Below are 112,831 nucleotides of genomic sequence, written 5' to 3' on the forward strand. Positions count from 1 at the left end.
CGCCAGCGCCGGGTCCAGCACGATGTCCTCCTCGCGCGCCTCGATCGTCGGCTCCTCCGGGAAGTGGCAGGCCGTCAGATGGCCTTCGTGGTTCCCGGAGATCCGGATCAGCGGCGGCTCCTCGGCCGCGCACTTGTCCTGCGCCTTCCAGCACCGGGTGCGGAACCGGCAGCCCGAGGGCGGGGCGATGGGCGACGGCACGTCCCCGGCCAGCCGGATCCGTTCCCGGGCGGCCGTCCCACCGCCGGCGACGTTCACCTCGGGGACCGCGGAGAGCAGCGCGTGGGTGTACGGGTGCCGGGGCCGGGTGTAGATGGAGTCGCGGTCGCCGACCTCGATGATCTTCCCGAGGTACATGACGGCCACCCGCTGCGAGAAGTGCCGGACGACGGCCAGGTCGTGCGCGATGAACAGGAACGCGATGCCGAGCTCCTGCCGGACCTGCTGGAGCAGGTTGACCACCTGCGCCTGGATCGACACGTCGAGCGCGGAGACGGGTTCGTCGGCCACGATCAGCTTCGGCTCGAGCGCCAACGCCCGTGCGACACCGATCCGTTGCCGCTGGCCGCCGGAGAACTCGTGCGGGAAGCGGTTGTAGTGCTCGGGGTTGAGACCGACGATCTCCAGCAGCTCGCGCACGCGCGCCTCGCGCCCGCCCGCGGGCTCGATCCCATTGACCTCCATCGGCCCGGAGATGATCTTGCCGACGGTCTGCCGGGGGTTGAGGGAGGAGTAGGGGTCCTGGAAGATCATCTGGATCTCGGACCGGATCGGCGCCAGTTGCCGGCGCGAGGCGTGCGAGATGTCCTGCCCGCGGTAAGTGATCGTCCCGGCCGTGGGCTCCAGGAGCCGGGTGATCAGCCGGCCGGTCGTGGACTTGCCGCACCCCGACTCCCCCACCAGACCGAAGCTCTCGCCGGCCCGCACGCTCAGGTCGATGCCGTCCACGGCCTGCACCTGGCCGACCGTACGCCGGATCGGGAAGCCGCCCTTGACCGGGAAGTGCTTGGTGAGCCCCGTCACGACGAGCAGCTGCTCCCCGTCGCCGTCGGCGCCCGCCTCGCGCGGGGCGGGGAGAACGAGTTCCTCTTTCTTCACGTGCTCCTCCTGGCCTTCTTCACGTGCTTGCTCCTCAGGTCCTGCCCCTACCCCAGTCGGGGCTTGATCTCGTCCTCGAAGATGGTCCGCTTCTGCTCCGCCGTGAGGTGACAGGCGGAGGCGCGGTCCGGGGCCAGCGGGGGACGTTCGGTGACACAGCGGTTGCCGCCCACCCGGTCCCGGAAGGTGCAGCGGGGGTGGAAGCGGCAGCCGGAGGGCGGGGTCAGCAGCGACGGCGGGGCGCCCGGAATGGGGGCGAGCGGAGTGCCCAGGTCCGAGTCGAGCCGGGGCATGGAGTTCAACAGGCCCCAGGTGTACGGGTGTTGCGGTGAGCGCAGTACCTGCTCGGTCGTCCCGCGCTCGACCGCGCCGCCCGCGTACATCACCATGATGTCGTCGGCCATGTCGGCGATGACACCGAGGTCGTGCGTGATGAAGATGATCGCGGTGCCGAACTCTCGCTGGAGGTCCTTGAGCAGATCGAGGATCTGCGCCTGGACGGTGACGTCGAGCGCGGTGGTCGGCTCGTCGGCGATCAGCAGGTCGGGGTCGCAGACCAGCGCCATCGCGATCATCGCGCGCTGGCGCATCCCGCCGGAGAACTGGTGGGGGTAGTCCTTCGCCCGTTCCCGGGGGTTGGGGATGCCGACCTTGCCGAGCATCTCCACCGTGCGCTCCCAGGCGGCCTTCTTCGAGGCGCCCCGGTGCTTCATGTACGGCTCGGCGATCTGCCGGCCGACGGTGTAGTACGGCGAGAGCGCGGTGAGCGGGTCCTGGAAGATCATCGCGATCTTGTTGCCGCGCAGTTTCTCCAGTTCCGACTCCCGGGCCGTGGTCAGCTCCTGGCCCTCCAGCAGGATCTCGCCCTCGACGGTGGTGAACATCGGGTTGTGCAGCCCGAGGACGGTCAGGTTGGTGACGGACTTCCCGGATCCGGACTCGCCGACGATGCCGAGGGTGCGGCCGCGTTCGAGGTCGAAGGAGAGCCCGTCGACGGCCCGGACGGATCCGTCCTCGGTGCTGAAACTGACGTGCAGGTCCCGCACCGAGAGGAACGCGCCCGCGCCGGCCGGGACGGGCGCCCCGGCCTCCTTGGTCACAGTGGTCACGACAAAGCTCCTGACGACGGTCCGGGAAACGGCTAGGACAGCCGTACGCGAGGGTCGATGAAGGCGTAGCAGGCGTCGACGACGATGTTGCAGAGCAGGATCACGGCGGCGGCGAAGAGCATCACGCCCAGCAGCAGCGGAAGGTCACTGAACTGCACGGACTCCACCGCGAGATGCCCGAGGCCGGGCAGTCCGAAGGTGTACTCGGTGATGATCGCGCCGCCGAGCATCGAGGAGAGGTCGATGCCGAGGATGGTGACGATCGGGATGAGGGAGCCGCGCCAGGCGTACCGGAAGAAGACGTACCGCCGGCTCATCCCCTTGGCGCGGGCGGTGCGGATGTGTTCCTCCTGGAGCTGTTCGATCATCGACGAGCGCGCCATACGGGTGTACTGCGCGGCGAAGATCGTGGACAGCACGACCCAGGGGATCATCAGCCCGGTGAACCAGGCGACGGGATCCTTGGTGAGCTCGGTGTACCGGGGTTCGTCGAAGAGGTGGGTCTGGTACACCAGCACGGCGAGGGCGAGCGGGCCCAGGAAGTAGATCTGCATCGAGCTGAGCACCATGGAGCCCGCGGTGAACGACTTGTCGATGAGCGTGCCGCGCCGCCAGGCGGCCAGCATTCCGGTGCCGAGCCCGACGAACAGGAAGACGACGGTGGCGCCGAGCGCGAGCGAGACGGTGAGCGGCAGCCGGTCCATCAGGGTCGACCAGACCTGCTCGTTGGTGTGGTACGAGTAGCCGAAACAGGGGGCGGGGCAGGGCCCCTGGGCGAAGTCGTCCCGGCCCGCGACCAGCCCTTGCAGGAAGATCCAGAACTGCTCGGGGATCGACTTGTCGATGCCGAGCGTGCGGTGGATGTTCGCCAGCGCGTCGGGCGTGCACGTCTTGCCGCACATCAGCAGCGCCGGGTCACGGGGCATGCCGAAGAACAGCAGGAAGGCGACGACGGTCAGCAGGACCAGGATCACCAGCGAGCCGAGGGTCCGGCGAAGGAGGAAGCGCAGCATCTCAGTGGCAGCTTTCGGGCTCGTGAGGCCGGCTCGTGGAGCCGGCTCAAAGGGCCGTGCGGGCCGGCGCGCCCCGTCGCGGAAGCGGGACGGGGCGCACCGGGCGCCGCGCTCGGGAAGGGGTTACTTCACAAACAGCCTGCGCGGGTCGATGCCGCCGATGACGTCGTCGTACACGAGGCCGCCGATCTTCGAGCCGGCGATCTGGGTCTGCTTGTAGTACGCCGTCGGGATGTTGGAGACGACGTCCTTCACGATGTACTCGTTGATCTTGTTCCAGGCCTCCGCGGCCTTGATCGGGTCGGTGATGGTGCTCGCCTTGTCGATGTCGGCGTTCACCTTCGGGTCGTTGACGTGCGAGTAGTTCGCGGCGCCGTCCTGGATCTGGCGTCCGTCGTAGAGCGGCGGGATGACGGTCGACGCGCTCGGCCAGTCGGCGCCCCACGCGGTGTGGTAGATGTCGAAGTTGTTCTTGACCTTGCCGACCTGGTCGTAGTACGTCTCGGCCGGGATCTCCTGGCGCTGGACGTCGAAACCGGCCTTCTCCAGACCCGCGGCCATGGCGGTGGAGTACTGCTGGCCCTCGGGGGTGTTGATGTAGCCGAAGGTCAGCTTCAGACCCACCTTGCCGGCCTTCTCCAGGAGTTCCTTGGCCTTGACCGGGTCACCGGCCGGCTTCTTCTTCTTGCCGAACGGGTCGAAGTTCGGGTTGTAGCCGGAGACGGTCGGGCTGATCAGACCGCCGGCGACCTCGCGGGCCGCGGTGCCACCGTAGGCGCGCACGAACGGGGTGATCGGCAGGGCGTAGGCGATGGCCTCGCGGACCGTCTTGTCCTGCATCTCCTTCTGGGTCAGGTTGATGTCGATCTGGCCCACGTACGGCTGGTAGCCGGCGACGGTACGGGACTTCAGCGTCGCGTCGGCGAGGACCTTGGACAGGTTGCCCGCGTCGACCTCGTTGTTGAAGCTGACCGCGGTGGCGTTGGCCCCGGAGTCGTCGAGGATCGCCTTGGTGGAGTCCTCGTACTGCTTGTTGAACGCGAAGGTGAACCGGTCGATGTACTGGTGCCGGATCGGGTCGGTCTTCGGGTCCCAGTTGGTGTTCTTCACCAGGACCATCGACTTGCCGGACTTGAACTCCTGGATCTTGTACGGGCCCGCGGTCATCGGGGCCTTGTCGTACTTCTCCTTGGTGTCCTTCGCCTTCGAGACGAGCGAGTAGCCGGCCATGGCCAGCGCGTACGGCAGGTCCGGCTTGGCCTTCTTGAACTTGAAGACGACCGTCTTCGCGTCCGGCGTCTCCAGGACGGTGTCCGGCAGGTGCTTACCGCCGTACGGGCCGCCCTTGAGCAGGTCGCGGTACCCGGTGCCCGGTGTGTCGGCGAGCCACTGCTGGATGAAGGTCGGGCCGTTGGCGACGAACGGCGCGAACAGCCGCTCGAAGGTGTGCCGCACGTCGGTGGCCGTGATCGCGGAGCCGTCGGCCCACTTGACCCCGTCCTTCAGCGTGTACTTCCAGGTCTTGCCGCCGTCGGTGGTGGTCCCGCTGTCGGTGGCCAGGTCGCCGACGACCTCGTGCTTCTTGCCGTCCTCACCGGTCGCCTTGTAGCCGGTCAGACCGCGGTGGATGAGCTGCGACAGCGCCATCTCGTCGGAGACGTAGATCTGCCCGGGGTCGAGGTGCGCGTAGCTGTCTCTCTGAAGAACGGTGACCGCGCCTCCGGGTTTGGCACCGGGGACCTCGGTGGCCGGGCCGGTCGAGGCCTTCGCGTCGCCGAAGTCGATGGAGGACTGCTGCCGTTGGGCGTTCTCCTTGTCGTCCTTGTTGCTGCCTTCCTTGCTGCCGCCCTCGCTGCAGCCGGAGAGCACGAGCGCTCCGGCAGCGACCAGCGAGAGCGCGGCGTACGCGCGGCGTCCACCCTTACCCATCACTCGTTTCCCACCCATCTCTTTGAGTCCAGCACTCTGTGAGTCCAAAAGACGTGATGTGCGGGTCAGCGCGCCGTCTTGGGGTCGAAGGCGTCCCTGACCGAGTCCCCGAGCAGGTTGAACGCCACGATGAAGATGATCATCGAGACACCGGGGAAGAACATGTAGGTGATGTCGTTCTGCATCACGAGTTCGGTCGCCGCCTTGGAGAACATCTGGCCCCAGTCCGGCGTCGGTTCGACCAGTCCCACGCCGAGGAAGGACAGACCGGCCTCGGCGGTCACGAAGTTCGGCAGCATGTAGGTGGCCTGCACCAGGATCGGCGTGACCACGTTGGGCAGAATCTCCTTGCGGATGATCCGCCCCGGTGGTGCCCCGCTCACCTTGGCGGCCTCGATGAACTCCCGTTCCCGCAGGGCGAGGCTGGTGCCGCGCAGGATGCGCCCGAGGCTCATCCAGCCGAGGAACCACTGCACCGAGATCAGGGCGACGACCCGGACGTAGACGGGCGTCTCGTCGCGCGGGCTGACGAACAGGGAGACCACGACCGGCATGCTCGCGATGAAGAACAGCTGGGCCGGGATGGCGAGCAGGAAGTCGATCACCCGGCTGATCAGGAAGTCCGTCCTGCCGCCGAGATAGCCGGCCGCGACCCCGAGGACGATGCCGGTCAGCACGGTGGCGAGGGTGACCGCGAGGGAGATGCCCAGGGAGTTGCGGATGCCGTAGAGCAGCTTGGTGAAGACGTCGTAGCCGTTGCCCGGTTCCAGGCCGAACCAGAACTCGCCGCTGATCCCGCCGTTGGGCTGCACCGGCACACCCGCGCTGTCGAACAACTCCGGCCGTTCGTCCGCGTACACGGTGTACGGGTTGTTGCCGTAGAGCTTCGCGATCAGCGGGGCGAGCAGGCCGACCAGGAAGAAGAGCAGCACGACGTAGGCGGAGATCACGCCCGTGCGGTCCCGCTTGAAGCGGAGCCACATGAGCTGACCGGGAGACCGGCCCACGGGCACCTTGGCCTCGGGCGCCGCCGCCGGCTCCTGGTCGCCGTCGACCACGACCGACGTACCGCCGCCCTCGATGTCGGTAGGACTTGTCACAGTTCGCCCATTTCACTTCACGGGTGTGGGTGTGCCGAGCCGGCGACGGACGCGGGCTGCTGCCGCGTGATCGCCGATCGGTGCATGAAGGGACGCCGGAGCGCGCCGCACGGACGGCTCGGAAGAAGCCGCAGCCGGACGCGCGTAGCCGAACGGCCGCGATCGGCGGCCGGACGTCAGGTCAGTGACAGTCGCCGCGGGCGGAGGCGGACAGACCGGTGATGGACCGCATGGGCCGGTTGACTGGCATGGGGATCCTCCTTGTGACTCCACGTGTTCACCAACAGGAGGGGGCGCTCGTCCGACCTCCGACACCCCTGACGGAGGGTCAGACACCCCCTGGTGCTCGCGAGTCGGCGCTGTCCCCACAGCGCGAGACCCATTGACCCGAGCGTTACGCGGCTAACTATCTGGCATGCGCCATGTGCCGACCACCGTCTTTAAATCTCAATTCAGTCACAGCTGACGCCTAGATCTTCCAAAATCCGGACAAAGTCTCTGGCGCGAGAAGGGCGCGAAACGGACTTGTTACATGGGTATCGGGCGAGGATCACCGCATTTCGGACAGCGGTCACCGCGAGAGCCCCGAAAAACGGGTTGCAGAAAGCCCGGGTGCCCCCACGATGGGGGCACCCGGGCTTCCGAGTGTGCTGCGGCGGTGAACTACCCGCGGATCAGCCGTGCTTGGCGCGGCTCGCGGTGCGGGCGCGGTCACGCTGGTCGAGCACGACCTTGCGGATGCGAACCGCCTCCGGGGTCACCTCGACGCACTCGTCGTCACGGCAGAACTCCAGCGACTGCTCGAGCGACAGCTTGCGCGGCGGCACGATCGCCTCGAACGAGTCGGCCGCGGCGGAGCGCATGTTGGTGAGCTTCTTCTCCTTGGTGATGTTCACGTCCATGTCGTCGGCGCGAGAGTTCTCGCCGACGATCATGCCCTCGTACACCTCGGTGCCGGGGTCGGTGAACAGCACGCCACGCTCCTGGAGGTTCGTCATCGCAAAGGCGGTGACGGCACCCGCGCGGTCGGCGACCAGCGAACCGTTGTTACGGGTCGTCAGCGTGCCGAACCACGGCTCGTGGCCCTCGTGGATGGAGTGGGCGATGCCCGTGCCGCGCGTGCCGGTCAGGAACTCGGTCCGGAAGCCGATGAGGCCGCGGGAGGGGACGACGAACTCCAGGCGGACCCAGCCCGAACCGTGGTTGGACATGTTGTCCATCCGGCCCTTGCGGACGCCCATGAGCTGCGTGACCGCGCCCATGTGCTCCTCGGGGACGTCGATCGTCATGCGCTCGACCGGCTCGTGGACCTTGCCGTCGATCTCCTGGGTGACCACCTGCGGCTTGCCGATGGTCAGCTCGAAGCCCTCACGGCGCATCTGCTCGACCAGGATGGCCAGCGCCAGCTCGCCGCGGCCCTGCACCTCCCAGGCGTCGGGACGCTCGGTGTCCAGGACGCGGAGCGAGACGTTACCGATCAGCTCGCGGTCCAGGCGGTCCTTGACCTGACGGGCGGTGACCTTGCGGTCCTTGACCGCGGCCTTGGCGGAGGCACCCTTGCCGGTGCCGCCACGGCCGACCAGCGGCGAGGTGTTCGTGCCGATGGTCATGGAGATCGCCGGCTCGTCGACCGTGATCAGCGGCAGCGCGATCGGGTTCTCGGGGTCGGCGAGGGTCTCACCGATCATGATGTCCGGGATACCGGCCACGGCACAGATGTCACCGGGGCCCGCCATCTCCGCCGGCTTGCGGGTGAGCGCCTCGGTCATCAGCAGCTCGGTGATGCGCACGTTGGACAGGGTGCCGTCGCGCTTGATCCAGGTGACCGTCTGGCCCTTGCGCAGCTCGCCCTGCTCGACGCGCAGCAGCGCGATACGGCCGAGGAAGTTGTCGGCGTCCAGGTTGGTGACGTGCGCCTGGAGCGGGGCCGCCTCGTCGTACTCCGGAGCCGGGACGTGGGACAGGATCGTGGAGAAGAACGGCTCCAGGCTGTCGCTGTCCTGCGGGACCGTGCCGTCCTCCGGCTTGGTCAGCGAGGCGACACCGTCACGCGCACACGCGTAGACGATCGGGAACTCGATCTGGTCCTCGTCGGCGTCCAGGTCCAGGAAGAGGTCGTAGGTCTCGTTGACGACCTCGTCGATCCGGGAGTCCGCCCGGTCGGTCTTGTTGATGCACAGGATGACGGGCAGACGCTGCTGGAGCGCCTTGCGCAGCACGAAGCGGGTCTGCGGCAGCGGGCCCTCGGAGGCGTCCACCAGCAGCACGACGGCGTCGACCATCGACAGGCCGCGCTCCACCTCGCCGCCGAAGTCGGCGTGACCGGGGGTGTCGATGATGTTGATGGTGATGACGTCCCCCCCGTCCTTGGGGTGGTACTTCACCGCCGTGTTCTTGGCGAGGATCGTGATGCCCTTCTCACGCTCCAGGTCGTTCGAGTCCATCATGCGGTCGTCGAGCGACTCGGCAGCGTGCGCGGCGAAGGCACCGGCCTGCTTGAGCATGGCATCGACCAGAGTCGTCTTGCCGTGGTCGACGTGGGCGACGATGGCTACGTTGCGAATGTCGTGGCGCGTGGCCATAAAGCGGCGTTCTCCCGGAGTGTGAGGGCGACCCTGCTGCGTACGTCTGTTACGCGGGCCCTGCCGGGCTTGACACGCCACGGCCTCACCCCATGGTACGTGGCCCGGCGGGGGAAGGCCCCCGCAGGGCCACTCGGCTCACTTCGCGCTCAATTCCCGGAGGGGCTCGCGGAGGCTTTCGCCCCCTTCTTCGCGCCCTTCTTCAGGAAGCCCATGTCCTCGTAGACGGGGGTCTGGAAGCCGAAGGCACCCGCGTTGACCACGCTCTTCCGTACCGCGGTGAGCTGCGGGCGCTGATAGAGAGGAATCGATCCGGCAGCCGCCCAGATGCGGGAGTCGGCCTTGCGGATCAGGGACCGCTTCTCGCCCTCGTCCAGGGTCGAAACCGCCTGTTCGAACAACTGATCGACCTGATCGGTGCCGACCCGGGTGTAGTTCTGCTCCACGCTCAGCGAGCCGTCGGCGGCCGGCACCGGCTTGGCGTAGATCGGCCGGGCGTCGGTGGCGGGGAAGGCGGATCCGGGCCAGGAGTACAGGGCGAGGTCGTACTGACCCGAGGCGATGTGGTCCTTGAAGTAGCTCTCGTCCGAGACCTTGGTGATGTCCGTGCCGATGCCGACCTTCGCCAGCATCCTCGTGATCCGCGCGGCGACCGCCGCCAGCGGCTCCGACCCCGGGCCGGACGGCAGCACGAACCGCAGGCTGAGCGCCTTGCCGTCCTTGGCCAGCGCCTTGGCCGGGGCGGCGGCCGGCGCGGCGGTCCCCTTCGGGGCGTAGGCGCCGGGGGCGCCGCCGTGCGCCTGCTTGAACTGCTTGCCGTCCTGGGCGAGCTGCCGGCCGTCGTCGCTCTCGCGCACGGTCCGCCCCTTGTCGTCCTCACCGACGACGTACGTGCCGTCGCCGTCCGCGGAGTCGTCGTCGGAGTCGCTCTTCTTGCCGCCCGCCTTCTTCCCCTCCGAGCCGGCCGCCTTCTCGGCCTTCTCCTGCTTCTTGACCGGGCCTCCGGGCACCCATCCGGCGTCCGCGAGCAGCGCCTGCGCCTCGGCGGTGTCCTGGCCGCCCAGCGCCCCGCTGTTGTCCGCGTAGGCGTCCTGCCCGGCCAGGGCCAGATGGCTGCCGACCGGCTCCGCGGGCAGACCGAGCGGCTTGAGCACCACCTTGGCCAGTTCCTTGCGGTCCAGCGCCCGCGCGACGGCCCGCCGCACCCGCTCGTCCGCCAGCAGCCCGTCCGCGCCGTTCAGCGCCAGCTGCGTGTACGCCGGCTCCAGCGATCTGCGCACCTCGAAGTCGCGCAGCGCCTTCTGCTGCTCCTCCCACTTCGCGATCTCCTTGCGCAGCTCGCTGCGGGCCTCGACCTCGTCCTCGGCCGTGTCCTCGTCCGAACCGTGGGCGAGCGCCCAGGAACGCAACGCCTTCGCGGCCGTGCGCCCGGAGCCGGGACCGGCCAGCGGTCCGGCCGTGCCGTTCGCGGCGCCGTCGACGCGCTGCGCCGCGGCCGGGTCGATCTCGGCCAGATCGATCTTCCCGGCGGCCAGCGCGGACGCCCGCTCGTCCCTCGGGACGGCCGTCAGCACGATCTCGGAGAGTTTGGCCGGCCGGCCCCACCAGCGGGTGTTGCGGGTGAGCCGGACCTGGTCGTTCTTGCGGTCGACCTTCTTCACCACGAACGGCCCGGCGGTCACCTTCAGCTTGCGGCGCGCCCCGTCGTTGAAGGCGTCGGGCGTGCCCATGACGTCCTTGGGGTACAGCGGGGAGAACAGCGAGCGCCAGTCGGCGTAGGTCCGCTTGAAGGTGACCCGGACCTCCAGGTCGTTGTCCCCGCGCTCGATCTTCTCGATGCGCTCGTAGCCGGCGTTGCGGGCGGTCCAGTAGGCACTGTCCTTGCCCGACAGGGCCCGCCACTGGGCGGCGAAGTCGGCGGCGCCGATCTCCCGGCCGTCGCTCCAGACGGCCTGCTGGTTCAGCTTGTACAGGACGACCTGTTTGGGCTCGGTGTCGACGACCTTCGCGGACTCCAGGTAGTCGGAGTCGCGCTGCGGGCGCCCGGTCGCGTCGAGCCGGTACATCGAGGGCAGGACGGCCTGGGCGACCCGCGTGGTCGTCGCGTCGGCGTCCGACTGGAAGGTGTTGAAGGTCTCCGGAACCGCGTCCACGGCCCACCTGAGTGTGCCGCCCTCGGCGACCTGGGCACGGCCGACCGGGGCGATGTCCTGGCGGGCCAGGGGCTTGCCTGCCTCGTCCGCGGACCCGCAGCCGGACAGCAGGGGCACCGCGAGCGCGCCCGCGGTGAGGAAGGCGACCGAGCGCATCACCGCGCGCGGGCCGACGCCGTCGTGGGACATCTCTGGTACCTCCGGTGAGCCGCTGCCGCCGGTGACCCGACACCCCGACATACATGGACGCGCATACGTCGACGCGGGTGCGTTTTGATCACGTTTGGCGGTATTTTGGAGTTGATCAGATCTACAGCTCACTGAAGAGGAAAGGGTTCGCCTGCCGTGGGCGACACGGCGGCAGGGCCTGCCAAGGCCACTCGTGCGGAGCAACGCACCCGCCAATCGCTGCACACGCCTTCACATCGACCGGTGTGACGCGCAACACTCGCAGGCGCATGAACGTTGCCGTCCAGGGCCCAGCCCACACGGAAGCGAGGACTGCTCATGTCCGTGCACGACGACCTGACAACGGCCCAGCGCTGCCTCGACGACCTCTCCCGGTCCGTCGGCCGCCTGGAACAACAGCTCGGCAGCACCGGCCTGGAAATGCGCCGGGTCCGTGCCGACGCAGACCATCTGAGGGAGAGCGTCGCGCTGCTGCGCGAGGCCGCCTCCCAGCCCGGCTCGTCGCGCAGGCCCGAGCTCGTCACCATCCCCGACACCCCCTACGACGACTCCCTGTGGATCGACACGGACGACGAGGGACTCGGCGCCCGGGGCCGGCACGCCCCCTGACCCGGCACGCCCCCTGACCCGACCGGAGTCCCGAGTTGGCCACTGGTACGGAACCATCGCCCACCGACCACCGTCCCCCGAGCGGCGTACGCGGCGCCGGACGCGCCGCGATCGCCGCTCCCCATCTGCGGACCGACCGCTGGTGGCTGGCCCCCGCGGCCACCGCCGCCGGCCTGCTGGCGTTCATCGTCTACTCGACCTGGCGTGCCTTCGCGAACGCGGACTACTACGCGGCGCCGTACGTCTCGCCGTTCTTCTCCCCGTGTCTGGCGGAGAACTGCGAATCCATGCGGTCCGGCCCCAACTGGGACCTGTTCGGCAGCTGGTGGAGCCTCTCCCCCGCGATCCTCATCCTGATCTTCCCGCTCGGCTTCCGCCTGACCTGCTACTACTACCGCAAGGCGTACTACCGCGGCTTCTGGGCGTCCCCGCCGGCCTGCGCGGTGGCCGAGCCCCACAAGAAGTACACCGGCGAGACCCGCTTCCCGCTGATCCTCCAGAACATCCACCGGTACTTCTTCTACGCCGCGATCGTCGTCGCCGGGATCCTGACCTACGACACCGTGCTCGCCTTCCGCGACGAGCACTACGCATGGGGTCACATGGGCCTCGGGACCCTGGTCTTCCTGGTCAACATCACGCTGATCTGGGCGTACACGATCTCCTGCCACTCCTGCCGGCACATCGTCGGCGGCCAGCTGAAGCACTTCTCCAGACACCCCGTGCGCTACCGGGCCTGGCGGTTCGTGGGGAAGCTGAACGCCCACCACATGCTGCTGGCGTGGGTGTCGCTGGTGAGCGTGGCGCTCGCCGACTTCTACGTGTATCTCGTCGCGTCCGGTGCCTTCGACGATCCGAGGTTTTTCTAGATGAGTGGGGCCTGCTGATGTCCGTGGTCGACCGCCAGGAGTGGGACGTCGTCGTGGTCGGCGCGGGAGGCGCCGGACTGCGTGCCGCCATCGAGGCGCGCGAACGCGGCGCCCGCACCGCCGTCATCTGCAAGTCGCTGTTCGGCAAGGCGCACACGGTCATGGCCGAGGGCGGCATCGCGGCGGCGATGGCCAACGCCAACGAGCACGACAACTGGCAGGTCCACTTCCGCGACACCCTGCGCGGCGGCAAGTTCCTCAACCAGTGGCGGATGGCCGAGCTGCACGCCCAGGAGGCCCCGGACCGGGTGTGGGAGCTGGAGACCTGGGGCGCCCTCTTCGACCGCACCAAGGACGGCCGGATCTCCCAGCGCAACTTCGGCGGCCACGAGTACCCGCGCCTCGCGCACGTCGGCGACCGCACCGGCCTGGAACTGATCCGCACCCTCCAGCAGAAGATCGTCTCGCTCCAGCAGGAGGACCACCGCGAGACCGGCGACTACGAGTCCCGGCTGAAGGTCTTCCAGGAGTGCACGGTCACCCGGGTCCTCAAGACCGTGCCCGACAGCGGCTCCGCCGCGGGCTCCCGGGTGAGCGGGGTCTTCGCCTACGAACGCGAGACCGGCCGGTTCTTCGTCCTCCAGGCACCCGCCGTGGTGATCGCGACGGGCGGCATCGGCAAGTCCTTCAAGGTGACGTCGAACTCGTGGGAGTACACGGGCGACGGCCACGCGCTGGCCCTGCTCGCCGGTGCGCCGCTGCTCAACATGGAGTTCGTGCAGTTCCACCCGACGGGCATGGTCTGGCCGCCGTCGGTGAAGGGCATCCTCGTCACCGAGTCGGTGCGCGGCGACGGCGGGGTGCTCAGGAACTCCGAGGGCAAGCGGTTCATGTTCGACTACGTCCCGGACGTCTTCAAGGAGAAGTACGCCGAGTCGGAGGAGGAGGGCGACCGCTGGTACGAGGACCCGGACCACAACCGGCGCCCGCCGGAGCTGCTCCCGCGTGACGAGGTGGCCCGCGCGATCAACTCGGAGGTCAAGGCGGGCCGCGGCTCCCCGCACGGCGGGGTCTTCCTGGACGTGTCGACGCGGATGCCCGCCGAGGTCATCAGGCGCCGGCTGCCCTCCATGTACCACCAGTTCAAGGAGCTGGCCGACGTCGACATCACCGCGGAGGCCATGGAGGTCGGACCGACCTGTCACTACGTGATGGGCGGCATCGCGGTCGACTCCGAGACGGCCGCCGCCCGCGGGGTGCCGGGGCTGTTCGCGGCCGGCGAGGTGGCCGGCGGGATGCACGGCTCCAACCGGCTCGGCGGCAACTCGCTCTCCGACCTGCTGGTGTTCGGCCGCCGGGCGGGACTGCACGCGGCGCAGTACACAGCCGGGGCCGGTGCGCCACGCCCGGCGGTGGACGACGAGCAGGTCGACGCGGCGGCCGCGGAGGCGCTGCGGCCGTTCTCCGCGGAGGGCCCCGGGGACCGGGCGGACCACGCGCCGGAGAACCCGTACACCCTCCACCAGGAACTCCAGCAGACCATGAACGACCTGGTCGGCATCATCCGCCGCGAGGGCGAGATGGAGCACGCCCTGGAGAAGCTGGCCGAGCTGCGGGTACGGGCGTGGCGGGCCGGGGTCGAGGGGCACCGGCAGTTCAACCCCGGCTGGCACCTGGCGCTCGACCTGCGGAACATGCTGCTGGTCAGCGAGTGCGTGGCCCGGGCGGCGCTGGAACGCACCGAGTCGCGCGGCGGGCACACCCGCGAGGACCACCCGACGATGGACCGCGCGTGGCGCAACGTCAACCTGCTGTGCGCGCCCGTCGACCCCGTCGACGGCCCGGCGGCGACGGACCCCTTCCGCGGCCGGATCGCCCTCACCCGCGAGACCACCGAACCCATCCGCCCCGACCTGCTCGCCCTCTTCGAAAAAGAGGAGCTGGTCAAGTACCTCACCGAGGAGGAGCTGTACGAGTGAGCAGCTACGAGGCCCGCTTCCGGGTGTGGCGGGGCGACATCGAGGGCGGCGGCCTGAAGGACTTCGAGGTCGAGGTCAACGACGGTGAGGTGGTCCTGGACATCATCCACCGCCTCCAGTCCACCCAGGCGCCCGATCTCGCCGTCCGCTGGAACTGCAAGGCGGGCAAGTGCGGTTCGTGTTCCGCGGAGATCAACGGGCGGCCCCGGCTGCTGTGCATGACCCGCATGTCGGTGTTCGACCGCGAGGAGACCATCACCGTCACGCCGCTGCGCGCCTTCCCGGTGATCCGCGATCTCGTCACCGACGTCGGCTTCAACTACTCGAAGGCGAGGGAGGTTCCGGCGTTCGTGCCGCCCGAGGGGGTCGGTCCGGGCGAGTACCGGATGTTCCAGGAGGACGTGGACCGTTCGCAGGAGTTCCGCAAGTGCATCGAGTGTTTCCTGTGCCAGGACACCTGCCATGTCGTCCGCGACCACGAGGAGAACAAGACGGCGTTCGCGGGCCCGCGCTTCCTCATGCGGGTCGCCGAACTGGACATGCACCCGCTGGACGCGGCCGAGGAGAGCGGCCTGGACCGCGGGCGCACGGCCCAGGACGAACACGGCCTCGGCTACTGCAACATCACCAAGTGCTGCACGGAGGTCTGCCCCGAGGGCATCAAGATCACGGACAACGCGCTGATCCCGCTGAAGGAACGCGCGGTCGACCGCAAGTACGACCCGCTGGTGTGGCTGGGTTCGAAGATCAGGAGGCGCTCGTCGTAGGCGTCGGGGGCAGCCGGGGCGCGCGTCCGGGACGCTGGGCGCGCGTCTGGACGGCGAGCCCGGCGAGGTTGACGGCCATTCCGGCGGGCGGGACGTACAGGTCGACCGCCAGGTCGTGGGATGCCATCGGGCCCAGGAACATGAAGAGGCCCAGCCCCAGGGCGCTCATCAGGGCGCCGACACCCCACAGTCGCGGCCGCAGCACCCGCTTGCGGCCGAACGGCGGCACCCACTCCCGCGTGACGGCCGCGACACCGACCACCGCCATGACCGTCACACAGACGACGGCCGTGACCACCAGACTCCAGTGCAGCATGCGCTCATGATCCCACCTGCACCGGGTCTGGGGGAGGGGTCCACCGGGACTACCGGATCTGCCGCGGCTACCGGACCCAGCCCTGCTCGTACGACGTCCAGTCCTGTTCGGTCGCCGCGAAGTCCACGTACGCCGCGACGCCGAAGTTCGCACGGTCGGCGTCCGTACGGGACAGTCCCAGCCGGACACCCCGGACGGCGGCGGCGACGGTCTCGGCGTGATTCCAGTGGCCGAACCGGTTCTCGTGGTAGAAGGGCAGGCCCATCAGGAGGTCGGTGGAGGCCGGGGTGACCTCCAGGGCGAGCGAGGTCTGCTGGGCGACGTAACCGCCGTACGTGCTCTGCAGCGGCTGCATGGTGTCGTACGACATCACGGCGATCTGGTCGACGCGGCGGGCGACCTGGCCGAAGAACTTCTGCGACCACCACTTGGGGTGGCCGGTGGTCGTGCCCCAGAAGGAGTGGAAGCCGGGGACCGGGTCGATCTGGTGGGCGGCGACGGAGAGTTGGGCGTTCCGGGCCTTGGTGACGGCACGCAGGTCGTCCAGGAGGCCCAGGTAGTCGCCGTCGCCGGAGTGCAGCGGTTCGAGGTCGAAGTGGGCGCCCTGGAAGCCGGCGGCGAGGATCTCGCGGGTGGACCGCACGACCGCGGCGCGGGTCTCGGCCCGCTCCAGCCGCATGCCGTTCGGGCTCTCGCTGGCGAGGACGTCGCCGAGCCAGGCCTGGACGCGGAGCTGCGGTGCTTCCCGGTGGACGGCGGCTATGAACCGGGGCGCGCCCGCGTACGCCGACGCCGGGAGGGTGCCGTTGTGCTCCAGGGGGCCGGCGTGGACGTACAGGTCTCGGATGCCGGTCTTCCCGAGCCGGTCGGCCAGGGCCTTGACGTCGGCGTCGGTCTTGCGGCCGTCGACCCAGGCGTGGCCCAGCCAGATGGCGTCCTTGCCGCGGGTGTACGTGCCGTCGGCCGGGTCGCCGAGGTAGTTCACGCGGAGGGCCGTCTCGGCGGCGAGGACCGGGACGAGGAGGAGCAGGACCAGGGCGAGGACGGTGCGCCGCACCAGCCGTCCGCGACGCCCGCGCCGAGGGGCCGTCTCGGCGCCGGGATCGTCGCCGGTCCCGTTCCCCTCGTCACCTCCGGCACCGCCCGTACCTCCGGCACCGCCGGCGGCACTTTCGCCGTCCGCCGCGACGGACCCGACCGACGCCTCGCCCGTCCCCGACCGCGGCTCCGCCCCCAGCACCCCGTCCGTGTCCGTCCCCGACAGCGGCTCCGCCTCCAGCACCCCGTCCGTGTCCGTCCCCGACCGCGGCTCGGTCTCCGGTTCCCTCTCCGCGTCCGTCCGCGGCTCAGGTTCTGCCTCCGCGTCCGTCCGCGGCCGCGGCTCCGCCTCCGGCACCCCCTTCGCGTCCGTCTCCGGCTTCGTCCGACCCGGTGGCCGTTCCATCGCGGTTCCCCCTCGCGTGTCGTTCCGCCCCACCGCCCCCGTGTCGGGTGCATCCCGGTCGCGTGGCCGTAATCGCGGCCATACGCTCCCAAATGTGACCTCTTCCTTGCACCGGGGCCGGCCGCGGCGTGCCAAGTCGCACATATCCGTGCGGGTGGCGCATGCCGTGCTGGGCGGTGCGGTCGGGGTCGTGTGGCTGGTGTTGCCAGGGATGACGTCCGGTGGCGACGCTCCGGTTGCGATCAAGAACCCGGCGCCCGGCGCGAGCGCCGCCGCGGCCGAGGACGACGAGAGGTCCACCGTCGATCTCGTGCTGCCGCTCGTGGCGGTCGGCGCGGCCGGGGCGATCGCCGGATACGGGTACATACGACGCGTCCGGCGTACCCGCGTCCGGACGACTCCCGGCGGGGCCGGCGGCTCACCGCCGCCGAGGTCGTCGCCGCCTCTCGCCGCCCTCGACGAGCAGGCCTGCGCGGCGCTGGTCGAGGCCGACAACCGGGTCCGGGCGGCACGCACCGAGCTCGGCTTCGCCTCGGCGCTGTGCACGGCTGAGGACCTGGAGACCTTCCGCCGGGCCGTCCACGAGGCGGAGACGGAACTCACCGCCGCGTTCCGGATGCGGCAGCGGTACGACGAGGGCGTGCCGGCGGAGGAGGCGGCCCGGGAGCACGCGCTCGCCGGGATCGTCGGACGGTGTGCGGAGGCCGGCCGGCGGCTGGATTCCGTGGCCGCGGAGTTCGGGCGGCTACGGGGACTGGAACAGGGGCTGGGTGAGGCGTTGGGGGTCGCCGAGAGCCGGTTCCGGGAGCTGGCGGGGCGTGCGGGGGCCTCGGAAGCGGTGCTCGCCGGGCTCCGGGACCGGTATGCGCCCACGGCCACCGCGTCCGTCACCGGGAGTGTCGAACAGGCCAAGGACCGCCTCCTGTTCGCCACCGTCCGGCTGAACCAGGCCCGCCAGTCCGCCGATTCGGGGCGACCGGAGCGGGCGGCCCGGCAGCTGCGCGCCGCCGAGGGCGCCGTCGCCCAGGCGGCCGTCTTCGTCGACGGCGTCGACCGGCTGGCCGCGGAGCTGCGGTCGGCCGAGCGGACCGTGCCGGCCGCCCTCACGGGCGCGGAGGCGGAGCTGGCCTGGGCCAGACGTCAGCCGGACCCGTCGGCGCGACAGCGGCCGGCCCCCGGACCGGCGACCCCACGCCCGGCCGAGCCCCGCCCCGACGCGAGCGCGCCGCTCGCTGCCGCCGGGACGACCCCGGGCGGGTTCGAGGTCCGGCTGCTGCACGTCGACGCCGTGCTCGACTCCGTGCGGCAGGAGCTGACTGGCGGTCAGCCCAGGGACCCGGTCGGGGTGCTGCGTCGCATCGTGCGGGCGACCGTGCCGGTCACCGCGGGGCGGGCCGGGGTGCTGCCGGCCGCCGCGCTGATCACCGCCCGCACCGCCACCGCCGCCGCGGCCGACTTCGTCGCGACGCACCGGGGCGCGGTCGGCGCCACCGCGCGCACCCGGCTGGCGGAGGCGGAACGGCTCCTCGCCACGGGCGACCCGGCGGACCGTCCGCCCGCCGACCTCCTCGCCCTGGAGGCCCGGGAGCTGGCCGAGCGCGACGTACGCGCGCACGGGAACCCGTACGTGGGTGCCGTCGGCGCCGAGGAGACGGCCGGCACCGGCGGGGCCGTGCTCGGCGGCATCGTCCTTGCCGAGGAGCCCGAGGACGGGACGCCCGCGGGCTTCGCCGGCCCGGCCCGGCCCGCCCAGGCACGGCCCGGCCCCGAGTGACCGGACGTGACCGGCGACGGGCCGCGGGAAAGGTCCGCAACAGCTCCGGACCGGCTCCGGACCGGCTCGGGCCCGGGCCAGTACCACCGGTTCGGAACGGGTTCAGAACAGGCTCAGCAACGCCTCCGCCGGGTCCGCCAGACCCGTCTCGCCGTCCGGCAGCGGAAGTTCGAACCACACCGTCTTGCCGCGCGGAGTGCGGCGCGAGCCCCAGGCCGCCGACAGCAGGCCCACGAGCTGGAGACCCCGGCCGCCCTCGTCGGTGTCCCGGGCGCGGCGGCGGCGCGGCTGGACGAGGCCCGCGTCCCAGACCTCGCACACCAGCGTGCGGTCGAGGAGCAGCCGGAGCCGGATCTCGCCCTCGCCGTACCGCAGGGCGTTGGTGACCAGCTCGCTGACCAGCAGTTCCGTCGTGTCGACGAGGGGTTCCAGGTCCCAGGCCAGCAGCTGGCCGCGGGCGTGTTCCCGGGCCCGGCCCACGCTGCGCGGCTCGCGCGGCAGGGTCCAGTCGCCGACCGAGTCGACGGGCAGGCCCTGCACGCGTGCCATCAGCAGCGCGATGTCGTCCTCGCCGTGGTGCGAGTCGAGGGTGTTGAGGACGTGGTCGCAGACGTCCTCCAGCGGGCTGGAGGGGTCGGTGAGGGCTCCGACGAACGCGTTGAGTCCCTCGTCCAGCGGATGGTCGCGCGACTCGACCAGTCCGTCCGTGTAGAGCGCCAGCAGGGCGCCCTCGGGGAGATCGACCTCCACCTCCTCGAAGGGCTCGCCGCCGACGCCGAGCGGAAGGCCGGGCGGCACGTCGAGCATCAGCGCCGGCTCACCGGGTTCGACGAGCACCGGGGGCAGATGGCCCGCGTTGGCGAACGTGCAGCGCCGGGTCACGGAGTCGTAGACGGCGTACACGCAGGTCGCGAGGTACACCTCGGACAGGTCGGCCTCGCGGGGGCGGCGGGCGGCCCGGGTGGCCTGCTGGACGCCTCCGGGGGTGCCGAGGCCGCGCGCGATCTCGTCCAGCGCGGAGAGGACCTCGGCCGGTTCCAGGTCCAGCAGCGCCAGCGTCCGGACGGCCGTGCGCAGTTCGCCCATCGCGACCGCCGCGCGCAGACCGCGGCCCATGACGTCGCCCACGACCAGCGCCGTGCGGTGGCCGGGCAGTTCGATGACGTCGAACCAGTCGCCGCCGACCTCGCTCGGACGGCCGGTGGAGGCGTTGCCCGGCAGATAGCGGCAGGCGATGTCCAGGCCCGAGGCCACCGGGTCCCCGGGCGGCAGCAGCGACCGTTGCAGTATCAGCGCCCGTTCGTGCTCCCGCCGGTACAGGCGCGCGTTGTCGATACAGACCGCCGCCCGCGCCGCCAGCTCCACGGCCAGATCGCGGTCCCGGTCGCCGAACGGCTCGCTGCCCTTCGTCCGGGAGAACTGCGCGAGGCCGACGACGGTGTCGTGGGCGACCATCGGGACGGCGAGGGTGGACTGCACGAGGCCGCCCTCCTCGCCGGGGATGGCCTGCGGGCGGGCGGTGCGCAGGGCGTCCGCGCAGGGCGAGTTGAACGGGAAGTGGTGGACCGCGCCGACCGCGACGGGCGCGCCGGCACCGGGGAAGGGGGCGTCGGAGACGGCGGAGGAGAAGGCGACCCGGCGCAGTTCGGCGCTGCCGTCGGCGAGGCCGGGCGGGGTCTCGTCGCCGGCCAGGAGGCCCTGGTAGAGGTCCACGGTGGCGAGATCGCAGAAGCCGGGCACGACGACGTCGAGGAGTTCGCGCGCGGTCGTCTCCAGGTCGAGGGAGTTCCCTATGCGGGCACCCGCCTCGTTCAGCAGGGCGAGATTGCGCCGGGCCGCGGCGGCCTCGCGGGCGGCGGCGCGGCGGGCGGTGATGTCGGTGCCGAGCCAGGCGATGCCGATGGGCCTGCCGGTGCCGCTGTGCACGCGGTAGAGGTTGATCGACCAGTGCCGGCGCTCGTCGGAGCCCGGCACGAAACCGGTGACGTGCATGTCCGTGATGGAGTCGCCGGTCTCCAGGACCCTGCGCAGGGTCGCGCTGACCCGGTCGGCCTCGGGCCGGGGCAGGTAGTCGTGGACACCCTTGCCCCGGTGGTCGTCGGGGGTGCCGCCGAAGATCGAGGCGAACCGGTGGTTGGCGCGGCGGACCCGCAGGTCGGGGTCGATCAGCAGGAAGCCGAACGGGGATTGGCCGAAAATGGCCTGCGAGGCGGCGAGGTCGGTCTCGATGCTGCGGAGCGTGCGGACGTCGACGACGATGCACACGGCGGCCTTCTCGCCGTCCAGGCTGCGCGTCGGCATGACGTAGACCTCGGCGAGGCCCTTCTCACCGCGGCCGCCGCCGGGCACCGGATCCGGCATCCGGAACGGCACCACGCCGGTCCACTCCCGCCCGTCGAGGATCTCGGCCATCTTGCGCTGGCCGCGTTCGCGCAGGTCGGGGTCGATGAACGCGTCGATGGGGTCCATGCCGACGGCCCGGTCGGCCGGGATGCCGAAGATCTGCTCGGCGCGCAGGCTCCACTGGTCGACGAGGCCGTCGGGGCCGATCGAGAACGAGGCGACCTTGATGTAGTCGTAGATCGAACCGGGCGGACTGCTCTGCCACATGGCGTCACCCGGCGTCGCCGCCTCGCCCGGGCCGTCGGCGAAGCCGTGCGCGGCATCGGCGGCGAGCGCACCCGCGGCCTTCGCCCTCGCGCCGCCCGACGGGTCCTCGGACTCCGTGGCCTTCGCTGGTATCTCGCTCACGCGAACCGTCCCCTCCAGCTCACCGCGTCCGGCACCGGTCACCGGCGGCGGCTGCCCGCAGTATCCAGCACTACGGGTCCGCACGACACGGTGTTCACGATCACAGCACGGTCCAGGCGTTTTTTGGCCCGTCCCGCGACAACACTTCCAGTCTTCTAACCAGCGGACACGCCGTCGAACCACCTCTTCCGGGACCGTTCGGAGACCGGAACCGAACGGGCGACACGGCGAGCCCCGCTGTACACCGGCTCATCCCCGTGAGACGCCCCGTCAACCCGGCACCGCCAGCTCGAACCAGACCGTCTTGCCGGTGTTCCCGGGCCGGGTACCCCAGCGGCGCGAGGAGGAGGCCACCAGTTGCAGTCCGCGCCCGCTCTCGTCCTCGGGCTGGGCGACCCGCTCGCGGGGCGGGTCGGGCAGCGGGTCGGAGACCTCGACCAGCAGGACGTCCACCCGCCCGGCGGGGCGGACCAGACGGAGGCCGATGGGGCCGGTCGCGTGCCGCAGTGCGTTGGTCACCAGCTCGCTGACCAGCAGCGCCGCGATGTCGCTCAGGCTGTCGAGGTCCCAGCCGTGCAACTGGCCGCGGACGGCACCGCGGGCGGTGCGCACCGCACCGGGGTCCGCGGGGAACGTCCACTCGGCGCATTCTCCGTCGGTGTCGATCACGCCGATCACTTCCCGGGCCAGCGAGTACACCCATGTCCGGTTTCGTGGGGTTAATGGCCACATACCCGATATTTGGTGGGCAGTACCGCACAGCGAGGCGCACTGTGGCACGAACGGCGTACGCGGCGACCCGTCCCCCGGTCGAAGCGCCCCCGGATCGAACCCGCCGCCGCCCGACGCGCCCCCGCTTCGACGGATCCCCGGCCCGCCGGACCCGGTCCGGCGGCGCTGGTTCGACGGGGCCGGGTTCAGCGGGCTCCGGTGGCGAGTTTCGAGAGTGTCTCGCGTACCGCGGGCACGTCCTGGTCCAGCCAGTCGACGTCCCAGATCCCGGCCGGGGTGAGCCAGCGCAGCGCGTCGTGGTCCTGGAGGGGCTCGGGAGCGGCGGAGCCGGGGCGCAGCCGGGCGGTCCACACCTGGAGGACGTAGGGCGGCCTGAGCGGCCACTCGCCGGGGACGCGCTCGACCGTCTCGGCCTCGACGCCGAGTTCCTCGCGCAGTTCGCGCACGAGGGCGGCCTCGGGCGCCTCTCCCTGCTCGACCTTGCCGCCGGGCAGTTCCCAGCGGCCGGCGAGTTCCGGGGGTGCGCTGCGGCGCGCGGCGAGCAGGCGGCCGGCGTCGAGCAGGGCGGCTCCCACCACCACGATCCGTTCCGTCATGTGCCGGAGCCTACGGGACCGCACGGAACGTCAGTTCAGCGTGCCGTCCCCGTTCTGCGCCTGGGCCTGCGCCTGGCCGATGCGCTCGACCCAGTAGAGCTGCTTGTGGCCGCGACTGTCGAGGCTGTCCGCGACCTTCTGGGCCTCGGCCCGGGTCGCGTACCTGCCCACGCGGTAGCGATTGCCGTTGTCGTCCTGCCGTATGACGAGCCAGGGCAGGGAGATGGTGCTGTCGTTCATCGAGCCCCTCGCCCCCTTCTCGTCCCGGCCCGCCCGGATCCCGTCCGCGGCACGCCTCGCGCCCCGCCCTCTAAGGAAACCGCAATCCGCATATGCCCGAGCGTACGCCTTACCTTTACGCACCGAACACGACTTTGCACAAAGAGGTACGCAACCAGCCAAGACGCAGGGGGCGCACGAGGCCGAACGCGCCGTGCGCGCGCCGCGATGCGTCCGGTCGGCGGGGTTCCGGGCACCTACGGGACGACCTGCGGGAACAACCGGAAACGACCGGATTCCGACGGCGCGCGGGCGGGTCCACGGCGGGCGGATACCGGGGGCAACTGCCGGAAGGGTGTGCGCCGCCCGAAGCAATGCGCTACCGCCCCGGACGGCACCCCCGCCCCCACCGCTCACCCGGTCTCCGGGGGGGGCGGAGCCCGCCGCGCGCCGGGAGACGCCCCCGGCGCACCCCGGCGGTCACTTCACCGGCAGGTGGTAGGCGACCCGGTAACGGTCGGCCGGGATCACCACGTCGGCCGTCTCGACCGGACGGCCCGAGGCGTAGTACGTGCGCTGGACGACCAGGACGACATGCCCCGGGACGCCGCCGAGGGCGAGGAACTCCTCGGCGAGACCGGGCCGGGCGCCGACCTCCTCCGTGACGTTGTCGACGATCACGTCGATGGCGCGCATCCGCTCGACGACACCCATCCCGCCGAGCGGACCCTCCTCGGGCAGCATCACGGGCGTGCGGCCGGTGACGGCCAGGGGCTCCCAGGAGGTGGAGAGCATCATCGCCTCGCCGGCCTCCCGGAAGACGTACCTGGTGCACATCACGCGGTCGCCGGACGCGATGCCGAGCCGCTCGGCGACGGAGACGCCCGCCTCGGCCTGCTCACTGCTGGACTCCCAGGTCCCCCGCGTGTGCGCCTCGGCCTGCTCCTGCCGGAACGGCGTGGCGCCGCTCACGGGGCGGTAGCCGGAGCGGGCGATCCGGCGCGGCACGGGCCGCTCGCGCACATAGGTGCCCGAACCGGAGCGGCCCTCGACCAGCCCCTCGGCCATCAGCACCTTGCGTGCCTCGAGGGCGACGGTGTCGGAGACCCCGTACTCCTCCCGGATTCTCGCCTGCGAAGGGAGCCGGGTGTGCGGCGGCAGCGACCCGTCGGCGATCTTCTTGCGGAGATCACCCGCGACACGCAGATACGCCGGCTGCTCACCGAATGTCACTGGCCACTCCCATCAGGTTGTACAGACAGCTACAGCCTGGCAACCGTGGGTTGTACCGTGCAAGCAAAGGCCAGAGAATCACTCGATGTGATGACACGCGCCCGGGAAACCCTTTACCCAGGCACTTTCTCCCCGCTATGGACGCGATCACACATCCAGGCCGCTGTCGCTGTCGCCCCCGCCCGTGCCACCGCTCCCGCTGTCGGAGTCCTCGTCGTAGGTGGGCGGCGTGGTGGCCAGGCCCAGAGCCTTGCGGGCCGTGACGGTGGTGGCCCCGTCGACGTATGCGTAGGCCGTGTCGTAGTGCTCGTAGAAGCCGTCGGCGTCGGTGGCCTTCTCCGCCGCCGTCCACTCCTCGGCCGCGTCCCGCATGTCCTTCACCAGGGCGGCCATCGGCTTTTCCCGGTCCGGCGTCATCCAGAGGTGCGAGCCCAGCTGGTCCGCCTGATTGCCGGTCACTTCGCCGGTGTCACCGGCCCAGGTGCGGTTGCTCGCGAGGTCCTCCTCGGCGTACTCCTCCGGCTCCTCGAAGAGGACGTCGTCGACGGCGGCCATCGCCTTGAGGAAGGCGAATTGGTCGGGGTCGAGCGTCGACGCGTCGGCGCGCAGCGAGCCGGTCAGGGTGCCCTTCTCGTCCACGTTGGCGAAGACACAGGTGATCTCGCGGTCGCCCCAGCTCCAGCTGTCGGCGGTGGGCGTCAGGTAGTAGATGTCGACCTCGTCGGTCAGCGCCCAGGGGTCCATCGCGTAGGCGTCCTGGAGCGTGTAGCACTTGTCGTCGGCCACGTCCGTGACGTGGTCGTCGCCCGGGAAGCTGTCGCCGGTCAGCGGGACCGACGCGAACACCTCGGCGTCGTGCTCACCGGAGCAGTCCACCTCGTCGACGTCGTAGACGTCCTCGTCGAAGGTCTCGCCCGGCACGTCGAAGCAGTCGCCCTTGGCGAGCGCGAAGCTGGAGTTGCCGCTCGCACCCTCCTTGAAGCCGTCCCAGAAGTCGGAGGCGCCGCCCGTGGACAGCGCGAGGACCCACACCGCGAGTCCGACCGAGGACAGGACCGTGCCCACGATCGCCATCGCCTTGCCGCGCTCCCCCCGCTTCCTGATCTGCACCAGGGCGATGATCCCGAGGAGCAGCCCGACGCCCGGCAGGAAGCAGAGCAGGCCGAGGACGAGGGCGGCGATGGCCACACCGTTGACCGGCGAGGGCCGGCCGTAGGGGCTGTAGCCCTGGCCCCAGACGGGGTAGGGCACCGCACCGTACGGGGCCTGCGGGTACGAGGGGTGCGGGTACGGCCCCATCGGACCCGGACCCGGACCCGGACCCATCGGCCCCGCGCCCATCGGCCCCGCACCCATCGGGCCCTGCGGTCCCTGCGGGCCGTACGGCCCCTGGGCGTACGGGTCCTGCGGGGGCGGGGCGAACGGGTCCTGCGGGTACGGGCTCTGCGGCTGCGGAGGCTGGTACGGGTCCTGGGGCTGGTGCGGCCCGGGAGGCGGGGGTATGGACACGAGTACCGTGCTCCTGGTTCAGACGGTTCAGGCAGTTGTACGACTGCGCGCATCGTAAGCGCGGCACGACCAGGGGCGGAACGGAGATTCGGTTCAGGCGGCCGCGCCCGCCTCCTCGACGAGCAGCTCCCGGGTGCAGTCCCGGATCAGGCTGTGGAAGGAGAACCGGGCCGGGGTGTCCTCCCGGATCAGGTTGTTCTCGATCAGCGCGTCGAAGTGGTGTTCCACGTCCCCGGCCGGCAGCCCCGTGACGAGGGCCGCGTGCGCGATGTCGTAGGAGGCGGCCGGCTGGAGGCTGATGAGCCTGCTGAACCGCCTTTCGGGCGCGCTCAGATGGTCGTAGGACACCCGCAGCACGGCCATCAGGTCGCGGTCGGCGGTCTGGAGACAGCGGGCCCGCTGCGCCGGCTGCGCGAGGCGCTCGACGAGGTCGGCGACGGCCCACGCCGGACGGTCGCGCAGCCGGGTCGCGGCGATGCGCAGGGCCAGCGGCAGCCGGCCGCACAGCTCGACGGCCTGCGCGACCTGCGCCGGCTCGCGCCGCGCGCGGGGCTCTCCGACGATCCGCCGGAACAGCGTCACCGCGTCGGCGGGCGGCAGCACGTCGAGGCAGAGCGGCAGCGCGCCGTCCAGGGCGGTGAGCTTGCGCCGGCTGGTCACCAGCACCAACGTGCCCCCGGTGCCCGGCAGCAGGGGCGTGACGTGGGCGCTGTCCGCCGCGTCGTCGAGGACGACCAGGCAACGGCGGCCCGCCAGGCGTGAGCGCCACAGGGCGCTGCGCTCCTCCAGGCTGGGCGGGATCTCCGGCGCGGTGAGGCCGCTCGCCTGCAGGAGGACGGCGAGCGCCTGCTCGGTCGGCACCGGCGACCGGGTCGCGCTGAAGCCGTGCAGGTTGATGAAGTACTGCCCGTCCGGGTAGAGCTCGGTGACCCGGTGGGCGAGGCGCACCGCGAGCGTCGTCTTGCCCACCCCGCCCATGCCGTCGATCGCCACCATCACCGGCGAGCCGCCCGGCTCCTGCGCGGCGACGGCCGTCAGGGTGGCCAGTTCCGCGGTACGCCCGGTGAAGTCCGTGAGGTCGTGGGGCAGGTAGTGCCTGCCGTTCCCGGGCGGTGCGGAGGGTCCCGTCCTGCGGTCGTCGGACGGCTCGGCGCCGGCCGCCGCGAGCGCGGGTCCCGCCGAGCCGTGCAGGTCCGGGGAGTCGGCGAGGATCTCCGCGTGCAGGGCGCGCAGCCGGGGGCTCGGCTCCAGGCCGAGTTCGTCCACCAGGAACCGCCGGCCCTCGTCGTAGACCGCGAGGGCGTCGGCCTGCCGGCCGCTGCGGCACAGGGCGATCATCAGGCTGCCGCGCAGGGCCTCGCGCAGCGGGTACTCCGCGATCAGCGCGTGCAGTTCCCCGACGAGGGAGCCGGTCTCGCCCAGCTTCAGACGCAGTGCGACGAGGTCCTCCACGGCGGTCAGCCGCTGCTCGGCCAGCTTGACCGCGGCGGCGGAGACCGCCGGGCACTGGATCCCGGCGAAGGCCTCCCCGCGCCAGAGGTCCACCGCCGACTGGAGCAGCCGGACGGCCTCGGTGTACCGGTTCTCGCGCTCCGCCGCCTTGGCCGCGCGCACCCGGCCGACGAACCGGTGCGCGTCCACGGCGTCCTCGGGTACGACCAGGCGGTAGCCGACGTCCACGGTGACCAGGCTGGTCCCGTCCGACGCGGAGAGGATGCGGCGCAGGTCGCGGATCGCGTTGTGCACCTGCGGACGGGCCGACGACGGTGGGTCCTCCCACAGTTCGTCCACCAGCGCGTCCATCGGAACGACCCGGTTGGCGTTGAGGAGCAGCAGGGCGAGGAGCCGCTGTTGCCGCATGCCCCGGACGCGGATCGGGATGCCCGACTCACGCAGTTCCAGAGATCCCAGGACCAGGAATTCCATTTCTTCTGTCCCCCGATGTCTTTCAACTCGGTTCAGCACATGCCCCCGTGAATGTTCAGGGGCCCCAGGTGACATCGCCGTCGGTGTGGTCGCCCGCGGTGGTGCGCAGGTCGCTCTCGACGGCGTGTGTGATGTTCTTCGGAGAATCCGTGACGGTCACCGTCATCGCCATTCCGCCGAGAACGATCAGCGCGGCGGCGACGATTTTGGAGACACGGGTGCCCTGCATGGATTTTCTCCTCGATTGAGTGAGTGGATTTCCGGAGTGAATACTTCCGGACTATTCAGCGGACTCTTCGGTGAAGTCTTCGGCGGCTTTCGTTCCGTCGATGGCTCAACTCTGCTCGGCGGGCGGGCCGGAGGGAACAGCTGACGGCTGGACGGAATGTGCAGCGGCCTAACCCGTCCACCCCGACCTGGGGAAACGCCAGGCTCACGTGTCCCACCAGGGGCCGGGCACCAGGACGGCACCGGAGGTCACGACGCCGTAGCCGAGCAGGTCCGGATGGTGTTCCACGGCCCGCCGCGACAGCCGCGCGGCGCTGTCCTCGGCCGTGGCCAGGGAGTCGGCGAGAAGGAAAAGACCCAGCGTGAGGCCCTCGCCGGCGTGCGCGTGCACGGAGACGTGTTCCAGGCCGTCGCCTTCCTCGGCGCACGAGGAAATGATCGCCGCCAGATCGGGCCGGGCGGACTCCTCGGCAGGGGCGCGCAGGCGCACGTGGATGAGATACATGACTTCATCTTCGGCGCTGTTCAGCAGCCGTGGACCCGCTCGCGATGGACGCTTTGTGCCATGGCATGAAGCGTCATGCGGAAGGAAGCCGAAATCCGCCCCGGAAGCCGTCCTCGAATGGGCCGGGCAGCGCCTCGCGCCGGCCGGGATGCGGCGTGGTCCTCACTCTGGCACCACGGATGGTTGAAAGCCGAGCGATTGGCCGGAACCGTCCTCCGTGCCGCCGAGCCGCCATCCGCAGTTCAAGGTCAGTAAGCTCGGGGGCACTAAGTTTCGAACACAGTGTGTGCAGTGTGTGACAGCAACAGGGGGACTGCATCATGTTGGAGGTTCTGGGACTGGATGCCGAGGCAGAAGCCATCTACCGGTGGATGCTGGCCAATCCACTGGAGGGCATCATCGTCCTCGTGTCCCGGCTCGGGCTGCCGGAGGAACGGGTGCGCGCGGGGCTGGACCGGCTCAGCGAACTCGCGTTGATCCAGCCATCGGCGCGCAAGGGCATAGGGTTCCGGGCCGTCGGCCCGGAGAACGCCATGGAGGTGCTGCTGGCGCGCCAGCAGGCGGAGTTGGCGGCGCAGCAGATGCGCGTGGAGAAATCCAGAGCGGCGGCGGCCCAACTGATCGCCGAATGCTCCTCGCTACGACCACGGGGCATCGACAGCGATTCCGAGCAGTTGGACGGCCTGGAGGCGATCCGGGAACGGCTCGCGGAACTGGCCCGGTCGGCGCAGGTCGAGGTCGCCACGTTCGCGCCGGGCGGCGCGCACCGGGCCGAGGACCTCCAGGCCAGTCGCGCTCCCAACTCCGCGCTGCTCGACCGCGGGGTGCGGATGCGGACGGTCTATCTCGACAGTGTGCGCAACCATCAGCCCACGCTGGACCACGTCGGCTGGCTGCACTCCCGCGGCGGACAGGTCCGTACCGTGCCCGAACTGCCGGTCCGGATGATCATCTTCGACCGGTGCAAGGCGGTGCTGCCGGTCGACACGAGCGACGCCCGGGTCGGCGGGGTGGTGCTGAGCGGGGCGGGGACGGTCGCGGCCCTGTGCGCGCTCTTCGAGGGCGTGTGGAACACCGCGACGGCGCTGGGGAGTACACCGAAGTGCGAGGCGAACGGCATGCCGCCGCAGGAGCGTGCCGTGCTCAAGATGCTCGCCCAGGGCTACACCGACGAGGCCATCGCCAAGCGCCTCGGCGTCTCCCCGCGCACGGCCCGGCGCACCGCCGCCACCCTGATGGAACGCCTGGACGCGCGCAGCCGCTTCGAGGCGGGGGTGCACGCCGTCCAGGACGGCTGGCTGCCCTCCTCGCGCTGAGCGCCGGGCGCCGGCACGGGTGACCCGTACCGGCCGGTCGCCTCGGGCCCTGTCGTCGCATGCCCGCCCGCCGCGCCCGGGGCGCGGACGGCGGAGGTGCGACGACAGGGCCCGTACGGTCACGCGGGCACCGCGCCGGCGCGTGCCTCCTTGCGGTCGGCGAGGAGCAGGGCCAGGGCGGGCAGCAGGGTGACGGTGTAGATCGCGAGGACCCAGGTGAAGGAGTGGGCGAAGGCGCCGGGCACCAGTCCGTGGCGCTCTCGGGCCGCCTGCTCCAGGACCACCGTGACCACGGCGAGAGCCACCGTGCCGCCGATCCGCTGGATCAGGTTGAGCTGGGAGGAGGCGTCCGGGATGGACTGCGGGCGGACCGACTGGAAGGCCCGGGTCATCGCCGGCACGATCGTCAGTCCGGTGCCCAGGCCGCGCACCACGAGGCTCGCGCACAGCAGCACGTACGAGGTGTCCGAGGACAGCGTGGTCAGCGGCACGGTCGCCAGCATCGTCAGGGTGATGCCGACGACGACGGTGCCGCCACCGCCCAGCCGCTTCATCAGCACCCGGCACAGCCAGGCCGCGGTGACCACGCCGAGGCCTCCGGTGGACATCAGCAGACCGGTCGTCACGGCCGTCTCGCCGCGGGCGGTCTCGAAGTAGAGCGGGATGAGCATCATCGGCGAGTAGAGGACGAAGCCCAGGCAGAAGATGTTGATCGCGGCCGTCCGGTACACGCGGTGGGCGAACAGGCGCACGTCGAGCAGCGGGTGGGCCGCGCGCAGTTCCCGGACGACGAACACGGCACCGCTCGCCACGGCGAGGACCAGCGGGATCAGGAAGGCCGCCCGCCCGTCGAGGGCGTGGTCGGAGAACTCGTGCACGGCCAGCACGGTGCAGACCGTGCAGGCGGCCGAGGACACCAGGCCGATCACGTCCAGCGGCTTGGCGGCACCCTCCCTCGGGCGGTCCGCGGGGACCCGGCGCAGGGTGACGTACAGCAGGCCGGCGCAGAGCGGGACGTTGACGACGTACACCGCGGACCATCCCCCGGCCTCGACCAGGAGGCCGCCGATCGTCGGGCCCAGCAGCGGGCTGATCAGCATGACGCTGCCGTTCAACGACTGCACCCGGCCCAGGTGTTCGCGGGGCACGCCACTGGTGAGCAGGATCGTCGACACGGGGGTGAGCACACCGGCGGCGGCGCCGGCCACCCCACGGGCCGCGATCAGCTCGGGCAGGCTCTGGCTGGCCGCGCAGGCCGCCGAGCCGAGCGCGAACAGCAGGATCGCGGCGGCGAAGACGCGCCGTACGCCGAACCGGTTGGCCAGCCAGCCGGTGGCCGGCATGGTGGCGGCCAGCGCCATCAGATAGGTGGTCACCACCCACTGGACCTGGCCGATGGAGCCGAACCTGGCCGTGGTCTCGTGCAGGGACACGTTGACGATGGTGGTGTCGAGCAGGGCGAGGAAGCCGCCCATGATGGCCGCGGCCATCGTGACGAGAGCGGGGCCGGAAGCGGCCCGCGGAGGGCTCGGCGCGTCCTCTTTGGTCTGTTCGGTCAGTGCCATGGGTGGGCGTCCTTAGCAGGGCGATGAGGTCAACAGGGCGGTGGGCCGGGGCGGTGGGCCGGGGCGGTTCGCCGCCGGTCGGGGCGTACCGGTCGGTTCGGGCAGGCGGCTCGGGCCGGTCGGCACGGGTCTGCCGGGGGCCTGGCGGCTCGGGTCCGTCAGCGGGTGCCGGTCAGCGCGTGCTCGATGTCGTCGAGGACCGCCCCGGCCGCCTCGGGGGCGCCGGGGCGCCTGCGGCAGGACAGGGTCAGTTCGGTCTCGTCGCCGACCTGGCAGGTGCTCAGGAACATCTCGGCGTAGGGCACGAGCATCGGCAGCGTGGAGAAGCCGGTCGGCCGGAACCGGTCGGTGCGCAGTTCGGCGGTGTCGATCCGGCCGTGGTCGGAGACGATCGCCGTGCACGGGAACCGGGTGCCGTCCAGCTCCTGGGCCTCGCGCAGCGAGTTGGCGAAGGGGTTGCTGCGCAGGAAGTCCCCCTCCAGCGCGGCCACCTCGCGCTTGCCGAGCAGGGCCCGGACGACCTGGCCGTGCAGCCGCTTCCAGCTGTCGTCCCGGTGCAGGTCCAGCACCAGCCGGGAGGTGAGGTTGGCGGTGGAGCGGACCGTGCGGTCGTGGCGGCGCAGGTCCACCGGCACGATCAGCCGGCCCGTCTCGCCGCCCAGCCGGCGGGAGAGGGCGGCGGCCACCCGGGCGGTGACCGCCGACGGGGCCGCCCGCACCCGGCGTCGTATCCAGAGCGGGGTGCCGTCGGCCGGTCCCTCGCCGAGGATCGCGGGCAGTCCCTCCAGCCGGGCGGGCGGCTCGGCGGGCGGCACCTTCCCGGCGGCCGTCCGGAAGTGGGTGTCGTCGACGACGGACGCGGCGCCGACCGGCTCCTCGCCGCGCAGCACCCGGAACACGTCGGCGATCCACTGCCGGAGCCCGCGGCCGTCGGTGACGATGTGGCTGGCCCGCACGACCAGCCGGGTCGACGGCCCGTCGACGAGCCCCACCTCGCAGACCGGGCCGGTGACGACGTCCAGGTCGCGGTGGAAGAAGGGGGCGTCGAAACCGTCGCCGGCGGGGAGTTCGACGACCGGCGGGAGCGGGCCGTCGGCGCGCCAGCCGGCACCCCGGCGCCGCACCGCGAGGCCGGGGCTCGCGAGGGTGGCGGACCGTACCGCGTCCCGCAGCGCGTCGGGGTCGATGCGGCCCTCGCCCTCCACGATCATCTGGATCAGCTGCGGGGTGCCGGTGGCCGCGGCGTTCAGGTAGCCGCGCTCGATCTGCGAGATACGGCGGGTGTAGGGCCGTACGGCCGCCACTGTGGCTGTCATGCCGGCTCCTTGGTCGAGGTGTGCATACGGACGGGGGCGGGGGCGTCGGCCACGAGGGCCAGGTGCATCGCCGGGGCCACCGTCGTCGAACGCACCCGGTACGAGCCCACGTTGGTGGGCCGCCAGCCCGGCCGCCACGCGGGCAGCCGGACCCCGGCGAAGGTCTCCTTGGTGACGTGCGAGGCCTTGATGAGCGCCTCGCACTCGGCGAAGTCCCGGATCTCGGCGGGCTGCCGGCGGCCGAGCAGGGTGCCGAGCCACCGCATGGCGGCCGGACGGTCCCGTTCGTCCTGGAGGTCCACCCCGAGGTGCACCGGACCGGCCGACAGGGCCACGGCGCTGTAGCCGTCGCAGTGTGCGACCGAGGCGGTGAGGTGGTGGGCCGGGACGTACCAGCGCTTGTGGACGTCCCTCGTGAGGTCCCGCGCGCCGATGTCGAGGCCGTACACCCGGGCGACGGCCTCGATGATCAGCGAACGGCCGGAGGCGTCGAGGCGGTGGCCCATGCGGTCGCGGGGAAGGTGCGGGTGATGGGTGATCAGACAGTCGATCGGGGCGGGTCGCGCCGCGCCGCGCACCACCGGATCCATCACCAGCCCCAGCAGCGCCCCCATCACGCCTCCGTGTCGAACACGGCCGCCGCGTAGCTGCCGCCGTAGGCGAAGCTGGAGAGCAGCAGCCTGCCCTGCCGGGTCGGGGCGGTCAGCGCCGCCACCAGGCCCAGGGCGCCCGCACTGCCGTAGGTCTCCCCCAGCAGGGCCTTGGGGGTGATCGTCGGGCGGTCGGCAAGGCCCGCGAGGCGCAGGGCCCGGGACTGGGCGGTGTCCACCAGGCTGTAGCCGGAGGCCGCCGAGACGACGGTGTCGATCTCGTCGGGCGTGACCCGCGCCTCGGCCATCGCGCCGCGCAGCGCCCGCGCCCAGGCCTCGCCGTCGCGGCCGATGCGGCCGATCCCGGCCGACTCGCCGGAGGCGCCGTAACCGCGCACCTTCGCCAGGACGTCCGCGCCCCGGGACGAGGCCGACCGTTCGCTCTCCAGGAGGACGGCCGCCGCGCCTTCGCTGAGCACCATGCCGCTGCGGCCACCGGGGACCACCGGTCCGGAGCGCGCGTAGCCGGGGAGGCCGGCCTGGGTGGCCAGCGCCTGCTCGGGGAACTCGTCGGCGATCACGACCATGATCCGGTCCGCCATGCCGCGCGCGATGACCCGGGCGGCGAGCTGGAGGGCCAGGACGGAGCTCGTGCCGCCGTTGGCGATGGTCGCGGTGTAGCCGCGGTAGCGGTGCAGCATCGCCACATGGCCGGCCGCCGCGTTGACGACCGTGTTGGCGAACAGCGCCGGGTTGGCGCCGCTGATGCCCTGCTGGAGGACGCCCTTGTGGAACTGCAGGACCGAGGTGACCGGTCCGTAGCCGGTGGCGAAGACGATGCCCGTGCCCTCGGCCTCGGCCCGCGAGGGCTTGCCGTGCCGGCCGTAGAGGTCGGCGACCGCGGCGGCGGCCAGCAGGCTGAGCGGGTCCATCCGGCGGGCCCGGCTCGGGTTGATGCCCCGGGACGCCGACTTGACGTCCACCCGGCCCACCGGCACCTCACCCACGCCCCGGACGTGTTCGGTGGCGGTGAAGCAGGCGCGTTCGTCACCGAGGGCGGCCACCAGGTCGGCGGTGTTGCCCGCGCCGCCCGCCAGTCCCGCGACTCCGGTGACGACGACCTCGTGGATTTGCTCGGTGCGGCGCGGGGCCGAGCTCGGGCGGCCCGGCCGGTTGAGGACGACGGAGGCGTTGTTGCCGCCGAACGCGAAGGAGTTGGAGATGACCACCTCGGGACCGGCCCCGGCGCGGCCGGTGTCCGGGATGACGTCCAGGCCGAACGGCTGGGCCACGCCACGGGTGTTGATGGTCGGCGGCAGGGTGCCGCGGTCGATGGCCAGGGTGCTGACCACCGCCTCGACCGCCCCGGCCGCGCCGAGGGTGTGGCCGAGGATCGACTTGGTGGAGCTGGCCGGCGGCACCGAGGAGCCGAACAGCAGCTTCACCGCCTTCGGTTCGGAGGCGTCGTTCGCCGGGGTGCCCGTACCGTGCAGGTTGAGGTAGTCGACGTCGCTCGGGGTCAGTCCCGCCGTGTCCAGGGCCTGGGCCATGGCGGCGCAGGCGCCCTTGCCGCTCGGGTCGGGAGCGGTCTGGTGGTAGCCGTCGCAGGAGAGGCCGTAGCCGCCCAGTTCGGCGAGGACGCGGGCGCCCCGGGAGGCGGCACGGTCCGCCGACTCCAGGACCATGAACCCGGCCCCCTCCCCGAGGGTCAGGCCCGTGGACGCCGACATCGGCGAGCACGGCTCCGGGTCGAGCGCGCCCAGGGCGCTGAACCCGTACGCCGAGAGCGAGGCGAGGGGGTCGACGCCGCCGCAGATGACGTGGTCGACGTCCCCCTTCCACAGCAGCTCGGCCGCGTAGCCGAGGGCCACGGCGCTGGCCGCGCAGGCGTTGGACAGGACCACGCGCGGGCCGCGCAGGTCGAACTCGGCGGCGATGTAGTCGCCGACGCAGGGCAGTTGGACGGCGGCCGCCCGCTCCGCGTCCAGCTTCCCCTCGTGGACGAGGTCCGCGTGGACGCTCTCCAGCGTCGGCATGGCGCCGAGGCTGGAGCCGACCACGACCGCGACCCGGTCCCGGTCGACGGTGTCCAGGTCGAGCCCGCTGCTCTCCAGTGCCTCCCGGATGGCGGTGGCGGCGAGGCCGTAGCAGCGGTCGACGTCGGCCGGCTGCTCGCCGGTGACCATGCCGGCCCACTCGGTCAGCAGCTCGGAGGTGTCCATGAGGGTGTTGGTGCGGATGCCGGAGGTGCCGGCCGCGATGGACGACCAGCTCTTCTCGACGTCGTCACCGGCACCGGTGATCAGTCCCAGGCCCGTCAGGGCGATTCTCGGCGTGGACATCAGGCGATCCGGGTGGTGAGGGAGCGGGCGATGACACGGGGCAGGGTCACGGTGCGCAGCGGGCGCTCGGCGGCCTGCTCGTCCCGGGCGGCCAGTTCGAGGCCGGAGACCCAGAACGGGGCGTCCAGGAGGGCGAAGACGAGCTCCTCCTCCGGGTTGGCGGAGGGCGCCTGCCACAGGACCGTGCCGATCTCCCGGCCGGCCGCCGTCACCTGCGTGCCGGCCGTGAACCGGCTGTCCGCGGGGGCGGCCAGGGCGGTCAGCCGGGCGGTCTCGGCGGTGGGCCTGACCAGGTCGTCGGAGCCGCGGAACTCGCCGATCCGGTTCCAGTCGATCATCCAGGACAGGTCGGCCTCGTCGACCGAGAGACCGGCGAAGCCGGCCGCGTAGACGGCCATGCCGGCCTCGGCCTGGACCCGGGCGAGGCCCTCGTCGCCGACCGGCGCGCCGCCCTCCTCACGGACCGCGGCCAGCACGGCCCGGTGGGCGGCCTCGGGGGCGTTGCTGATGAGCAGGTAGCCGTACTCGCCGGTGGTACCGACGCGGGCCAGGTGGGCGAGCGCCGCCGGGTCGTCGGGCAGCGCGGACTCGGTGACGGCGTGCAGGGTCAGGCCCGAGATGTCGAAGTCGACGAAGCGCGCCGCGACCGACCAGGCCGTCGGGCCCTCGAACGCCGTGGCGGCCCAGCCCTCCGGCTCGATGTCGACCTCGACGCCGTCGGGGACGTCCAGCCCGTCCAGGTAGCCGCGCAGCTCGTCGGCGCTCACCCGGGTGCGGGGCAGCAGCCAGGCGTCCTCGCCGATCTCGAAGTGCAGCAGGATCGCGAACGGGGTGCCGTCGGCGTTCAGAGCGAGCACCTCGCGGACGGAGTCCGGCTCGACGAAGTCGCCCGACTTGGCCAGGAACTGGTCGAGCAGCGACAGCCGCTCGTCGCCCGAGACACGGACCAGCGGGGCGTCGATCCGGTAGGCGCCGATGGTGGTGCGCACGGTGGCGTAGTCGTCCGAGGCGGTACGGAGGGCGGAGACGGTGGTGGTGGTCATGGTGTGGCGTTTCCTCTCGAGAAAAGAAGTGGTTGACGGTGGTTCAGGACCGGGTGGGTTCGCTGTGCACGGCCAGCTGCCAGGCGCTCGGCCGGCGGGCCGGGGACACGCAGCCGATGAGCAGGCCGGAAGGGGTCGTACGCAGGACGAGTTCGGCCTGCGCGCACGCGCCGTCGGCGGGCCGGCAGTCGAGCCAGCTGCCGTCGGCCAGTCGTACGGTGGCCGCGGTGGCCCAGATCTGGCGGAAGCCGGCCGAGCCGAGCTCCCATCGGGTACCGGCCGAGTCGAGCAGCACGGTGGTCTCGCGCGCGGTGTTCGGGGTGAGCCAGAGGACGATCTCCTCCTCGCTGTCCGGGGCCTGGATGTCGGCCCGGACCGGCTCGGCGGTGTCCTCGGGGGCGGTCAGTTCCCAGCCGATCCGCTCGCGCGGGGCGAACAGGCCGAGCGGGTGCTTCTCCTCCCAGGCGGCCGGTGCCACGCCCCAGCCGAGACCGCTCGCGCGGCCGAACCGGCTGTTCTCCGCGGTGACCCACATGCCCGCCGACCAGCGGGGGTTGTAGCCGAAGACCCGGGTGCGCGGGTACGGGCTGCGCAGGACCTTGGTGGTGCCCTCCTTCCACGAGGTGACCCCGGCGGCGGACGCGGTGAGCTCCAGTCGGCGGACGGCACCCGGCTTCGGGGCGGTACGGCCGGGTCGTACGGCTTCGGTCCCCGCGTCGATCCTTGCGCCGGTCCCCGCGTCGGTCCTCGCGTCCGCCGGGCGGAAGTCGGTCCGCAGCCGGGCCACTCCGTCCGGGCCGGCCGCCAGGCCGCGCTCCAGCAGAGCGCTGTGGATCAGCCGGACCGGCTCGCGGACCGGCAGCCCGATGCCCCAGGACGTTCCCCGCCAGGCCAGTTCGGTGCCGGCCGGGACCACCTGGGAGGCGGCGACCGCCTCCGAGGCGTCGCGGACGCCGAGGCCGAGGCCGATCGGGTGGCGCTCGCCGTCCGGGTGGACGAAGGTGCCCTGCCGCAGTCCGACCGTCTGGAAGATCCGGCCGGGGCGGCTGGTGAAGGCGAAGTCCTGCCGCAGGGTGCCCTCGGTGAGGGTGACCGTGCCGACGACCTCGTCCTCGCCGCACCGCTCGGTGACCCGGACCCCGTTCTCGACGGCGACGATGTCCAGGTCGCGGGGCTCGCCCTCGCGCCAGCCCGCCGGGCGGTCGGCCCGGCAGCTGGGCCAGGTGGAGACGAACAGCGGGCCGTGGTGGCCTTCGGCCAGCACCGACAGCGTGCCGTCGTCGCCGTCCACCTCGCAGACCAGCCCGCCGGAGCCGAACCGGTGCGGCTCCGGCCGCCGCGGTGCGCGCACGTGGTACGGCGGTTCGGTGAGCCGCAGCGTGCGGGCGGTGCCGTCGGGTGCGGTGACCTCCGCCTCGCGGACGACGCCGCGGTCGACGTCGACGCTCGCGGTGATCCGGAACTCGCCCAGCGCCAGGTGGTAGTCGACCGTGCGGACGCCGTCCACCAGCCGGACGTCGGAGCGCAGTTCGTCGTCCCGGGCCTCGGTGACCGTGCCGAAGCTGTTCAGTCCCCCGAGGGCCGACCTGACCTCCGGGCCCAGGTCCGCGAACACGCTGCGCAGGACCAGCGGGATGTAGTTGTGCAGTTCGACGTTGCCGTCCTCGCCGGGCACGGTCTGGCCCACGGAGACGCAGCCGACGCGCCGGTAGAGCTTGAACGCGACGCTGTTGGCCGGGTTGACGGTGAGCCGGAGCACGAGGCAGCCGGACTGCACCATCCACTCGACGGCCTCCGTGAACAGCCGGCCCGTGATGACGCCGTTGCGGTAGGCGGGGGCGACGAAGAACATGTCGGCGATGAGCTCACCGGCGCGGGCGGAACGCCGGCCGGTGTTGTGGAACAGGCCGAAGGTGCCCACCACACGCCCGCCGTCCACGGCCACGAGGAAGGTTCCCGTGTCCCGTTCGGCCAGCTCGCGCTCCAGCTCGTCACCGGTGATGCCGCCCGCTACCGGGTTGGGGTTGTCGCGGTGGCGGTTGTAGAGCGCCGCGATGTCATGCGCGTCGCCCTCCTGGTACGGGCGGATCGTGATGGACATGCCTCACCTCCTTTTCTTCGAGGGTTCTTCGAGGGTTCTTCGGGCGGGACCCGTGCGGAGGGGGTCAGGCCTTGCGGCCGGTGGTGACGATCAGGGAGCCGGCGGCGGCCAGTTCCGAGCCGACGCTCGCCCGCACCGACACCTGCCGGAGGCCGCCCAGCCGCTGGCCGAGCTTGGCGTCCAGGGTCAGCTGGTCGCCGGGGACGACGAGCCGGGAGAACTTCATCGAGCTGATGGACCCGAGGTAGCCGACGCTCGCGGAGGGGTCGCCGCCGCCCTCGGACGCACCGGCGGCCTCCGCCGCCGCGGCTGTTTCGATGATCTCGGCGACATACACGACGGCCACCAGCTGGGCCATCGCCTCGACGATCATCACGCCCGGCATGATCGAGTGGTCGGGGTAGTGCCCGGCGAAGAAGGGCTCGTTCACCGACACGCTCTTCACGCCGCGGCCCGAGACGCCGGGGACGACGTCGTAGGCACGGTCGATCATCAGCATCGGCCAGCGGTGCGGCAGCATCCGCTTGATGTCGTCGGAGGAGTAACTGTGCTTCTGCTTCGGCCTGGCGGGGGCCTCGGAGGCGATCGTCATGCTCAGACCTCGCGGGCTTCGATGAAGTCGACCAGGGCGTTGATGGAGCCGAAGGCCTCGAAGTCGTCGTCGCTGATCAGCACGTCGTACTCGTTGTTGACCATGACGACGATCTCCAGGGTGTCCAGCGAGTCCATCTCCAGACCGCGGCCGAACAGCGGCTGGTTGTCGGAGACGACGGCGGGCTCGACGTCCAGGCCAAGGCGGTCGATGATCATCGACTTGACCTTCATGTTCTTCTCCAGCCGGGTCTCGGCCTGGGTGCGGATGTCCTCGAAGGTGGCGACGGACACGGTGCTTCCTTTCACAGAGGGATGAGTGGTGTGCAACTACTGCGTGGTGATGGCTAGTTGGGGATCATTCCGCCGTCGACGGTGAGCACCTTGCCGGTGATGTAGGAGGCGGCGGGGGCGGCCAGGAAGGCGGCCGCCTGGGCCACCTCGGCCGCGGTGCCCATGCGCCCCATCGGGATGACCTGGAGGGCCTCCTTCATGTGGGCCGGCGGCACCTTCTTGACCATGTCGGTGTCGATGAACCCGGGCGCGACGACGTTGACCCGGATGCCGCGCGGGGCGACCTCGTACGACAGCGTCTTGGCCATGGCGATCACCCCGCCCTTGCTGGCGGCGTAGTTGGCCTGGCCGGCCCGGCCGGCGATGCCGCTGGTGGAGGCGATGAAGACGATCGCGCCGCCGCTCGCGTACATCTGCTTGGTCGCCTCGCGGGCGGTGTAGAAGGTGCCGGTCAGATTGGTCCCGATGACCTCCTGCCACTTGGCGGAGCTCATGGCGGCCAGGTGACCGTCGGCGGTGACACCGGAGTTGAGGACGGCGACGTCGAGACGCCCCCAGGCCGCCTTCAGCTGCTTGTACATGGCGGCGACCTGGGCCTCGTCGGAGACGTCCGCCCGGACCGGCAGGGCCTCCCGGCCGAGTTCGCGGATCCGCTCGGCGACCTCCTCGGCCTTCGCCGCGTTGGAGCGGTAGTTGAGGGCCACGTCGCAGCCGTGCTCGGCCAGGGTGAGCGCGATCGCCGCGCCGATGCCGCGCGAGGCGCCGGTGACGAGGGCCTTGGTGCCCTCGGCGAAGAAGGTGCTCATGCGGCCCTCCCCGCCATCGCCGCGGTGACACGGTGGCTGCCCGGGTCGAACCCGGCGGCCTCGGTGCCGAGGCCGGCCGCGGTGGCGGCCTTGAGGACCGCCTGGGCGACGGCGAGGTCGAGGATGCCGAGCCCGAAGGGCGAGAAGACGATCGTGCCGTCCGTGGCCGGCCGCTCGGAGCAGCCCAGCACGGTGGCGATCTCGGCGTGCACGAACTCCCGGTGACCGGTCTCCTGCTCGGCCCGGTGCAGGGAGGTCCGCTCACGGACGGCGTGTTCGATGTCGTCGACCACGTTGTACGCGCCGAGCACCGAGCCGGTGCTCAGGTCGCGCAGCGACAGGTGCAGGATCACCTGGCGGGACGGGCGGTCGGGGTGGGCGGCCAGGTCGAGCCAGTACGTCGAGTCGGTGGTCGCGATGCTCACCGTCTCGGCGCCGAGCGCCGCGGCGACGTCACCGGTGCGGAAGGTGATCCCCGGGTACTCGCACTCCAGTTCGGCGGCGAACACCTCGGCACGGCCCGGGACCACGTCCTGGAGCACCACGGTCTCCAGCTCGGGGTGGGTCAGGGTGAGGAAGGCGAGGACCCGCTGGTTGATGGTGCCGCAGCCGATGAGCCCGGCCGTGCGCACCGGACGGGAGCCGTGCAGCGCGCCGCTGGCGAGGGCGGCGCTCGCCGCGGTCCGGGAGGACGAGATCTGGCTGCCTTCCAGCAGGGCCTGCGGATATCCGGTGTCGAGGTCGTTGAGCACCTGGACCGAGGAGGCCCGCTGGAGACCCTGCTCGACGTTGGCCGGGAAGGACGAGATCCACTTCAGGCCCATCACGGGCTCCGGGCCGCCCAGGTAGGCGGGCAGGGAGATGATGCGCGAACCGGCGGGCCGCGGCGGGCGCAGGAAGCTGGAGAACGGCACCTGCGAGTGGCCCTGGCCGTGCAGCACGTAGGCGCTGCGGACCGCGTCGAGGACGGCGGGTCCGAGGCCCTTCAGGGCCACTTCGACGTCGTCGCGACCGAGGATCCTCATGACTGACTCCTTTCGTGATCGGTGGTGTCGGGAACGGGGTTGTCGTCGGTGAGCGGGAATTCCTTGAAGCGGTCCTCGACCCAGGAGTCGGAGTAGACGGTGTCGAGGTAGCGGTCGCCGCCGTCGGGAAGGACGGCCACGCAGGTCGCGCCCGGTTCGATCCAGGACGCGGCGGCCTGGAGGGCGGCCACGACGGCACCCGAGGAGCCGCCGGCGAGGATGGACTCCTGGGCGAGCAGCTGCCGGCAGCCGCGTACGCAGTCGAAGTCGGTGACCTTGACGATCCGGTCCGCGAGGCCCGGCCGCAGCAGCGGGGGCACGACCGCCGCCCCGTGGCCGGGAATCGTGCGCCGGTGGGTGAGCTCCCACGGCTCCGGCGGTCCGAAGATCACGCTGCCGACCGCGTCCACCGCCACCACGTTCGTGGCCAGGCCGTGGTCGCGGATGTACTCGGCGCAGCCGCGCAGCGTCCCGGTCGTGCCCGCCGCGAGGAACAGGTGGTCGGGGCCGCCCGGGAGGGCCTCGTGGATCTCCCGCATGGTGTGGTGATGGGCCCGGGAGTTGTGCTCGTTGGCGTACTGGTTGGGCCAGTAGGCGTCCGGGACGCTCGCCAGGAGCGAGCGCACCCGCTCGATCCGGGCCGGCAGGTACTCGCCGGTGGCCGGGTCGCGGTCGACGACCTCGACCTTGGCGCCGTACGCCCGCATGATGGCGGCGTTCTGCGGGGTGGTGCGCGGGTCGATCACGCAGATCAGGTTCAGCCGGTAGAAGTTGCACAGCTGGGCGAGAGCGATGCCCAGGTTGCCGGAGGAGGACTCCACGACCGTGGACACGCCGGGGACGAGCTTCCCCGCCCGGATGGCGTGCTCGATCATCGACTTGGCGGCGCGGTCCTTGATGGAGCCGCCGGGGTTGAAGCGCTCGCACTTGGCGTACACCTGGAACCGCGCGGGCGGGAACAGGCGGTCGAGGGCGACCAGCGGGGTGCCGCCGATCGTCGCGACGATGTCGGGGTCCCGGGTGCGGGTGGCACGGACCGCGAGGGCCGCGCCGTCGGAGGCGAGGACGGTCATTCCGGCACCTTTCTGCTGATCTGGAGCCGCAGTTCGCTGACGAAGCGCTCGCCGTCGGCGTCCGCCAGCCAGGAGTCCTCCGGAGTCGGCAGCGGCTCGCTGAGGGTGATGACGGCGTCGGGGTCGAGCCGGCGCGCGGCCCGGACGAGGTTGGCGAAGGACAGCACCAGCGTCGGGCTGGTGAAGTCGACGAGGGACGGCTTGGTCTCCTCGGGGAACTTGACGAAGAGCAGGTCGGGCAGGGCGTGTTCGGCCACCCACCGGCGGACGGCGAGATAGTCGCGCTCCCGCTCGGCCTTGTCGGGCAGGGCCGTGCCGGCGGCCGGCAGTCGCCAGGTCTCCCGGAACAGGACCAGGTCGTCGAGGCTCACGCGCGGGGCGTGCGGCCGGTCCAGGCCGATCTTGAAGGCGTCCGCCGCGATGATCGCGACGGGCACCGCGAGCAGCTCGGCGATGCTCCAGACACCCCCGTCGGGGGTGGTCGCGGTGACCGTGCCGTCCTGCTCCGTCAGGCCGACGGAGACCGCCGGGTCGACGCGGGCGCGGTCGTCGTACGGGGCCCGGGTGAAGCCGATCAGCCGGTCGCCGGCGCCGATCGGGGCGGGCACCATGCGGCCGCTGTTGCGCTTCCACTCGACCGGCAGCAGCGGCACCAGCCGCCGGGCGCCGATCGCCGCGTTCACCTTGTCCCGCAGCGAGCCGGCGTCGGTGGTCCAGTCGAGGAAGGGCAGGTCCAACGTGGCCAGGCAGGCGTGCAGTTCACCGAGGACGGTGGTGTAGTCGCCGGCGTTGAAGGCGTCGACGGACCGGGCCACCACCTGCAGGTCGGGGCTGTGCACGGCGAGATGGGGTGAGCGCACCGGACCGGTCGCGAAGACCTCGCGGGCCCGCTCCTGGAGGTCGGACACCGCCAGGCCGACCGGGGCCCGCTGTTCCTCGGCGAGGTTCAGCACCTCGCGCCACTTCTCGGCGAGTTCACGGGTCGCGGTCCGCACCGGGGCGGCATGGTCGCCCCAGAACAGCCCGAGCACCTGCGTCCACACGTCGGCGAGGGTGACGTCCCCGCGACGACGGGCCGCGGCCTTGCGGACGAACCCGGCGACCTCCGCCTCCACCAGCTCGGCGAGCCGGTTGCCGAACCAGTCCGCCGCGTCCGCGACCAGGGCCAGCGGACGGGCGATCCCGTCCAGGAAGTCCCGCCCCAGGTCCATCCGGCAGTCCCGGAGGGAGTCCTGGTAGCAGAGCGTGCGACCGGCGTACGCCTTGCCCTCGTCGCGGGAGGCCGACTGTCCCGTCGTCCGGACGAAGAACTCGTCGAGCCGGTCGAGCGCCGCCACGAGCTCCTCCGCGCTCGACGCGCGGTCGATGCCGTCGCGCAGCCGGTCGAGTCCGGTGAGGACCGCGTCGAAGCGGACGAACAGCTCCGGGTCGCCGATGCCGGCCACCCGCCGGCGCAGCACCTCCTCGGCACGGACGTCGACGGGGATGTTGGCGTCCCAGGTCAGCACCCGCTGCCGCAGCAGCCGGGTCAGGACCTTCTCCACCCGCTCCCGCGCCGTCGCCGGCTCCCAGCCGGTCGCCTCGGCGATGGCCTCGCCGCCGCGGTCGCCGTCCACCAGGCGCAGCACCAGGACGTCGTCCTCGCGCAGCCGCACCGTACGGCCGCCCTGCATGACGAGCCGGTCGCCGTCGAGGTGCACGTCGGGCCTCAGCATCGGCGGGAACCACCAGCGGGCGCCCGGCTGCCCGGCCATCCAGTCGGCCAGCGCGGCCACCGTCCAGCGTTCGAGGAAGGTACGGCTGCGCGCGGTGAGCGAGGGGCCGACCTCGAGATCGACGGCGCGCTGCCCCTGCCCGACGGAGATCCACGCCCCGGGGCCGAAGAAGCCGATGGTGTCGGCCTTGGCGCAGTACCGCAGCCAGTACATGGCGAGGGTGCGTTCCCGCTGCCGGCGCTTGGACTCCTTACCCTTGCGCGCGGCGAGGGAGTCGAGGATCTGGTAGACGGTGCGGTTCTGCCAGGCGATGGCGGTGCGCACCTTGTCGTCGGTGGCGAGCCGGGCCAGCCGCCCGGCCTCGGCGTCGGTGTCGGCGCGGTAGGCGGCGCTGAAGGCCTCCTGACCGTCCGTCCCGCCGTCCGTCCCGCCGCCGGCCTCCAGCAGCCGCGCCGCGTGGGCGGCGCGCGGTCCGCCGATCAGGCCGAGGCCGGAGACCGGGAAGCCCGCGCTGCGGAGCAGTCCGACGCCCCACACCCGCCACGCGCTGTCGCCCAGCCGGTACGACGGTCCGAAGGCCGTCCAGTCGAGCGTGCGGGTCGTTTCGAGCGTGCCGGTCATGCCGCCGCCCCTTCCGCCGCCCGTTGACCGAGCGCGGCCGCCAGCCGGGAGATCCCCTCGGCGATCCGCTTCTTCGGCACGTGGCTGAAGCACAGCCTGAGCGCGTCGGCGTTCTCCCCGCCGATGCCGAAGTGGGAGCCGGGGACGAAGGAGACCCCGTGCTCGGCCGCCGTGTCGGCGAAGGTGTTCGTGTCGACGCCGTCGCGGTGCCGCAGCCAGATGTAGAAGCCGCCGTCCGGCCGCTGCCACGACCAGGGCCCGTCGGTGCCGAGTTCGGCGTCCAGCGCGTCGGCCATCAGCGTCGACCGCTCCCGGTAGCTCGCCCGGTAGGCGTCGACGAGGTCGGTCCAGCCGGACCGTGTGTGGAACGCGGCGAGCGCCGCCTGGGCGAGCGCCGACGGGGACAGCGCCATGATCTCGGTCGTGCGGCGCAGGGTGCCCGCGAGTTCCGCCGGCGCCGCGATCCAGCCGCAGCGCAGTCCGGGCGCGAACACCTTGGAGAAGGTGCCGAGATAGATCACCCGGTCGGGGTCGAGGCCCTGGAGGGTGTCGGTGGTCCGCCCGTCGAAGCCGAGCAGGCCGTAGGGGTTGTCCTCGACGATCAGCAGGTCCAGCTCCCGGGCCACGGTGAGCAGTTCCTCCCGGCGGGCGACGGAGAGGGTCGCGCCGGTCGGGTTCTGGAAGGTCGGGTTGCAGTACAGGAGGCGGGCGGTGCGGCCGTCGGCGCGCAGTCGCCGCACCGTCTCGCGCAGTCCCTCGGGGTCGAGCCCCTCGGCGTCCTCGGGCACCGCGTGCGGGTGCAGTCCGGCGGTGCGGAAGGCGGCCGCGGCGCCCGGGTAGGCGGGGGTCTGGCACAGGACCGTCTCCCCCGGGGCGGCGAGGCCCAGGGCCACCGCCATCAGCCCCATCTGGGAGCCGCCGGTCGGGACCAGGTTCTCGGCGGTGGTGCGCCCGCCCTCACGGGCCATCAGGTCGGTGATCGCCGGCACCAGGGCCCCCGCGACATGCGGGGTCGTGTACTGCAGGGCGAGCTTCCCGCCGAGCCGCAGGAGCCGGGAGAGCTGGGCGGAGAGGACGTCCAGCGGCAGGACGTCCAGGTCGGGCAGGCCCCCGGCGAAGGAGATCAGGTCCCCGCCCCGCTCGAACAGTCGCGGCATCTCCACCGCGGGTCGTGTGTCGGTCCACATGGCGGTCAGCTCCCGGTTCTGGCCGGCAGTGCGGCGGCCAACTGGTCCTGCACACAAGCCAGCAGGCCGGCCGAGGAGGTGAGCGCCGGGTCGGCGAGCGCCTCGGGGTCGATCTCGATGCCGTACTGCTCCTCGACGGCCATCACCAGGGCGATGGTCTGCAGCGAGTCCACGCCGAGGTCCACGAGCGGGGTCTGCGGGTCGGTGACCGTGACGGCGCAGATCTCCTCGACGAGCTGGTCAAACTGCGACTGGTTCATGGGTGGTCCTCGTCTGTGTGGGCTGTCGTGTCGTCTGTCCGTCGGGGCGGGGGGCGTCGGCCCGGACCAGCAGCTCGACGGCCTTGCGGTCCGGTTTGCCGTTCGCGGTCAGCGGTACGGCGTCGAGGGGGACGATCCGGTCGGGCAGCCGGGCCCGGTCGAGGCGCAGCCGCAGCCGGTCGCGGATCTCCTCGGGCGTCAGGGAGGTCTGCACGGCCAGGAGCAGGGGGGCGTCCTCGGTCTCGGGCCGGAGCGCCACCGCCGCGATCACGCCGGGGATCCGCTCGGCGGCGTCCTCGATCTCGGTCAGCCCGAGGCGGATCCCGCGCCGCTTGATCATGTCGTCGTCGCGGCCGACGAAGTAGAGCCGACCGTCCTCGTCGAGGTAGCCCTGGTCGCCGGTGTGGAGCTCCAGCGCGCCGTCGGCGCCGCGGACGTAGCGGTTCTGCGCCTCCAGCGGGATGCCCCAGTAGCCGGCCATCACGGTGGCGCCGGCCACGACGATCTCGCCGACCTCGCGGGGGCCGAGCTCGCGCTGGTCGCCGTCGACGATCCGGACCCGGTCGCCGGGGATGGGCCGCCCGACGGAGTCGGGGTGGGCGGCGTACTCGGCGGGGTCGAGGATCGAGATGCGCTTGCACTCGGTCATGCCGTACATCGAGGCGAACGCCGATCCCGGGAAGACCTCGAGGAGTTCGGCCATGACGGCCCGGCCCGGTCGGGCACCCGTGTTGGTGAACAGCCGCACCCCGGTGGGCCGCCGGAGCCTGCTCTGGAGCAGGGCCAGCATCTGGGCCAGCGAGGGCACGAGCGGGACGACGGTCACACCGTGCTGCTCGATCGTCCCCAACAGGCCCCGGTCGCCGCCGCGTTCGGCGAGGACGAGCGTGCCGCCGGTACGGGCGCAGAGCAGGGCCTGGTAGAGGCCGTAGTCGAAGGAGAGCGGGAGCCGGCACAGCACCACGTCGTCCGCGGTGTAGCCGAGGCAGGTGCCCACGGCCTCGACGGCCGCGATCATCTGCCGGTGCGGGCAGACGACGCCCTTCGGTCGCCCGGTGGTGCCCGAGGTGTAGATCAGCATCGCGACGCCGTCGTCCGGGATCCGGGCGGCGAAGCCGTCGGCGGCGGCGTCCCGGATCTCCTGCCGGGCCTGCCCGACCGGGACGGTCCGGCCGGCCCGCTGCCCCGCGCCGGGCGGGCAGATCGCCAGGGCGGCCGAGCAGTCCTCGACGATGCCGGCGACCTGGAGGTCGGTCAGGTCGGGGTGGACGGGGACGAAGACGGCGCCGATACGGAGGGTGGCGTGGAAGAGGGCGAGGAAGGTGCGGTCGTTGCCACCGGCGTGGACGACCCGCTGTCCGGGGGCGATGCCCTGGGCCCGCAGCCAGCCGGCCGCGCGGTCGACGTCCGCGCCGAGCTCGGCGTAGGTGAGGGTGTCGTCGCCGTCGACGACCGCGGGGTGGTCGGGGCGCTCGGCGCGGGCGCGCTCGAAGAGGTCAGACACCGGCATGGGCGGGTTCCTCCTTACGGGCGCTCTCGCCGATGCGCACGAGGGCCTTGCCGATGTCGCGGGCCGTGTTGACCGGGAGGACGTCGAGTTCGGGGTGGCGGCGCTTGAGGATGTTGGCGAGGGTGCGGGCGGGGGGCAGGGACACCGTCAGCCCGGGTGCCAGGCGGGCGAGGGTGTGCAGGCACAGGTCCCAGCGCACCGGCCGGACCACCTGGTCGACGAGCCGCCGGCGGACCTCCTCGGGGTCGGCGACCACCTCGCCGTCGGCGTTGGACAGCAGGGCCCCGCGGGGGGCCGCGAAGTCGGTAGCGGCGGCCGCGGCGGCGAAGGCCTGCCGCGCGGACTCCATGTACGGGGTGTGGAAGGCGCCCGCGACCGGCAGGGGTTTGACGGTCGACCCGTGCGGGGGCGCCGCCGCCAGCTGCTGGAGGCGCTCGGTGAGCCCGGCGGCCACGATCTGGCCGGGACCGTTGAACGTGGCCGCGTACAGGCCGAGTTCGGCGATCCGCTCCAGCACCCGGGCCTCGTCGCCGCCGACCACGGCCGCCATCGAGGTGGGTGCCTCGGCGCAGGCCGCGGCCATCGCCCGGCCACGGACCGCGGCCAGCCGTACCGCGTCGACGGGTGTGAGGACTCCGGCGTGGGCGGCGGCGGTGAGCTCGCCGACCGAGTGTCCGGCCGCGACCGCGGTGCCCGCGGCCGCCAGCGCCTCGTGGGCCAGCAGGCCCTGGGCGACCAGCAGCGGCTGGGTGTTCTCGGTGCGGGCGATCTCCGCGGCCGAGGCCCGGGTGCCCAAGTGGACGAGATCGCAGTCCGCGGCCTCGGACCAGGCCCGTACGCGCTCGGCGTGGTCCGGGTCGCGCAGCCAGCCGGCCATCATGCCAGGGGTCTGGGAGCCCTGACCCGGCGCCATGATTGCGAACATGTGTTCTATCCCCCTTTCGTGTTGAGCCCGTCGCACGGCGCTCGGGCCGGCGGGCGGTGGGATGCGGATGGGATTCGGTGAGGTGGGTGACGTGGGGTGGGGTGGGGTGGGGTGAGGTGGGGCGGGACGGGGTGGAGCGGGGCGAGGCGAAGAGAAGTGAGGCGGAATGGCGCCGGGTGGGGTGGGCGACTGGAGGCCGGTGTTACTGGCGACCGGTGCTACTAACGGCCGGTGCTACTGGCGGCCGGTGCTATTGGCGGCCGGTGCTCTTCGCGAACCGGCGGACGGCCATGAAGCCGAACCCGGCGAACCAGGCGACGATGTTGAAGACGGCGCCCGCCAGGCTGGAGTGCTCGCCGCTGAAGCTGTAGCCGTCGGTGAGGGCGTAGCGGGCGAGGGTGGAGACGCCGTACATCGGCGTGTACCGCGAGATCTCGAGCATGGTGCCGCTCAGCGGGATGAACAGGTTGCCGAGGAAGGCCAGCGCGGTCATCGTCAGCCCCGGCATGTGCATCACGACGTCGGGCTTGAGGGCCAGGCCCAGCGAGATGCCGAGCGCCGCGAAGACCGCGGCCCCGAGCCAGGCGACGACCAGGGACGTCACCCACACCTCGGCGTCGGCGTGCGCGCCGGTGACGAAGCCCAGCACTCCGACGATGGCCACCGGCACGGCGGCCATCACCACCGAGCACAGGACCTTGACGAGCAGGTATCCGGGCGGGGCGAGCGGGCTCAGCGCGATCGTGCGCATCCAGCCGGCCGACTTCTCGACCGAGATGGTGGCCGCGGAACTGGTGGCGGCCATCGCGGCCCCGTACACGGCGAGGCCGATCATCATCCAGGCGGCGAAGTTGCCGTGCGGCAGCGTGCCGTGGGCCGGCGCGGTACGGAACAGGGCGAGGTAGAGGACGGCCGGGAGGAGGAGGGTGAAGATCGTGGTCTGACGGTTGAAGCGGCGGGCCAGCTCGTAGCGGACGAAGGTGGGGTTGACTCCGCTGAACGACGAGGCGCGCGGGCGGACGGGCGGCGCGGTCAAGGTGGTCATCGCGGGCCCTCCTGGCCGGTGCGGCCGGCTTGCGTGATGGCCATGAAGGCCTCTTCGAGGCTTCGGGGCGCGACCTCGATCTCGGTGGCGGAGGTCCGGGTGACGAGCAGCCGCAGCAGGGCGTCGGAGTCCGTGGAGTCGAAGTAGTGGCGATCGCCGCGGACCGCGACCGACCGGACGGACGGCGAGCCGGCCACCGAGGCCGCGTCCTGCGGGCTGATCAGCGCGGAGACGGTACGGCCGCTGATACGGGTGCGGATCGAGGAAGCGGACCCGTCGGCGACGACCCGCCCCTGGTCGACCATCACCACCCGGTCGGCGAACTGGTCGGCCTCCTCCATGTAGTGCGTGGCGAACAGGACCGTCATGCCGTGCCGGGCGTCCTCGCGGACGGTGGCCCAGAACTCTCGGCGGGCCGCCACGTCCATCCCGGCGGTCGGCTCGTCCAGCACCAGGAACTCCGGGTTCGACAGCAGCGCGATCGCGAACCGCAGCCGCTGCTGCTCACCACCGGAGCACTCGGAGACCCGGCGGTCCCGCAGCCTGGTGACGCCGGCCCTGCTCATCACGGTCTCCGGGTCGGCGCCGGGGTGCAGCGAGCCGAGCATCCGTACGGTGGCCTCGACGGTCAGGTCGGGCAGCAGCCCGCCGCTCTGCAGGACCGCGGCCACGCGGCCGGCGCGCACCGCCTGCTGCGCCGCCTCGCCGAACAGCTCCACCTGCCCCGAGTCGGGCCGGGTGAGGCCCAGGAGCATGTCGATCGTGGTCGTCTTGCCCGCGCCGTTCGGTCCGAGAAACGCCACGACCTCGCCGCGCCGGATCCGCAGGTCCAGCCCATCCACAGCGGTGAACTCCTCGCCCTTGGCGTTGGCGAACCGCTTCACGACCGCGCTGAGCACGGCGGCATCCGGTGACGTCACCTCCCCCGACGCCGGGCGGAGTTGGGTTTCGGTCATCTTCAGGTCCTCACGATCCGGTGGGGGGTGGCTTGACGAGAAACACTCTTGCGCCCACCGCTATCCGCCCGAACCGAAGCGGCTATCCCTGCCCTATCGAGCCCCGGACCGACACACCGAGGAGGCCGGCAGAGCCCGTGATCCCGACCTGCCCTGACGCCCCTCCCATGTCTCTGACCAGCACTTCCGCCCCGTACTTCCGCCCGGCACTCGCGTCGGCCTCCGACGGGCGTCCCGACCGTCCCGCGAACTGCGGACCACGATCGGCGCGGTGGCGAGAACCTCTCCGCCGCCGTCCCCTGGATCGACCACACCGACCTGAACCCGGAAGGGTGGCCAGATGCCGTCGCACGAGGTCACTGCGGACGGCACCCCTCGTGACGGCCGCGATCGCTAGGGTCGCCCCATGACCGCACTGCCCGACTGGATGCGCCCGCCGCGCGAGGAAGGCTGGCTCGCGGAGGACCTGGACCACCTCCCCGAGGCACCCCGCCACACCGAGCTCATCGACGGAGCCCTCGTCTTCATGCTGTCGCCCCAGCGCTGGTGGCATGGCCACCTCGTCACCATGCTCACCGTCGCTCTTATGGAGCAGGCGCCCGCCGATGTCAGGGTCGGCCGCGAGATGACCATAAAGCTGGACGCACGAAACCGGCCCGAACCGGATCTGCTGTTGACGACGGCCGACTACGACGGAGACCGCACCTGGTTCGCACCGGACGAGGTACGGCTCGTCATCGAGGTCGTCTCCCCCGAATCCGCCCACCGCGATCGCACCGTGAAGCTCCGCAAGTACGCGGAGGCCGGCATCCCGCACTACTGGTGCATCGAGGACGAGGACGGCGCCCCCGTGGTCCACGTCTACGAACTCGACGAGCCGACCGGCGCCTACGCACCCGCCGGTATCTTCCGGGGCGTCCTGGAACGCCCTGTGCCCTTCGAGATCAGCCTCGATCTCGACAAGCTCACTCCGCCCCGGCGTGACTGACAGGTCGGCACCGACGCGGTAGCAGTACGGGTACGCAGGAGGGGCCGGGCTCCATGAGCCCGGCCCCTCCTGACCTGTCCGGCCGACGAATCGCCCGGCGCGAAGCGTCCGAACGACTACACGTTGAAGCGGAACTCCACCACGTCGCCGTCCTGCATGACGTAGTCCTTGCCTTCCATGCGGGCCTTGCCCTTGGCTCGGGCCTCGGCGACCGAGCCGGTCTCCACCAGGTCGGCGAAGGAGATGACCTCCGCCTTGATGAAGCCCTTCTGGAAGTCGGTGTGGATGACACCGGCGGCCTCGGGCGCCGTGGCGCCCTTCTTGATGGTCCAGGCGCGGGACTCCTTGGGGCCGGCCGTGAGGTACGTCTGGAGGCCCAGGGTGTTGAAGCCGACGCGGGCGAGGGTGGCGAGGCCGGGCTCCTCGGCGCCGACCGACTCCAGCAGCTCCATCGCGTCCTCCTCGTCCAGCTCGGCGAGGTCCTGCTCCAGCTTGGCGTTGAGGAAGATCGCCTCGGCCGGGGCGACCAGCGCGCTCTGCTCGGCCCTGAACTCCTCGTCGACCAGCTCGTCCTCGTCGACGTTGAAGACGTACAGGAAGGGCTTGGTGGTGAGCAGGTGCAGGTCGTGCAGGAGCTCCTCGCGCCCGGAGCCCTGGACGATGCCCGCCGAGAAGAGGGTGTCGCCCTTCTCCAGGATCGCCTGCGCCGCCTCGACCGCCGCGACCTTCGCCGCGACCTCCTTCTTGATCCGCGACTCCTTCTGGAGGCGCGGCAGGACCTTCTCGATCGTCTGGAGGTCCGCGAGGATCAGCTCGGTGTTGATCGTCTCGATGTCGTCCTTGGGCGAGACCTTGCCGTCGACATGGACGACGTTCTCGTCCTTGAAGGCGCGGATGACCTGGCAGATCGCGTCGGACTCGCGGATGTTCGCCAGGAACTTGTTGCCCAGGCCCTCACCCTCGCTCGCGCCGCGCACGATGCCCGCGATGTCGACGAAGTCGACGGTCGCCGGGAGGATCCGCTGCGAGGAGAAGATCTCGGCCAGCTTCGTGAGGCGGGCGTCCGGGACGCCGACCACGCCGACGTTCGGCTCGATCGTGGCGAACGGGTAGTTGGCCGCCAGCACGTCGTTCTTGGTCAGGGCGTTGAACAGGGTCGACTTGCCGACATTCGGCAGACCGACGATTCCGATCGTGAGCGACACGTTGCGACTTCCCGTGGTGAGAGGGCCGGAAGGCCAGTTCCCGGAGTGAGAGGGCCAGGGGCCAGAGAGCTGACCGGTCCACCAGTTTACGGCGTGCCCGGCTCCGCCCCGGCGGACCTGTCGAACGCATGGCCAAGCTAGGCCCCACGGCGTGTCCGACACCCGATTCGGCACATAAAACGACCTAAGTTGGTCCGGTGGAGCAACACAGGACGCGCCCCCCGGCCCAAGGCACCCGCCGCGACCCGCCACCCCTGCCGCCCCAGGCGGGCCGGGAGGCCGGTCGGGAGCCGGGCCGCAAGCAGCCGCGCCCGGCGGGTGGCCCCGGCCGGGCCGGCGCCCCGCGCTCCGGCGGACCCCGTCCCGCCCCCGCCGGGCGACGGCCCGCGCCGCCCCCGGAACGGAAGGCGCGGACGGAGCGGACGGAGCGCCGGATGCCGAACCCCCGGCTCACCGGGCTCGGCGGCGGGCTGTTCAGCGGGGTGCTGATGTTCGGCATCGGCTGCCTGGACCAGCTGCTGTTCGGTGCCTCACTGACGGTGTACAGCGTGCTGTTCCTGCCGGTGTGCCTGCTGACCGCCCTGTGGGTGCGCGGAGGCGACCTGCTGTCCGCGCCGGTCGTCGTGCCGATCGCCTTCGCCGTGGGACTGCTGCCCATGTCCGGGGGCGGGAACGGCATCGGGGCGCGGCTGATGGGTCTGGTGACGGCGCTGGCCACGCAGGTCGGCTGGCTGTACGCCGGAACACTCGTGGCAGGAGCCGCCATCCTGGCGCGCGGACTGCGCCGGGCAGCGGCCCGCCGCCACAACACACCCCACAGCTAACCCCGACCCGCTGCCGCGGCAGCAGACAGCCGAGCACCACCACCGCCCGGCCGAGCCACCGGGCGGCAGGCAGCCGGGCGGAGTGGGGCAGCCAGGCCGGTGGCAGGCGGGTGGGCGGAGGCTAGTCCGCCTTGGCTGCGTGCATTGCCGCGCCCACGATGCCCGCGTTGTTCTGCAGTTCGGCCGGGACGATCTCCGCCCGGATGCCTTCGATGAGGTGCAGGAACTTGTCGGCCTTGCGGCTGACGCCGCCGCCGATGATGAACAGTTCGGGCGAGAAGAGCATCTCGACGTGGGCGAGGTACTTCGTGACCCGGCGGGCCCAGTGTTCCCAGGTCAGCTCGCCGTCCTCCTTGGCCTTGCTGGAGGCGCGCTTCTCGGCGTCGTGCCCGTGCAGCTCCAGGTGGCCGAGCTCGGTGTTGGGGACGAGGACGCCGTCGGCGAAGAGGGCGCTGCCGATGCCCGTGCCGAACGTCAGCAGGATCACCGTGCCGCTGCGATCGCGGCCGGCACCGAAGGACACCTCCGCGACGCCCGCCGCGTCCGCGTCGTTGACCACCGTCACCGGCAGGCCGCCCAGCCGCTCGCTGAAGAGGGCACGGGCGTCGGTGTCGATCCAGCTCTTGTCGACGTTGGCCGCCGTACGGATCGTGGAGCCGCCGGTGACCACGCCCGGGAAGGTCAGGCCCACCGGTCCGGTCCACTCGAAGTGCTCGACGACCTGCCGCACGCCGTCGGCCACGCCCTCGGGCGTGGCCGGGTGCGGAGTGAGCACTTTGTGGCGCTCCTGAGCCAGGTCGCCCCTGTCCAAATCCACCGGGGCACCCTTGATCCCGGAACCGCCGATGTCCACGCCGAAGATCTGCATGGCCCTACGTTACGACGGTCGACTGACAGTCACTCACTCGGCCGAGGTGTCGGTCAGCTGTCCGCCGGACCGGACACCGCGTCGGACGCGGCCTCGGACGCCGTACCGCTGCCGCCCCGCTGGGCCGCCAGGGCCGCCGCCTCCTCGCGCAGGTCACGGCGGAGCTCCTTGGGCAGCGAGAAGGTGATGTGCTCCTCGGCCGCCTTGACGAGCTCGACGTCCCCGTAGCCACGCTCGGTGAGCCAGGCCAGGACCTCCTCGACGAGGACCTCCGGGACGGAGGCACCGGAGGTGACGCCCACCGTGGTCACGCCCTCCAGCCACGCCTCGTCGATCTCGCTCGCGAAGTCGACCAGGTAGGCCTCGCGGGAGCCGGCGAGCTTGGCGACCTCGACGAGCCGCTTGGAGTTGGAGGAGTTGCGGGAGCCGACCACGATCACCAGCTCCGCCTCCGCGCCCATCTGCTTCACCGCGAGCTGACGGTTCTGCGTGGCGTAGCAGATGTCGTCGCTGGGCGGGGAGATGAGCTGCGGGAACTTCTCCTTGAGGGCGTCGACCGTCTCCATGGTCTCGTCGACCGAGAGGGTGGTCTGGGAGAGCCACACGATCTTCGACGGATCGCGGACCTCCACCTTGGCGACGTCCTCGGGGCCGTCGACGAGCTGGATGTGCTCGGGGGCCTCGCCGGAGGTGCCGATGACCTCCTCGTGGCCCTCGTGCCCGATCAGGAGGATGTCGTAGTCCTCGCTGGCGAAGCGGACGGCTTCCTTGTGGACCTTGGTGACCAGGGGGCAGGTGGCGTCGATGGTGGCCAGTCGCCCGCGCGCGGCCTCCTCGTGGACGACGGGGGCGACACCGTGCGCGGAGAACATGACGATGTTGCCCGGGGGGACCTCCTCCGTCCGCTCGACGAAGACGGCGCCCTTTCGTTCCAGGGTCTGCACGACGTACTTGTTGTGGACGATCTCGTGCCGGACGTAGACCGGCGCCCCGTACTGCTCCAGGGCCTTCTCGACGGCGATCACGGCACGGTCGACGCCCGCGCAGTAGCCCCGGGGGGCGGCGAGCAGGACACGGCGGCGGCCAGGCGAAGCAGTCATGCGTCCCATCGTAAGGCCGCGCCCGAGGGGTCGGAGATCACCGCTTTGGGGAGACTGGGCAGACCGGCGGTGAGCCGAGGGGGGGTGGCCAGGACCCGACGCGCGGAGGCACTGATGTCCGAGACCGCCGACACCGGCACCCAGGACCGTCCGGCCCGGGAGGGACCCGGACACCTGCGCCGGAGCCTGCGCTTCCGCGACCTGGTCGTCTACGGGCTGCTGTTCATCGCGCCCATGGCGCCGGTCGGCATCTTCGGCACCCTGGACGCGAAGTCGCACGGAGCGGTGGCGCTGGTCTACGTCGTCGCGACGGTCGCCATGGCGTTCACCGCTTTCAGTTACGCGCAGATGGTGCGGGTGGTCCCGCAGGCGGGGTCGGTGTTCGCCTACGCGCGCGTGGCCCTCGGCGAGAGGGCCGGGTTCGTGGCCGGCTGGATGGCGCTGCTGGACTACGTCCTCATCCCGGCCGTGGCGTACCTGTTCTCCGGCATCGCGATGAACGCGCTGGTCCCGGAGGTCTCCCGGTGGGTGTGGACGGCGCTCGCGGTCGTGATCACCACCCTGCTCAACCTGTGGGGCGTGCGGGCGGCGGCCCGCGTGGGCTTCCTGGTGCTGGCGCTGGAGATCGTCGTCCTGGTCGTCTTCGTGGTGTCCGCGGTGGTGGTCCTCGCGCGGGACGGTGCGGAGCGCGGCTGGCTGTCGCCGTTGAGCGGAGACGGCTCGCAGGGGGCGTTCGCGCTGTCCGCGGTGATCGGCGCGGTGTCGGTGGCCGTCCTGTCCTATCTGGGCTTCGACGCGATCGCGAGCTTCGCGGAGGAGGTCACCGGGGGCTCGGAGAAGGTCGCGCGGGCCTTGCTGTTCTGCCTGGCGCTGGCCGGTGTGCTGTTCGTGACGCAGACGTACCTGGTGGCGCTGCTGGAGCCGGTGTCGTCCGCCGGGCTGGCCGCCGATCCCGGCCGGCAGGGGTCGGCGTTCTATGACGCCGTGGACGTGTCCGTCGGTACCTGGCTGCACGATCTGGTGGCGGTCAGCAAGGCGATCGGGGCCGCGTTCGCCGCCCTGGCCGGGCAGGCGGCGGCCGGCCGGCTGCTGTTCGCCATGGGACGTGAGCGGCGGCTGCCGCGGGTGCTGGCCCGGACGGACGGGGGCGTGCCGCGGGTCGCGCTGCTCTGTTCGGCCGTCGTCACGATGGTCGCGGCGGTGTGGGCGGCGCGGCGCGGCGACGGGATGGATCACCTGGTGTCGGTGGTCGACATCGGCGCGCTGACGGCCTTCACCTTGCTGCACGCGAGCGTGGTGGGGTGGTTCGCGGTGCGGCGGGCGGGAGGCCCGGTCGTGTGGTGGCGGCATGTGCTGATGCCGGTGGCGGGTGCGGCGATCACGATCGCGGTGATCGCGGAGGCGTCCGGCACGGCGCAGTTGGTGGGCCTGATCTGGCTGGCGGTGGGAGCGGTGGTGCTGTTCGCGCAGCGCGGGCGGCCGCGGGCCGCCGCCTAGGGCGCACGCCGCCGCTCCGCCTGCCCTTTCCCCGGCCCCCGCCCTTTGTCGCCCCGGGGGCGGGACCCCCGGATTGTCGGTGGCGGCCGATACGCTCGGGCGCATGGCTGTGAACACGTCCGCGGACGCCCCGCTGCCCGTCGGCGAGGTCTCGCGGCTCATCGGAAGCTGGATCGAGCGGCTCGGCGCGGTGTGGGTCGAGGGGCAGATCACCCAGTTGTCGCGGCGCCCGGGTGCCGGCGTGGTGTTTCTGACGCTGCGGGACCCGTCGCACGACATCTCGGTGAGCGTGACCTGCTACCGGCAGGTCTTCGACGCGGTCGCGGACGTCGTCGGGGAGGGCGCGCGGGTCGTCGTCCACGCGAAGCCGGAGTGGTACGCGCCGCGCGGCCAGCTGTCGCTGCGGGCCGTCGAGATCAGGCCGGTGGGGGTCGGTGAGCTGCTGGCGCGGCTGGAGCAGCTGAAGAGGTCCCTGACCGCGGAGGGTCTCTTCGCCCCCGCCCGGAAGAAGCCGCTGCCCTTCCTGCCGCAGCTCATCGGGCTGGTGTGCGGACGGGCCTCCGCCGCCGAGCGGGACGTCCTCGAGAACGCGCGACACCGCTGGCCCGCCGTCCGCTTCGAGGTGCGCAACGTCGCCGTCCAGGGCGTGCACGCGGTGACGCAGGTCGTCCAGGCGGTGAAGGAGCTGGACGGCCTGGACGAGGTGGACGTGATCATCGTCGCGCGCGGTGGTGGCAGCGTGGAGGATCTGCTGCCGTTCTCCGACGAGCAACTGGTCAGGGCGGTCGCGGCCTGCCGTACGCCGGTCGTCTCGGCGATCGGGCACGAGCCGGACAACCCGCTCCTCGACCATGTGGCCGACCTGCGTGCCTCGACGCCGACCGACGCCGCGAAGAAGGTCGTACCGGACGTCGGTGAGGAACTGGAGCGGGTGCGGATGCTGCGCGGGCGGGCGCGCCGGTGCGCGCAGGCGTTCCTGGAGCGGGAGGAACGCGGGCTCGCCCACGCCCTCGCGCGGCCGGTGATACAGGATCCGCACCGGATGATCGACGAGCGGGCCGATCACGTCTCCTCGCTCGTCGACCGTTCGCGGCGCACGCTCGGGCACCTCCTGGACCGCGCCGACTCCGAGCTGACCCACACGCACGCGCGCGTGGTGGCACTCTCACCGGCCGCGACGCTGAAGCGGGGGTACGCGGTGCTCCAGAAGGCCGATGGGCACGTGGTCCGGGATCCGGCCGAGGTGACGGCCGCCGAGACCCTGCGCGCGCGGGTCGCCGAGGGCGAGTTCACCGTCCGGGTCGACGACGTCGGCGACTAGGCACCAGCGTCCACAACGACCACAACGACCACACTGGGATTGGGTGCATGACGAGCAAGACGGACGAGGCGCTCGGGTACGAGCAGGCCCGCGACGAGCTGATCGAGGTCGTACGACGTCTGGAGGCGGGGGGTACGACGCTGGAGGAGTCCCTCGCCCTCTGGGAGCGCGGTGAGGAGCTGGCCAAGGTGTGCCGGCGCTGGCTGGAGGGCGCCCGGGCGCGGCTGGACGCGGCGCTGGCCGAGGAGGGCGCGGCGGAAGAGGGGGAGTGAGCCGAGGCACTCTCGGCTGGGCGGGCGGGTGCGGTGAATCGGGCCTGTGCAGTGACCCGTGCCAGTGCCGCTGTGCCGCAGGCCGTCGAGGCGGGCCCTGTGCGAGGCGGGCCCTGTGCGGCGAACCCGTGAGGCGTCCCCTCGCAGCTTGCGAACCGCCCCGTGCAGCAAGCCTGTGAAGCGGATCACCTCACTCCGGGTTTTGTTGAAACTTGTACCTTCCCCGCGTACTGTCGGTGCCGTCAGCCTATCCGGACCGCGGTCCGGTACAGGATCCGGACGTCACCACCGAGGAAGTTCCCGCATGTCTCTCGTTCTCGACCCCACCGCCCAGGACCTGCTGTTCCGCGAGGCCCACACCGCGAACACCTTCACCGACGAGCCGGTGACCGACGAGCAGGTACAGGCGATCTACGACCTGGTCAAGTACGGGCCGACGGCGTTCAACCAGACCCCGCTGCGCATCACCCTGGTCCGCTCCGCCGAGGCCCGCGAGCGCCTGGTGCAGCACATGGCCGAGGGCAACCAGCCCAAGACCGCCACCGCCCCGCTGGTCGCGATCCTCTCCGCGGACAACGAGTTCCACCAGGAGCTGCCGACCCTGTTCCCGGCCTTCCCGCAGGCCAAGGAGCTGTTCTTCAGCGAGCGTCCGGCCCGTGAGGGCGCCGCCGCGCTGAACGCCGCCCTCCAGGCCGCGTACTTCATCATCGGCGTCCGCGCCGCCGGTCTGGCCGCAGGCCCGATGACCGGCGTGAACTTCGAGGGCGTCCGCAAGGAGTTCCTGGACGACGACCACACCCCGCTGATGGTCGTCAACATCGGCAAGCCGGGCGAGGGCGCCTCCTACCCGCGCTCCCCGCGCCTGGCGTACGACGAGGTCGTCACCACCGTCTGAGACCGGTGACATGCGAAGAGGCCCCCGCCGAACACGGCGGGGGCCTCTTCGCATGTCACCTCGCCTGTCACGACGCGGGGCCGCTCGCGGGTCAAAGGGCGCTCACGCCAGCTTCAGCGCGCCGGCCATCGCCGACAGCTGTTCGAAGGACCCGGTGCCCGCCACCACGGTGGTGGAGCCCGTCTCACCCTGCAGAACGAGCGCGTCGTAGCGGCCGCCGGTGTACCGGGTCCAGGTGCGGCCGCCGATCTGCTCGGTGACCTTGGTCGCCTTCGAGCCCTGACTGGCCTCCTTGACGAACTCCGAACGCTGCTGAGTGGACTGCTCGATCGCCACGTACTCCCCGTCGGGAGCGTGGAAACCGAGGTGCCATGCGTCGAAGTCGTCACCCTGGAACCGCACCGAGGTCGCCTTCCAGGCGTCGGACAGGCCCTCGGGCGCGGCCACCGGGTACGTCGCCGCGCGACGCGCCGTGAGGAGCTCGACGCGGTAGTCGACCTGCCGGACCTCGCGAGGGCGATCGTCGTGCGGGACGAAGAGGTATATGACCCACGCCGCGATCATGATCACCCCGAGGGAGAGAATCATGTCGCGGGCCGTCTTCTGCTTGCCGTTCGAACCTGCCACGCCCCCTATCGTCGCAGGTGCCCGATGCGCTCATCCGTGGGGTCCCCTGCTCATTTTGTCGGACTGACGATAGAGTCGGGATCGAACCCTCATCCGGCCGTCGTCGTATCAGAAAGGTGCGCTCCGATGACCGAGCATCATCATTTGCCGTCCGAACTCGATGTCCCCTCCGAGGCCCCCGACCGCAACCTCGCCCTCGAACTCGTCCGGGTGACCGAAGCCGCCGCCATGGCCGCGGGCCGCTGGGTGGGACGCGGTGACAAGAACGGCGCCGACGGTGCCGCGGTGCGCGCCATGCGGACCCTCGTCTCCACCGTGTCGATGAACGGCGTTGTCGTCATCGGCGAGGGCGAGAAGGACGAGGCCCCGATGCTCTTCAACGGCGAGCGCGTCGGTGACGGGACCGGGCCCGAGGTCGACATCGCGGTCGACCCGATCGACGGCACCACGCTGACGGCCAAGGGCATGCCGAACGCGATCGCCGTCCTCGCCGCCACCGAGCGGGGCGCGATGTTCGACCCGTCCGCCGTGTTCTACATGGACAAGCTGGTCACCGGCCCCGAGGCCGCCGACTTCGTCGACATCGACGCGCCCGTGGCCGTGAACATCCGTCGGGTCGCCAAGGCCAAGCGGGCCATGCCCGAGGACGTCACCGTCGTCATCCTGGACCGCCCGCGGCACGAGGGCATCATCGAGGAGATCCGGGAGACCGGAGCGCGCATCAAGCTGATCTCCGACGGTGATGTCGCCGGCTCGATCCTGGCCCTGCGCGAGGGCACCGGCGTCGACCTGCTGCTCGGCATCGGCGGCACCCCCGAGGGCATCATCTCGGCCTGTGCCGTGAAGTGCCTGGGCGGTGTCATCCAGGGCAAGCTGTGGCCCAAGGACGCCGAAGAACGGCAGCGGGCACTCGACGCCGGGCACGACCTCGACCGCGTCCTGACCACCGAGGACCTGGTGACCGGCGAGAACGTGTTCTTCGTCGCCACCGGTATCACCGACGGTGAGCTGCTGCGGGGGGTCAGGTACCGGTCGGAGACCGCGACCACCGACTCGATCGTGATGCGGTCGAAGTCCGGGACGGTCCGGCGGATCGACTCCGAGCACCGGCTGAGCAAGCTGCGGGCCTACAGCGCGGTCGACTTCGACCGGGCCAAGTAGCCAAGCAGCCACGTGGTCCGATCGGGCCGAGCGATCCAGTAGTGGTCCGATCGGGCCGAACGGCCCCCGTCGTGCGTGAGAGGGGCACCCCCGGTGCGGTGGGGGTGCCCCTTTCGCGTGCCCCGAGGACTTCTCGGCCCGCCGCTCAGCCCGCCGCCGCTATGCGGCCCGCCGACTGTGCCGCCTTCTTCAGTTCCACGTCACGGCGGCGGCGCCGGGCGAGGGCCACCCGGCGTTCGGCGGCGGTCAGGCCGCCCCAGACGCCGTAGGGCTCGGGTTGGAGAAGCGCGTGCTCGCGGCACTCCACCATGACGGGACAGCGCGCGCAGACCCGCTTCGCGGCTTCCTCGCGGGAGAGCCGGGCGGCCGTGGGCTCCTTGGAGGGGGCGAAGAACAGGCCTGCCTCGTCGCGTCGGCACACCGCCTCGGTATGCCAGGGGGCGTCCTGATCCCTGTCGCGCGCTGGTACCCGCTGGGCCGGAACAGCGGCGACCTGCACGGGCGAATGCGGCGGTTGCAGCACGGGTCTACTCCTGACGACGGCTTCGCGAGCGAGAGACGATGCAGCAAGGCCTACCCGCTGTGCGCGCGCCTATGCACTGAGTTCCCGACCGCCGTGGCCCTCGGCGCCCTCGCGACGCCCCGCCGCCACCTCGCCAAGGCCTCGCCACGGCCTCGCCACGGCCTCGCGGAGCCTCGCCACCGCCTCGCGGCGAAGTTCACGACCGTCAACGGTCCAGGTGTCTGCGCAAACTCCTGTCGACCTTGTGCTGGACCCGGTCGAGAATGTCCGCGACGAGCTTGCCCCGCTTCGGCCGGCCCTCGATGTTGCCCAGCACCGCCCAGCCGTCGACGTAGACCACCGGGGCGTCGGGCTGGGGCGAATCGAGCGCGTACACCTCGAAGTTGCCCAGCACCGCGCCGCCGGTGCCGCGCAGCGAGACGTTCTCCGGGACGCGGACCTCGACGTTGCCGAAGACCGAGATCGCCTTGATCACGACCTGCTGGTACTCGAAGAGCGCCTCGGTCAGGTCGATCTCGACGGTGCCGAAGACCGCGTAGGCGTGGATACGGCGGCCCGCGCGCCAGCGGCCCCTGCGGACGGCGCTGCTGAAGATCGCGACCACGTTGTCGTCGGGGTCGGCGGGGATCGCTCCCGCGGTGGGCCGGCTGGGGGCGGTGGAGGGGGCCGTGCGCCGCTCGTGCGCGGCGGGCAGGTCCCGGACGAAGACCTCCAGCTCGCCGACCGTCTTGGCGGCCAGTACGCCCTCGACACGCTCCGCGTGCTCGTCGGCGGTCAGCCGGCCCTCCGCGAGAGCCTCGCGGAGCATGTCGGCGATACGGTCACGGTCGGCGTCCGAGGCGCGCAACTCCGCGGCCGGCGCGGGGGCGGCGGTCTGCTTGTGAAGGTCCACGAGAAGCAGCGTACCGAAACACGATAGATCGCGATAGCCCCGGCTCGGAACGGGCGGCCGACGAACTGAGCCTTACCTCACAAGCTCGTCGGCGACGGCAGGTCCTACGCTGGTGAGCGCCCGCCAATGGAGGCGGGCCCGCTGTCTGTCGAGTGAGGAATGGGCGAGATGCCTGAGTTCGCGTACACCGATCTGCTTCCCATGGGAGAGGACACCACCCCGTACCGGCTGGTGACCGCCGAGGGTGTCTCCACCTTCGAGGCCGACGGGCGGACGTTCCTCAAGGTGGAGCCGGAGGCGCTGCGCAAGCTCGCCGAGGAGGCCATCCACGACATCCAGCACTACCTGCGCCCGGCCCACCTCGCGCAGCTGCGCCGCATCATCGACGACCCGGAGGCCTCCGGCAACGACAAGTTCGTCGCGCTGGACCTGCTGAAGAACGCGAACATCGCGGCCGCGGGCGTGCTCCCCATGTGCCAGGACACCGGCACGGCGATCGTGATGGGCAAGCGCGGGCAGAACGTGCTCACCGAGGGCGGCGACGAGGCGGCCCTGAGCCGCGGCATCTACGACGCCTACCTGAACCTCAATCTGCGTTACTCGCAGATGGCCCCGCTGACCATGTGGGACGAGAAGAACACCGGCTCCAACCTCCCGGCCCAGATCGAGCTGTACGCGGCCGACGGCGGCGCGTACAAGTTCCTGTTCATGGCCAAGGGCGGCGGCTCGGCCAACAAGAGCTTCCTCTACCAGGAGACGAAGGCCGTCCTGAACGAGGCCTCCATGATGAAGTTCCTGGAGGAGAAGATCCGTTCGCTCGGCACGGCCGCCTGCCCGCCGTACCACCTGGCGATCGTCGTCGGCGGCACGTCGGCCGAGTACGCGCTGAAGACCGCGAAGTACGCCTCCGCGCACTACCTGGACGAGATCCCGGCCGAGGGTTCGCCGCTCGGGCACGGCTTCCGGGACAAGGAGCTCGAGGAGAAGGTCTTCGAGCTGACTCAGAAGATCGGCATCGGCGCCCAGTTCGGCGGCAAGTACTTCTGCCACGACGTACGGGTCGTCCGCCTCCCCCGGCACGGCGCCTCCTGCCCCGTCGCCATCGCCGTCTCCTGCTCCGCCGACCGGCAGGCCGTCGCGAAGATCACCGCCGAGGGCGTCTTCCTGGAGCAGCTCGAGACCGACCCGGCGCGCTTCCTGCCGGAGACCACGGACGAGCACCTCGACGAGTCGGACGTGGTCCGCATCGACCTGAACCAGCCGATGGACGACATCCTCGCCGAACTGACCAAGTACCCGGTCAAGACCCGGCTGTCCCTCACCGGCCCGCTGGTCGTGGCCCGCGACATCGCGCACGCCAAGATCAAGGAACGTCTCGACGCGGGCGAGGAGATGCCGCAGTACCTGAAGGACCACCCGGTGTACTACGCGGGCCCGGCCAAGACCCCCGAGGGATACGCGTCCGGTTCCTTCGGCCCGACGACGGCCGGCCGTATGGACTCCTACGTCGAGCAGTTCCAGGCCGCCGGCGGCTCCAAGGTCATGCTCGCCAAGGGCAACCGCAGCAAGCAGGTCACGGACGCGTGCGGCACGCACGGCGGTTTCTATCTCGGCTCCATCGGCGGTCCGGCCGCCCGGCTTGCCCAGGACTGCATCAAGAAGGTCGAGGTCGTCGAGTACGAGGAGCTCGGCATGGAGGCCGTCTGGAAGATCGAGGTCGAGGACTTCCCGGCCTTCGTCGTCGTCGACGACAAGGGCAACGACTTCTTCCAGGACCCGGCCCCGGCCCCGACGTTCACCTCGATCCCGGTACGGGGACCGGGCCTGGTGTGACGCGTGTGATGCTGTGACGGACGCCCGCCCCTGATTGACGCAGGGGCGGGCGTCGTTGTCGGGTCAGGATGCGGTCAGCCGGCGCAGATGGTGAAGTCGACCGTGTCGCCCGGCTTGATGGTCTTCGGGGCGTGCGGGGTCACCTCGAGCACCGAGGTCGGCTTACAGCCCTTGACGGCCTTCTTGGTGACGGTGCCGAGCTTCGTCTGCGTCTTTTCGAGCAGCGGCTTGGCCATGTCCAGGCTGAGTCCCGCGAGGGGGATCCGCGTGGTCGTACCGTCGCTGAAGAGGTAGAGCAGGGTGGTGGCGTCGTCGTTCTTGGCGTCCGTGCCGGTCGCCGCCGGGGTCGAGCTGCTGCTCGCGACCGAGGTGGCCAGGGCCGTTCCGCCGCCCGCCGCGATGAGGGCGGCGGCGACGGCGGCGATGCCGATGGTCCGACGGCGACGGGTGCGACGCTGGATCTGCGGCGCGTCGAAGTCGGGGGTCTCGGCGGAGTTCGCGAATCGGTTCATGGCGTGCGTCAGTTCCTCTTCGAAAGGTGTGCGGCCGGAAGGCCGTGCATCGCCGTACGAGGTCATCGGATACCTTCCGTCTGCCGCCGCGGTGAAGGGTCGGAGAGTGCGGGGAACTGACTTCTGAGCTTCTCGATGCCCCGGGCCAGCTGGGAGCGGACCGTGCTCGGCGTGATGCCGAGGTCGGCCGCTATCTCGCCGTCCGAGAGATCGTCGAAGTATCGCAGCACCACCACCGTCCGCATCCGCATGGGCAGTTGCTGCAACGCGCGCACCAACTGGTCCCTGCTGTCGACCTGCCCGTACTCGTCCCCCGGGGCGACGGTGTCGCCGCCTTCGGGGTGGTGAGTCGTGGTCAGTCGGCGGAATCTCCGCCAGCGGTCGTTGGCCAGGTTCACCATGATCCGCCGGACGTAGGCGTCCGGAGCGTCCTTCGCTTCGATGACGCGCCATCTGCGGCAGGCCTTCTCCAGGGTCTCCTGGACCAGGTCCTCCGCCGCCTCACGGTTTCCCGTGAGGACCAGTGCGCCCCGGAACAACGCGGTCGATCGGGCGGCCACGAAATCCTGGAAGTCCGTCTCCACACGCTCCTCCCTTCCTGTCACCCCTCCTCGACGCGAGCGCGCCCCCGTCTGCTGCACGGCCCCGACGAGACCTGGGTCACATGCCGGACGCCATCCGGACGGCCCAGCCCGCGGAACATCCCGGCCGCCCCGATCGCTGTACCGGACATGAGCGAATACCGGATCGAGCACGACTCCATGGGTGAGGTACGCGTCCCGGCGGAAGCCAAGTGGCGGGCCCAGACACAGCGCGCCGTCGAGAACTTCCCCGTCTCGGGACAGCGCATCGAGCGTGCGCACATCGAGGCGCTGGCGCGGATCAAGGGAGCCGCGGCGAAGGTGAACGCGCGGCTCGGGGTGGTCGACAAGGACATCGCCGACGCCATCCAGGAGGCGGCCGCGGAGGTCGCCGAGGGCCGGTGGGACGAGCACTTCCCGGTGGACGTGTTCCAGACCGGGTCCGGGACCTCGTCCAACATGAACACCAACGAGGTGGTCGCCACGCTCGCCACCGAGCGGCTGGGCCGGGCCGTGCACCCCAACGACCACGTCAACGCCTCCCAGTCCTCCAACGACGTCTTCCCCTCGTCCCTGCACATCGCGGCCACCGCCGCCGTCACCCGCGATCTGATCCCCGCCCTGGAGCATCTGGCGGCGGCCCTGGAGCGCAAGTCCGCGGAGTTCGCCGACGTGGTGAAGGCGGGGCGGACGCATCTGATGGACGCCACGCCCGTGACGCTGGGCCAGGAGTTCGGCGGGTACGCCGCCCAGGTGCGCTACGGCGTGGAGCGGCTCAACGCCTCGCTCCCCCGGCTCGCCGAGCTGCCGCTGGGCGGCACCGCGGTCGGTACCGGCATCAACACGCCGCCCGGCTTCTCCGCGGCCGTCATCGAGGAGGTGGCCCGTGCCACCGGGCTGCCGCTGACCGAGGCGCGCGACCACTTCGAGGCGCAGGGCGCGCGGGACGGGGTCGTCGAGACCAGCGGGCAGCTGCGGACCATCGCCGTGGGCCTCACGAAGATCGCCAACGATCTGCGGTGGATGGCTTCGGGGCCGCGCACGGGACTCGCCGAGATCAGCCTGCCCGACCTCCAGCCCGGCTCCTCGATCATGCCCGGCAAGGTCAACCCGGTGATCCCCGAGGCCGTGCTGATGGTCGCCGCCCAGGTCGTCGGGAACGACGCGACCGTGGCCACGGCGGGCGCGGCGGGCAACTTCGAGCTCAACGTCATGCTGCCGGTGATCGCCAAGAACGTGCTGGAGTCGATCCGGCTGCTCGCCAACGTGTCCCGGCTGCTCGCGGACCGGACCGTCGACGGGATCGTCGCGCACCGCGAGCGCGCCCGGGAGTACGCCGAGTCCTCGCCGTCCGTGGTCACGCCGCTGAACAAGTACATCGGGTACGAGGAGGCCGCGAAGGTGGCCAAGAAGGCGCTGGCGGAGCGGCGGACGATCCGCCAGGTGGTGCTGGACGGCGGGTATGTGGAGCGCGGCGATCTGACGGTCGAGCAGCTCGACGAGGCGCTGGATGTCCTGCGGATGACACACCCGTAAACCCTCGTGCGCTTTCGCGCCCCCAGCGCGAGAACCGTGACGCGCGCCGCAGCGTCGTATGCCCATGGCACCTAATATCTGTGCATGGCAGACGGTGAAGCGGTGAGACGCGTGGGAACTGGTGGTGCGGCGGCCTTCTGGGAGCCCGGGAGCCGGATTCTGTGGCGCTACCGGGAGAACGGCGGGGTGAACTTCCACATCGCCCGCCCGGTGACCGTCGTGCGGGACGACGAGGAGCTGCTCGCCGTGTGGCTGGCCCCGGGCACGCAGTGCGTCAAGCCGGTGCTCGCGGACGGCACCCCGCCGCACCAGGAGCCGCTGCGCACCCGGTACACCAAGCCGCGTACCGTTGCGCGGGGACGCTGGCTCGGCACCGGGGTGCTGAAGGTGGCCCGGCCCGGCGAGCCGTGGTCGGTGTGGCTGTTCTGGGACCAGGGCTGGCAGTTCAAGAACTGGTACGTCAACCTGGAGACGCCGCTGGCCCGTTGGGACGGCGGCGTGGACTCCGAGGACCACTTCCTCGACATCTGCGTCTACCCGGACCGCAGTTGGGGTCTGCGTGACGAGGACGAGTTCGCGCAGGCCCAGCAGGACGGACTGATGGACCGGGCGGTCGCCGAACAGGTGAGGGAGGCGGGCAGCAGGGCGGTGGAGGTGATCCGCGCGTGGGGGCCTCCGTTCAGCGAGGGATGGCAGCACTGGCGCCCGGATCCGTCCTGGGCCGTACCGTTGCTGCCGGAGGACTGGGACCGTACGCCCGCGCACATGTCCACATGAGACCCTTGATGCGCCCCCGGGCAACAAACGTAGGATCGTCCTCCGCAAGGCACGCTGGCAGTAACTCCCGGAGCAGACGCCGGGCCTGACCGAACGTCACCGAGGGGCGGCAGCACGTGAGCGAGGGGTACGAGGGCAACACCGGCGGGACGCTCGACGTCGGCCCCCTGGGCCGCGCGCGGTCCACCGGTGGCACAGGAACAACCTCTGACCACGCGGGAATTCCGTTCCGGGGGCACGTATTCCGGGTATCGGGTTTCCTGCGGGACCAACTGCGCGCGCGGCGCGCAGCCCCGGACGGACGGATTCGACACGCGTGACGGAGCAGCCCACCTCCTACGAACGCCCCCAGGGCGTCGACCCCACGGACCCCCGTGGGGCACTGCTGCATACCCAGGCACCGGCGCCGGGCCAGTCCGCCTTACCTCCCGACACCTCGGGTACGACGACGCCGCGCGGCAAGGGCGGAAAGGGTGGCATGGGCGGCCAGGGAGCCACGGGAATGGATGCGGCCGGTTCGGAGGCCGGTTCCGGCACCGAGCACTCCCAGCCGTCGGCGTCCGACGAGGCGATGGGGGCTCCTCCCGCGCGGGCCAAGCCGAGCGTGGGTGACCACCGGCCGCGCCCCGCGCCCGAGTCCATCCCGGCCCAGCCGGGCACCGACGCGCGCCCGGAGCGCGGTCCGGACGGGCAGGACCGGCGCGCCGGAGGGGCACTGACGCCCGGCCGGCCCACGCCGATGCGGCGGGACGGGGACCGGCTGCGCTTCGTGGGCGCCGCGACCCGGCGGATCGCCCGCGGCCTGGACCTCGACGAGATCGTGATGGGGCTGTGCCGGGCCACCGTGCCGACCTTCTCCGACGCGATCCTCGTCTACCTGCGCGACCCGCTCCCCGTGGGCGACGAGCGGCCCGCGGCGGACCGCATCATGCTGCGGCTGCGGCGCACCGACCGCATTCCGGAGGAACGGGACACCGAGACCGGCTTCGCGGCGCTCGCCCTGCCGCCCCCGGAACCGGGCGAGCTGACCGCCGAGCTGTCGGCCGCGGTCGGCGAGCTGTGCGAGGTGCGGCCCGGCGGGGCGCTCGCGGAGGTGCTGCGAGGGGTGCGTCCGGTGTTCGCCGACCATCCGGCCGCACGCGCCGCGCTGCCCGAACTGCTGGGCGAGGACAGCACCTTGGCCATCCCAAGCGGTCAGCGGGCCGTCCTGGCCCCGCTACGGGGCCGCCGCCGGGTGATCGGCGCCGCCGTGTTCCTGCGCCGCCCGGAACGCATCCCGTTCGAGAACGACGACCTGCTGGTAGCCGCCCAGCTCGCCACGCACAGCGCCCTGGGCATCGACAAGGCGGTGCTGTACGACCGTGAGGCGTACATCGCCGACGAGTTGCAGCGCACGATGCTGCCGGAGACCCTGCCGCGCCCCACGGGCGTGCGGCTCGCCTCCCGGTACCTGCCCGCGGCCGAGACCGCGCGGGTCGGCGGCGACTGGTACGACGCCATCCCGCTGCCGGGCAGCCGGGTGGCGCTGGTGGTGGGCGACGTCATGGGGCACTCCATGACATCGGCGGCCATCATGGGGCAGCTGCGGACGACGGCCCAGACCCTCGCCGGCCTCGACCTGCCGCCGCAGGAGGTCCTGCACCATCTCGACGAGCAGGCCCAGCGGCTGGGCACCGACCGCATGGCGACCTGCCTGTACGCGGTCTACGACCCGGTCTCGCACCGCATCACCATCGCCAACGCGGGCCACCCGCCGCCCATCCTGCTGCACCTGGGCGGCCGGGCCGAGGTGCTGCGGGTGCCGCCGGGCGCGCCGATCGGCGTGGGCGGGGTCGATTTCGAGGCGGTGGAGCTGGACGCCCCGGCCGGGGCGACGCTGCTGCTGTACACCGACGGCCTGGTCGAGTCCCGGCTGCGGGACGTGGCGACCGGCATAGAGCAGTTGCGGGAGAAGCTCGCCGCGACCGCCCAGCTGACCGGACCCGATCATCCGCCGCCGCTCGAGGCCCTGTGCGACGAGGTGCTCGACATGCTCGGCCCGGGCGACCGGGACGACGACATCGCGCTGCTCGCCGCCCGGTTCGACGGGATCGCGCCGAGCGACGTGGCCTACTGGTTCCTCGAACCGGAGGACGCGGCTCCCGGCCGGGCCCGCCGGCTGGCCCGGCGGGCGCTGTCCCGCTGGGGGATGGAGGACATGACCGACTCCGTCGAGCTGCTGGTCAGCGAGGTCGTCACGAACGCGGTGCGGTATGCCACGCGGCCGGTGACCCTGCGGCTGCTGCGCACCGACGTGCTGCGCTGCGAGGTCGGCGACGACGTGCCGCAGCTGCCTCGGCTGCGGCAGGCCCGGGCGACCGACGAGGGCGGCCGCGGCCTGTATCTGGTGAACCGGCTGGCCCGGCGGTGGGGGGCCACCCGGCTCAGCACCGGCAAGGTGGTCTGGTTCGAGTTGAACCGGAGCTGAGGCGAACGCGGTAACCACGCGGAGGGGGCGCCCGGAGATTTCCGGGCGCCCCCTCCGCTGTTGCTGCCGCCGGTGGCCGCTACTGGCCGAAGAGCGGGTCCTCCGGATCCTCCGACCCGGTCGACGGGTCGTCCGTGCTCGGTTCCGACGAGGTGTCACCCGTCGGTGTACTGGACGGGGACGAGCTCGGCTTCGACGACGTGGACGGGGACGAACTCGTCGACGGAGAGGAGGACGGGGACGAACTCGTCGACGGGGACGAGGACGGGGACGTGCTCGCGGACGGCGAGGTGCTCGGGGACGGCGACGCGGTCTGCACCGCCGCGCCCTGGTCGGTGTCCAGGTCGAACTTGGTGACCTTGGTGGAGACGCCGAAGGTGTACGACGCCCAGATCTGCGCCGGGAAGCCGCCACCGTTGACGCGGCCCGCGTCCGAGGTCAGGCCGTTCGTCGCGCCGGTGAGCGGGACCTGGGGGTGCGGGGCCTTCGCGGACTCGCCGAAGAGGCCGACCGAGGTGACCAGGTCGGGGGTGTAGCCGGTGAACCAGGCCGACTTGTTGTTGTCGGAGGTACCCGTCTTGCCCGCGACCTTCTGGCCCTTGCGCAGCGGGTTGTCCCGCACGGACTTCTTCGCCGTACCGTCGTCGACCACGCCGGTGAGCACCGAGGTGACCGAGTCGGCGGCCTCGCGGCTGATGACCTGCTCCCCGATGGGGTCGGTGTGCTTGAACGCCGGGTGGGCGCTGTTCTCCGCCGACTTGATGAGCGCCGGGGTGACCTGCTTGCCGTGGTTGTCGAGGGTGGCGTAGACGCCGGCCATCTGCAGGGGGCTCGCCCCCATGGTGCCGAGCGTCTGGGCGGGCACGGCCTTGAGGTCCGCGGTGTCCATGCCGAGGTTGGCCGCGACCTTCAGCACCTCGGGCATGCCGACGTCGACGCCCATCTGCGCGAAGACGGAGTTGATGGACTTGTTGAGCGCCGTCTGGACGGTGACGTCGCCGTAGTCCTGGTCGTCCTCGTTCTCCGGGGCGAAGCCGATGTCGCTGCCGACGACCGGCCGCTTGCTGGTGCCGTCGTAGATCGTGTTCGCGGTGATCTGGTCGCCGTCCTGCGTCTTGGCGGCCTCGTCGAAGGCCGCGGCGAGGATGACCGGCTTGAAGGTCGAGGCGGGCTGGTAGTCGGTGCGAGTGGCGTTGTTGGTGTAGTGGTCGGTGTAGCCGGCACCGCCGTACATCGCCTCGACGGCGCCCGTCTTGGGGTTCACCGACACCGCGCCGGCCTGGACGTCGCCGTCGACCGAGCGCTTCTTCTTGTCCAGCTTGCTGGTCAGCTGTTCCTTGACGGACGTCTCCAGCGCCTTCTGCTTCTTCTTGTCGATGTTGAGCTCGATGTTCCAGCCGCCGCGCCTGACCAGGGCCATGCCCGACTCGTAGTCGTCGGCGACGCCCTGGGCCACCAGCTGCTTGGCCAGTTCGGTGTTGGCCGCGTCGACGAGGTAGCCGATCTGGCCCTCCTTGCCGGGCGCGGCCTTGGGCTCCTTGGGCACCGGGAACGTCATGGCGTCGCGCTTGCCCTTGTCCAGCCAGTCCTGCTCGACCATGTTGTCGAGGACGTAGTTCCAGCGGGCCGTGACCAGCTTCTTGCCGGTGTCGGAGGCGGAGGTCCAGTCGTACTGGCTGGGTGCCTGGAGCAGCGCGGCGAGGTAGGCGCCCTGCGGCACGGACAGCTTCTCGGCGTCGACGCGGTAGTAGGCCTGGGCGGCCGCCTGGATGCCGTAGGCGCCGCGGCCGTAGTAGCTGGTGTTGATGTACCCGGCCAGGATGTAGTCCTTGTCCTTCTCCCGGTCCAGCTTCAGGGAGATGACCAGTTCCTTCAGCTTGCGCGTGACGGTCTGTTCCTGGGTCAGGTAGTAGTTCTTGACGTACTGCTGGGTGATCGTCGAACCGCCCTGCGCGCCCTTGCCCATGAGGGTGTTGAGGACACCGCGGGTGGTGCCCTTCAGGTCGACGCCGGCGTCGGTGTAGAAGGACTTGTTCTCGGCGGCGACGAAGGTGTGCTGGACCTCTTTGGGGATCTTCGAGAGTTCGACGTTCTCCCGGTTGACCTCGCCGTCGCGGGCGAGGATCGCTCCGTTGTCGTACTCGTAGACGTTGCTCTGGAGGTCGGCGTCGGGGTTGCCCTCGGGGATCGGCGTGCTCATGTACAGCCAGAGGAAGGCGCCGATGACGGCCACGGTCAGGCCGAGGAAGGTGCCGAGGATCTTCTTCCAGGTGAAGAGCCGGCGTATGAAGCTCTTGTCCTTCTTGCCGGCCTTGCCCTTGGTGCCCTTGCCGCTCTTCTTCGCGCCCCGGCGGGCAGCCGCGCGACCGCCGGCCGCGGGAGCGGTGTCGGGCGCCTCGGCGGTCGCCACGGACTCCGCCGTCGAAGGGGTCGTCGAGTCCGTCTCCACCGAGCGGCCCCTGGGCGCCGCGCGGCGCCCACCGCGCTGTCGAGCTCGTCTCTCTTCCGCTCGTCCCATGAGTCCGCTCGCTCCGCTTCCTACTCGGCAGTCACACCAGTGCCCGGGGGCAGGGGCAGGTCAGCTCAGAAAGCTAACACCGCTGTCTATGACGAAGGGGTCTCGGTCCGGTCCGTACGGGGCGTGAGAATCAGCACCCCGCGCGAGGGAACCGCCCGGACGTCCCCACCGAGTCCGACGTACGAGAGTGGCACAGGGTTGCCATGAGGCGCTAAAGTGATATCACTTAGATAGGCCGCCGATTACTGAATCAGGCGGCGACGAGAAACGGGGACCCACCATGTCCACTCACGACCCCTCGGCCACCACCGAAGCCGCCACCGACACCGACACCGTCGACGTGCCCGAGATGCCCGCCCCGCGCGTGAAGGAGTTCCCGGCGCACAGCGTGGCCGGCGGACTCGCACTGCTGCTCGGCCTGGCCGGACTGCTCGCCGGCGCCGGGATGATCGCCTTCGGCGCCCAGGTGGACGCGGCCGGCCCCAAGGCGGCGCTGATCACCGGCGGCATCCTGGTCGCCCTCGCCGCGTTCCTGGCGATGTGCGGGCTGAACACGGTGTCGCCGGGCGAGGCCCGCGTGGTGCAGCTCTTCGGCCGCTACCGGGGCACCATCCGCGAGGACGGACTGCGCTGGGTGAACCCCTTCACCTCCCGCGAGAAGATCTCCACCCGGGTCCGCAACCACGAGACGGCCGTACTGAAGGTCAACGACGCCTACGGCAACCCGATCGAACTCGCCGCGGTCGTGGTGTGGAACGTGCGGGACACCGCGCAGGCCAGCTTCGAGGTGGACGACTTCCTGGAGTTCGTCGCCACCCAGACCGAGGCGGCCGTCCGGCACATCGCCATCGAGTACCCCTACGACTCGCACGACGAGGACGGTCTCTCGCTGCGCGGCAACGCGGAGGAGATCACCGAGAAGCTGGCCATAGAGCTGCACGCGCGCGTGGAGGCGGCCGGCGTCCGGATCATCGAGTCGCGCTTCACCCACCTCGCGTACGCTCCCGAGATCGCCTCGGCGATGCTCCAGCGGCAGCAGGCGGGCGCCGTGGTCGCGGCGCGGCGGGAGATCGTGGACGGGGCCGTGGGAATGGTCGAGGCCGCGCTCCAGCGCATCGCCGAACAGGGCATCGTGGAGCTGGACGACGAGCGGAAGGCGGCGATGGTGTCCAACCTGATGGTGGTGCTGTGCGGGGACCGTGCGCCCCAGCCGGTACTGAACACCGGGACCCTCTACCAGTGAGTGATGCAGCCGGGGGTCCGACCCCTCAGCGTCGGCCGCAGCAGCGCAAGCAGGTGCTGCTGCGGCTGGATCCGCTGGTCCACGACGCGCTGGCCCGCTGGGCCTCGGACGAACTGCGGTCGGCGAACGCGCAGATCGAGTTCCTGCTGCGCAAGGCGCTGAAGGAGGCCGGGCGCCTGCCCGGCGACACCGGACCCCTCCCGCGTCGCGGCCGGCCCCCCGGCGGCTCGCCCCCCGGCCCCCCGCCGGCCTGACCGGCTTCGCCTCGCCCTCCCCCACGGCAAGGGGCGGCGAGAGCACCCCGGACCCCCCCGGACGGGCCGGCCGACGCACGCCGGCCCCAAGGCAAGCGCCGGGCCCGAGCAAGCGCCGGGCCCGAGGCAGACACCGGGCCTGTGGCAGACGCCAGGCCCGCGACAGACGCCGGGCCCGAGCCAGGCGCCGGGCCTGTGGCAGAACAGTGACAATCGGCTCTCACCTGCGCACTCCCACTCCCTGCCGCCACCTGCACACAGGACGTATACACACCGGGTATACACCGCATGTACAGTCCTCCCCATGTCCATCGGTCACACCCTCCTGGGACTCCTGGAGTCCGGGCCCCGCCACGGTTACGACCTCAAGCGGGCCTTCGACGAGAAGTTCGGTCACGACCGGCCGCTGCACTACGGCCAGGTCTACTCGACGATGTCGCGTCTGCTGAAGCACGGGCTCGTCGAGGTCGACGGCATCGAGGCCGGCGGCGGTCCCGAGCGCAAGCGGTACGCGATCACCGACGCCGGGATCACCGACGTCGAGCAGTGGCTCGCGACGCCCGAGAAGCCCGAGCCGTACCTCCAGTCGACGCTGTACACCAAGGTCGTCCTCGCGCTGCTGACCCACCGCGACGCGGCCGACATCCTCGACACCCAGCGTGCCGAGCACCTGCGCAGCATGCGCATCCTCACGGACCGCAAGCGCTCCGGCGACTTCGCCGACCAGCTGATCTGTGACCACGCCCTGTTCCACCTCGAGGCCGACCTGCGCTGGCTGGAACTCGCCGCCGCCCGGCTCGACAAGCTGAAGGCCGCGGTGATCGCGTGAACGCCCCCGGGGGATCCCTGCTCGCCGCCGAGAACCTGCACAAGGCGTACGGGCCGACGATGGCGCTGGCCGGCGCCGAGTTCTCCATCCACCCCGGCGAGGTCGTCGCGGTGATGGGCCCGTCCGGGTCCGGCAAGTCGACGCTGCTGCACTGCCTGGCCGGGATAGTCACGCCCGACTCGGGTTCGATCATGTACGACGGTCGCGAGCTCGCGACGATGAGCGACGCCCGGCGCAGCGAACTGCGCCGCTCCGAGTTCGGCTTCGTGTTCCAGTTCGGGCAGCTCGTGCCGGAACTCACCTGCGTGGAGAACGTGGCACTGCCGCTCCGGCTGAACGGCACCCCGCGCAAGCAGGCCGAGCGCACCGCACTGGGCTGGATGGAGCGGCTGGAGGTCGACGACCTCGCCAAGAAGCGCCCCGGTGAGGTCTCCGGCGGACAGGGGCAGCGGGTGGCCGTGGCGCGCTCGCTCGTCACCAGCCCGCGCGTGGTGTTCGCCGACGAGCCGACCGGCGCGCTGGACTCGCTCAACGGCGAGCGCGTGATGGAACTGCTCACCGAGGCCGCCCGGTCGGCCAGCACGGCCGTCGTCCTCGTCACGCACGAGGCCCGGGTGGCCGCGTACTCCGACCGCGAGATCGTCGTACGGGACGGGAAGTCGCGGGACATGGAGCGGGTCGTATGAACATGCGTCAGTGGTCGAGGGACCTGGGCCTGGGGGTCCGGTTCGCCTTCGCCGGCGGCCGGGAGGGCTGGATACGGGCCGTGCTGACCGCGGTCGGCGTCGGGCTCGGTGTGGCGGTCCTGCTGCTGACGACAGCGGTGCCGAGCGCCATGGGGGTACGCCACGACCGTGAACAGGCGCGGCTGGACTGGCCGTTCGGCAGCGAGCAGCCGGCCAAGGGTGACGACACCCTGCTGATCGCGCAGGCCGACACGACGTTCCGTGACAAGGACGTACGCGGTCGGCTGGTGGAGCCGGAAGGGCCGAAGGCTCCGCTGCCGCCCGGCCTGAGCGGGTTCCCGGCCGAGGGCGACATGGTGGTCTCGCCCGCGCTGAAGAAGCTGCTTGCCGCCGACGGTTCGGCGCTGCTGCGGGAACGGCTCCCGTACCGCGTCGTCGGGACCATCGGGGAGAGCGGACTGATCGGCTCCCAGGAACTCGCCTACTACTCGGGCACCACCGAGCTCGCCTCCCACATGGAGGGCTACGGGGCGACCCGGTTGAACGAGTTCGGGAACCCGAACCCCTCGAAGGAGGAAACCGACCCGGTACTGCTCCTGCTGATCCTCGTCGTCATCGTGGTGCTGCTGATGCCGGTGGCGGTGTTCATCGCCGCGGCCGTGCGGTTCGGCGGTGAGCGGCGGGACCGCAGGCTCGCGGCCCTCCGGCTGATCGGTTCGGACGGCCGCATGACCCGGCGTATCGCGGCCGGCGAGGCGATGGCCGGGGCGCTGCTGGGCCTGGTCCTCGGCACGGTGTTCTTCCTGATCGGCCGCCAGGTGGCGGGTTCGGTGGAGGTGATGGGCATCAGCGTCTGGCCCAGCTATCTCGACCCCTCCCCCGCGCTGGCCGCGCTGGTCGCCCTCGCGGTGCCGGCGGCGGCGGTCCTGGTCACCCTCTTCGCGCTGCGCGGTGTGGTGATCGAGCCGCTCGGCGTGGTGCGCACGGCGAAGCCCGCACGGCGTCGGCTGTGGTGGCGGCTGCTGCTGCCCCTGGGCGGCTTCGCGATGCTCTACCCGATGGTCGGGCAGGGCCAGACCAACGGCGACTTCAACCAGTACCTGGTGAGCGGCGGTGTCATCCTGATCCTCGTCGGCATCACCGCACTGCTGCCGTGGCTCGTGGAGACGGTCGTCGGCCGGCTCGGCTCCGGTGGCGTGGCCTGGCAACTGGCCGTACGAAGGCTGCAGTTGAGCAGCGGTACGGCGGCCCGGATGGTCAACGGCATCGCGGTGGCGGTGGCCGGTGCGATCGCGCTCCAGATGCTGTTCGCCGGCGTGGACGGCGCCTACACCGAGGCCACCGGCCAGGACCTCACCCGGGCACAGATGCAGGTCCGGGTGCCGGACGGCGCTCCGCTGGCCGCGACCGCCCAGAAGTTCGCCGACACCAAGGCCGTCAGCAAGGTCACGGCCCTGTGGGAGGGCTACCTGGGCGACTCCTCCTGGAACAGCGAGAACGGCCCGAACCTCTCCACCGAGCTGACCGTGGGTGCCTGTCCGGCGCTGCGCGAGGTGGCGAAGCTGCCCTCGTGCAAGGACGGCGACATGTTCGTCCTCGACGGCGACGAGTACTCCGCCGACGGGCCGCAGATGAACAAGCCCGGCAAGAAGCTGTACATCGAACCGTCCAGCTCCGGGGAGAGCCAGGACGTCGTCTGGACCGTCCCCGCGGGCATCACCGAGGCCCACTCGGTCAAGGGCCTCACCGACTACAAGCGCGGCGGCTTCCTGATGACACCGGGCGCGCTGCCCGCGGCCGCCGAGAAGCTGGCCACCGGTGAGATCTACCTGTCGATCGACGAGTCCGTGCCCGACGCCTACGAGTACGCCCGCAACACGGCGTTCCACGTGGCTCCGCTGGCCGACCCGATGATGTGGTCGTCCACCCGGCAGGACACGAAGTTCACCACCATCCGCACCGGTCTGCTCGTCGGCTCCGCCTGTGTGCTGCTGCTGATCGGGGCGAGCCTGCTGGTCTCCCAGCTGGAGCAGCTGCGCGAGCGCCGCAAGCTGCTGTCGTCGCTGGTCGCCTTCGGCACCCGGCGGCGGACGCTGGGCCTGTCGGTGCTGTGGCAGACGGCGATCCCGATCGGCCTGGGTCTGCTGCTGGCCATGGGGGTGGGGATCACGCTGGGCGCGATCCTGCTGAAGATGACGGACACGCCGGTGGGTGTCGACTGGGCGAGTGTGCTGTCGATGACCGGCTGCGGGGCGGCCGTCGTCCTGCTGGTGACGCTGCTGAGCCTGCCCCCGCTGCTCAAACTGCTGCGGCCGGACGGCCTGCGCACCGAATGAGCGCGGTGGGCACGGTGAGCGCGGTGCGCACGCGATGAACAGACGGTCCCTCCCCGCCCGGGGAGGGACCGTTCCGCGTTCAGAGCTGGTACTCCCGCACCACCCTGCGCACCTGGGCGAACAGCATGCCGACGTTGACCGACTTGCGGCAGACGACCACCGCGACGACGTCCTGCTGCTCGGTCATCCGCACGAACAGGTGAGTGAGGTTCTCACTGTTCACGAGGATCTCCTGGAAGAAGTGGTTCTCGCTCTGGACCCCGCGCCGCTCCTTGAAGACGTCCTCGATCATCACGACCGTACGGCCCTGGAACAGGTCGAGCGTCGCACCCGCCAGCAGGTCCAGGACCTCGGGCGGATGGTTGTCGACGGTCTCGTAGGAGAGCAGCATTCCGGTGGACATGTCGACGACGCCGGAGGCGACGCAGTCGGGGGCATCCGTGCGCAGTGACTTGACCAGGCCCATGACCTGGTCGGAGAAACCTGGGGTCATACGTTTCGTCGCCATCCCTTCAGACTCCTTCGGCGGTCTTCACGGTCGTCCCGGTCCGGTCGGTCAGGATCAGATCGATGCGGCGCAGGGCGGGTTGGGTCGCCCGGTGCAGACGCTCCACGTCCATGCCCTCGTCGCCGAGCACGACCATCAGCGCGGTGTCGCCGACCGCGTAGAACGCGGCGCAGCCGTGGCTGCCGTAGGCCACCGTGCGGTGCAGGGCGCCACGGGCGGTCGCCTGCGCGGTGCGGCGGGCGAGGCCGAGGCCGGCCGCGGCGAGGGCGGCGAGTCCCTCCGGGTCGATGGTGTCGGCGGTGTCGGCGGCTATGAGCAGTCCGTCCGCCGCCGCCAGCGCCGTGTCGGTGATACCGGTCACCTGCTCCCGCAGGCCGCGCATCTCCCGCGCGAGGGCTGTGTGGTCCATGAATGCAACTCCCCTAATTCTGATCGCATATGACCGTCTTCTTCGTGGGGGTCTACGTGGGGGCTTACGTGTTTTCTGCGTCGGGTTTCTGCTTGTTTCCGCCGCGGGGCCGCTATTTCGCCGTGGGGTTCCGCAGGCGGAAGAACTCCTTCCAGCCGGTGCCATTCCGTTCCGTCGTGAGGGCTTCGTTGATGCCGCTGGCGCCGGGACGACGGCGCGGCAGGGCCGTCGCCTCCGGCACCGCCACCGGCGGCTGCCGGGGTGGAGCCGGTTCGCGGGGGCGTATGCCGTGCCCGTCGGGCGGCAGCCGGACCGGGATCGGCCGGGGTGCTTCCACGCACTCCAGGAGCCCCTCGCCCAGCATCCGGGCCACCTCGACGGTCACGGTGTAGACCCCGCGCCCGGTACGGAAGGCAAGGTCCCGGGAGGTGCACCGGCCGTCGGCGTGGGCCAGCAGCTCGCGCTGGAGCACACCCAGCCGGCCGGCCGCGTAGGACAGGGAGGCGGGCACCGGCCGCTCCCGGTCCGGGCGCACGGGGTACGGCTGCTCCAGGAGCGCACCGAGCTTGCGGGACGCCACCTGGAGCAGCCGGGTGGGCGGTTCGCCCACGACGACCGGGGCGGGCGCCGCCCCGGTCGCCGGGCCGCGCTCGCAGCCGTCGACGCTGCCCGCGACGACCGCGAACACGGCGTCCTGGAGAGCCATCGCGCAGACCACCCGGAGCTGGGCGGCCCCCGCGTAGCCGTGGGCGATCAGCCCGGCGGCCGGCCAGCGCGCGCCGCCCGACTCACGCACCAGCCCGGCCCACTCCTCGCCGCCGATCCGGCCGGAGCGCAGCAGCAGCGCCTCGGGTGCGGGCGCGCCCGGCGACTCGACCGCGACGACCAGCCCGCCGTGCAGATGGAAGATGCCGCCGGGCGAGCCGAGAACGCGCAGTTCCCCGGTGAAGCCGTCCCGGCCGCACGCGGCAAGGTCGCGTGCCAGCAGCTGGTAGCCCGACATCACTCCCCTTGGACCTCTCGCACATACGCCTGACGCGTAGCGCTGAGGAGGGAATGTGTATCAGTCCGTACGCATATTCCAGCGAGGGATTTCCGACCTGCCCTCAGCTGACGGAAGTTGCTCCGTCGGGGGACTCAATTCGCTTTGTTCGGAGTCCATTTGACCGATTGAAAGACCGCGGCCGTTCCCTCAGGGAGCCTTGTCCGCGGGCGTCCCGGGCGTCTCGGGACCCGCGGGGACCGCCGAAGGAGCCGCCGGGGAGGCCGTCGGGGCCGCCACCGGTGCCACCCCCGCCGCTGTCGCGCCCCTCGGCCGTGGTGCGTGCCGCAGGGCCTGTTCGCGGGAGTAGGTGTGCAGGTAGCCCACCACCGTGTTGGTGACGGCCACCAGGGGCACCGCCACGATGGCGCCGCCGATGCCCGCCACCATGCCGCCCGCGGCGACCGACAGGACCACCGCCAGCGGGTGGACGCGTACCGCGCGGCCGAGGATGAACGGCTGCAGGATGTGGCCCTCGATCTGCTGCACGGCCAGCACGACGGCCAGGGTCATCACCGCGGTGAACACGCCCTGGGTGACCAGCGCGACCACCACCGCCAGCGCGCCGGAGGCGACCGCACCGACGAGCGGGATGAAGGAGAACAGGAAGATGAAGACGGCGAGCGGGACGGCCATCGGCACATCGAGGAAGTAGATGCCGAGGCCGATGAAGATCGCGTCGATCAACGCGACTATCACCGTGCCGCGCACATACGCCGTGAGCGTCGCCCAGGCCCGCGGGCCCGCGCCCGCCACGCCCGGCCGGGCCGCGGCCGGCACCAGCTTGAGCGTCCACTCCCAGATGCGCTTGCCGTCGTACAGCAGGAAGAGAGTCGAGAAGAAGGCCAGGAGGATGCCGGTCAGCGCCTCGACGACGACGGTGACGCCCTCCAGGCCCGCCGAGGTGATCGAGTCCGTGTTGTCCCCGATGGCGTCCCGCAGGTTCTTGGCGATGCCGTTGATCTGCTTGTCGGTGACGTGGAAGGGGCTGTTGAGCAGCCAGCGGCGCAGATCGTCGATGCCGTCCTGGACCTGGTCGGAGAGGTTGTCGATGTTCGCCATGACCTGCCAGGTCACGAACCAGCCCATCAGCCCGATGACGACGAACCCGAGGATCGCCGTCAGCGCGGTGGCCGCACCGCCGGGCACTCCGGCCCGCTTCAGCCGGGCCACGGTGGGCTGGAGGAGCGCGGTCAGGAGCAGCGCGACCACGAAGGACATGACGACCAGCTGGATCGCGCTGATGGCCTTCATCAGCACCCAGACGGTCCCGGCGAGCACCAGCAGCCGCCAGCCCGCCTCGGCGGCGACCCGGACCCCCCACGGCACGGCCTGGGCGGGGTCGGGACGCGGGGCGGCGGGCACGACCTCATCCGGGTAGGCCTCGGCGGCCGGTACGGCGGTGTCGGGCGGTGTCGGCTCCGCGTCGGCGGCGCTCTCCCGCCTCTCCCGCTCGACCTCGGCACGCCGTTCGTCGAGCCGCTCACCCATCTCGCTCAGTCCGGCACCGAGCCTGCCGAGCCATCCTGGAACTCGCGACATGATCCGTCCTCTTCCCCCGTCTTCCCCCACCACTCCCCCTGGAGTCGTCGGCCCCGGCCGTACCGACCGTACAGGGCGAAAGCCCCTCCCCCTAGGACGGGGAGGGGCTGCGCGGGGTTGAGCGGCCGAGGGCGGCCGCGGCTCAGTACGAGCCGTTGGCCAGCCAGTAGTCCCAGGCGTCGCAGGGACTGCCGTAGCGGTCGTTCATGTAGTTCAGGCCCCACTTGATCTGGGTGGCCGGGTTGGTCCGCCAGTCGGCGCCGGCGGACGACATCTTCGAGCCGGGATAGGCCTGGACGAGACCGTAGGCGCCCGACGAGGGGTTGACCGCCTGGTAGTTCCAGGTGGACTCGTGGTCCACGATGTTGCTGAAGCACTGGAACTGGCCGCTGGGCACCATCTGGCGGGCGATGGCCTGGACCTCGGCGACGGTGTACGAGGCCTGCTGCGGGAAGCTGCCGGCCGACGAGGTCGAGGCGACCTCGGTGGTGGCCTTGGTCTTCGCGGCCTCGGCCGCCTTGTCCTTGGCTTCCTGGGCGGCCTTCGCCTTGGCCAGGGCCGCCTTCTGCTTTGCCACGGCGTCCTTGGCCGCCTGCTTACGGGCGGACTCCTCCGCCGTCTTCTTGGCGGTGGTGTCCGCGGCGATGGCCTGGACGTCGGCCTGCTGTGTCAGCGAGGCCGTCTGTACCTGGGCCTGCTGCCCTACGGGTAAGTCCGAGAGGAGCGTCGATTCGCCCGCCGTCGCCTCGGCGTCGTCGCCTGGCTGGGCCACGCTGCCCTGGGCTACTCCCATGACAGCGCCGACAGTGGTGACCGCGGTGGCCGAGGCCACGGCGAATCCCCGGGCCGATATCCGGCTCACGCGGTTTCCTTCTGTTGTGCCGTCGGGTGGAGAACTGCACGACCAGGGCCGCGTGGACTCAGTACCAGTGGTTGGCCTGCCAGAACGACCACGCCTCACAGGGGCTGCCGTACCGGCTGTCCATGTAGTTCAGGCCCCACTTGATCTGGGTGGCCGGGTTGGTCTGCCAGTCGGAGCCGGCGGACGCGTACTTGCCGGCGGGCAGGGCCTGGAAGAGTCCGTAGGCGCCGGAGGAGGCGTTCACGGCGTGGTAGTTCCAGCTGGACTCGTGGTCCACGATGTTGCTGAAGCACTGGAACTGGCCGCTGGGCACCATCTGGGCCGCCATCGCCTGGATCTGCGCGATGGAGTAGGAGCTCTGGATCGGGAAGTCGCCCGCGCTGCGGCTGGCCTTGGCCTTGGCCTCCGCGCGGTCCTTGGCAGCCTTTTCGGCGGCCTCCTTCTTCGCGATCGCCGACTTGGCGGCGGCCTTGCGGGCCGACTCCTCGGCGTCCTTCTTCGCGCCCTCGTCCGCGGCGATGGCCTGTACGTTGGCCTGCTGCGTGAGGGACGCCGTCTGCACCTGGGCCTGCTGGCCCACGGGTATGTCGGCGAGGAGCGTCGCGTCGCTGGCCGTCGCTTCAGCGTCGTTGGGCTGCGCGACGCTGCCCGAGGCAACGCCGACGACGCTTCCGACAGCGGTGACCGCCGTGGCCGAGGCCACTGCGAATCCCCGGACCGAGATCCGGCTCACACGGTTTTCCTTCCGGCATCGCCCGCTTCGGTGACCCTGGCGGACGCAATCGTGCCCTTGTCGCTGGTCTCCGAACTGCGGGGTCACAGGAGACACGGGCCCGGTGGGCAACTCCCGGTGAGGAAGTGCCACATGGTGCACGGGCGGCATACGACGGTCGGTATGGAGTTGAAGGTGATGCTCAAGCGGTGCCGTACTACTGGGGGCACAGATGTGTCGCATGCGGGGCCTGACAGGACTGAGACTTTGCCGTAACCGGACTGTGCAAGGCAATTCCGAGTTGCGTGTGAAAGCTCACACCCGTGGGGACCCTGGGGATTTCGCGAAACCCCCACATACGCCGGCGCCGCCCGACTAGGCTCACAGCCTTTGTCGGACGGCGCCAACCACCGCTTTTCCCCGGTCAATTGGGGCGGGTCATTCAGATCTGCCCATCCTCCAGCATTTCGGTCACAAGTGCTGCGATCTGGGACCTCTCGGACCTGTTCAGCGTGACGTGCGCGAAGAGCGGATGGCCCTTCAGTTTCTCGACGACGGCGACCACGCCGTCATAACGCCCGACCCGCAGATTGTCCCTTTGCGCCACATCGTGGGTCAGAACCACCCGCGAATTCGCGCCGATACGGGACAGAACGGTGAGAAGTACGTTCCGTTCGAGCGACTGCGCCTCGTCGACGATCACGAAGGCGTCGTGGAGGGAGCGGCCCCGGATGTGGGTCAGGGGCAGGACCTCCAGCATCCCTCGCGCGGTGACCTCCTCGATGACCTCGCGGCTGGTGACCGCGGACAGCGTGTCGAAGACCGCCTGCGCCCAGGGGCCCATCTTGTCGGCCTCGGAACCGGGCAGATAGCCCAGTTCCTGTCCGCCCACCGCGTACAGCGGCCGGAAGACCATCACCTTCTGGTGCTGGCGGCGCTCCAGGACCGCCTCCAGACCCGCGCAGAGCGCGAGCGCGGACTTGCCGGTGCCGGCCCGGCCGCCCATGGACAGGATCCCGACGTCCGGGTCGAGCAGCAGATCGAGCGCGATGCGCTGCTCGGCGCTGCGGCCCTTGATGCCGAAGGCCTCACGGTCACCGCGCACGAGCCGGACGTTGCCGTCGGCGGTGACCCGGCCCAGGGCCTTGCCCCGCTCCGACTGGATGGTCAGGCCGGTGTGCACGGGAAGGTCGGCGACCTCGGGCACGTGGATGTGCCCCTCCTCGAAGAGGATGTCCACCTGCTCACCGGACAGGGTCAGTTCGGACATTCCGGTCCAGCCGGAGGAGCCCGTGATCGCGAGCTCCGCGCGGTACTCCTCCGCGAGGAGGCCGACCGACGACGCCTTGATCCTGAGCGGGAGGTCCTTCGACACGACCGTGACGTCGAAACCCTCGGCCTGGAGATTGCGGGCCACCGCGAGGATGCGAGAGTCGTTGTCACCCAGGCGGTAGCCGGAAGGCAGCACGCTGGGGTCCGAGTGGTTGAGCTCGACACGGACGGTGCCGCCGAGTTCCCCGATCGGGATGGGGGCGTCGAGGCGACCGAACTTCACCCGGTAGTCGTCCAGCAGGCGCAGCGCCTGCCGGGCGAAGTAGCCGAGCTCCGGATGGTGCCGCTTGGCCTCCAGTTCCGTGACCACGACGATGGGGAGCACTACCTCGTGCTCGTCGAAGCGGGTCAGGGCGTTCGGGTCGGCCAGCAGAACGCTGGTGTCGAGAACATAGGTGCGCCGGTCTGGCATACGGCGCTTTGTGCTGGTCACCACGGAAGGACGTACCCCCTCGGATGAGGTCGGGGAGCGACGGAGTGGAGCTGGACCGGTTTCCGGCCGCTTCGCACGGGCCGAGAACCGGCCCCCCGCTGCTTCTTCCGTGCCGTGACCGCACGGTCGGGCTGGTGCAAAAGGGCCTCCCGGGCGGACGGCCCCGTGCCGCCCGCTGAGATCCGACACCCGTGGTTCGGGCGTCGACCTGCTTGCCTTATGCCCTCGAACATGCGCCGCCATGCCACGGCATATGACGGCGCGCCGGTGAACTCCTCGTTACTTCCGCCCCAAACGGGGTACACGGGACGCCCTCGAAGGGCGTCCGCCGACTTGTGCCTCAGCCGCCGTAACGGCGGTGACGGGCCGCGTAGTCGCGCAGGGCCCGCAGGAAGTCGACCTTGCGGAAGGCCGGCCAGAAGACCTCGCAGAAGTAGTACTCCGCATGGGCCGTCTGCCACAGCATGAATCCGGACAACCGCTGCTCGCCGCTGGTTCGGATCACCAGGTCGGGGTCGGGCTGGGCGCCGGTGTAGAGGTGGCGGCTGATCAGGTCGACGCTGACGGAGTCGGCGAGGTCCTCCATCGAGGTCCCCCGGTCCGCCGCGTCCACGATCATCGAGCGCACGGCGTCGGCGATCTCCTGGCGACCGCCGTAGCCGATGGCGACGTTGACCAGTATCCCGTCGACGTGGGCGGTGGACTCCTCGGCGACCTTCAACGCGGTCTGCACGTCGGAGGGGAGGATGTCGGGGGTGCCGACGTGGTGCACGCGCCAGCGGCCGTCGGCGGCGAGGGTGCGGACGACGTCCTCGATGATGCCGAGGAGCGGGACGAGTTCGTCGTCGGGGCGGTCGAGGTTGTCCGTCGACAGCAGCCAGAGGGTGACGACCTCGACGTCCGTCTCGGTGCACCAGCCGAGGAACTCCTCGATCTTCTCCGCACCGGCGCGGTGACCGTGCACGGTGGTGGAACCCGAGGCCTTCGCCCAGCGTCGGTTGCCGTCCATGATGACGCCGATGTGCTTCGGCACCTGAGCGTGGTCCAGGTGACCTTCCACCCGGCGTGCGTACAGCCTGACCAGAAGGCCGCGCAGCTTGTCGCGCAGGTTCACGTGATTGTCAGCCCCTCCGAACGGTGCGGTCCCCGCGGGGCGCAGCCTACCCCCGCGGGGCTTGGACCATTGACGGGGGTGGGAGGCGCCGCCCCCGCCCGAGCGACTGTGCCGGGGCAAAAAAACGGGCCGGTCCGTGGGGGGGAGACGGACCGGCCCGAGGGGGGGTTTCCACCATAACCCTTCGTAAGTGATGCTGCGTGCATCGGCGCGCCACAACTACTCTCCGGAGTCGCGCGGCGACGCGCCGGTGGTCGCGGAATGTGTGGTTCATGGGTGGCGCATGGCCGGAACGCAACGGATTCCCAGGGGAATGGGCACTATTGCCAGGGAAAGCTGAGGTTTTGGAGCAGCTTGAGGCTCCGTCGACCCGAAGCCCGTCCGTCCCCCCGACGGGCTACCCCGGCCGTGAACGCCCGCTTGACGCGGGCGTCACCGCGCAGCCCCCTCCACTGCGCGGTGACGTCCACGCAGCTTTGCGCACGCGAATTGCCCGAAGGAGAACTTACGCGAGGTCGACAGGGGACATGAACCGATCGCGATAACGATGTGGAAACTCTGTGGAGGCAGGATCCCGAGCGCGGGAGGCGCCGGTCGGGGCAAGACCGGTCGAAGGACGGATCCTGGCCAGTCCCGCGCTAAGGGCGGCGGGCCTCGAAGAGGTGGCGGGTGCTGTGCGCCACGAAGGGACCCTCGGCCGTCATCTGCTCGTGCAGGGCGCGGAGTCGGGGCCGGTAGGCCTCCACCGTGAAGCCGGGGACCATCCACACCACCTTGCGCAGGAAGTGGACCACGGCGGCGATGTCGTGGAACTCGACACGCAGCCGCTCCGTCCGCAGCCCGACGACCTCCAGCCCCGCCGCCTCCGCCCCGGCGCGCTCGCGCTCGGGATGCCGGGCGCCGCTCACCTCCTCCGGCTGCGGCCCGAGGAAGTACTCGACGAGCTCGAAGACGCTGCGCGGGCCGACGTGCTGGGCGAAGTACGTGCCGCCGGGCCGGAGCACGCGGGCGATCTCTTCCCAGAGAGGCCGCACCGGATGCCTGCTGGCGACCAGGTCGAAGGTGGCGTCCGCGAAGGGCAGCGGGGCGTCCTGCGGGGACGCGACGACCGCGATGCCACGCGGGCCCAGCAGGGTGGTGGCCTTGGCGACGTTCGCCGGCCAGCCCTCGGTGGCGACGGTGAGCACGGGGGCCTTGGGGGCTGCCCGGCCGAGCGCGAAGTCCAGGACCTCCCCTCCCCCGGTCTGCACGTCGAGCGCGGCACTCGCGCCCGCCAGCCGTCCGGCCAGCGACATCGCATACCCCCAGGAGGGCCGCGCCTCGGTGGCCCGTCCCTCGAACCAGGAGAAGTCCCACCCCTCGGTGGGGACGGCGGCCCCTTCGGCGAGCAGTGCCTCGAAGGCGGGGTCCGCGTGGTCGCTGTCGTCACCGATGTCCCGGCCCTTGTCGTCCATACGGGGATGGTGGCAGAGGGGTCGCCGGGGTGCCGCCGATTTACGACGGCCCGTCACGCGTAGCGCAGCAGCACGACCCCGTTGCCGAAGGCGTGGGGCTCGGCGAGGCGGAGCACGGTCGGGATGCTCGCGTCGAGGTGCGGGAACAGGGGTTTGCCCCGGCCGACGAGGACCGGGTGGACGTAGACGCGAAGCTCGTCGACGAGGTCGTGGCGCAGGAACTCGGCGACCAGGTCGGCGCCGCTGAGCCCCAGGTCGCCGTCCATCTGCTCCTTGAGCAGATGGACCTCCTCGGGGACGACGTCCCGGACGATCGTGGTGTTCCAGTCGGCGTGTGCCAGCGTCCGCGAGTACACGATCTTCGGTTTCTCGCGCCAGGTCGCGGCGAACTCGGCCATCGTGGCGGGGGTGTCCGGGTCGGCGTCCGCGGTCGGCCAGTAGTCGGCCATGAGCTCGTACGTGGTCCGGCCGCTGAGCAGGGCGCCCAGCTCTCCGATCATGTCGTTGAAGTGCTGGTGCAGTTCGTCGTCGACCTGGTGCCAGGAGATGTCGCGGTCCGGGCCCTCGATGTACCCGTCGAGGGACATCCCCATGATCAGGACGATCTTCCCCATACGACGGTCCCCTCTTCGTGTTCCGGCTCGCTACGGTGCGAAGGATCCAGAGGGTCCAGAGGGTAGCGACACGGCCGAGGGGAGACGGGGATGGCGCGCTGGCGGGACGGGTGGGGGGAACTCGTGGTGGGGAGCCACGTGGACGGAGGCGACGGCGGGGGCGGCGGGGACGGGGGCGGGCTTCGGGTGCCCCTGGAGATCGCCGCCTCCTACCGGGCCCGTACCCGGGGGTTGCTCGGGCGGGACTCGGTGGACGGGGCGATGCTGCTGTCGCCCGCCGGCAGCGTGCACACCTTTCGTATGCGCATGCCGATCGACGTCGCGTACCTGGACCGGCGGCTCCGCGTCATCGCCGTACGCACCATGCGGCCGGGGCGGCTGGGCCTGCCCCGGCTGCGGTCCCGGCATGTGCTGGAGGCGGCGGCCGGGGCGATGGAGGGGTGGGGGCTGCGGGTGGGGGTGCGGGTGGAGGTGAGGGTCAGCTCGCCGTACGCGGGAACGTGACCTCCACCCGGCGGTTCTTCTTGCGGCCGGCCTCGGTGGAGTTGTCGGAGATGGGGTACTGCTCGCCGTAGCCGCGCACCTCGAAGGTGATGCCCGGGTCGTTGAGGTCTCCCGCGAGTTCCGCCTGGACGGCGTCCGCCCGCTGCTTCGACAGGACGTCGCCGTGAGCGGAGGAGCCCAGGTTGTCCGTGAAACCGAAGACCCGGACCACGGTGGTGTTGTTCTGCTTCTTGATCTCCGCGGCGATCGTGGCGATACGGGACTTCGCCTCCGTGCCGAGTTTGGCGCTGTCCTTGCCGAAGAGGACCTCGGCCTGGAGCGCGAACGTCACGTCCGCGTTGGTGTCCTCCCGGCGCTCGTCACCCGACTCGTCCTCGACGACCTGCTTGATGTCGAGCACCTTGGGCTCGGCGAGGGTGCCGCCCTCGGGGAGCTTGAGGTCGGGGTCGTTGGGGTCGACCTCCACGGGCGCGGTGGCGGTGGGCTCGGTACCGGGGGGAACGCTGGGGGTGGTGTCGGCTTCGGCGGCGGGCGCCATCCCGACCATCACGAGGGTGGCCGCGGCCACCGCCAGAGTGAGACGTGGGGTCATGATCGGCCTCACCCGGAGATCTTGATGACCCCGCTGGGGAACAGCGGGAGTTGGAAGGAGACGTCCGTCGAGCTCGCGGGGGGCGCGGGGAACTGGAGGAAGACGTCGATGGACTCCCCGGCCTTGATCGTCGAGAAGCCTGTGGTGGTGAGGGGACGGCCCTCGGTGTCACGGAGGACGTAGTAACGCTTCTTGCTCTTGGAGTCGACGAGGGTCGCGCCGCCCAGTGACAGTCCGTTGTTCATGATCTCGGTCTCGTTGCCGCTCAGAGCGGACGGGATCACCGCTTCGGCACCGCTGTCGTTCTTCAGGGCGCCGTTCACGGTGACGAAGCCGCCCGAATCACGCACGGCGGACGTGATCTGGAGCAGAAGCCCGCTCGGACCCTTCAGCTCGGCGATCGGGTCCTCCGACTGCCCCTCCTGCGGATTCGGCTGCGATCCCCCGGTCGGTGAGGCGGAGGACGAGCTCTGCGGCTTCTTGTCGTCGTCGCCGCCGCTGCCGCAGGCGGCCGAGCCGACTGCCAGCCCGGTCACGACCGCGAGCGCGACCATCCCCCTGCGGGCCTTCGCAGTGAACCGCATGCTCATCACTCCGCTTCTTTCTGCACTCGTCGATCGCACGTCAGTCGGTGGCCAGGTGGACTTCGAAGAGGTCCTCGGGACCGGGCAGATCGGTGGGATCGTCCGGGTCCAGCTCCCAGTTCCCACCCTTGCAGGTGAGCGTCGGCAGCACGTCGTCCTCGGCATCCTCGCCCGGCGGTTCACCCGACGGTTCGCCAGACGGCTCGACCGGCGGCTCGGACGGTGGCGCGGAGGGCAGTTCGAACGTGCACAGCGACTCGATCACTGCCGTGGCCGAGGCGTGTGCCCTCGTGGTACTCGTGATGGGGATTACGGAGTCCCCTGCCGGCTTGTTCGCCTGCACCCTGACCGTGGTCCGGAAGCCGTCTTCGCAGTCGTCCACACTGGCGTCGTTCTGCGCCGCGAGCTCATAGGCGCGCCAGCACGAGGGCTTCAGTCCCACATCGCCGTCGAAGATCCTCTGCCACTGCGTGGGGTCGAGGACGGCCAGCTTCCACAGATCGGCGAGCTCGTCCCTGGCCTCCTGCGCCGCCGCCAGCGCCGCCGCGTCGGCGGCCGTCTGCGCTCCGTTGCGGTTCACCGCCGCCTGGCCGACCGCGAAGTAGGCGAACGCGAGAAAGAGCAGGCCCGCCACCACCACGATGTAGATGGGGAAGACCTGCCCTGCGTCGCCGTACGTGCGCCTCGAGAGTCGTGTCAGGGGGCCACCTTGGTGATCTGGGCCCTCAGCTTGTCGACGATCGTCTGGCCCAGGTTGGTGTTGGCGATCAGGACCACGATCGCCACCACCACCGCGATGATGCCCAGGTACTCGACGGCGGTCTGTCCCTTGTCGTTGTCGGCGCGGCGCCGTACGGCCCGCACCGTCGTGTTCGTCCAGCCGCTCACCCGGACCCTGGCCGCGACGGCGGTCTTCAGCAGCAGGTCGCTCATGGCGTTCCTCTCCATCGGTGGCGTGACCGGCAACGTACGACCGTGTGTCCACCTGGGAGAAGGGTCTCTGGGCCCAATCCCGGGCCCAGTCGGAGGGCAGAAGTAAGGTCCGGCGGAGTCTCATGAGGTCACCGCCGTGCCCAGCCACTTGGCCGCGGCCTCGGAGCGGCTGCTGCTGTGCAGCTTGGCGAAGATGCGGTTGATGTGGTTCTTGACCGTCTTCTCGCTGATGAAGCAGGTGGCGGCGATCTGCTGGTTGTTCATGCCCGACGCGATGAGGTCCATGATCTCCGCCTCCCTCGCGCTGAGTTGGAACCCCGCCCTGAATACCGAGGACGACTGTCTCACGATTGGTTGCAACTGCGAAAGCGCTTCCGTGGAAGTCGCGGAAAATAGGGGAGATAGGTCCGCTTTGGCGTGTGCAGTCGCATCGTCTCGCAGGTGTGCCAGTACCGCTGTCGCCGCCGTCGGGGTGAAGTGGGCGCGGCCCCGGGTGACGTCCCGCACCGCCGACAGCAACTCCTCCACGGTGAACTCCCCGTGGACGAGGTAGCCCCCGGCTCCCCCGCGCAGGGCTTCCTGGACGATCTCGGCCTCGTGGCTGTACGTCAGCATCACGACCCGGGCGATCCGCACCAGGTGCGGAAGGGCCGAGAGTCCGTCCACCCCGGGCATGCGGACGTCCAGGAGGACCACGTCGGGGCGGTGCAGGCGGGCCGCCTCGTAGGCCTCGCGGCCGTCCGCCGCCTGCGCGACGACCGTGATGTCCTCCCGGCCGGAGAGCAGAGCGGTCAGGCCCGCGCGGACCACCGGGTTGTCGTCGGCCACGACCACGCGCACGGGGCAGGGCCTGGGCGGTGGCGGGAAGAGCGGGTGCTCGGCGCCGGGGCGGTGGGGCGGTCGGTCCGGCATCAGACGACCTCCTCTGTGAGCGCGGCCAGCGGGAGTTCCAGGCGCACCTCGGTGCCCCGGGAGTCGTGGCCGTGGCCGATGCGGATGCGGGCGCCGACGGAAGCGGCCCGCTCGGTCATGCCGACCAGGCCGAAGTGGCCGGTGCGGCGCAGCTGTTCGAGGGTGGCGCCGGGCGGGAGGCCACGGCCGTCGTCGCGGACGCTCAGGGTGAGAAGCTCGCCGTTCACGGCCGCTCGCACCTCCACGTGGGTCGGGGCCGCGTGGCGGTGGGCGTTCTCCATGGCCTCCGAGGTGATCGTGAGGAGCTGTCGGGCCACCGCGGGCGGGACGGGGAGCGTCGCGCGGTCGCCGGAGGCGTGGTAGCTGACCGGCAGGCCCGTCCGGTCCCCGAACACGTCCGCGTGGGCCGCCAGTTCGGGCAGGAGGTCGACGTCCTGCGCCGGGTCCGACTCCCGGCGGAGGTCGGTGAGGAGCTCCCGGGACTCGGCGGCGGCGCGGCGCGCGGCGCGGGCGACCAGCTCGGCGTGCTGCCGCACGATGACCGGGTCCATGCCCGGCGAGCCCGCCGAATGGGCCAGGGCGTCCGCGGCGAGGGCCACCCCGTGCAGCGTCTTGGCCACGGAGTCGTGCATCTCCCGGGCCAGTCGGGCGCGTTCGGCGGCGACCGCCTCGGTGCCGGCCAGGCGCGCCTTGACCGCGGTCAGGGCCTGGGTGGCCGCGCCGAAGCGGAGCATCAGGTGGCGCAGCGACGAGCCCATCGCACCGGTGATGACGCAGAGGCCCGGCAGCAGCAGTCTCTCGGCGAGTCCGACGCCGGGCTCTTGCACGAGGGTCGCGTGGACCAGCAGCAGGATCAGCGACTGGAGGGACGCGAAACAGGCGGCGCCCCGCCAGCCGTAGACGATGCCGGCCAGCAGCGGGGTACAGACGCTGACGTAGGCGAGCGTGGTGTCCGGCCCCGCCGAGATCAGCAGCAGGGTGCCGAACAGGGTGTCCACGGCCAGCAGCGAGGGGTGGCGCAGGAGGAGGGGGCCGAAGCGCTCCCAGTCGCGGAACAGGACGTAGGACCCCATGAAGGTGACGACCACGGCCGCGCCCACCAGGCGGGTGCCCAGGCCCGGGGCGGCGTTGAGGAGGGCCGCGGGCGCGGCGACCGCGATCATGGCCAGCCGGAACCCGAACACCTGCCGGCACATCGCCTGGAGCGCGTTGACCTGAAGAGGAACGCCCTCCAGTATCGGCACCTCGGCTCTCGGCACCTCGGCCGTCGGTACCTCGGTTTTCGGTACCTCGGCCGTCGGTACCTGGGCATTCGGCACCCCGGTGCCGGTGCCGGTGCCGGTGCCGGTCGGCATGGTGTCCGCCGGTGCCGGGCCGGCCTCCCGCTCCGGGCGGCGGCGCCCCAGCACTCCGCCGCGCGCCCGCGCCCTCGCCCGCGCCCTCACCGTCACGCTCGTCGTCGCCGTCGTCATGGCCGTCATCCCGTCCGCCTACTCGCCCGTGATCGAGGTGAAGTCCGTACCGGAGCCGAGCAGCATCCCCGCGCCGAGGAGGAGCATCGTCGCCGGGACCATGAACGTGGTGATCATCAAAGTGGCCTTGGGGACCGCGCGGGCCGCCTTGCGGCGGGCGTTCTGCGCGTCCGTGCGGCGCATGTCCTTGGCGATCGAGACGAGCGTGTCGACGATCGGCGCGCCGAGTTCCTCGCCCTGCTGGAGCGCCGTGACGAACATGGCGACCTGCTCGGAGTCGTTGCGGCGGCGCAGTTCCTGGAAGGCCTCGCGGCGGCTCACGCCGAGATCCATCTGACGCAGCGTGATGCGGATCTCGTCCGCCCAGGGGCCCGCGTAGCGGGACGCCACCCGGTCGAGGGCCTGCCGGAAGCCGAGGCCCGCGCTCACCACCACGGCGAGGACGTCGAGGAAGTCCGGCAGGGTCCGCTCGATGGCGTCCTTGCGGACCCGGATCGCGGACCAGATGCCGACCTCGGACCAGAACGCGCCGAAGGCGAGCATGAGCAGCCCGACGAAGAAGCTGCCCTGGAGCAGCGCGGCGAACGCGCCGAGGGCGCCGATCGCTCCGTAGACGGCGCGCCGGGCGGCGTAGCGGTCGATGGTCAGGCCGCCCGGGTTTCCTGCGAGGTCTATCCTGCGCCGGTACCTGGTGACCTGCTTGGGGCCCATCAGCCGCAGGACGGCGGGGGCGTACCGCATGCCCATGCGGTCGACGAGCGAGCCGACGGCACCGGTGCGCGTCGAGCCGATCTCCAGGGCCAGCGCGAGGTCGCTGGGCAGCTTCACGTCGGCCCGGTACATGCGGATACCGGCGAACATGCCCCAGACGCTGAGGCCCACGGCGAGTGCGAGCAGAAGTTCCATCTCCTACGCCACCTCCTGCTCAGACGTCGATACGGGACATGCGGCGGATGAGGACGAAGCCGACCGCGTAGAGGCCGAACGCGATGATCACGCAGGCCTGGCCGACGGCCGAGCCCGTCATCCGGTCCAGCGTTCCGTCCTCGACGCTGTTCATGAGGAACAACGCCCCGACCCCCAGGGCGGGCACCGCGTAGGACGTCATGTTCACCTGCGACAGCTGGGTGCGGACCTCGCGCCGGGTCTCCTTGCGTTCCTCCAGCGTCTCCGTGAGGTTGCGCAAGGCGCCGACGACCTGGCCGCCGGCCCGGTTGGAGAGGACCAGGGTGGTGACGAGGACGACCAGTTCGCGGGAGGGGAGCCGGTCGGCGAGTTCACCCAGGGCGTCGTCCATGGAGTGTCCCACCGCCAACTGGTTGGCCACCTTGGCGAGTTCCTCGCCCGCCGGGGCCTCCAGTTCCTCGGCCGCCATGCCGATCGCGGTGCGCAGCGCCAGGCCCGCGTGGGTGGCGTTGGCCAGGATGCGGGCCAGTTCGGGAAGTTGGTTGATGAACTTCTCGATGCGTTTCTGGCGTTGCCAGTTGAGGAACTGCCAGGCCGCCCAGACGCCGAGGAGGCCGGCGATCGGGCCGAAGAAGGGGGCCAGGGTGGCCTGGCCGATCAGCCACAGGCCGGCCACCGTCGCCAGCATGTAGACGAAGAACTCGCCGGGGGTCACGTCCAGGCCGGTCGCCGCCAGTTTCAGCTCCAGCCTGCGGCCCGTGTTCGTACGGCGCAGTCGTCGGTCCAGGGTGCGGAAGCGGCGTCGGCGGCCGGTGCCGGGAAGCTGGCCGGTATAGGAGAGGCGCTCCACCAGCTCCGCCCGCTGAGCTCGGCCGCGTGCGTACGCGTGCAGGCCCGCGACGGCCAGGGCGCAGGTCAGAACGGTTCCGCCGGTGGTGAGGGTGATCAGGGTCTCGAGGTCCATCAGCGTTACCGGGCTTCCCTTGTCGTCAGTTCGTGTGCCGCGCGCGCCACCCCGAACGCCTGCGGGATCGGCTGGCTCGCCATGTACAGGCGGTCCGCGGTGCGGCGTGGGAGGGGGAAGTACTCGAAGGCGCCGTAGACGCGGCCGTCGGCGGCCATCGGCTGGGCGTTGAAGCGGGCGATCGTCGCCAGCCGGTACGGCTCTCCGCCGTGGCTGTCGAGCACGGCTATCTCGGTGATGCGGCGGGCGCCGTCGGCGAAGCGGGTGAGCTGGACGACGACGTCCACCGCGCTGTTGATCTGGTCGTGCAGCGCGATGAAGGGGATCTCGACGTCCGACATCGACGCGAGGGTCTGGAGGCGCATCAGGGCGTCCTCCGCGCTGTTGGCGTGGACCGTGGCCAGGGAGCCGTCGTGGCCGGTCGACATCGCCTGGAGCATGTCGAGCGACTCGCCGCCCCGGACCTCGCCGACCACGATCCGGTCCGGGCGCATCCGCAGGGAGTTGCGGACCAGGTCGCGGATGGTGATGCGGCCGTTGCCCTCGACGTTCGGGGGCCGGGACTCCAGGCGGATCACATGCGACTGCTGGAGCTGGAGTTCCGCCGAGTCCTCGATGGTGATGATGCGTTCGCCGTCCGGGATCAGGCCGGAGAGCGCGTTCAGCAACGTCGTCTTGCCGGTGCCCGTCGCGCCCGAGACGATCACGTTGAACTTGGCCTGCACGAGGCCCGCCAGCAGGTACAGCATCTGCTCGTCCAGCGAGCCGAAGCCGATCAGTTCGTGGAGGGTGAAGGACCGCGGGAAGCGGCGGATGGTGAGGGTGGGGCCGGTCAGCGACAGCGGGGGGATGATGACGTTGACCCGCTCGCCCGACGGCAGCCGCGCGTCGACCATCGGGTTCGTCTCGTCGACGCGGCGGTTGACGGTGGAGACGATGCGTTCGATCGTCTGCATCAGCTGGTCGTTCGACGCGAAGCGGATGGGGAGTTGTTCCACCCTGCCGCCCCGTTCGACGAAGATCGCGTCGGGGCCGTTCACCATGATCTCGGTGATCGACGCGTCCTCGAGGAGCGGCTCCAGGATGCCCAGGCCCAGTGCCTCGTCGACCACCCGGCGGATCAGCTGTGAGCGTTCCACCGTGGACAGGACGGGGCCCTCGCGGCTGATGATGTGTCCCAGGACCCGCTCCAGCCGCGCCCGGCGCTCGGCGGCGGCCAGCGAGCTCATCTCGGCGAGGTCGATCTCCTCCAGCAGCTTGGCGCGGTAGGAGGTCACCAGATGGCCGTCCTCGCCCCGGCCGCCGTTCTCCTCGGGGGAGGTGATGCGTGCCCGCAGGCTCATGTCGGATGCCCTTCCCTCAGTGGTCGACCGGCATCGTGGCCGTCTTGTGGGCCTGGCCGAAGTCCCCGATGCCGGGAATGACGGACGGGATGGTGACGGTGGAGGTGACCCGGACCTCGTCGCCCAGGCCGGCCGCGCTGCAGCTCACGTCCAGCCAACTGCTCACCGCCTGCGCGCAGTCGGCGCCGTAGTCCTCGTCGAGGGACGCGCTGCGGGCCCCGGTCCGGGCCGCGGTACCCGCCTGCTGTGCCGCGTACGCGATCAGGCCGAGCTGTACGGCACCGAGCGCGACCAGCAGCAGGAGAGGCAGGAACCCCAGGTACTCCAGGGCCACTTGGCCCCGGTCGCGGGAGCGTGCTCCTTCGCGGGGGCGTGCTCCTTCGCGTGCGCGTGCTCCTTCGCGTGATCGGCGTCCGTGGGCCATCTCAGTCGCCGTCCTCTTCCTCGACGGCGCCCGCGTGCCCGTGCACCGTGAACGGGAAGTCGATGGTGCCGGGGAACAGGACCGGGACCTTGAGGGAGACGTCCGCCGTGACATAGCCGCTGCCGCCGCAATCGACCACGGCGTTCCCCTTCCACGCGTCCCCGAGCTTGTCCAGGCCCGCCTGTTGGCATGCCGCGAGCCGCTCCCCCGGAGGGGCCGCCGTCCCCGCCCGCACCGCCTCGTCGGCAGCATTCCCCGCGAGCGTGAACGTGTACCCCACGAGGACGAACTGCCACACCACCACCAAGGTCACGATGATCAGCGGTGTCATGCCGAGGAACTCGATGGTGACCTGGCCCCGGTCGCGTGCCCTGTGTCCCCACATGCCGTTCACTCCCTCCGCCGCCGGAACCCGGCCGCGCCCCGGTCCCCGCCGCGCGCCCGGCCGCCCGCCCTGCGCACGAGGGCGGTCTCCGGCGCCTTGACCAGCCCCAGTTCCGCCGCGAGCGCCCACAGGGCCTGCCGGACGGTGCCCTTGCCGTCGAGGGCGTGCACCCGGCCGGCGTCGACCGCGGCCTGGAGTTCCCGGAAGTTGGCGGGGACCGTGGTCGCGGCGATCGCCGTGCCGGTGATCTTCTGGATGAGCGGGGGCTGGATCTCCGTGCTCCGGGTGTGGCGGTTGACGACGACGGTCGTCTCCTCGGCCTTGCGGATCTGGAGCCGGTCCCACATGCGGACGGTGCGTTTGGCGCCGCGGACGGCGACCACGTCGGGGGTGGTGACGAGCAGGGCCCGCTCGGCCAGTTCGACGGCGGCCGCGCCCGCGCCGCTCAGCTGGGCGCCGCAGTCGACGACGACGACCTCGTAGCGGGAGCGCAGGGCGCCGATGATCTGGCGGGCGGCGCGGTCGGTGACCTCCTCGCCGCGTTCGCCCTCGGCGGGGGCGAGGAGGAGGGCCACTCCGGTGTCGTGCCGGAAGACGGCCTCGGCGAGGATGCGGGGCGAGATGTCGGTGATGGCGGCCAGGTCGACGACCGAGCGGCGGAACTGGACGTCCAGGTAGGAGGCGACGTCACCGGACTGGAGGTCGAGGTCGACGAGGGCGGTGGGGCGGCCGGACGCCTGCGCGGCGAGGGCGAGCTGTACGGCCGTGAGGGTGGTGCCCACGCCGCCCTTGGCGCCGCTGACGGTGACGACGGTGCCGCCGACGCCGGTGAACACGTCGGCCCCGTGGCCGAGATGGCGCCGTACGCCGACCGACCACTGGGCGACGGCCTGGACGCGGTTGGCGAGGTCCTCGTAGCTCAGCGGGAGGGTGACCAGGCCGCGGGCGCCGGAGTCCATGGCGGCGGCGAACAGGCCGGGCCCCACGTCGGTGGTGACGAGGATGACGCCGACCGCGGGAAACCGCAGGGCGACCTCCCGGACCAGCTCCAGCGCCGGTACGGGGCCGATGCGTTCGTGGACGACGACGACCTCGGGCAGTTCGTCGACCGACTCGGCGGCGAGCCGGGCCAGGGTGTCCACGAGCTGGGTGGAGTCGGAGACCGGGGCGACCGGTTCGGCGTCCGGGAGCTGGCTGAGCAGGGTGGTGAGGGAACGGACCGCGTCCGCGTCGCCGACGGCCGGGAGGATCCTCGTGGGCATGGGCGGCGGCCTCTCACTTGTCCGTGACGAGTTCGTAGGTACGGTCCTGGTCGGGGACCGTGGTGTCGCCGCCGGGCGCGACGAGGGCGAGCCGGACGCGCTTGGCGAAGGACTCGGCGTACGTGATGCGCTGGGCGTCGAGCGTGGACAGCGCGAAGGTGATGGGGACCGCGTCGGTGGGTGACTGGCTGCGGTTGTTCTCGTCCGGCTCGAGGGCGGTCAGCTCGCCCACGTCGAGGACCCGGGCGTTGGTGACGATGATCTTCGACTGGTCGGGATCGCTCTCCCGGGCACCCTCGAAGGTGGCGTACACGTTGACGGACGACCCCGGGGTGATCTTGCCGGCGACGCCGGTGGCCGCGTCGATCATGATGGCGACCTCCTGCTGGCCCGGCTGGAGGGCGGGCTGGTCGACGATCATGTCGCTCTGGAGCAGGGAGCCCTTCTTCAGCGTCGTCACGGCGATCTTGCCGCGGATGGCGGCGAGGTCGGTGACCGCGTTCTCCGACAGCCAGCGCTCCGGCATCTCGATCTTCTTGAACTGGCCCGCGTTCAGGGTGGTGTAGGGCGCCACGTCGGAGCGCAGCTCGTACGCCGTGACCTCGGGGCCGACCTTGGACTTCACGTCGTCGATGACGGAGAGGACGCCGGCGAACGCGCCGAGGGCGCACAGGATCGACAGGAGCAGGAGAATCACGCCGCGGCGCTGACGGGAGTTCATCGGGTTCCTCCGTGGATACCCCGGCTTTCAGGCCGGGGAGGAAATGGACTCCTGCGGAGCGGGGCGGGGAGAGCCGGTTGGCCGCCAGAGCGGAAGCGCGCTCACCCATCCGAGCCGTGCCTCACAAACTAGCGTGGTAATTTGTGATGCATGGCCATTCACGTGAAGCGGGCGTTCAAATACCGCTTCTACCCGAGCGATGCGCAGGCGGCTGAGCTGTCGCGCACGTTCGGGTGCGTGCGGAAGGTCTACAACATGGCGCTCGCGGCGCGCACGGAGGCCTGGGCTCGACAGGAGCGGGTCAACTACAACCAGACGTCGGCGTTGCTGACCGCATGGAAGAAGACCGAGGAGCTGGCCTACCTGGGCGAGGTGTCGTCGGTCCCGCTCCAGCAGGCCCTGCGGCATCTGCAGATCGCCTTCTCGAACTTCTTCGCGAAGCGGGCGAAGTACCCGCGGTTCAAGTCCCGGAAGAAGTCCCGCAGGAGCGCGGAGTACACCACCAGCGCGTTCCGCTTCCGCGACGGGCGGCTGACTCTCGCGAAGATGAGCGAGCCACTGGACATCCGCTGGTCGCGCCCCATGCCCGAGGGCGCGAAGCCCTCGACGGTGACCGTGTCCCACGATGCCGCCGGACGTTGGTTCGTGTCCCTCCTCGTAGAGGACCCCGCCGTCCAGCCGCTCCCCGCCAACGGCACGGCCATCGGCATCGACGTCGGCCTCAGTCACCTGGTGACCCTGTCCACCGGGGAGAAGGTCGCCAACCCACGGCATGAGCGCCGCGACCGGGCCCGCCTGGCGAGGGCCCAGCGGCAGGTGTCCCGCAAGGCCACGGGTTCCGCGAACCGGGCCAAGGCCCGTGTCAAGGCCGCCCGCGTCCACGCGCGGATCGCCGACCGCCGCCGCGACATGCTGCACAAACTGACCACTCGGCTCGTGCGTGAGAACCAAACGCTCGTGATCGAGGACCTGACCGTCCGCGGAATGGTCAGAAACCGGAGCCTCGCCCGCGCCATCAGCGACGCGGCATGGGCCGACTTCCGGAGCATGTTGGAGTACAAGGCCGCCTGGTACGGACGGGAAGTGATCGCGGTCGACCGCTTCTTCCCCTCCTCCAAGCTGTGCTCGCACTGCGGCGCCCTCGCCGAGAGGATGCCGCTCAACGTCCGTACCTGGACGTGCGACGGCTGCGGCACGACCCATGACCGGGACGTGAATGCGGCGAAGAACCTTCTGGCCGTCGGGCTGACGGCATCTGTCTGTGGAGCCGGTGTAAGACCTCAACGGGAGTCCTCCCGGACGGGGCGGTCGGCGACGAAGCAGAAAACCCCACGGCGCGAGCCGTAGGAATTCCCCTCTGTCAGGAGGGGGAGGAAGTCAAGAGCCGTGCAACCTCGCTTTGCTTTGTGGGGGTCGGTCGAGCGGACGGAACAGGGGCCTGGGACGGGGTGCTCAAGGCGGTTCAGTCGCCTGCGGTGAGCGCGCGGGCGGCGGGACGGGCGGTGAGGTCGGAGGCGGGCGGCGGGGTCGCGGAGCAGAAGACGCAGCGGTCGCCGATGACGTCGATGCCGCACCAGTGGCAGACGCTCTGCCGCACGGACGTGACCAGCTGGTAGAGGACCGACAGGTCGGGCAGGTAGGCGCAGAACTCGATCGCCTTGCCGGTGCCCCACCAGTCGGCGGACTCGGCGGGCAGGTGCGTCTCGCGCAGCCCCTGGACCTTCCAGGCGGGGGCGAGGACGTCGGTGACCCAGTCGGACTGCAGCTGTCCGCGGGCGACGAGCAGCCAGGTACCGAACTCCGGTCCGGGCAGCACTGTTTCGGGGGTGGCCTTGACCAGTTCCGGCTGCGGGTGGGCGAGCACACCGAACTGACTACCCGGAACCCATGACCTGGCATGCGACGTCAGGCCGACCACGGGCACCCGGTCGAGGCGGGCGACCGAGCCGAGCAACGCGCCCGCGTGGAGGTAGTGGGTGAGCAGCCGGCCCGCGGAGGCGAGGACGCCGGGGCCGAGGTCGCAGGAGGCCAGCTGACGCAGCTGGCGGGCGAGGACGGCCGTCGCGAGCGGCGGAAGGTCGGGGCGGAAGAGCGCGATGCGGTCGCTCTCCAGGAGGGAGCGGATGGTGTGCAGCCGCTGTTCGACGGCGGCGGAGACGGACCGCGAGTACACGACGATCACGTGTCCGTACTGATCGACGAGGGCCTGGACGGCGGCGAGGGCACGGTCCAGCGGCTGTCGGTCGAGGTCGGCGAGAACGGTGGCGGGCAGGGTGCGCTCGTCCTGCGGCGGCAGCGCCAGGTCGGCTCCGGTCACGGCAATGGCTGTTGGCACGCGCAGCTCCCCGATTCCCGCGGTCCGGCCCACCGGCGTTACTCCGGTGCACCGGGGTGACTTCATTGCGTGACTACCTCAGCACTGTATCCACGCCTCTGTGGCCGGAGAACAGCTTTCCCTGGCTGCCAAGCAACTCTTCTTCGCGCAAGTCCCGTCAAATCGGGGCAGGTTACGCACGCGCGTCCTCCACCGGCCCTCCACGACCGGACCTCTTGACAACGGAATTGGTCTGGACCAACTTACTGTCATGTCCCCACTGAAACGAACGACACGACTCGGGTCGGGAGCCGCGGGCGTCCTCGCCGCCGCCCTCGCCCTGTCCATGACGGGCGCGGCTCAGGCGTCCGCCGCGGACCTGAACAACGCGAGGAACGCCGGCTTCGAGTCCGGCCTGACCAACTGGACCTGTTCGGCGGGCAGCGGTACGACCGTCTCCTCGCCGGCGCACGCGGGAGCGGCCGCACTGAAGGCGACACCGGCGGGGCAGGACAACGCCCGGTGCGCCCAGACGGTGGCCGTGAAGCCCAACTCGACGTACACACTCGGCGCGTGGGTCCAGGGCGGCTACACCTACCTGGGCGTGACCGGCACCGGCACGACGGACGTGTCGACCTGGACGCCCGACTCGGCGTCGTGGAAGCAGCTGTCGACGACCTTCACCACCGGCGCGTCGACCACGTCCGTGTCCGTGTACACGCACGGCTGGTACGGCCAGGCGGCGTACTACGCGGACGACGTGTCGGTGTACGGCCCCGACGGCGGCGGGGGCGGTGACCCGGCCCCGACGGTGCCCGGCGCACCGGCCGGGCTGGCCGTGTCGGGCACGACCTCGTCGTCCGTGTCCCTCTCGTGGAACGCGGTCTCCGGCGCGACCGGCTACTCCGTCTACCGCAGCGGTACGAAGGTGACGGCGGTGACCGGGACTTCGGCGACCGTGACCGGCCTCTCGGCCTCGACGTCGTACGGCTTCCAGGTCACGGCGACCAACGCGGCCGGCGAGTCGGTGAAGTCGACGGCGGTCACGGGCACGACGACCGCGGTCGGCACCGGGGGCGGGACCGTGCCCAAGCACGCGGTGACCGGCTACTGGCAGAACTTCAACAACGGCGCGACCGTCCAGAGGATCTCGGCCGTCTCCTCCCAGTACGACATCATCGCCGTGGCCTTCGCGGACGCGACGACGACGCCGGGCGCCGTGACCTTCAACCTGGACTCCGCGGGCCTGGGCGGCTACACGGTGGACCAGTTCAAGGCGGACATCAAGGCGAAGCAGGCGGCCGGCAAGAAGGTCATCGTCTCGGTGGGCGGCCAGAACGGCACCGTGTCGGTGAGCGACCCGACGTCCGCGACGAACTTCGCGAACTCGGTGTACTCGCTGATGCAGACGTACGGCTTCGACGGTGTCGACATCGACCTGGAGAACGGCCTGAACGCGACGTACATGTCGCAGGCGCTGCGGTCGCTGTCGTCGAAGGCCGGCTCCGGGCTGGTCCTGACGATGGCCCCGCAGACGATCGACATGCAGTCGACGTCGAACGGCTACTTCCAGACGGCGCTGAACGTCAAGGACATCCTCACGGTCGTCAACATGCAGTACTACAACAGCGGTTCGATGCTGGGCTGCGACGGCAAGGTCTACAGCCAGGGCTCGGTGGACTTCCTGACGGCGCTGGCCTGCATCCAGCTGGAGGGCGGCCTGGACCCGTCCCAGGTGGGCCTGGGACTGCCGGCCTCGACGAGCGGCGCGGGCAGCGGATACGTGTCGCCGACGGTGGTCAACAACGCCCTGGACTGCCTCACCAAGGGCACGGGCTGCGGCTCCTTCAAGCCGTCGAAGACCTATCCCGCGCTGCGGGGCGCGATGACGTGGTCGACGAACTGGGACGCGTCGGCGGGCAACGCGTGGTCGGCGGCCGTGGGCCCGCATGTGCACGGGCTGCCGTAGCGGCGGGGCCGTGCGGAGTCACGGGCCGCGGCCGGGCGGATCGCAGCCGAGCGGTAGCCGGAGCCGGTAGCCGGTAGCCGGTGACGGAGGGTGTCGCTCCACGGGACGACCGTGGGCGGCACCCTCCCCCACGTCCGGCGCGGCCGCCGCCTGGTACCCCGTCAGTACCCCGTCGGCCGGTAGTGGCCCAGCACCCAGGCCAGTTGGGCGAACCAGCCCTGCAACCGTTCCCTCGGCTTCGCCGTCACCACGCACTCGTAGACCCTGCCGTCCACGTGCACCACGGCGACCATGAGGGCCTTGCCGTTGGGGCTCGCCCTGTAGTGGACGCTGCGGACCTCGGGCCAGGGGAACTCGACCGTGATGTCGTACATCTCGAAGGCGACGCCCGCCGCGTCCACGACGACCGAGTTGTGCTTGTCGACCGCGAGGAACTCCGGACCGGGCGGTGGCTCCGCCTGCGGGGCGTACTGCGGGGCATAGTGCTGCGGCTGCGGCTGCGGCTGCGGCTGCGGCTGCGGCTGCGGCTGCGGGGCATACGGCGGCGGGGCATACGGCGGCGGGGGCGGGCCGAAGCCCGGCGGCGGCGGAGGGGACGGCGGCTGGTCTGTCACAACGAAAAAGTACCCTCGCGATCCTGTGCGGCCACTTTCGGTCTCCCTTGAAACATTTCCCGCGCCCCACCGCATTAGGGAGTTGAGGACAGCAGGGCAACCGACACAGGGGGAACACTCATGAGGCAGGCCGCCCGCGCGGACGAGTACGCCGAGTTCGCGGCGGCGCGTACCGGGCATCTGTACCGGTCGGCATGCCTGCTCACCGCCGGGGACACCCACCTCGCCGAGGATCTGGTTCAGGAGACCCTCGGCAGGCTGTACGTCCGCTGGGGGCGGGTCTCCCGGGTCGACAACCCGGCCGGTTACGCGCAGACCGTCCTCACCCGCACCTTCCTCGCCCACCAGCGGCGGCGCAGCAGCCGCGAGCGGGCCGTGGAGGCGTTCCCGGACGTGGCCGACGGCAGCGGTACCGACACACCGTTGCGGCTGACCCTGATGCAGGCCCTCGGGCGGCTGCCCGCCAAGGACCGGGCGGTCGTGGTCCTGCGGTACTGGGAGGACCGCTCGATCGAGGAGACCGCACGTGCGATGAACGCGAGCTCGGCGGCCGTGCGGACGCGCTGCTCGCGGGCGCTGGGGCGGCTGCGGGAGCTGCTGGGCGAGGACATCGGCGAGTACGCCCGCCCCTGAACCGTCCGGCACCCGGCCCTCCCCCGGAGACGCGCACGGCGCACCGCGCACGTTGCGCGTCCCTCCCCCCGTACTCGAACTCTCTTCGACCCGTCTCGCCGAAAGCGGTGGTTCACCATGCCCGTCGACCAGTACAGCGACCCCTTCGAGGAGCAGCTCGCCGTCGCCCTGCGGGAGGCCGGCGGCGCCTTCGACAGCCCCGCCGCGCTCGCCGCCGCCGGGCGGGCCCGGGGTGACCGGATGCGGCTGCGGCGCAGGACCGCGATCGCGGGGGGAGCGGCGAGCCTCGCTCTGGTGGGGGTGGGCGGGGCGCTGCTCGCGCCCTGGGGCGGCAGGCCGGCGGCCGGGCCCTCCTCCGTCGCCGCGTCCGGCGGCGCGAAGCAGGCGGCCTTCTCCGCCGACGACATGGTCCGCACCCTCCGGCAGCTGCTCCCCGAGGGCGAGTTCAGGAGCACGAAGGCGCGTGGCACGGGCGAGAAGCTGCCGCCGCTGGTGGCGGGCGTGTTCGACGACGGCAAGGGCGAGGGATCCGTCTCCGTGGGCCTGGGCCGCATCCCGGCGAACGGAGGTGAGATCACTCCGTCCACCGCCGTGATGCCCTGCCCGGACGGAGAGCAGACGAGCCTCGACAGCTGCACGACGGAGCTCCTGTCCGACGGGTCCGCGATCACCGTCTACCAGGGCTACGAGTATCCCGACCACCGCGAGAACCTCAAGTCGTGGGGCGCGGACCTGGTCACCCCGGCCGGGCACCATGTGAGCGTCAGCGAGTGGAACGCCGCCGCGGAGAAGGGCAAGCCCGTCACCCGCCCCGAACCGCCGCTGACGGCAGGCCGGTTGAAGACGCTGGCCGCGGCCTCGGAGTGGCGCCGGATCGCCGACGCCCTCCCCGGGGAGGAGAAGAGGCCCGCCTCCCCGTCGGGCTCGCCCGCCCGCCCCGCGGAGATGGCCGGCTGGCTCATCCTGCGCAAGCTCACCCTCCTGCTGCCCAAGGGCCTGGAACGCGTGAGGAACGGCAGCCAGGAGACCGGTTACGGCTACTTCGTCGTCGACGACGGCAAGGGCGCGAGCCTGGTCCAGGTCAACGTGCAGCCCAACATGTCCGACGTGGCGGGCCAGTTGTACGGCTCCGGCGCCGAGACCCTCGCCGACGGCACCCGTGTCGCGGTGAAGCAGGGACCGGGCGAGAAGGGCGGTGCGGGCGTCGTGATGTGGACCGTGGACACCCTGCGCAAGGACGGTCTGCGGGTGGTCGTCAGTGCCTTCAACGCCGCCGAGCAGGACACGGCCGCGACCCGTGCGGAGCCCGCCCTCACGATCGAGCAGCTGCGGGCCGTCGCGCTCAGCCCCCGGTGGACGGCCACCGAGGACTGACGGACGGAGACCGCGAATGGACTGGCCCTCGGGTTCAGGCTCGGACGCCCGCCAGCAGGTCGAGGATCTCCCGCGTCGTGCCCGGCTCGCCGATCAGCGGGAACAGGTACGACACCCGGTGCTGGTGCGCGTCCTCGTTGATATCGGTCATCGCGTCGACCGCGAACGTGACGTGGTAGCCGTGCTCGTGGGCGGCGCGGGCGGTCGACTCGACGCCGAGGCTGGTCGCGATGCCGGCGAGGACGATCTGGGTGACTCCCCGGCGACGCAGCTGAAGGTCGAGGTCGGTGGCGTGGAAGGCGCCCCAGGCCCGCTTGGTGACCAGGATGTCGCCCTCGTGGCCGGTCAGCGGTTCGGCGATCGGGCCGAGGTCGTACGGGCGGGAGCGGCCGCCGGCCAGCCGCGCCGCCTCGCTGCGGCCTGGCACCGCGTCGGCGCCGTCGGGCGAGGTGGACATGCGGACCAGGACGACGGGGGCGCCCGCGGCGCGGAAGGCGTCCGCGAGTTCGGCGGCCCGGGCGACCACGTCCGCCGCCGGGTACGGCACGGTGGGGGCGGCGAGCGTGCCCGCCTGGAGGTCGATCAGCACGAGCGCGGTCTTGTCGTCCAGCACGGTCACAGCCACGGCGACGGCACCTCTCCTAGGGGGTCAGCAGCCTAGGAGAGGTGCTTGCGAAACTCAAGCTTGAGTTACGCAAGCTCGAGCCGTACTGATCATCAGAAGAACTCCGACCACGGCTGGTCCCAGACCTGTTTGACGCACAGCACCAGGAACAGCAGGCCCGCCAGCACCAGCATCGCGTTGCTCAGCGGTCCGTTGCGCCACTCGCCGGGCGTGCGGGAGGAGTTGAGCAGCCACAGCAGCGTCCCGGCCAGGAACGGCAGGAAGGCCGCGCCCAGCACGCCGTACAGGATGATCAGCCGGAACGGCTCGCCCTGGAAGAGCAGCACGATCGGCGGGAAGGTCAGCCACAGCAGATACGCGCGGAAGGGCCAGGAGCGTTCCCGCTCGCCGGAGGCGACCTCCGCCCCGCTCGCGTCGCCCCGTCCGCGGTAGCGGGCCACGAAGTCGGCGAACATCAGGCTCACGCCGTGCCAGACGCCGATCAGGGAGGTGAAGGAGGTGGCGAAGAAGCCGATCAGGAAGAACTTGGCGGTCGCCGTGCCGTACTCCGCCTCCAGGATGTCGCTCAGCTGGATGAGCCCCTTGTCGCCGCTCGCGATCGCCACGTTCGCGGAGTGCAGCAGCTCCGCGCCGACGAAGAGCATGGCGACGACGAAGACGCCCGTCGTCACGTACGCGACCCGGTTGTCGAGCCGCATCACCTTCATCCAGCCGGTGTTCGTCCAGCCCTTGGCGTTCACCCAGTAGCCGTACGCGGCAAGGGTGATGGTGCCGCCGACGCCGCCGATCAGGCCCAGGGTGTTGAGGACGGAGTCCTTCTCGTCCGGCAGGACCGGCAGGAGGCCCGCGAAGGCGTCGCCGAGGTTGGGGGTGACCCGGATCGCCAGATACACCGTCACCACGAACATGACGCCCACCAGGACCGTCATGACCTTCTCGAAGACGGCGTACTTGTTGAACCAGACGAACACCAGGCCCACCAGACCGCAGGCGATGGCCCACGACTCGAGGTCCATCACGTCCGGGAACAGCGCCTGGAGCGGCAGCGCGCTCGACGACATCGCCGCCGCGCCGTAGACGAAGCCCCAGACGACCACGTAGACGACGAAGAACCACGTCGTCCAGCGGCCGAGGCTCGCCCAGCCGTCGAAGAGGGTGCGGCCGGTGGAGAGGTGCCAGCGGCCGGCCGCCTCGGCGAGGGAGATCTTGACCAGGCAGCCGACGACCGCCGCCCAGAGCAGGGTGTAGCCGAAGTTGCTGCCGGCGATGAGCGTGGCCACCAGGTCGCCGGCGCCGACGCCGGTCGCGGCGACGACGATGCCGGGGCCGATGTACTTCCAACTGGATCTGCGGGGGGCCGCGTTGTCGATGCCGGATGGTGCCTCGGTGTGCGTGGAGTTTCCCGTGGGGGGTCCCGTGGTGTCCGCCATGGAGGTCAAGAAAACCCAAAGCGGCCGCTCCGGCAAGGGTGCGTGCGGGATCTCCACCCGATGTGCTCACACTCCGGTCAAACCCCGGATACCGGCCGACCGGCGCGGGCGCGGATAAACTGCGCGGCCGACCGCTCGTCGCATACCGCATGATTTCGGCCAGCGGCCCTTTGTCGTCTCTTGACCTGCTCATGCCATGCCCCGACGATGAGCGGCACCGCACCGCCGCACACAGCAAGCGCACAGCCCCCCACGACCCGGCTCCCCACAAGGAGAGTTCATGCGACTTCGCATTCGCGGCTCAGGCGCCGGCGCCACAAGCGCCCGCAGCGGCAGGCGGACCGCCGTCCTCGCCGCACTGCTCGCCCTCGCTCTCGCCGCACCGGTCTCGGCGACGGTCACCGACGCGGCGGCGGGCAGCGCACCGAAGGCGGCCCCCTCCGCCGACGACATCCGCCAGTACGAGATCCACGTCCACCACAGCACCCCCCAGATGCGCACCGCGATCGCCGCGTCCGGGGTGAGCGTCGACGAGGCCGACGAGGAGACCGTCGTGGTCTCCGGCCGCGCGGACCAGGTGAGGAAGCTGCGCGCGCAGGGGTACGAGGTGTCCCTGCTGGGCTCGGCACCCGACCGGGTCGCCGAGGACGAGGTACGGCTCTTCGACTTCCCGACCGCCGACTCGAAGTACCACAACTACGCCGAGATGACGACGGAGATCGACCAGCGCATCGCCGCCTACCCGGGCATCATGAGCAAGCGGGTCATCGGCAAGTCGTACCAGGGCCGGGACATCGTGGCCGTCAAGATCAGCGACAACGTCGCCACCGACGAGGCCGAGCCGGAGGTGCTGTTCACCCACCACCAGCACGCCCGCGAGCACCTCACCGTCGAGATGGCGCTGTACCTGATGCGCGAACTGGGCGCCGGCTACGGCTCCGACTCCCGCGTCACCAGCATGGTCAACGGCCGCGAGATCTGGATCGTCCCCGACCTCAACCCGGACGGCGGCGAGTACGACATCGCCTCCGGCTCCTACCGCTCGTGGCGCAAGAACCGGCAGCCCAACTCCGGCAGCTCGTACGTCGGTACGGACCTCAACCGGAACTGGAACTACAGGTTCGGCTGCTGTGGCGGCTCTTCGGGGTCCACGTCCTCCGAGACCTACCGGGGCACGGCCGCCGAGTCCGCGCCCGAGGTGAAGGTCGTCGCCGACTTCGTGCGCAGCCGGATCGTGGGCGGGAAGCAGCAGATCACCGCCGGGATCGACTTCCACACGTACAGCCAGCTGGTGCTGTGGCCGTTCGGCTACACCACCGCGGACACGGCGACCGGGATGACCGCGGACGACAACGCCGCGTTCAAGGCCGTCGGGCAGAAGATGGCCGCGAGCAACGGGTACACCCCCGAGCAGTCGAGCGACCTGTACATCACCGACGGGTCGATCGACGACTACCTCTGGGGCACGCAGAAGATCTTCTCGTACACCTTCGAGATGTACCCGTCGTCGGCCTCCGGAGGGGGGTTCTACCCGCCCGACGAGATCATCGAGCGGGAGACCTCCCGTAACCGGGACGCGGTGCTTCAGCTTCTCGAGAACGCGGACTGCATGTACCGGTCCATCGGGAAACAGTCCCAGTACTGCGTCTAGGTACTGCGGCTAGTCGGCGGCCTTGGCGCCGGCGTCCTTGACCTCGTCGTCCTCGGCCTCGGCGGCCTTGGCGTCGGTGTCCTCGGCGTCGGCGGCCTTGGCGTCGGCGGCGTTCGCGGCGTCGACCCCGACGGCCTCGACGGCCTCGTCGTCGGCGCCCGCTTCCGCTTCGGCTTCCCCGTCCTCGAAGTAGGCGTCGAGGACAGCGTCCAACTGCTCTTCCCACTCCTTGAAGCGGGACCTGGCCGTCGCCTCGATCTCGATCGGGTACCAGCGGCGGTCGGGGGTGTGCACGGTGATGGTGAACCGCTTCCCGAAGCGCGGTGCCTCGGTCTCGACCGCGCCGATCTCGTCCCAGCGGAACTCGCACGACTCCTCGTCGAGGCGGAGCCGGACGCCCGTGGCGTCGGCGGCGATCCGCGCACGGCGGTCGGAGGCCTCGAAGACGGGGCCCTCGACGGACTCGGCGGACTCGTCCGGTTCCTCGGACCCGTCGGACGTGCCGGACGTGTCCGGCACGTCCGGCACGTCCGGGCGCTCCGGCGCCGCTGACTCCCCCTTCCCCGCCTCGGGCTCGACGGCGTCGACGCCGTCGTCCTCGGCCGGCCTCTTGTCCTCCGGCTCCGCGGTCACGGGCGACGTGAGCCCGGGGATGAATGCCGGGTCGAACCCGGCGCCCTCCAGGGGCTGGCTGCTCGAACCTATGCGCTGCTCCACAGCGGGCAGTATGGTCGAAGATCCTGTGCCGGACACAGTCAGCCCCGTACTTCGTTACCGGAGTCCTACACGAAGAGGCTCATTCCGGCCGCCATCACGAACCCGGCCACCGACAGCACCGTCTCCAGCACGGTCCACGTCTTGAGGGTGTCGCGCTCGCTGATGCCGAAGTACTTGGCCACCATCCAGAATCCGCCGTCGTTGACGTGCGAGGCGAAGATCGAGCCCGCCGAGATCGCCATGATGACGAGGGCCACGAAGGCCTGCGAGTGGTCGCCCTCGGCGAGCAGCGGCGCCACGATGCCCGCCGTCGTCACGATCGCCACCGTCGCCGAGCCCTGCGCGACGCGCAGCACCACCGAGATCAGGTAGGACAGGACGATCACCGGCAGACCCACGTCGTTGAAGGTGTCCGACAGCGCCTGGGCCACCCCGCTCGCCTTCAGGACGGCACCGAAGATCCCGCCCGCGCCGACCACCAGCAGAATGTTGCCGACCGGCTTCAGCGAGGCCGTCGAGACCGTCTCCAGCGACTTGCGGGACCAGCCGCGCCGGATGCCGAGCAGGTAGTAGGCGAGGAGCAGGGCGATGGTCAGCGCCACGAACGGGCTGCCGAAGAACTCGATCACCGAGCGGAAGGTGGACGGGTCCAGGGCGATCGACGAGAACGTGGCGGCGAGGATCAGCACCAGCGGCGTGCCGATGATCCCGAGGACCGTGCCCAGCGGCACCGGGTCCTCGCGCGGGACGACGCCCTGCGTCCGCTGCTCCTCGACGACCGCCCGCTTCGCCTCCGCCGCCGCCTCGACCATGTCCTGCGGCACGGCGACGAAGATGCGGCGGCCGATCCAGGCCGAGAACACCCAGGCCGCCAGCACCGCCGGGATGCCGCAGACGACCCCCATGAGGATGACCCAGCCGAGGTCGACGTGCAGCAGGCCGGCGGCCGCGACCGGGCCGGGGTGCGGGGGCAGGAACGCGTGGGTCATCGACAGACCCGCGAGCAACGGAAGGCAGTACAGCAGGATCGACTTGCCGCCCCGCTTGGCGGCCGCGTAGACGATCGGGGCCAGCACGAAGATGCCGACGTCGAAGAAGACCGGGATGCCGAAGATCAGGCCGGTCAGGCCCATCGCGAGGGGCGCCCGCCGCTCGCCGAACACACCGAGCAGCCGGGACGCCAACACCTCGGCGCCGCCGCTGACTTCGAGGACCGCGCCGAGCATCGTGCCCAGTCCGATGATGATCGCGACATGGCCGAGGATGCCGCCCATCCCGGACTCGATGGTGGAGACGGCGTCCGACCGCTGCACGGTGCCGAAGAGTTCGGTCACGGACAGGCCGGCCAGCAGACCGACGGCTATGGAGACCGCGAGGAGGGCCACGAAGGGCTGGATCCTGACCTTGATGATCAGGAAGAGGAGCAGGGCGATGCCGAGGGCGGCGACCGTCAGCAGGCCTGCGGTGCCGTCGATCAGGAGAAGCAGTCCGCCGGTGTGGGGTGGCGCCTCGGCGGGGGTGGATGCCGCGAGCGGAAGGGGCATTCGGGGGTCCTCTGCTGGGGTTCACGGTGCTTTCGGGCAGGGGGTATCGCGGCACGGCGTCCCCTGCGAGAGGGGACGCCGTGCCGTGAGGCGTTACGGCGTGCGGGAGTTGACGGTGTGTCGGCCGGACCGGCCGGACCGGCCGGGTCGGTGGGGCCGGCCGGGTCGGTGGGGCCGGCCGGGTCGGTGGGGCCGGCCGATCGGGCCGGTCGGCGGGGTGAGCGTCAGCCGAGGACGGCGAGGGCGTCGATCTCGACCAGGAGCCCGGCCGGAAGGCCGA

The 112,831-nt window shown here is 71.2% G+C and carries 103 protein-coding genes (2 of these 103 cut by a window edge); 28 read left to right on the plus strand and 75 right to left on the minus strand.

What is annotated here, in order from left to right:
• The 7 genes from OG933_RS16310 to OG933_RS16340 all read right to left on the minus strand — a co-directional run.
• Positions 1-1,098: the 5' portion of an oligopeptide/dipeptide ABC transporter ATP-binding protein gene (locus tag OG933_RS16310; protein WP_362517023.1), read on the minus strand. It extends 24 nt beyond the left edge of the window; 1,098 of the gene's 1,122 nt are visible here — the first part of the coding sequence; the start codon lies at positions 1,096-1,098; its stop codon lies beyond the left edge, outside the window.
• Positions 1,099-1,145: 47 nt separating this feature from the next.
• Positions 1,146-2,207 (minus strand): ABC transporter ATP-binding protein, encoded by a 1,062-nt coding sequence (locus OG933_RS16315; RefSeq protein ID WP_405627606.1) that lies wholly within the window; start codon positions 2,205-2,207, stop codon positions 1,146-1,148.
• Between the two features lie 32 nt (positions 2,208-2,239).
• The gene (locus tag OG933_RS16320; RefSeq protein WP_020127959.1) at positions 2,240-3,220 is read right to left on the minus strand and encodes an ABC transporter permease; all 981 of its coding nucleotides are present in this window, start codon (positions 3,218-3,220) and stop codon (positions 2,240-2,242) included.
• Positions 3,221-3,343: 123 nt separating this feature from the next.
• Positions 3,344-5,149: an ABC transporter substrate-binding protein gene (locus OG933_RS16325; RefSeq protein WP_142266034.1), complete on the minus strand. Its 1,806-nt coding sequence runs from the start codon at positions 5,147-5,149 to the stop codon at positions 3,344-3,346.
• Positions 5,150-5,214: 65 nt separating this feature from the next.
• The gene (locus OG933_RS16330) at positions 5,215-6,249 is read right to left on the minus strand and encodes an ABC transporter permease (RefSeq protein ID WP_020127961.1); all 1,035 of its coding nucleotides are present in this window, start codon (positions 6,247-6,249) and stop codon (positions 5,215-5,217) included.
• 674 nt (positions 6,250-6,923) lie between these two features.
• The gene (gene typA, locus OG933_RS16335) at positions 6,924-8,831 is read right to left on the minus strand and encodes a translational GTPase TypA (RefSeq protein ID WP_362517031.1); all 1,908 of its coding nucleotides are present in this window, start codon (positions 8,829-8,831) and stop codon (positions 6,924-6,926) included.
• A gap of 149 nt (positions 8,832-8,980) precedes the next feature.
• On the minus strand, positions 8,981-11,173 hold the full coding sequence (locus tag OG933_RS16340) for an ABC transporter family substrate-binding protein (protein ID WP_405627607.1): 2,193 nt from the start codon (positions 11,171-11,173) through the stop codon (positions 8,981-8,983).
• 318 nt (positions 11,174-11,491) lie between these two features.
• Here OG933_RS16340 and OG933_RS16345 point away from each other — a divergent pair, with 318 nt between their 5' ends.
• Genes OG933_RS16345 through OG933_RS16360 form a run of 4 tightly spaced genes read left to right on the plus strand, consistent with a single transcriptional unit; the run spans position 11,492 to position 15,397 of the window.
• Positions 11,492-11,782, plus strand: coding sequence for a hypothetical protein (locus OG933_RS16345; protein WP_054242666.1), 291 nt, complete (start codon positions 11,492-11,494; stop codon positions 11,780-11,782).
• A gap of 35 nt (positions 11,783-11,817) precedes the next feature.
• The gene (locus OG933_RS16350) at positions 11,818-12,651 is read left to right on the plus strand and encodes a hypothetical protein (protein WP_362517036.1); all 834 of its coding nucleotides are present in this window, start codon (positions 11,818-11,820) and stop codon (positions 12,649-12,651) included.
• Positions 12,652-12,668: 17 nt separating this feature from the next.
• Positions 12,669-14,630 carry a fumarate reductase/succinate dehydrogenase flavoprotein subunit gene (locus OG933_RS16355; RefSeq protein ID WP_362517039.1) on the plus strand — a complete coding sequence of 654 codons (1,962 nt, stop codon included), beginning with the start codon at positions 12,669-12,671 and terminating at the stop codon, positions 14,628-14,630.
• Positions 14,627-15,397 (plus strand): succinate dehydrogenase/fumarate reductase iron-sulfur subunit, encoded by a 771-nt coding sequence (locus OG933_RS16360; protein ID WP_020127967.1) that lies wholly within the window; start codon positions 14,627-14,629, stop codon positions 15,395-15,397. Before OG933_RS16355 ends, OG933_RS16360 begins: the two co-directional genes overlap by 4 nt.
• On the opposite strand, the gene OG933_RS16365 is transcribed toward OG933_RS16360, so the two are convergent.
• Both OG933_RS16365 and OG933_RS16370 read right to left on the minus strand, forming a co-directional pair.
• Complete coding sequence (locus tag OG933_RS16365) at positions 15,378-15,713, minus strand: hypothetical protein (RefSeq protein WP_362517042.1); 336 nt, start codon at positions 15,711-15,713, stop codon at positions 15,378-15,380. The genes OG933_RS16360 and OG933_RS16365 overlap by 20 nt on opposite strands.
• Positions 15,714-15,780: 67 nt before the next feature.
• The gene (locus tag OG933_RS16370; RefSeq protein ID WP_405627610.1) at positions 15,781-17,157 is read right to left on the minus strand and encodes a hypothetical protein; all 1,377 of its coding nucleotides are present in this window, start codon (positions 17,155-17,157) and stop codon (positions 15,781-15,783) included.
• Positions 17,158-17,251: 94 nt separating this feature from the next.
• Between OG933_RS16370 and OG933_RS16375 the strand changes: the two genes are divergently transcribed.
• Entirely contained in the window at positions 17,252-18,931 is a 1,680-nt protein-coding gene (locus OG933_RS16375; RefSeq protein WP_362517045.1) for a hypothetical protein, read from the plus strand.
• 102 nt (positions 18,932-19,033) lie between these two features.
• Here OG933_RS16375 and OG933_RS16380 read toward each other — a convergent pair whose 3' ends face one another.
• The 9 genes from OG933_RS16380 to OG933_RS16420 form a co-directional block, all read right to left on the minus strand.
• Positions 19,034-21,682, minus strand: coding sequence for a SpoIIE family protein phosphatase (locus tag OG933_RS16380; RefSeq protein ID WP_054242660.1), 2,649 nt, complete (start codon positions 21,680-21,682; stop codon positions 19,034-19,036).
• Between the two features lie 270 nt (positions 21,683-21,952).
• Positions 21,953-22,381 carry an ATP-binding protein gene (locus tag OG933_RS16385; protein ID WP_405627611.1) on the minus strand — a complete coding sequence of 143 codons (429 nt, stop codon included), beginning with the start codon at positions 22,379-22,381 and terminating at the stop codon, positions 21,953-21,955.
• Between the two features lie 218 nt (positions 22,382-22,599).
• The gene (locus OG933_RS16390) at positions 22,600-23,010 is read right to left on the minus strand and encodes a (deoxy)nucleoside triphosphate pyrophosphohydrolase (RefSeq protein WP_362517051.1); all 411 of its coding nucleotides are present in this window, start codon (positions 23,008-23,010) and stop codon (positions 22,600-22,602) included.
• Between the two features lie 30 nt (positions 23,011-23,040).
• On the minus strand, positions 23,041-23,250 hold the full coding sequence (locus OG933_RS16395) for an SPOR domain-containing protein (RefSeq protein WP_405627613.1): 210 nt from the start codon (positions 23,248-23,250) through the stop codon (positions 23,041-23,043).
• Positions 23,251-23,709: 459 nt separating this feature from the next.
• Complete coding sequence (locus OG933_RS16400; RefSeq protein WP_020127975.1) at positions 23,710-24,462, minus strand: GntR family transcriptional regulator; 753 nt, start codon at positions 24,460-24,462, stop codon at positions 23,710-23,712.
• 147 nt (positions 24,463-24,609) lie between these two features.
• Entirely contained in the window at positions 24,610-25,971 is a 1,362-nt protein-coding gene (locus OG933_RS16405; RefSeq protein ID WP_405627615.1) for a DUF4190 domain-containing protein, read from the minus strand.
• 93 nt (positions 25,972-26,064) lie between these two features.
• Complete coding sequence (locus OG933_RS16410; protein WP_405627617.1) at positions 26,065-27,897, minus strand: BTAD domain-containing putative transcriptional regulator; 1,833 nt, start codon at positions 27,895-27,897, stop codon at positions 26,065-26,067.
• A 55-nt stretch (positions 27,898-27,952) separates the two neighbouring features.
• Positions 27,953-28,126 carry a hypothetical protein gene (locus tag OG933_RS16415; protein ID WP_020127978.1) on the minus strand — a complete coding sequence of 58 codons (174 nt, stop codon included), beginning with the start codon at positions 28,124-28,126 and terminating at the stop codon, positions 27,953-27,955.
• Positions 28,127-28,330: 204 nt separating this feature from the next.
• Complete coding sequence (locus tag OG933_RS16420; RefSeq protein ID WP_020127979.1) at positions 28,331-28,630, minus strand: hypothetical protein; 300 nt, start codon at positions 28,628-28,630, stop codon at positions 28,331-28,333.
• Positions 28,631-28,950: 320 nt separating this feature from the next.
• On the opposite strand from OG933_RS16420, the gene OG933_RS16425 reads away from it, so the two are divergent.
• Positions 28,951-29,946, plus strand: coding sequence for a helix-turn-helix transcriptional regulator (locus tag OG933_RS16425; protein ID WP_362517063.1), 996 nt, complete (start codon positions 28,951-28,953; stop codon positions 29,944-29,946).
• Between the two features lie 119 nt (positions 29,947-30,065).
• Here the strand turns inward: OG933_RS16425 and OG933_RS16430 are convergent, their stop codons facing one another.
• From OG933_RS16430 to OG933_RS16515, 18 genes are all read right to left on the minus strand, one after another.
• Positions 30,066-31,511 (minus strand): DHA2 family efflux MFS transporter permease subunit, encoded by a 1,446-nt coding sequence (locus OG933_RS16430; protein ID WP_362517066.1) that lies wholly within the window; start codon positions 31,509-31,511, stop codon positions 30,066-30,068.
• A gap of 158 nt (positions 31,512-31,669) precedes the next feature.
• Positions 31,670-32,827, minus strand: a complete 1,158-nt coding sequence (locus OG933_RS16435; protein ID WP_362517069.1) for a hypothetical protein — start codon at positions 32,825-32,827, stop codon at positions 31,670-31,672.
• Complete coding sequence (locus tag OG933_RS16440) at positions 32,824-33,441, minus strand: hypothetical protein (protein ID WP_362517072.1); 618 nt, start codon at positions 33,439-33,441, stop codon at positions 32,824-32,826. The genes OG933_RS16435 and OG933_RS16440 overlap by 4 nt, the downstream gene beginning before the upstream one ends.
• The gene (locus tag OG933_RS16445) at positions 33,441-35,759 is read right to left on the minus strand and encodes a beta-ketoacyl-[acyl-carrier-protein] synthase family protein (protein ID WP_362517075.1); all 2,319 of its coding nucleotides are present in this window, start codon (positions 35,757-35,759) and stop codon (positions 33,441-33,443) included. Before OG933_RS16445 ends, OG933_RS16440 begins: the two co-directional genes overlap by 1 nt.
• Positions 35,759-36,802, minus strand: coding sequence for an aminomethyl transferase family protein (locus OG933_RS16450; protein ID WP_405627620.1), 1,044 nt, complete (start codon positions 36,800-36,802; stop codon positions 35,759-35,761). Before OG933_RS16450 ends, OG933_RS16445 begins: the two co-directional genes overlap by 1 nt.
• Before the next feature lie 43 nt (positions 36,803-36,845).
• Positions 36,846-38,903, minus strand: a complete 2,058-nt coding sequence (locus tag OG933_RS16455; protein ID WP_405627621.1) for a GNAT family N-acetyltransferase — start codon at positions 38,901-38,903, stop codon at positions 36,846-36,848.
• A gap of 64 nt (positions 38,904-38,967) precedes the next feature.
• Positions 38,968-39,495 carry a 3-hydroxyacyl-ACP dehydratase FabZ gene (gene fabZ / locus OG933_RS16460; protein WP_362517084.1) on the minus strand — a complete coding sequence of 176 codons (528 nt, stop codon included), beginning with the start codon at positions 39,493-39,495 and terminating at the stop codon, positions 38,968-38,970.
• Between the two features lie 2 nt (positions 39,496-39,497).
• The gene (locus tag OG933_RS16465; RefSeq protein ID WP_142266012.1) at positions 39,498-39,788 is read right to left on the minus strand and encodes an acyl carrier protein; all 291 of its coding nucleotides are present in this window, start codon (positions 39,786-39,788) and stop codon (positions 39,498-39,500) included.
• Between the two features lie 53 nt (positions 39,789-39,841).
• Positions 39,842-40,594: a 3-oxoacyl-ACP reductase FabG gene (gene fabG, locus OG933_RS16470; protein ID WP_054242646.1), complete on the minus strand. Its 753-nt coding sequence runs from the start codon at positions 40,592-40,594 to the stop codon at positions 39,842-39,844.
• Positions 40,591-41,619 (minus strand): 2,3-diaminopropionate biosynthesis protein SbnB, encoded by a 1,029-nt coding sequence (gene sbnB / locus OG933_RS16475; protein WP_405627624.1) that lies wholly within the window; start codon positions 41,617-41,619, stop codon positions 40,591-40,593. Before sbnB ends, fabG begins: the two co-directional genes overlap by 4 nt.
• The gene (gene sbnA / locus OG933_RS16480) at positions 41,616-42,692 is read right to left on the minus strand and encodes a 2,3-diaminopropionate biosynthesis protein SbnA (protein WP_327184904.1); all 1,077 of its coding nucleotides are present in this window, start codon (positions 42,690-42,692) and stop codon (positions 41,616-41,618) included. Before sbnA ends, sbnB begins: the two co-directional genes overlap by 4 nt.
• Complete coding sequence (locus tag OG933_RS16485; RefSeq protein WP_405627626.1) at positions 42,689-45,028, minus strand: lantibiotic dehydratase; 2,340 nt, start codon at positions 45,026-45,028, stop codon at positions 42,689-42,691. Before OG933_RS16485 ends, sbnA begins: the two co-directional genes overlap by 4 nt.
• Positions 45,025-46,215, minus strand: a complete 1,191-nt coding sequence (locus OG933_RS16490; RefSeq protein ID WP_405627628.1) for a PLP-dependent aminotransferase family protein — start codon at positions 46,213-46,215, stop codon at positions 45,025-45,027. The genes OG933_RS16485 and OG933_RS16490 overlap by 4 nt, the downstream gene beginning before the upstream one ends.
• 5 nt (positions 46,216-46,220) lie before the next feature.
• Positions 46,221-46,475, minus strand: coding sequence for an acyl carrier protein (locus OG933_RS16495; protein WP_020127994.1), 255 nt, complete (start codon positions 46,473-46,475; stop codon positions 46,221-46,223).
• Positions 46,456-47,985, minus strand: a complete 1,530-nt coding sequence (locus OG933_RS16500; RefSeq protein WP_405627631.1) for a class I adenylate-forming enzyme family protein — start codon at positions 47,983-47,985, stop codon at positions 46,456-46,458. Before OG933_RS16500 ends, OG933_RS16495 begins: the two co-directional genes overlap by 20 nt.
• The gene (locus tag OG933_RS16505; protein ID WP_362517099.1) at positions 47,972-48,910 is read right to left on the minus strand and encodes an ACP S-malonyltransferase; all 939 of its coding nucleotides are present in this window, start codon (positions 48,908-48,910) and stop codon (positions 47,972-47,974) included. The genes OG933_RS16500 and OG933_RS16505 overlap by 14 nt, the downstream gene beginning before the upstream one ends.
• Positions 48,911-49,160: 250 nt before the next feature.
• Positions 49,161-49,955 carry an ABC transporter permease gene (locus OG933_RS16510; protein ID WP_405627633.1) on the minus strand — a complete coding sequence of 265 codons (795 nt, stop codon included), beginning with the start codon at positions 49,953-49,955 and terminating at the stop codon, positions 49,161-49,163.
• Positions 49,952-50,911: an ABC transporter ATP-binding protein gene (locus tag OG933_RS16515; protein WP_362517105.1), complete on the minus strand. Its 960-nt coding sequence runs from the start codon at positions 50,909-50,911 to the stop codon at positions 49,952-49,954. The genes OG933_RS16510 and OG933_RS16515 overlap by 4 nt, the downstream gene beginning before the upstream one ends.
• Before the next feature lie 406 nt (positions 50,912-51,317).
• On the opposite strand from OG933_RS16515, the gene OG933_RS16520 reads away from it, so the two are divergent.
• On the plus strand, positions 51,318-51,899 hold the full coding sequence (locus tag OG933_RS16520) for a Uma2 family endonuclease (RefSeq protein WP_405627635.1): 582 nt from the start codon (positions 51,318-51,320) through the stop codon (positions 51,897-51,899).
• A gap of 116 nt (positions 51,900-52,015) precedes the next feature.
• Here OG933_RS16520 and ychF read toward each other — a convergent pair whose 3' ends face one another.
• On the minus strand, positions 52,016-53,104 hold the full coding sequence (gene ychF, locus OG933_RS16525) for a redox-regulated ATPase YchF (protein WP_020128001.1): 1,089 nt from the start codon (positions 53,102-53,104) through the stop codon (positions 52,016-52,018).
• A gap of 434 nt (positions 53,105-53,538) precedes the next feature.
• On the opposite strand from ychF, the gene OG933_RS16530 reads away from it, so the two are divergent.
• The gene (locus OG933_RS16530; protein WP_405627637.1) at positions 53,539-53,928 is read left to right on the plus strand and encodes a DUF6542 domain-containing protein; all 390 of its coding nucleotides are present in this window, start codon (positions 53,539-53,541) and stop codon (positions 53,926-53,928) included.
• A gap of 121 nt (positions 53,929-54,049) precedes the next feature.
• Here the strand turns inward: OG933_RS16530 and ppgK are convergent, their stop codons facing one another.
• Complete coding sequence (gene ppgK / locus OG933_RS16535) at positions 54,050-54,796, minus strand: polyphosphate--glucose phosphotransferase (RefSeq protein ID WP_362517114.1); 747 nt, start codon at positions 54,794-54,796, stop codon at positions 54,050-54,052.
• A 53-nt stretch (positions 54,797-54,849) separates the two neighbouring features.
• Complete coding sequence (locus OG933_RS16540; protein WP_362517117.1) at positions 54,850-55,905, minus strand: 4-hydroxy-3-methylbut-2-enyl diphosphate reductase; 1,056 nt, start codon at positions 55,903-55,905, stop codon at positions 54,850-54,852.
• A gap of 105 nt (positions 55,906-56,010) precedes the next feature.
• Between OG933_RS16540 and OG933_RS16545 the strand changes: the two genes are divergently transcribed.
• The 4 genes from OG933_RS16545 (at position 56,011) to OG933_RS16560 (ending at position 59,881) form a co-directional block, all read left to right on the plus strand.
• Positions 56,011-57,393 (plus strand): APC family permease, encoded by a 1,383-nt coding sequence (locus OG933_RS16545; protein WP_405627640.1) that lies wholly within the window; start codon positions 56,011-56,013, stop codon positions 57,391-57,393.
• Positions 57,394-57,496: 103 nt separating this feature from the next.
• On the plus strand, positions 57,497-58,714 hold the full coding sequence (gene xseA / locus OG933_RS16550; RefSeq protein ID WP_405627642.1) for an exodeoxyribonuclease VII large subunit: 1,218 nt from the start codon (positions 57,497-57,499) through the stop codon (positions 58,712-58,714).
• Between the two features lie 47 nt (positions 58,715-58,761).
• On the plus strand, positions 58,762-58,986 hold the full coding sequence (locus OG933_RS16555) for an exodeoxyribonuclease VII small subunit (protein WP_362517126.1): 225 nt from the start codon (positions 58,762-58,764) through the stop codon (positions 58,984-58,986).
• 304 nt (positions 58,987-59,290) lie between these two features.
• A complete protein-coding gene (locus OG933_RS16560; protein ID WP_362517129.1) occupies positions 59,291-59,881 on the plus strand; it encodes a malonic semialdehyde reductase in 591 nt (196 codons plus the stop codon).
• Between the two features lie 102 nt (positions 59,882-59,983).
• Here OG933_RS16560 and OG933_RS16565 read toward each other — a convergent pair whose 3' ends face one another.
• On the minus strand, positions 59,984-60,508 hold the full coding sequence (locus OG933_RS16565; protein ID WP_362517132.1) for a DUF4245 domain-containing protein: 525 nt from the start codon (positions 60,506-60,508) through the stop codon (positions 59,984-59,986).
• Between the two features lie 126 nt (positions 60,509-60,634).
• Between OG933_RS16565 and glpX the strand changes: the two genes are divergently transcribed.
• Complete coding sequence (gene glpX, locus OG933_RS16570) at positions 60,635-61,669, plus strand: class II fructose-bisphosphatase (protein ID WP_327184889.1); 1,035 nt, start codon at positions 60,635-60,637, stop codon at positions 61,667-61,669.
• A gap of 145 nt (positions 61,670-61,814) precedes the next feature.
• On the opposite strand, the gene OG933_RS16575 is transcribed toward glpX, so the two are convergent.
• A complete protein-coding gene (locus OG933_RS16575; protein WP_028806547.1) occupies positions 61,815-62,192 on the minus strand; it encodes a WhiB family transcriptional regulator in 378 nt (125 codons plus the stop codon).
• Positions 62,193-62,397: 205 nt separating this feature from the next.
• Positions 62,398-63,084, minus strand: coding sequence for a DUF1707 domain-containing protein (locus OG933_RS16580; RefSeq protein ID WP_020128012.1), 687 nt, complete (start codon positions 63,082-63,084; stop codon positions 62,398-62,400).
• A gap of 168 nt (positions 63,085-63,252) precedes the next feature.
• Between OG933_RS16580 and OG933_RS16585 the strand changes: the two genes are divergently transcribed.
• Positions 63,253-64,917 (plus strand): fumarate hydratase, encoded by a 1,665-nt coding sequence (locus OG933_RS16585; protein WP_054243036.1) that lies wholly within the window; start codon positions 63,253-63,255, stop codon positions 64,915-64,917.
• 74 nt (positions 64,918-64,991) lie between these two features.
• On the opposite strand, the gene OG933_RS16590 is transcribed toward OG933_RS16585, so the two are convergent.
• Together OG933_RS16590 and OG933_RS16595 are read right to left on the minus strand one after the other, a co-directional pair.
• Positions 64,992-65,429, minus strand: a complete 438-nt coding sequence (locus tag OG933_RS16590; RefSeq protein ID WP_362517139.1) for a hypothetical protein — start codon at positions 65,427-65,429, stop codon at positions 64,992-64,994.
• A gap of 62 nt (positions 65,430-65,491) precedes the next feature.
• Positions 65,492-66,013 (minus strand): SigE family RNA polymerase sigma factor, encoded by a 522-nt coding sequence (locus OG933_RS16595; protein ID WP_362517142.1) that lies wholly within the window; start codon positions 66,011-66,013, stop codon positions 65,492-65,494.
• A gap of 147 nt (positions 66,014-66,160) precedes the next feature.
• Between OG933_RS16595 and OG933_RS16600 the strand changes: the two genes are divergently transcribed.
• The 3 genes from OG933_RS16600 to OG933_RS16610 all read left to right on the plus strand — a co-directional run bounded on the left by OG933_RS16600 (position 66,161) and on the right by OG933_RS16610 (position 70,790).
• A complete protein-coding gene (locus OG933_RS16600) occupies positions 66,161-67,546 on the plus strand; it encodes an aspartate ammonia-lyase (protein ID WP_054242624.1) in 1,386 nt (461 codons plus the stop codon).
• A gap of 84 nt (positions 67,547-67,630) precedes the next feature.
• Complete coding sequence (locus OG933_RS16605) at positions 67,631-68,323, plus strand: DUF402 domain-containing protein (protein WP_037734821.1); 693 nt, start codon at positions 67,631-67,633, stop codon at positions 68,321-68,323.
• A gap of 316 nt (positions 68,324-68,639) precedes the next feature.
• Complete coding sequence (locus OG933_RS16610) at positions 68,640-70,790, plus strand: SpoIIE family protein phosphatase (RefSeq protein ID WP_327184882.1); 2,151 nt, start codon at positions 68,640-68,642, stop codon at positions 70,788-70,790.
• Positions 70,791-70,869: 79 nt separating this feature from the next.
• Here OG933_RS16610 and OG933_RS16615 read toward each other — a convergent pair whose 3' ends face one another.
• Positions 70,870-73,308: a transglycosylase domain-containing protein gene (locus OG933_RS16615; protein ID WP_405627645.1), complete on the minus strand. Its 2,439-nt coding sequence runs from the start codon at positions 73,306-73,308 to the stop codon at positions 70,870-70,872.
• Between the two features lie 280 nt (positions 73,309-73,588).
• Between OG933_RS16615 and OG933_RS16620 the strand changes: the two genes are divergently transcribed.
• The 5 genes from OG933_RS16620 (at position 73,589) to OG933_RS16640 (ending at position 78,656) form a co-directional block, all read left to right on the plus strand.
• A complete protein-coding gene (locus OG933_RS16620) occupies positions 73,589-74,551 on the plus strand; it encodes an SPFH domain-containing protein (protein WP_405627647.1) in 963 nt (320 codons plus the stop codon).
• Positions 74,548-74,805, plus strand: a complete 258-nt coding sequence (locus OG933_RS16625; protein WP_020128022.1) for a hypothetical protein — start codon at positions 74,548-74,550, stop codon at positions 74,803-74,805. Before OG933_RS16620 ends, OG933_RS16625 begins: the two co-directional genes overlap by 4 nt.
• 304 nt (positions 74,806-75,109) lie before the next feature.
• Entirely contained in the window at positions 75,110-75,634 is a 525-nt protein-coding gene (locus OG933_RS16630; RefSeq protein ID WP_020128023.1) for a PadR family transcriptional regulator, read from the plus strand.
• Positions 75,631-76,320 (plus strand): ABC transporter ATP-binding protein, encoded by a 690-nt coding sequence (locus tag OG933_RS16635; protein ID WP_327184877.1) that lies wholly within the window; start codon positions 75,631-75,633, stop codon positions 76,318-76,320. The genes OG933_RS16630 and OG933_RS16635 overlap by 4 nt, the downstream gene beginning before the upstream one ends.
• A complete protein-coding gene (locus OG933_RS16640) occupies positions 76,317-78,656 on the plus strand; it encodes an FtsX-like permease family protein (RefSeq protein ID WP_362517153.1) in 2,340 nt (779 codons plus the stop codon). Before OG933_RS16635 ends, OG933_RS16640 begins: the two co-directional genes overlap by 4 nt.
• A 79-nt stretch (positions 78,657-78,735) precedes the next feature.
• Here the strand turns inward: OG933_RS16640 and OG933_RS16645 are convergent, their stop codons facing one another.
• From OG933_RS16645 to OG933_RS16690, 10 genes are all read right to left on the minus strand, one after another.
• Positions 78,736-79,164, minus strand: a complete 429-nt coding sequence (locus tag OG933_RS16645; protein ID WP_028806553.1) for a hypothetical protein — start codon at positions 79,162-79,164, stop codon at positions 78,736-78,738.
• A gap of 4 nt (positions 79,165-79,168) precedes the next feature.
• The gene (locus tag OG933_RS16650; RefSeq protein ID WP_200839787.1) at positions 79,169-79,573 is read right to left on the minus strand and encodes a roadblock/LC7 domain-containing protein; all 405 of its coding nucleotides are present in this window, start codon (positions 79,571-79,573) and stop codon (positions 79,169-79,171) included.
• A gap of 112 nt (positions 79,574-79,685) precedes the next feature.
• Positions 79,686-80,576, minus strand: a complete 891-nt coding sequence (locus tag OG933_RS16655; RefSeq protein WP_362517156.1) for a MarR family transcriptional regulator — start codon at positions 80,574-80,576, stop codon at positions 79,686-79,688.
• Between the two features lie 189 nt (positions 80,577-80,765).
• Entirely contained in the window at positions 80,766-82,157 is a 1,392-nt protein-coding gene (locus OG933_RS16660) for an AI-2E family transporter (RefSeq protein ID WP_362517159.1), read from the minus strand.
• Between the two features lie 142 nt (positions 82,158-82,299).
• Positions 82,300-83,019 carry a transglycosylase SLT domain-containing protein gene (locus OG933_RS16665; RefSeq protein ID WP_142265982.1) on the minus strand — a complete coding sequence of 240 codons (720 nt, stop codon included), beginning with the start codon at positions 83,017-83,019 and terminating at the stop codon, positions 82,300-82,302.
• Positions 83,020-83,077: 58 nt separating this feature from the next.
• Complete coding sequence (locus OG933_RS16670) at positions 83,078-83,752, minus strand: transglycosylase SLT domain-containing protein (RefSeq protein WP_020128031.1); 675 nt, start codon at positions 83,750-83,752, stop codon at positions 83,078-83,080.
• A gap of 421 nt (positions 83,753-84,173) precedes the next feature.
• Positions 84,174-85,499 (minus strand): PhoH family protein, encoded by a 1,326-nt coding sequence (locus OG933_RS16675; RefSeq protein ID WP_028806556.1) that lies wholly within the window; start codon positions 85,497-85,499, stop codon positions 84,174-84,176.
• A gap of 337 nt (positions 85,500-85,836) precedes the next feature.
• Positions 85,837-86,610 carry an isoprenyl transferase gene (locus OG933_RS16680; RefSeq protein WP_362517164.1) on the minus strand — a complete coding sequence of 258 codons (774 nt, stop codon included), beginning with the start codon at positions 86,608-86,610 and terminating at the stop codon, positions 85,837-85,839.
• 638 nt (positions 86,611-87,248) lie between these two features.
• Positions 87,249-88,064, minus strand: a complete 816-nt coding sequence (locus OG933_RS16685; protein WP_405627650.1) for a class I SAM-dependent methyltransferase — start codon at positions 88,062-88,064, stop codon at positions 87,249-87,251.
• A 53-nt stretch (positions 88,065-88,117) separates the two neighbouring features.
• Positions 88,118-88,678, minus strand: coding sequence for a dihydrofolate reductase family protein (locus OG933_RS16690; protein WP_405627652.1), 561 nt, complete (start codon positions 88,676-88,678; stop codon positions 88,118-88,120).
• Positions 88,679-88,768: 90 nt separating this feature from the next.
• Between OG933_RS16690 and OG933_RS16695 the strand changes: the two genes are divergently transcribed.
• Entirely contained in the window at positions 88,769-89,182 is a 414-nt protein-coding gene (locus OG933_RS16695) for a DUF192 domain-containing protein (protein WP_405627653.1), read from the plus strand.
• On the opposite strand, the gene OG933_RS16700 is transcribed toward OG933_RS16695, so the two are convergent.
• The 13 genes from OG933_RS16700 to cpaB form a co-directional block, all read right to left on the minus strand.
• Positions 89,157-89,774 carry an OmpA family protein gene (locus OG933_RS16700; RefSeq protein WP_020128037.1) on the minus strand — a complete coding sequence of 206 codons (618 nt, stop codon included), beginning with the start codon at positions 89,772-89,774 and terminating at the stop codon, positions 89,157-89,159. The two genes, OG933_RS16695 and OG933_RS16700, sit on opposite strands and share 26 nt — an antisense overlap.
• Positions 89,775-89,782: 8 nt before the next feature.
• Complete coding sequence (locus tag OG933_RS16705) at positions 89,783-90,364, minus strand: hypothetical protein (protein WP_405627655.1); 582 nt, start codon at positions 90,362-90,364, stop codon at positions 89,783-89,785.
• A gap of 34 nt (positions 90,365-90,398) precedes the next feature.
• The gene (locus OG933_RS16710; protein ID WP_405633413.1) at positions 90,399-91,058 is read right to left on the minus strand and encodes a pilus assembly protein TadG-related protein; all 660 of its coding nucleotides are present in this window, start codon (positions 91,056-91,058) and stop codon (positions 90,399-90,401) included.
• On the minus strand, positions 91,055-91,291 hold the full coding sequence (locus tag OG933_RS16715) for a Flp family type IVb pilin (protein WP_020128040.1): 237 nt from the start codon (positions 91,289-91,291) through the stop codon (positions 91,055-91,057). Before OG933_RS16715 ends, OG933_RS16710 begins: the two co-directional genes overlap by 4 nt.
• 120 nt (positions 91,292-91,411) lie before the next feature.
• On the minus strand, positions 91,412-92,203 hold the full coding sequence (locus OG933_RS16720) for a response regulator (RefSeq protein ID WP_405627656.1): 792 nt from the start codon (positions 92,201-92,203) through the stop codon (positions 91,412-91,414).
• Positions 92,203-93,684: a sensor histidine kinase gene (locus tag OG933_RS16725; protein ID WP_405627658.1), complete on the minus strand. Its 1,482-nt coding sequence runs from the start codon at positions 93,682-93,684 to the stop codon at positions 92,203-92,205. The genes OG933_RS16720 and OG933_RS16725 overlap by 1 nt, the downstream gene beginning before the upstream one ends.
• Before the next feature lie 9 nt (positions 93,685-93,693).
• Positions 93,694-94,581: a DUF5936 domain-containing protein gene (locus tag OG933_RS16730; protein WP_405627659.1), complete on the minus strand. Its 888-nt coding sequence runs from the start codon at positions 94,579-94,581 to the stop codon at positions 93,694-93,696.
• Between the two features lie 19 nt (positions 94,582-94,600).
• On the minus strand, positions 94,601-95,545 hold the full coding sequence (locus OG933_RS16735; protein ID WP_405627660.1) for a type II secretion system F family protein: 945 nt from the start codon (positions 95,543-95,545) through the stop codon (positions 94,601-94,603).
• A 5-nt stretch (positions 95,546-95,550) separates the two neighbouring features.
• Positions 95,551-96,888 carry a CpaF family protein gene (locus OG933_RS16740; protein ID WP_267018628.1) on the minus strand — a complete coding sequence of 446 codons (1,338 nt, stop codon included), beginning with the start codon at positions 96,886-96,888 and terminating at the stop codon, positions 95,551-95,553.
• A gap of 16 nt (positions 96,889-96,904) precedes the next feature.
• Positions 96,905-97,222, minus strand: coding sequence for a TadE/TadG family type IV pilus assembly protein (locus OG933_RS16745; RefSeq protein ID WP_020128046.1), 318 nt, complete (start codon positions 97,220-97,222; stop codon positions 96,905-96,907).
• A 91-nt stretch (positions 97,223-97,313) separates the two neighbouring features.
• The gene (locus OG933_RS16750; protein WP_351758461.1) at positions 97,314-97,697 is read right to left on the minus strand and encodes a TadE family protein; all 384 of its coding nucleotides are present in this window, start codon (positions 97,695-97,697) and stop codon (positions 97,314-97,316) included.
• 5 nt (positions 97,698-97,702) lie between these two features.
• Positions 97,703-98,959 carry an AAA family ATPase gene (locus OG933_RS16755; RefSeq protein ID WP_020128048.1) on the minus strand — a complete coding sequence of 419 codons (1,257 nt, stop codon included), beginning with the start codon at positions 98,957-98,959 and terminating at the stop codon, positions 97,703-97,705.
• 13 nt (positions 98,960-98,972) lie between these two features.
• Positions 98,973-99,680, minus strand: a complete 708-nt coding sequence (cpaB, locus tag OG933_RS16760) for a Flp pilus assembly protein CpaB (protein ID WP_142265967.1) — start codon at positions 99,678-99,680, stop codon at positions 98,973-98,975.
• A gap of 150 nt (positions 99,681-99,830) precedes the next feature.
• On the opposite strand from cpaB, the gene OG933_RS16765 reads away from it, so the two are divergent.
• Entirely contained in the window at positions 99,831-101,027 is a 1,197-nt protein-coding gene (locus OG933_RS16765; protein ID WP_405627662.1) for an RNA-guided endonuclease InsQ/TnpB family protein, read from the plus strand.
• A gap of 115 nt (positions 101,028-101,142) precedes the next feature.
• On the opposite strand, the gene OG933_RS16770 is transcribed toward OG933_RS16765, so the two are convergent.
• Positions 101,143-102,015, minus strand: a complete 873-nt coding sequence (locus OG933_RS16770; RefSeq protein ID WP_405627663.1) for a hypothetical protein — start codon at positions 102,013-102,015, stop codon at positions 101,143-101,145.
• Between the two features lie 250 nt (positions 102,016-102,265).
• Here OG933_RS16770 and OG933_RS16775 point away from each other — a divergent pair, with 250 nt between their 5' ends.
• Entirely contained in the window at positions 102,266-103,963 is a 1,698-nt protein-coding gene (locus tag OG933_RS16775) for a chitinase (RefSeq protein ID WP_405627664.1), read from the plus strand.
• Between the two features lie 161 nt (positions 103,964-104,124).
• Here the strand turns inward: OG933_RS16775 and OG933_RS16780 are convergent, their stop codons facing one another.
• Complete coding sequence (locus tag OG933_RS16780) at positions 104,125-104,577, minus strand: hypothetical protein (RefSeq protein WP_405627665.1); 453 nt, start codon at positions 104,575-104,577, stop codon at positions 104,125-104,127.
• A 120-nt stretch (positions 104,578-104,697) separates the two neighbouring features.
• Here OG933_RS16780 and OG933_RS16785 point away from each other — a divergent pair, with 120 nt between their 5' ends.
• Together OG933_RS16785 and OG933_RS16790 are read left to right on the plus strand one after the other, a co-directional pair.
• The gene (locus OG933_RS16785; protein WP_362517203.1) at positions 104,698-105,210 is read left to right on the plus strand and encodes a SigE family RNA polymerase sigma factor; all 513 of its coding nucleotides are present in this window, start codon (positions 104,698-104,700) and stop codon (positions 105,208-105,210) included.
• A 117-nt stretch (positions 105,211-105,327) separates the two neighbouring features.
• Positions 105,328-106,584 (plus strand): hypothetical protein, encoded by a 1,257-nt coding sequence (locus tag OG933_RS16790; RefSeq protein WP_405627666.1) that lies wholly within the window; start codon positions 105,328-105,330, stop codon positions 106,582-106,584.
• Between the two features lie 34 nt (positions 106,585-106,618).
• Here the strand turns inward: OG933_RS16790 and OG933_RS16795 are convergent, their stop codons facing one another.
• Both OG933_RS16795 and OG933_RS16800 read right to left on the minus strand, forming a co-directional pair.
• The gene (locus tag OG933_RS16795; protein WP_362268512.1) at positions 106,619-107,209 is read right to left on the minus strand and encodes an isochorismatase family protein; all 591 of its coding nucleotides are present in this window, start codon (positions 107,207-107,209) and stop codon (positions 106,619-106,621) included.
• 92 nt (positions 107,210-107,301) lie between these two features.
• Complete coding sequence (locus tag OG933_RS16800; RefSeq protein WP_362517211.1) at positions 107,302-108,639, minus strand: Nramp family divalent metal transporter; 1,338 nt, start codon at positions 108,637-108,639, stop codon at positions 107,302-107,304.
• 280 nt (positions 108,640-108,919) lie between these two features.
• On the opposite strand from OG933_RS16800, the gene OG933_RS16805 reads away from it, so the two are divergent.
• Positions 108,920-110,290: a M14 family metallopeptidase gene (locus OG933_RS16805; RefSeq protein ID WP_362268514.1), complete on the plus strand. Its 1,371-nt coding sequence runs from the start codon at positions 108,920-108,922 to the stop codon at positions 110,288-110,290.
• Between the two features lie 9 nt (positions 110,291-110,299).
• Here OG933_RS16805 and OG933_RS16810 read toward each other — a convergent pair whose 3' ends face one another.
• From OG933_RS16810 to OG933_RS16820, 3 genes are all read right to left on the minus strand, one after another.
• Positions 110,300-111,007, minus strand: coding sequence for a hypothetical protein (locus OG933_RS16810; protein ID WP_405627667.1), 708 nt, complete (start codon positions 111,005-111,007; stop codon positions 110,300-110,302).
• Positions 111,008-111,072: 65 nt separating this feature from the next.
• Positions 111,073-112,551, minus strand: a complete 1,479-nt coding sequence (locus OG933_RS16815) for a GntP family permease (protein ID WP_267018639.1) — start codon at positions 112,549-112,551, stop codon at positions 111,073-111,075.
• A 224-nt stretch (positions 112,552-112,775) separates the two neighbouring features.
• On the minus strand, positions 112,776-112,831 hold the end of the coding sequence (locus tag OG933_RS16820; protein WP_362517218.1) for a RidA family protein. It continues 355 nt past the right edge of the window; only the last 56 of its 411 coding nucleotides appear in the window; its start codon lies beyond the right edge, outside the window; its stop codon occupies positions 112,776-112,778.

Source organism: Streptomyces sp. NBC_00016 (genome assembly GCF_045040885.1).
Classification (GTDB): Bacteria; Actinomycetota; Actinomycetes; order Streptomycetales; family Streptomycetaceae; genus Streptomyces; species Streptomyces coriariae.

What these genes read in the sequence shown, in the direction of transcription:
- OG933_RS16390 (WP_362517051.1), bottom strand. Translation starts at nt 23,010, where the DNA reads ATGACGGAACGGATCGTGGTGGTGGGAGCCGCCCTGCTCGACGCCGGC.
- OG933_RS16815 (WP_267018639.1), bottom strand. Translation starts at nt 112,551, where the DNA reads ATGCCCCTTCCGCTCGCGGCATCCACCCCCGCCGAGGCGCCACCCCAC.
- OG933_RS16765 (WP_405627662.1), top strand. Translation starts at nt 99,831, where the DNA reads ATGGCCATTCACGTGAAGCGGGCGTTCAAATACCGCTTCTACCCGAGC.
- OG933_RS16785 (WP_362517203.1), top strand. Translation starts at nt 104,698, where the DNA reads ATGAGGCAGGCCGCCCGCGCGGACGAGTACGCCGAGTTCGCGGCGGCG.
- OG933_RS16425 (WP_362517063.1), top strand. Translation starts at nt 28,951, where the DNA reads ATGTTGGAGGTTCTGGGACTGGATGCCGAGGCAGAAGCCATCTACCGG.
- OG933_RS16545 (WP_405627640.1), top strand. Translation starts at nt 56,011, where the DNA reads ATGTCCGAGACCGCCGACACCGGCACCCAGGACCGTCCGGCCCGGGAG.
- OG933_RS16630 (WP_020128023.1), top strand. Translation starts at nt 75,110, where the DNA reads ATGTCCATCGGTCACACCCTCCTGGGACTCCTGGAGTCCGGGCCCCGC.
- OG933_RS16775 (WP_405627664.1), top strand. Translation starts at nt 102,266, where the DNA reads ATGTCCCCACTGAAACGAACGACACGACTCGGGTCGGGAGCCGCGGGC.
- OG933_RS16715 (WP_020128040.1), bottom strand. Translation starts at nt 91,291, where the DNA reads ATGAGCGACCTGCTGCTGAAGACCGCCGTCGCGGCCAGGGTCCGGGTG.
- OG933_RS16800 (WP_362517211.1), bottom strand. Translation starts at nt 108,639, where the DNA reads ATGGCGGACACCACGGGACCCCCCACGGGAAACTCCACGCACACCGAG.
- OG933_RS16410 (WP_405627617.1), bottom strand. Translation starts at nt 27,897, where the DNA reads ATGGAATTCCTGGTCCTGGGATCTCTGGAACTGCGTGAGTCGGGCATC.
- ppgK (WP_362517114.1), bottom strand. Translation starts at nt 54,796, where the DNA reads ATGCAGATCTTCGGCGTGGACATCGGCGGTTCCGGGATCAAGGGTGCC.
- OG933_RS16340 (WP_405627607.1), bottom strand. Translation starts at nt 11,173, where the DNA reads ATGTCCCACGACGGCGTCGGCCCGCGCGCGGTGATGCGCTCGGTCGCC.
- OG933_RS16600 (WP_054242624.1), top strand. Translation starts at nt 66,161, where the DNA reads ATGAGCGAATACCGGATCGAGCACGACTCCATGGGTGAGGTACGCGTC.
- OG933_RS16440 (WP_362517072.1), bottom strand. Translation starts at nt 33,441, where the DNA reads ATGGGGGCGCTGCTGGGGCTGGTGATGGATCCGGTGGTGCGCGGCGCG.
- OG933_RS16640 (WP_362517153.1), top strand. Translation starts at nt 76,317, where the DNA reads ATGAACATGCGTCAGTGGTCGAGGGACCTGGGCCTGGGGGTCCGGTTC.
- OG933_RS16730 (WP_405627659.1), bottom strand. Translation starts at nt 94,581, where the DNA reads ATGGAACTTCTGCTCGCACTCGCCGTGGGCCTCAGCGTCTGGGGCATG.
- OG933_RS16605 (WP_037734821.1), top strand. Translation starts at nt 67,631, where the DNA reads ATGGCAGACGGTGAAGCGGTGAGACGCGTGGGAACTGGTGGTGCGGCG.
- OG933_RS16450 (WP_405627620.1), bottom strand. Translation starts at nt 36,802, where the DNA reads ATGACCACCACCACCGTCTCCGCCCTCCGTACCGCCTCGGACGACTAC.
- typA (WP_362517031.1), bottom strand. Translation starts at nt 8,831, where the DNA reads ATGGCCACGCGCCACGACATTCGCAACGTAGCCATCGTCGCCCACGTC.
- OG933_RS16585 (WP_054243036.1), top strand. Translation starts at nt 63,253, where the DNA reads ATGCCTGAGTTCGCGTACACCGATCTGCTTCCCATGGGAGAGGACACC.
- OG933_RS16725 (WP_405627658.1), bottom strand. Translation starts at nt 93,684, where the DNA reads ATGACGGCCATGACGACGGCGACGACGAGCGTGACGGTGAGGGCGCGG.
- xseA (WP_405627642.1), top strand. Translation starts at nt 57,497, where the DNA reads ATGGCTGTGAACACGTCCGCGGACGCCCCGCTGCCCGTCGGCGAGGTC.
- OG933_RS16505 (WP_362517099.1), bottom strand. Translation starts at nt 48,910, where the DNA reads ATGTTCGCAATCATGGCGCCGGGTCAGGGCTCCCAGACCCCTGGCATG.
- OG933_RS16420 (WP_020127979.1), bottom strand. Translation starts at nt 28,630, where the DNA reads ATGTATCTCATCCACGTGCGCCTGCGCGCCCCTGCCGAGGAGTCCGCC.
- OG933_RS16495 (WP_020127994.1), bottom strand. Translation starts at nt 46,475, where the DNA reads ATGAACCAGTCGCAGTTTGACCAGCTCGTCGAGGAGATCTGCGCCGTC.
- OG933_RS16395 (WP_405627613.1), bottom strand. Translation starts at nt 23,250, where the DNA reads ATGAACGACAGCACCATCTCCCTGCCCTGGCTCGTCATACGGCAGGAC.
- OG933_RS16430 (WP_362517066.1), bottom strand. Translation starts at nt 31,511, where the DNA reads ATGGCACTGACCGAACAGACCAAAGAGGACGCGCCGAGCCCTCCGCGG.
- OG933_RS16320 (WP_020127959.1), bottom strand. Translation starts at nt 3,220, where the DNA reads ATGCTGCGCTTCCTCCTTCGCCGGACCCTCGGCTCGCTGGTGATCCTG.
- OG933_RS16370 (WP_405627610.1), bottom strand. Translation starts at nt 17,157, where the DNA reads ATGGAACGGCCACCGGGTCGGACGAAGCCGGAGACGGACGCGAAGGGG.
- OG933_RS16590 (WP_362517139.1), bottom strand. Translation starts at nt 65,429, where the DNA reads ATGAACCGATTCGCGAACTCCGCCGAGACCCCCGACTTCGACGCGCCG.
- OG933_RS16705 (WP_405627655.1), bottom strand. Translation starts at nt 90,364, where the DNA reads ATGAGCATGCGGTTCACTGCGAAGGCCCGCAGGGGGATGGTCGCGCTC.
- sbnB (WP_405627624.1), bottom strand. Translation starts at nt 41,619, where the DNA reads ATGAGGATCCTCGGTCGCGACGACGTCGAAGTGGCCCTGAAGGGCCTC.
- OG933_RS16415 (WP_020127978.1), bottom strand. Translation starts at nt 28,126, where the DNA reads ATGCAGGGCACCCGTGTCTCCAAAATCGTCGCCGCCGCGCTGATCGTT.
- OG933_RS16735 (WP_405627660.1), bottom strand. Translation starts at nt 95,545, where the DNA reads ATGGACCTCGAGACCCTGATCACCCTCACCACCGGCGGAACCGTTCTG.
- OG933_RS16455 (WP_405627621.1), bottom strand. Translation starts at nt 38,903, where the DNA reads ATGTCCATCACGATCCGCCCGTACCAGGAGGGCGACGCGCATGACATC.
- fabZ (WP_362517084.1), bottom strand. Translation starts at nt 39,495, where the DNA reads ATGACGATCGCCTCCGAGGCCCCCGCCAGGCCGAAGCAGAAGCACAGT.
- cpaB (WP_142265967.1), bottom strand. Translation starts at nt 99,680, where the DNA reads ATGAACTCCCGTCAGCGCCGCGGCGTGATTCTCCTGCTCCTGTCGATC.
- OG933_RS16540 (WP_362517117.1), bottom strand. Translation starts at nt 55,905, where the DNA reads ATGGGACGCATGACTGCTTCGCCTGGCCGCCGCCGTGTCCTGCTCGCC.
- OG933_RS16520 (WP_405627635.1), top strand. Translation starts at nt 51,318, where the DNA reads ATGACCGCACTGCCCGACTGGATGCGCCCGCCGCGCGAGGAAGGCTGG.
- OG933_RS16685 (WP_405627650.1), bottom strand. Translation starts at nt 88,064, where the DNA reads ATGGACGACAAGGGCCGGGACATCGGTGACGACAGCGACCACGCGGAC.
- OG933_RS16695 (WP_405627653.1), top strand. Translation starts at nt 88,769, where the DNA reads ATGGCGCGCTGGCGGGACGGGTGGGGGGAACTCGTGGTGGGGAGCCAC.
- OG933_RS16435 (WP_362517069.1), bottom strand. Translation starts at nt 32,827, where the DNA reads ATGACAGCCACAGTGGCGGCCGTACGGCCCTACACCCGCCGTATCTCG.
- OG933_RS16515 (WP_362517105.1), bottom strand. Translation starts at nt 50,911, where the DNA reads ATGACCGAAACCCAACTCCGCCCGGCGTCGGGGGAGGTGACGTCACCG.
- OG933_RS16750 (WP_351758461.1), bottom strand. Translation starts at nt 97,697, where the DNA reads ATGTGGGGACACAGGGCACGCGACCGGGGCCAGGTCACCATCGAGTTC.
- OG933_RS16530 (WP_405627637.1), top strand. Translation starts at nt 53,539, where the DNA reads ATGCCGAACCCCCGGCTCACCGGGCTCGGCGGCGGGCTGTTCAGCGGG.
- OG933_RS16325 (WP_142266034.1), bottom strand. Translation starts at nt 5,149, where the DNA reads ATGGGTAAGGGTGGACGCCGCGCGTACGCCGCGCTCTCGCTGGTCGCT.
- OG933_RS16445 (WP_362517075.1), bottom strand. Translation starts at nt 35,759, where the DNA reads ATGTCCACGCCGAGAATCGCCCTGACGGGCCTGGGACTGATCACCGGT.
- glpX (WP_327184889.1), top strand. Translation starts at nt 60,635, where the DNA reads ATGACCGAGCATCATCATTTGCCGTCCGAACTCGATGTCCCCTCCGAG.
- OG933_RS16490 (WP_405627628.1), bottom strand. Translation starts at nt 46,215, where the DNA reads ATGTGGACCGACACACGACCCGCGGTGGAGATGCCGCGACTGTTCGAG.
- OG933_RS16690 (WP_405627652.1), bottom strand. Translation starts at nt 88,678, where the DNA reads ATGGGGAAGATCGTCCTGATCATGGGGATGTCCCTCGACGGGTACATC.
- OG933_RS16645 (WP_028806553.1), bottom strand. Translation starts at nt 79,164, where the DNA reads ATGGCGACGAAACGTATGACCCCAGGTTTCTCCGACCAGGTCATGGGC.
- OG933_RS16655 (WP_362517156.1), bottom strand. Translation starts at nt 80,576, where the DNA reads ATGTCGGGCTACCAGCTGCTGGCACGCGACCTTGCCGCGTGCGGCCGG.
- OG933_RS16805 (WP_362268514.1), top strand. Translation starts at nt 108,920, where the DNA reads ATGCGACTTCGCATTCGCGGCTCAGGCGCCGGCGCCACAAGCGCCCGC.
- OG933_RS16720 (WP_405627656.1), bottom strand. Translation starts at nt 92,203, where the DNA reads ATGCCGGACCGACCGCCCCACCGCCCCGGCGCCGAGCACCCGCTCTTC.
- OG933_RS16485 (WP_405627626.1), bottom strand. Translation starts at nt 45,028, where the DNA reads ATGACCGGCACGCTCGAAACGACCCGCACGCTCGACTGGACGGCCTTC.
- OG933_RS16500 (WP_405627631.1), bottom strand. Translation starts at nt 47,985, where the DNA reads ATGCCGGTGTCTGACCTCTTCGAGCGCGCCCGCGCCGAGCGCCCCGAC.
- OG933_RS16790 (WP_405627666.1), top strand. Translation starts at nt 105,328, where the DNA reads ATGCCCGTCGACCAGTACAGCGACCCCTTCGAGGAGCAGCTCGCCGTC.
- OG933_RS16755 (WP_020128048.1), bottom strand. Translation starts at nt 98,959, where the DNA reads ATGCCCACGAGGATCCTCCCGGCCGTCGGCGACGCGGACGCGGTCCGT.
- OG933_RS16365 (WP_362517042.1), bottom strand. Translation starts at nt 15,713, where the DNA reads ATGCTGCACTGGAGTCTGGTGGTCACGGCCGTCGTCTGTGTGACGGTC.
- OG933_RS16355 (WP_362517039.1), top strand. Translation starts at nt 12,669, where the DNA reads ATGTCCGTGGTCGACCGCCAGGAGTGGGACGTCGTCGTGGTCGGCGCG.
- OG933_RS16740 (WP_267018628.1), bottom strand. Translation starts at nt 96,888, where the DNA reads ATGAGCCTGCGGGCACGCATCACCTCCCCCGAGGAGAACGGCGGCCGG.
- OG933_RS16700 (WP_020128037.1), bottom strand. Translation starts at nt 89,774, where the DNA reads ATGACCCCACGTCTCACTCTGGCGGTGGCCGCGGCCACCCTCGTGATG.
- fabG (WP_054242646.1), bottom strand. Translation starts at nt 40,594, where the DNA reads ATGAGCACCTTCTTCGCCGAGGGCACCAAGGCCCTCGTCACCGGCGCC.
- sbnA (WP_327184904.1), bottom strand. Translation starts at nt 42,692, where the DNA reads ATGACCGTCCTCGCCTCCGACGGCGCGGCCCTCGCGGTCCGTGCCACC.
- OG933_RS16510 (WP_405627633.1), bottom strand. Translation starts at nt 49,955, where the DNA reads ATGACCACCTTGACCGCGCCGCCCGTCCGCCCGCGCGCCTCGTCGTTC.
- OG933_RS16560 (WP_362517129.1), top strand. Translation starts at nt 59,291, where the DNA reads ATGTCTCTCGTTCTCGACCCCACCGCCCAGGACCTGCTGTTCCGCGAG.
- OG933_RS16620 (WP_405627647.1), top strand. Translation starts at nt 73,589, where the DNA reads ATGTCCACTCACGACCCCTCGGCCACCACCGAAGCCGCCACCGACACC.
- OG933_RS16615 (WP_405627645.1), bottom strand. Translation starts at nt 73,308, where the DNA reads ATGGGACGAGCGGAAGAGAGACGAGCTCGACAGCGCGGTGGGCGCCGC.
- OG933_RS16345 (WP_054242666.1), top strand. Translation starts at nt 11,492, where the DNA reads ATGTCCGTGCACGACGACCTGACAACGGCCCAGCGCTGCCTCGACGAC.
- OG933_RS16650 (WP_200839787.1), bottom strand. Translation starts at nt 79,573, where the DNA reads ATGGACCACACAGCCCTCGCGCGGGAGATGCGCGGCCTGCGGGAGCAG.
- OG933_RS16555 (WP_362517126.1), top strand. Translation starts at nt 58,762, where the DNA reads ATGACGAGCAAGACGGACGAGGCGCTCGGGTACGAGCAGGCCCGCGAC.
- OG933_RS16660 (WP_362517159.1), bottom strand. Translation starts at nt 82,157, where the DNA reads ATGTCGCGAGTTCCAGGATGGCTCGGCAGGCTCGGTGCCGGACTGAGC.